This is a genomic window from Salinispora mooreana, from assembly GCF_000379065.1.
In the GTDB taxonomy this organism is placed as follows: Bacteria; Actinomycetota; Actinomycetes; order Mycobacteriales; family Micromonosporaceae; genus Micromonospora; species Micromonospora mooreana.
Map to the genome: position 1 here is coordinate 1780456 of NZ_KB900614.1, position 85383 is coordinate 1865838.

The following is an 85383-nucleotide window of genomic DNA, read 5'->3' on the forward strand; positions in this document are numbered from 1 at the left end:
GCCGGGTGGGGGTAGCGCGGTGCGGGATGCTTGCCGACACCGGCGTAGGGGACCTGCACCGGTTGGGCGTCGCCGGGTTGCGCGGTGGTCGACGACGTGGTGGCCACGATGTAGCCGATACCGCGTTCGGTCAGGCCCTGGCGAAACTCGGCGACCTGGCCGTAGCCGGCGTCGGCGGTCAGCAGCGGCGGACGTAGTCCCCACTGGGCCAGCTCGTCGAGCATCTCCAGGGCCATCAGCCACTTCGGCCGGTACCGCTCGGTGTCGGGGACCTTGGATGCCGCCCGCCGGCGGCGGATCTGCGCGATCTGCTCAGCGGGCGGCAGCCGCACCCGGGTGTGTGGCTTCTTCGCCCCGGCCGCATCGAGGGTGACCGGCTGCTGGCGCAGTCTGCGGGCGTGCACGTTGGCGGGCTTGCCGTCCGGGCCGGGCACGCAGCCCTCATCCCAGGACTCCGGGAGGAACAACCGCCAGTTCAGTACCGCCGACGCCGTGTCAGTCGCCGCGTGAACCGTGACGGCGATCTGGCAGTTGGCGACCTTTCCCAGGGTGCCGGAGTACTGCCGGGCCACACACGCCGAGGCCTTGCCGTCCTTCGGGAATCCAGTGTCGTCGACCACCCACACCTCAGGCGCCACCACCTCGACCGCGGCCGTGGCCAGCCGCCGCCGCACACCGCCGACATCCCAGGTGGACGAGGTCAGGAACTGCTGCAACTGCTGATGATCCACCCCGAGCCGCTGCGCCATCGGCTGCATCGACTTCCGCCGGCCATCCAGCATCAACCCCCGCAGATACCGCAGACCCGTCGCCCGCTGATCCGACCGCCGCAACCCCGCGAAGATCCCCGCCGCGAAGTCCTCCAACCGCCCCCGCACCCGGGCGAGTTCCCGCTCATCCACGCACCGCAGCCAAACACCGCCACCATGCTCACACAAGCGACACGCCACAACGACCTAACAAAGCACTACTAGCCGAGATCGTGGAACCGAACCTCGCCCCGCTGACCTACGCCACCTACGAAACGTTGTCCCGCCTCTACATCGTTCCCGGCCTCGGCACCAAGCGCCTCGATGCCCGGTTATCCGTCCGGGACGTGCAAACCTGGCTGAACAAGGTCGCGAAGACCTGCCAGTGCTGCACCCAGGGAAAAGATGAACGGCGGCCACCAAAGAAACAGAAGTGCTGCGCGGTGAGTCGGTGTTGTCAAGACCTTCCCTCAGCCCGGACAGTCAAGGGAATCCGTGCTGTTCTCCGTTCGGCGCTCGCTCAGGCTGTCGTCGAGGAGTTGCTCGCCAAGAACGTGGCAGCCCTGGTGAAGCTGCCACCGATCCGCAACCGCAAGGGAAAGTCGTGGAACAGTGAGCAGGCCCGCGCGTTCCTCGAATCGTCCCGCGACGGGAACGACTACCTTTACGCCGCCTACGTCCTGGTCCTCGTGCTCGGACTCCGCAAGGGCGAAGTCCTCGGGCTCGCCTGGGAGCACATCGAGTGGGACGGCTGGAACAAGCCTTGCCCTCCACATGGCGAGGCGTACTGCGAGCACTGCCGCGACAACCACGACATCGGCCTCACCGTCGACAAGCAGCTCCAGCGGGTACGCGGGAAATTGCTGCACCGCGCTACCAAGACTGAGGAGTCCGACGCTCCCCTACCGTTGCCGGCGATCTGCGTTACCGCGCTACGACACCGCCACCAGCAACAGGAGGCCGCCCAGGAGAAAGCCGGTGAGGCATGGCATGACACGGGCATGATCTTCACGACCCGCTTCGGGCTGCCCGTCGAGCCACGCAACTTCAACCGCTCCTACGACAGCCGCATCGCGCGCGCCGACCTTCCGAAGATCACCGTCCACGACGCACGGCGTACGTGCGGCTCGCTCCTGGTCGACTTGGACGTGCACCCCCGGGTCGCGATGGCGATCCTCAGGCACGCCGACTTCTCCATCACGATGGAGATCTACAGCCAGGTCTCATCCAAGACCACCCGGGAAGCCCTGCGGAAGCTCGGTCAGAGCCTCGATCAATGACCCGTTGCTGTACTTCACTGCTGTACAAGATCGAAAGAGGCCATCCGGAAGATCCCGGATGGCCTCTGACCTGTGTCGGGACGGCCGGATTCGAACCGACGACCCCTTGTTACCAACCGTAGTCACACCGGGCATGTCATCGCTTGTCGCGAGTAAGCCCTGAGCTGCACCAGCACGGTCAGATACTTGTTCCTCCTGGTCACTGTTCGTCAGCTCCTGGCCGGGGTTTTCGGGGGGTAAACGGGGGCCGGCAGACCCACCATCAGGGTTCCACCGCGCCCATCCCCGCCACCGAGATGTCCGTCGCCACGAGCAGAGCTCGCAAGCCGTGGCGTGGTCATCGAGCATGGACGACCGGGGAGAGGCCAGAGCAAAGTCTCCCGCTGGCTTATGGCAGAGTCCTCCCGGACGATGACTGATGCGCATCGGCCATCAGACGACCTACCATCGCCGTACGGCGACGACCGGTTAAACCCGCCCTCCCCAAGTACGCGGATCTATCGCAGCACACCCGGCCGATCTCCACGCCGTCGAGCAACGCCTCAACAACCGGCCCCGCAAGACCCTCAACTGGCGCACCCCGGCCGACGTCTTGCATACCGCTCTGGCACCCTGACAATCGTCACCGTTGCGACGACTGCTTGAATCCGCCCGGAACCACGGGGGCATCTTTCAGGCGGAGCCGACCACGAGACCGCACTCGGGATGAGTATCGCCCTGGACATGGGAATACCCCCGCGCGTGCGGGGACGAGCGGAGCGTCGAGATCCTGCGTCATTTCCCGAGCGGAAGACCCCCGCTCGTGCGGGGACGAGACCATCCTGTCGGTGGGCGTGCTTGCGTTGATGGGAAGACCCCCGCGCGTTGTCAACGCCGGCTGAAATTTGGCTCTGGCACATATTTTGTGATTGATCTTGGTGGTTGGCCTTGACGGTCAGGATCCAGTGCGCACCGCGCTCGGCGAGGTAGGCGACGTGATCGCGTTGGCAGTGCAGGGCGTCGGCGGTGATCACGGTGTCGCGCAGGTCGCCGATCTGGTCGAGCAGCGGTGCGAACCGGGTGATCTCATTGGTCTTGCCGTCCACATCGGTGCTGGCCAGGACCACACCGGTGACCTGGTCGCAGGCCGCGAGAACATGCCGGGCTGCGGTATCGGTGGTGCGGGAGCCGCGCAGGGTCTTACCATCCACGGTGATCGCCCGCCACGCCGTTGACGGCGCAGTCGCCGACCGTGCGGCGAGCCAGACACCGATCGCCCTGGTGAGCTGGTCCGGGTCCAGGGCCTGAACAGGGCCCCGGCAAAGTCGGGGGTGCCGGGCTTGAGGTGGTTGGTGTAGACGCGCCCTTGCTGGTGGTAGCAGGGCGGGCATGACCGGTTCAGATGATCATTGAGGTTCCTACGCCTTATCGATCGTCCGAAGTGAGCCATGCCCGCTTTGCCATCATCCTGGGCGGCGATGTCACAGGTGCGGGAGCCGCGCAGGGTCTTGCCGTCCACGGCGATCGCCCGCCGCTGGGCTGACGATGTCGCCATGGCCCGGGTGGCCAGCCAGCCGCTGACGGCCGCGGTGAGCAGGTCCGGGTCCAAGGCTTGCAACAACCGGCGGATCATCGCCTCCGACGGGCGCCGGTCCGGGGCGATACCTAACGCAACGATGGTCGCAGCGGGGACATCAGCGATCCACTCGGCGATCGCGGTGTAGGAGCGGTAGCCGGCCACCACAGCACAGACCGCTGCGGTCACCACCACGGTCAACCGGTGCCGGACGCCGCGACGGGCGCGAGGATCCGGCAGACCTGTCAACGCAGCGGGCAGCCCAGCAGCGGCTTCGTGCACGGTGACAGCCGGTGCGTCGGACACGGACGAGATCAGCGATGATGGCAAAGCGGGCATGGCTCACTTCGGACGATCGATAAGGCGTAGGAACCTCAATGATCATCTGAACCGGTCATGCCCGCCCTGCTACCACCAGCAAGGGCGCGTCTACACCAACCACCTCAAGCCCGGCACCCCCGACTTTGCCGGGGCCCTGGGGCTGGGCTGAGAACGAAGAAGTGCCTTCTGATCTGGGAAGATAGGGCTTGTCGAGAGTCCCATGTTCCTGTCACGGAAGGCACTTGCTGGGTGAAGTTTACCGCAACATGTCCGAAGATCATGGTGACCGGTGGTGGGCGGGCGTGGTGGGTCACGTCGGTACCCGGCTGCTCGCTGGCTTGGCCGACGCTACTGGGCTGACCAGCGTGTTTAGTGAGGCCTTGGCGGGGCTGCGGCAGAGGCAGGGCGGGCACGACCCGGGTCGGATCGCCGTGGATCTGGCGGTGCTGCGCGACCAGCCGGGCTTGTTCGGGCCGGTCGCCTCTGACCCGACCGCGTGGCGGCTGTTGTCGCGGCTGGACGAGAGCCTATTGGCCGGGGTTACGGGCCGCCCGTGCCCGAGCCCGCGAAATCGCCGGGCCCGGCATGCCGAGGTCCGCGGTGACCTGCCGCACCCGATGGTGGCCGGCCGGCAAGTCGAGGGTCTGATCCTGGACATCGACGCGACGATCGTGATCTGCCACTCCGAGAAGGAATCGGCGACCCGCACCTGGAAGAAGACCTTCGGCTACCACCCGCTGCTGTGCTTCCTGGACAACACCGGCGAAGCCCTCGCCGGCCTGCTATGCGAAGGCCGAGCCGGGGTCAAACACCACCGCCGACCACATCACCGTCCTCGATGAGGCCCAGATCCCCGACGCCCACCGGCACGGCACCCTAATCCTGCTGCGCAGTGATTCGGCCGGCCCCAGCCACGGCTTCCTCGCCCACATCCGATCCCTGCGCGAGCAGCACCACCTGGACATCCGGTTCTCCGTCGGCGCCGCGAACACCGAACCCATTCGGGCCGCCATCACCACTGCGACCGGCTGGGTCCCCGCCGTCGACACCGACGGTGACCTGCGCCAACACGCGGAGGTCTGCGAGATCACCGGCCTCATCGACGCCGCCGGATGGCCTACCGGCACCCGACTCCTGGTCCGCCGCGAACGCCCGCACCCCGGCGCCCAACTGACCTTGTTCGACACCGTCGAAGGCTGGCGGCACCAGGTCGTCGCCACCGACAACCGACACCCCCCATCGGCGCGGGATCGATCCAGTACCTGGAGGCCCGCCACCGCGCTCACGCCCACGTCGAGGACCGCATCCGCTGCGGCAAGAACACCGGCTTCGGCCGATTCCCGGCCCGCATCTTCGCGACCAACCAAGCCTGGCTCCCCACCTCGCGCTGACCGGCATCGACCTGATCCCAAACCCTGCTCCTGCACGGTAACCTCGCCCGCACGGAACCGAAGAAACTGCGCTACCGGCTCCTGCACGTCGCGGCACGCCTCACCCGCACCGCCCGCCGGACCCGACTCGCCATCACCGCCGACTGACCGTGGACCGACGCCCGGACCAGGGCATTCAACCGCCTCGCCGCACTACCCCGACCCGCCGGCTGACCCCGAAATCTCACGCCTCGACCCACAGCACGGAGGAACCCGGCCCAGCACCGGGCCATCAGCATGCCAGCGAACCCGGCCAACCAGCCCCAAACCAAATCATCGACCAACATCTATGACAGGCCCCCAGATGTAGGGTCGGGAGCTGGCGCGGTGGCGCGTTCTGGATGCAGGTCCGGCAGCCTTTGAGTGCCGGTGGTTTCCCGCCCGGTTGTCCCACTGCCGTGACCGTGTCCAGGGTGCTCCGTTTCCAGCTCCCGCCGCTTCGAACCGTGCGTGCGGTTTCCCGCACACGGCTCACCGACGTCGTTCACCGCCGGCATTCGGTCTGTCCCGCAGCCAAGGCTTGAAGGGCCTCGGTGCGACGACGGTTCCCACAAGCCCGATCAGGCCCAGCTCGTTGCCGGAGTAGGCCACGACCGACCACCCGAACTCGCGGCTACGTTTGTGCCGCTTCCGCAGCACGATCGCCAGCCGCATCTTCGCGTAGTCCCTGATCTTGCCGAAGTGTCGGGCCGAGTTGCCGTACTTGAAGTACCCGGCCCAGCCGCGCAGGAACAGATTGATGTCCTGGACGACCCACTCCACGGGCAGCAACAGCCGGGACCGGTCGGTCACCTGCCGGATCCGATCTCGGGCGTGCTGCATGGCCTTGTTCGCGGGCCAACGGGCCAAGAAGGTGACCTGCTTTGCACCGGTCCGCGCCCACGCGCGCACCAGCCGGTGGTGGAAGCCGAGAAAGTCCACGCCTTCCCCACGGACCTGCAGATGCACGATGCGGGTCTTTGCCGCCTTAGGGTCAAGCAAGCCCAAGGTCGGCCAGCAGCTCGGTCAACCGCCCGAGGGCGGCTTCGCTGCTACCCGCCGAGTCGGACCGGATGAGGCTCGGGCTGCCGTAGCAGTGCGCCTCGGGAATCTGCCGCAGGGCATGGTCCCGGACGGTGACGTGGTCGGCGGCAGTGTTGCTGCCGGCGTTACCCGGGCGCAGCATCCCGGCCAGGGCCTCACCGGTGGCGTCGAGGAAGCACAGCAGCGGGTGGTAGCCGAACGAGTGTTTCCAGGTCGGCGCAGCTGCTTCCTTCTCCGAGTGCGCCAGCACGATCGTCGCGTCGATGTCCAGCACAAACTCCGGCAGCGCCTGGCCGAGCACCGTGGTCACCGGCAACAAAGGGGCTGTCTCGCTAGCGGTGTTTCCGGCGATCTTGGTTAGTAGGTTTCAGCGGCTGGGAAGCGGTCGCTGAAGGTGATGGCGAAGGCGTTCAACGCGGGTTTCCAGCGCATCGTCCATCGGGTTCTGCCTGCTCCGGTGGGGTCCAGGGAGCGAGTCACCAGGTACAGACACTTCAACGCGGCCTGCTCGGACTCCGCTGGCGAATTGGTCGCGTGTCGCTGCCGGGCTGACTGGCTTTGGGTCCGGAGGCTGTTGCCACGGACGGCAGGATTCGATGGGCTGGAGTGGTGGGATGTCGTTGCGGCCGCGCGCGGATCGTGGGGTACCTGTGGAGACCGCGCGGGTGGCGCGGGCGGCGTTCCCGAACGCGACGTTTTGCTTGCGGATGCGCGACGTGCTCGGTCCGCTGTTTACCGACGAGGCGTTCGCCGGCCTGTTCTCCGGACGTGGGCGACCAGCTGAATCGCCGGGAATGCTGGCGATCGTCAGTGTTCTGCAGTTCGTCGAGGGGCTGACCGATGCGCAGGCCGCTGATGCGGTTCGTGGTCGGGTCGACTGGAAGTACCTTCTGGGACTGGAACTGACTGATCAGGGATTCGACTCGTCGGTGCTGTCGGAGTTTCGGGGTCGTCTGGTCGATTCCGGCTGTGTAGAGGCGCTGCTGTTCGACTCGGTGCTCGACCGGCTCAAGGCAGTGGACCTGCTCACTGCGGGTGGACGAGCACGTACCGACTCGACCCATGTGCTTGGCGCGATCCGCAGCCTGGAACGCCTCGAGCTAGTCGGTGAGACGCTACGCGGGGCGCTGGAGGCCATCGCCGCAACCGCCCCGGACTGGCTGCGCTCCGTAGCACCCGGCGACTGGTTCACCCGTTACGGTCCGCGGGTTGACGCCTACCGGCTGCCCAAGGCCGAATCCGAACGTCTCGAACTCGCCCTGCGCGTCGGCGCCGATGGTGTCATGGTGCTGGAACGGGCAGGGCGTGCCGACGCGCCGGTGTTCGTCAAGTCGCTACCGGCGGTGGACAGGCTGTGGGCGATCTGGGTCCAGCAGTACTACCGCGACTCTGACGGCGTGCACTGGCGCACGCGCGAAAACCATGGCCGTCCACCCGGCGCGATCGCGATCACCTCACCGTATGACCTCGACGCACGCTACAGCGTCAAACGGGGCACCAGCTGGAACGGTTACAAGGTCCAGATCTGTGAGACCTGCGACGATGACCTCCCGCACTTGATCACCTACGTGGACACCGTGCCGGCCACCGAGGCCGACATCGACACCACCGCACGCGTGCATGAGTCCCTGACCAAGCGCGGCCTGGCCCCGGCCGAGCACTTGGCCGACTCCGCCTACGTCACCGCCGACGCGATCCTCGACGCGCGGGATCGATACGACATCGAGTTGACCGGTCCGGTCGGCCACGGAAACCAGTGGCAGAGCAAGAACCCCGACGCCTTCGACACCGACGCGTTCGCCGTCGACTGGGACACTCTGACCGCCGCCTGCCCACAGGGACACCGCAACATCTGGTCAGGCGCTGCGCTCGACCGGCACGGCAAACCCCGCGTGATGTTCACCTTCAGCATGACCGACTGCACACCCTGCCCGGTGCGCTCCCGCTGCACACGCGCCAAGACCGCCGCCCGCACCATCACCCTGCGACCCCGCGAGCAGCATGAACTACTCCGTTCGCTGCGTGCAGACCAGCAAACCGAGCACTGGCACAGACGCTACGCGACCAGATCAGGTATCGAGGGCACGATCTCCCAAGCCGTACGCGCCTTCGGTCTACGAAGATGCCGCTACAACGGACACGCCAAAACCCGCGTGCAGAACATCCTCATCGCCACCGCGGTCAACCTCACCCGCATGGACGCCTCGCTGGCCGGCAAACCGCTGGGCCGCACCCGCGGGTCCCACCTGGCCACACTCGCCACCGCATAATCAACACAATTCGCCAGCGGCGTCTGCTCGATCGGGTACAGCTTCTGGTCGGGCCAGCGGGTGCGTAGGGTCTTCAGGAAGGTCAGGAACTCGCGCCAGCGTTTGCGGTCGCGGATGCGGTGGTGCAGCCTTCCGGTGGCCAGGTCGAGGGCGGCGATCATGTGTCGTACGCCGTGGTCGCGGGTGTAGGTGGCGCGTAGTCGCACGGGGTGTGCCCGGGGTCGCCAGGCCCGGCCGGGGCGGGGTTGCAGGTTCAGCGGCCCGAACTCGTCTACGCACAGCGCACGTCCGCCTGGCGGCGGGTGGTCGTAGAGGTGAAGGATCCGGCGCATCTTGGTGGTGAAGTCGGGGTCGGTGCTGGCTTTCCAGGTCTTGGTGGCCTGCCATGACACGCCACGTTCGTGCAGGACACGGCGCACGGTCTCGACACTGATCGTGGTGGCGAAGCCGGTGGCGATGAGATCCTCGCGCAGTTTGGCCAGGGACCAGCCCGAGAATGGCTGGCCGAGGAAACGGGGGTCACACCGGGCGATGACGCAGATCCAGTCGCGGGTCTGCTCATCGATCCGTCTCGGTGCGCCCCCGCTCCATTTTGGGTTCAGCGCGTCGAACCCCCGCTCGTTGAACGCGTGGATCACATCGCGGACGTAGTCCTCGCTGGCCCTGAACAGGTGGGCAATGTCCGGCGCCGGCTGGCCCTGAGCCGACATCAGCACCACGATCGCCCGCCGCAGCTTCACCGGATCCTTCGCCGTCCGGCTGATCTGCTGCAACCGCTGGCCCTCGGCCATCGACACCTGCCGGACGAACACTTCCGGCCTTCTACCCACCGGCCACCACCTCCCACACGAGCACTGGGAGACAGCTTGCCTGACCCACCCCCAGAACCGAAGCACTACCCGATCAACGTTCAAAGACGAAGCACTAGATCATCCCAGATCAGAAGGCAATTTCGCGGTCGCCCCCGCCCTTCATCAGATGCCCCTACTGAAGGCGCGAGGTAGGCACAAAAGGTATAAATAAAATTCCCCTCTGAGGCGACGACCGCACCAAAGGCTCAGTTATGATGCCGTTCATCATGGCGAACCCCAAGGCTACGTGCAATCGTCACGAAGGCTGCAAGGGCGATTAGTATTGACGAATACAGCAGTACGGTTGGGACCACATCGATCCATTGGATCATTGCGCCGGCGAACGCGGGTGCCACCGGTAGCAAACTTCCGCCAACGAAATGGACGGCGGAACTCACCCGTCCCTGAATCGCGGGATCCGCAGAGGTAAGTATATAACCGACAATCGAGGCGTTGGCGGCGGGTCCGAGGAAGAAGGCGACCGCACCGATGAGACCGATAAGATAAGCGGAGTTGGCCACTGCCAACAGCGGGGTCACCGTCGCTGCGACCCAACCGAACGCCGAAATCAGCGTTCGCGGCCGGAATCGCGCCACTAGTCGGGGCGCGGCCAACGCACCCATCAGCCCGCCCGCGCTGGTGATCGAAAACAACAGTCCCGTGGCCGCAGGGCTGGCACCGTGCCGCTCGGCCAGCATGACGCAGACCAGCCCGATCGACTGGAAGACGAAGGTCACGCCAGCAAACCAGAGCACCGCGCCACGCACAAATCGCTCTCGCCAGAGCCAACGCAGACCTGCGCTTACGAATCCACGGTCTCGCTGCGAAGTGCGCTCTCGCCCGTTCTGTAGGGGTCGCTTGATCAAAGTCAACCCGACGGCGGACATTAGGTAGGACACGGCATCCACCAGGAACGGCACCATTCTACCAACGCCGAAGAGCATGCCGCCAAGTGCCGGTCCAACCAGCGTAGCGAAATGCATGCGAGATTCGTTTCGCGCAGCGGCCTGAGTCAGCTGTTCCCTTGCTACCACATGGCGCAAGGCTGCTATTTCTGCAGGCTGGAAACAACTGCTCAATGCTGCTTCCAATGCGGCGGCGAGGAGGATGTGGGAGAAGGTAACCTGACCAACAATACCGGCGATGACTAAACTACCCAATGCAGACGCGCGCCCCAGGTCCGCCGCTATCATGATACGCCGACGGTCGAAATGATCTGCCAATAGCCCTGCCGGCAGCCTACACGCCAGTGCGGTAATGGCACCAACCGACGCGACAAGCCCCGCGCGTGCAGCAGACCCGGTGATAGCCAATGTAAGCAAGACAAAGCTTACGGACGAGATGGCGCTACCCAGACTGGAGATCGCTTGCCCTACCCACAGAACTATGAAATCCTGATTCCGGGAGAGTGGACGTACCGGTGGCTCTACGGTGGTCGGGTTGCTCTTCTCTGTCGATATTCCGGTCACATCATTTGATGTTAGTGACGAGCAGAACCTCGTCGCATGCGTGAGTTAGATCACAGACTGACCCCAGCCAGCACGTGCAGGTCCCCTACGCCGGAGTCGGCAAGCGCCCACCCCGTAGTACCTACAGCCGGCCCGCACCCTCAAGAACCTTGCCCTCGCCCACGACTCCGACACCCGGCTGGTGCATGGCGCACGAGGCTCCCTGCGGCCGACCACGCCCCCGCCCAGCCCGCAGGCGCACTGTCCGGACACTTCCTCGCCCTACACATACGCCCCGTTACCTAATGAGTCCCGAACGGCCCGCCGTGGTCCATGGGATGCCTGCCCGTTACCTGGTCCCTTGAGAGGACGTTTGATAGGCATTCATGTTTCCGCTTTAAGGTGATTTGCCGATGTTTCGTCGGCCCTATCCTGGCGGCTCGGTGCCTAGGTCAAGGCGGAATGCCCGATTGTGGCCGGTCACGCCCTACGCGGAGGCGTCCGAGCCTGACTTTTCTAGACCGGACGGAAAGGAAGGTCAGTTTCCACTCCAAATGGACGCCGTTCAGCCTGCTTCGCTGACTCAAAACGGTCACTATCGGCGCCAAAGCAGCATAAGCCGCTAGGGACAAATTCCTCATAAACTGTCAAGAGCTATTGAAACGTCCTCTGACTGGACGTTTGCTTCATCTTCGGGCCGGTAATGGCCGATTCGCGCCTCGACCTCGGTAGCGCGAGATGCCCGACCCGACCTAGAAAGAAAACATATCGGTGGACATAGGCCTACCCGGTTTCAGCGGATATCGCCCCGGGATCGTGTCTGGTTCACTTTCATCCCGCACCGACGGACATGACGTCCGCCAGGTCGAGGCCCCGACACCGTACGCCTGCTTCATGACCGAACGGCGCCCCTACCCGTCCGACCTGTCCGACGCCCGCTGGGCCCTCATCGCACCCCGCCTAACCGCCTGGCGGCAAGCCCGCACCGACGCCGGCGTCAGCGGACGTACCCCCACCCACGACCTGCGCGACATCTTCAACGCCATCCTCTACATCAACCGCACCGGCATCGCCTGGCGCTACCTACCCCACGACTTCCCGCCATACCGCACCGTCTACGGCTACTTCGCCGCCTGGAGCAAAGAAGGCATCTTCACCGAACTCAACTACCAGCTCACCGGCCTCGTCCGCGACCACCACGGCCGCACCATCACACCAACAGCCTCCATCATGGACAGCCAGAGCGTGAAGACCTCCACCAACGTCCCACTATCCACACAGGGCCCAGACGCCGGAAAGAAAATCGTCGGCCGCAAACGCGGCATCATCACCGACACCCTCGGCCTCCTCCTCGCCGTCACCGTCACCGCCGCAAGCGCCAGCGACAACACCATCGGCATCAACCTGCTCAACCAGGCCACCACCACCCACCCCACCCTCACCAAAACCTGGGTCGACGCCGGCTTCACAAACCGCGTCGTCGAACACGGCGCCGCCCTCGGCGTCGACGTCGAGACCGTCACCAAAAACCCCCAAGCCAAAGGCTTCAGCGTGGTCAAACGGCGATGGGTCGTCGAACGCACCATCGGCTGGCTCATGCACCACCGCCGACTCGTCCGCGACTACGAAGCACGACCCGACAACTCCGCCAGCATGATCACCCTCGCCATGATCGACAACCTCGCCAAACGCCTCACCGCCGAAACCACCCCAACCTGGCGAGAACCACTACAACCACAACACACACAAAATACGTGAATCAGACGTCCTCTCAGACGCCGGGGTAGCGCCCATCGCCTCCGCTATCGCCACAGTCGACGCGCCTGCCCGGGCCGCATCCGCACGGCCCAACACCGGGTGCAGCGCAGCCTCCCCGCGAACCCCCTCTGCCAACACCGCCAACACCGCCGCGAACACCGGCCGCAGCCGATAGATCCGATCAAGCCGTTCATCATCCGACCGCGCACGGCCCAACGAGTCGACCGCGCGTTCGGCCAACCTCGCCGCCGACGGCGTCAACCCCGCCACCAACACCTTCGACAACTCGGCAGCGCCCTCGTGCTCCCAAAACCCCGGATTGACGTCAAAGTCCGCCAACACCCCACCATGGACCTCGCCTACCTCGGCGAATGCCCGACCCAGCGCCCGCTCCAACGCCTTGCGCTCCGGGTCACCCCACACCAACGCCCGAACACCCTGAACCGCGGCACTACCAATCCTGTCGCTAACCTGCGACACGATCGCTTTCGCCAACGGAGCGACAGCCACCGACACCATATCCACGCGCGGGAGTATAGAAACCCAGCGCTACCATGCCCGAGGCCCACGGAGGCATCCCACGCACGACGAACCCGCCTACAGCGTCGCAGCCGTCCGTTACCGACCTACTGTTCGTTTGTCCACTGCACGCAGGTCGGTCGCTGGCCGGTACGGACGAACTCGCGAGCGGCCTGCCGAGCAGTGTCCGGTGTGACCCGCGCTCGGTCGGGGCCGGCGAAAACGGCGTCGCCGCCGTAGTCGAACGCGATGTCCGGGGTACCGTCCGGCCACGGCGGGGCACCCGCCTCAACGCCGATCCCGCCTTCGGGGCCGAGCCAGAGCACAAACGACCGGTCCGGATGTCCCACGCCGATCTGCAGCGCCGGCGGCAGCGGTGCATCCCAAGGAGAAGCGTCACCAGCCAGGTGCTGCGGCGGGTAGATCCCGACGACCTGCGGAACACCGGACGCGGCGGCGTCGTTGAGAGCGGTGTCCACCTCCGCGATGGTGGAGCCGGGCCGGCGGTTACCCCGACCCCACGTGACGACGTAACTCACTACACGATCCCCTTTCCGGTTCCCTCGTACTGGCCGACCGTCCGCACCCCAGCCGGAGCGTTCGGATCTTGCACGTAGATCGTGAGACGCGAACCCGCCGGGATGATGTGTCGCAGTATCCGATCGCAACCGTACGGGTCATCCGTGCAGGGCTCCTTGTTGACCACGAGACTGACCTCGCACGGTGCGCCGGGACGGCGCATCTGCTGAGCGGCGCGTGACTCCACATGATCAGTGAGCGTCCACGGAAACCCCTTCAGCCCGGGAATCGGACGCAGGTCGCTGGTAGATGCGATGTTGCGTCCGCTTCTCCAAGGCTCGGCCGACAATGGGCGTCCGGTCGAGTCGAATGCCTGGCCGTGGGTCGGGCCGTGATCATCGGGGCGAGTGGGCAGATCCTGTCCGGCCTGCCGAATCCAGGACGGCACCGGGGCAGCGCCGCGCGTCGGAGCCGACGCTGGGGGTGGTGCCGAGAGGCTGATGCCGAGTGTACGGCCATACGCTACAAGGGCAGCCGCTGCCAGAGCCGCGTCCCGATCTGCCACCTGTAGACGCTCGATCGCGGCCGTGACGTGCTGCAAGGCCTGGTCGACCAGCGGATGCCGACTGGACGCGGTCACTGCGGCGAGCCGATCGCGGGCCCGGACCGCCGCCTCGATACCAGCCGCCGCCCCTGCCCGTGTCCGGGCGATGCCATCCAAGACCGTGCGCAGCCCGGCGGCGACCGAGGCCATGCTCACCGGCCGGCTCCCCAGCACATGAAACGAAAGCGTACCGGCCGGTCGATGCCGCTACACGCCCTCAACGGCCCGGCGGAGAAAACCGGTACCTTTCGAAAACGCGACCGGTGCTGCCGGTAGAGGTCACAAGCCAGCCCAGTAGTCCCGCCAGGGCCGTACGGCCCCAGCACTCTGCGAGCGCGTGCTGCTGACTCAGCCTGCCCTCGGGCGGCGCGGGCACGCCGCCACGCTGGAACCTCTGCGTTACGACCGGCAACTCGAAGAAACCCTGGCTCACGGCGGCGACCCGCTGCACCTAGCCGCGGTCTTCGGCATCGACGCCAAGACAACGATCCGCTACGCCACCACCGCTCGCCAGCTGCCGGAGTCCGCCGCCGAGCACCACGACGCCAGTGGTTCACCGCGAACCCGAGGGCGGATACGAATCTGCTGGATCAAGCTGCGCGGCGACCACGCGGCCGACATGCTGGCGGCCTTCCTCAAGGCGCTGCATGTGGAGGCACCCGCCGACGCACCGGACGCCTCGGACTTCGGCGCTCACCCCAAGGAATGCGCGGGCGGGTTCGAGTACTTTCTGCAGGCCGTGGACCTCGGTGGCTTCGCCGAGAACGACATCCGGGCTGTGTGGGACGACGCGATGGCGACTCCCGAGTGGCCGGGACCACGGGTATGGGTGCACGGTGACCTGCATCCCGCGAACGTCGTCGTAGCGGACGGCACGCTGGCGGACATCGTCGACTTCGACGCACTCATCGCCGGCGATCCGGCGGGGGACCTCGGGGCTACCTGGCTGCTGCTCCCCGCGGGAGGCGCCTCGAAGTTCTTCGACAGCTACGCCCAGGCGGACGAGGCGAAGATCCGACGGGCGCGTGGGCTGGCCGCGATGAAGTGCCTGTTCTTGATGCTGAGGGCCAAACGGGGACCCTGGTCTGCCATGCGGCAAGCCGAACTGGGGCCCGCAGGCCGGTCGGCACTTGATCGTGTCCCGAAGGGCCTTCGACAGACGAGGCGGCTTCGTGACCACGGCGCCAACCACTCGGGGACCGCCGCTCGCTAGATCGCCCGGTACACCGATGATCGGCCGGCGCCAAACAACTCGGCCAGCCCGGCGCTGGTGTGCTCGCACCATTCGCCAGGTGCGGCCCGACCAAACACGACCCCTTCCAGTCGAGGCTGCGCCACCAGAGGTCCTACCACAGCTACCTGACGCGCGACACTAAACAATGGGGCCATGGACACCGTCTCGCAGCTGACCATTGTCCGTCACGGACAGAGCACCGCGAACGCGGCCTTCGCCGACGCCCAGGCCCGTGGCCTGGACGACCACGGCCTCACCGGCCAAGACGCCGACATCGAACTGTCACCGCTGGGCTGGCAGCAGGCCACCCACCTCGGCCGCTGGCTCGCCACCCAACCCGCCGACCAGCATCCCGACGTGGTCGTCTGCTCCCCCTACCTGCGTGCCCGCCAAACCTGGACCCAGGCCACCGACACCGCCGCCGCGCACGGCACCCGCTACCCACAAGCCCACATCGACGACCGACTGTGTGACCGGCTCATGGGCGACCTGGAACTGCTGACCCCACCCATGATCGCCACCCGCTTCCCCGCCGAAGCAGCCAGACTCGCCGCCGATGGCCCCTACGCCTACCGGCCGCCCGGCGGCGAGACATTCAACGACGTCACCGCACGGGTCCGCGCTGTGCTGGCCGACCTGAACACCCGCCACCCCGGCCAGCGAGTCCTGATCGTGGCCCACGACGCCGTGGTCGTCGCCGTCCGGCACATCCTCGAGGAGTTGCCGTTCGCCGACCTCGACGCGATCCTCGCCATCACCCCGATCACCAACACCTCACTAACCCGCTACGCCCACACCAACGGCCACCTCGACCTCGTCGAGTTCGCCGCCATGCCCCACCTCACCCAGGAGGACCAGCATGCCCGCCTCAGCTGATTAGATACCCCTGCTGGGCCGGCTCAACACCCCTGCCGCCACCCGAACAGATTCACACGTACCAGGTCGTCCGTGACCTGATCACCCAGGCCCTGGCCGCGCAGTCCGCCCGCCGCCACCACCTCGAACAGGCCGGAGGGGGTCGTCGATCCAGGACAGTCCGCCGGGGTCGAGGGTGTGTTTGGCGCGGATGACCGCGACGTAGGCGAGCATGACGTCGGCACGGGAGACGGGCCGGGGGTGGCCGTCGCCGTGGGCGGCAAATCCGCTGCTCACGGCTGCACTGGCTATGACTCAGGGTTGTCGCGGTCGCGCATGAACGCCCGGGCCGCGCCGAACGCGGCGACCGTCATGGTGCCGATCGCTGTCGCGCCGGCGGTGGCCGCCGCGCACTGCCCGAAGACCTGCACCGCCACGGTCGCGGGGATATCGGCCACCGAGCGTACGGTCGGTCATGGCGACGGCGATACTCCAGCCGGCCAACCGCCGCCGGGCCCGCCCTGCCGCGTCCGCCGCAGCGGACGGCGGCCCCGGGTGCCGGGACACGCCGGCGTCCGCGGTCACGGCCGCACCCGCCGAGCAGTTGCCTGGCGTAGCTCCGCGCGTAGCACCCAGGCCCGGTCCAGCAACCGCGCCCCGTGCATCAGCTGCGCCCACCACGACGCCTTGGCCACAGCGAGTTCATACAACTCCGACGCGAACTCGTCGCCGTACCGCGACCGCGAGTCGGGCGGCAAGACCCGCACTACGCCACGGGCAAGCCCAGACGCCACCGCAGCCACCCTCGGCCGCGCCGGTGCCGCCGCGTCCGCGCCACGCGTCCGTTGCCTAGCGTCAAGGAGGAGACCTTCCAGCCGCCTCGCTGAGGCATACGACCGTTTGATTGCCATGAGGAGGTCGCGGTCGAGGTCGATGGCGCTGTCGAGGGGCGATGGCGGTCCCGGATAGTGTCGCTGACCTGCCCATACGTTTCAGCCGTATACCAGCGCGTCCCGGGCTCGGGCGGCCGATGCCCTACGGTTCCCCAACCTATATACAGTCAGGTATCGCAGTCTAGTTAAGACAGACATGTACGACAGCGCGCGTCAGAGGGTCTAGACAAAGAGGACGGTAGCGACTTGATGCTACATGCAGGAGGCATCTGAATGCGTTCGTTGGATCTTGCGTCGTTGCTTGCCGCCGGGTCGGCCGGCGGGCCGAGTTGTCTCACGTCGACCACGGCGCTGGAGCCGGCGGGCGGTCGGCACACGTCGGTGGCGCCGGCCAAGTTCGCCGCGCGGGGCAAGAGGGGCGGCGTGTACGCGTACGAGCAGCGTTACCTCGGTGACGAGAGTCGGTACGCGGTGGTGATCGACTCGAAGCAGTCGCAGCTTAACCGGGCTGAGGTGGCGTTGGCTCAGGCCGTTGAGGACCGGCATCCTCTGCTGTCGCGGGTGCCGCATGTGCGGGTCAGTTACGAGCGGGACGGGGCGGTCGAGCACTATTTCGATCTCACGCTGCCGCACCGGGTGTTCGACGGGCACATCCGGGCCGGCGCGATCGACGGGCAGCCGACCACGCAGACGGAGGCGTACCGGGCGGTCCGGGACGCGACCCCCGCCAATGCTCGGGCCCTTTTGGAGACGAGTCCGGTGACGCTGGTTTTCGGTGGCTGGGATTCGAGTCGGCGCAGCCGTCAGGGGCGGTGGCGCAGTGCGCTGGTCGGGGAGATTGTGGGCTTCGTCGCGGCGAGCCGCGACCAGGCCGGTGTGCTGGTGGAGCCCACGCCGGCCCTGCGGGGCGGCGCACGGGTCGATCCGGTCGGTATGCAGATCAACCTCAACAAGAAGGCGATGACCGAGACGGCCACCCGGCAACAGGCGGAGCTGAGCCCGGCGACCTACGGCGACATCGTCAAGGCCGCCAACGGGATCAAGCCCGGCGATGCGAAGTCGGCGTCCGCGCTCGGCCTGGGCGGTATCCCGCCGACGCTCGACCAGTTGGCCGGCGTCGCCTGCGACACCATCATCCGTACCCATGTGCTGTCCTTCGCCACGCTGCGCCAGATGCGGTTCGGGGCTGGTGTCGAGGGGGATGCCGCGTGTCGGGCGCTGTTGGCCGCGTTGGCGCTCAACGCGCTGGCCCGCTCCGATGCCGAGCTGTACCTGCGGGCGAACTGCGACCTGGTCGAGGCGGAGATGCCGAAGGTCCGGCTCGATCAGCGGGGCGGCGCGTTTCTGGACGTCGAGCCGCTCAGCATCGACGCTGCTGACCTGCTGCTGAGTGAGGCGCTCGCGCACGCCGAGAAGGCCGCCGACGTCAAGTGGTCGGGCCTGGCAATGCGGGTCACCGGCAACCCGGACATCGTCTCCGGTGTGGTCGAGACGGACGACAACTCGTGAGCTTCGCGATCGTCGCCGAACCTCTCCTCGGCGTCTACAAGGGGCAGGTGGGCAGCGGTCAGCTCGACCCACTGCCGTCGCCGGCCCGGCTGCACGCCGCGCTGGTCTGTGCGGCGGCGCAGGGTGTGCGGGCGGTCGCCGACGGGGACGGGCTGCGGCCGTGCGACGCCGATCGTGACGCGTTGCGCTGGCTGGAGGCGCACCCGCCGGACGGCATCGCCGTACCGGAGACGCTGCCCAACGGCGGCGCCGCGACGGCGTACCGGAAAGAAGGGCTGGTGGTCAAGGAGGGCCGTAGCCCTTTGTCGGAGAAGTTGGTCGGTAAGCCGGCGGTGACCGGTGTCGCGGTGGCCGGGCGGTTCGCGTGGACGTGGGAGCAGGATCCGCCCGAGCCGGTGGCCGCCGCGCTGGGGGCGCTCTGCCCTGAGGTGCCGTACCTGGGGACCAGCGAGTCGCCGGTGCGGCTCGCGGTGGCCGCCGCCGACCCGACCCACCGTCTTGATCGGGACGCCGACCTGTTCACCGGGGAGGGCTTGGACCTCACGGTGGCCACCTGCGGTCGGGTGGACGCGCTGGAGGCGGCGCACCGCGAGACGTCGGTCGCGCCGTTGTTGCGGGCCGACGCACATCGGTCGAGTGAGAAGACCACCGCGCCGCCGGTGGTGACGGCAGGTCTGGAACTCGGCCGGTACGCCCGGCCGGAACCGCCGCCACCGCCGCCGACGCCGTGGACGTCGGTGCTGCTATTCCAGGTCGACCGGCCGATCCCGCCGCAGCTGCGGGTGCAGTACGCGGTCGGCGTGCATCGCGCGCTCGTCAAGCTGGTCGGCTACGGCGCACCCGCGGTCCTGACCGGCGACTACGAGAAGGGTGTGCCTCGGCCCAGCAACCGCTGTGCGATCCAGTTCCTCGGCCCCGACGCGCCACACGTCGGCGGTACCGCGCTGGCGTTGCTGCTGCCCCGGGAGGCCAGCGACATCGACCTCACCCTGATCCGGATGGCGGTGCAGCGGCTGCGGCACGTCAAGGTCGCGGCTGGTCCGTTCGGAGTCAAGCCGCCGGTGGAAGTCCCGGCCGATTCGTTCTGGCCGGAGCCGGCCGCCGGCACCGAGCGGTGGTGGCAGACCGAGCCGGTCGCCGTGCCCGACAGCCGGCCGCCGCGCGGCGGCCGCTGGTCCCTCGCCGACGCCGCCGCGCTGTCGGTCGCGCTCGTTTGGCGGCACGAATTCTCCGTGCCAGGTCGGGGCGACGCACGCTACCGCGCGCTGGCGGCGGCCGCCGCCGGGCGCGGGGTCCGGGTCGAGTCGGCGGTACGGCTGATGGACGGGGACGTCGGCCGCTACGTGCACAAGGTGAACCGGAACACGGTGATCCAGCCGTACCGGGCGGTGCTGAGCCTCGGTAACTTGGCCGGCCCTCGGACGATCGCCGCCATCGGGCAGAGCCGGCACCTAGGCGGCGGTCTGCTCGTGCCGAGAGACCTGCCGTCCGACATGGTGCGGAGGTGGGCCCGGTGAGCGTCGACCGCGCTGACTTCGGCGCCTTCTTCGCTTCAGCCCGTGGTGGACACCGGCCGTTCCAGTGGCAGGAGCGGTTGCTCGACCACATTCTGCGTACCGGCCGGTGGCCGGACCAGCTCGTCGCCCCAACTGGGGCGGGCAAGACCAGCGTCGTCGACGTACACGTGTTCGCGGTGGCGCTGATGGCCTCCGGCCACCCGGTCCGGGTGCCGCGCCGGCTGGCCCTCGTGGTGGACCGCCGGGCCCTCGTCGACGACCAGCACGAGCACGCGACATCGATCGCGAAGAAGCTGGCGGAGGCCCGGGGCGGCAGGACTGTCCTCGCCCGGACGGCCGACGCGCTGGACTCGCTGCGCGCCGGGCGCAGGGAACCGGGTTCCCGTCCGCTGTCGACCGCGCTGCTGCGGGGTGGTGCGCCGCCGTCCCGGCACTGGTTGGACGACCCGCTCGGCTGCGCCGTGCTCTGCGCCACGCCCGACATGTGGGGCTCGCGGCTGCTGCTGTCCGGCTACGGGTCGCGGGCGCAGGCATGGCCCCGTGAGGCCGGTTTGCTCGCATACGACACGGTCGCGGTCGTTGACGAGGCGCACCTGTCCCAGCAGCTGGTGACCACGGCCCGCCGGGTCAGCGAGCTGGCCACGGTGGCCGAGGAGCCGCTCGGTGTGCCGGTCCTCCAGGTCGTCGAGACCACCGCCACGCCCCGCGCCGACGCCGGAGTGGCGGTCGGCGTCGAACCCGGCGACCTGGACGTGGACGAGGCGCTACGGCAGCGGCTGACCGCACCGAAGCCCGTAACCCTGCTGCCCCTCGCGTCCTGGCCGATCCCGCACAGCGGCCCGGCGCGGAAGGCGGGCGCCATGGTGTTGGCGGACGAGGCGGTGCGGCTCCGCGAAGCGTACGGCCCGACGGTCGGCTGCTTCGTCAACACTGTCCCGGTCGCCGCCGCCGTCGCCGAGGAACTGCGGGCGCGGGGTATGAAGACGGAGCTGGTCTGCGGCCGGCTGCGGCCCCACGACGTGTCCCGTTTACGGCCGCCGATGTCAACGCTGCTCAGCATCACCGGCGACCGCGAGGTCGATGTCCTGGTGAGCACGCAGAGCCTGGAGGTCGGGGTGGACCTCGACCTGGCCGCCGCGGTGACGGAGCTGGCGCCCGGCGGGGCCATCGCCCAGCGGGCCGGCCGGGTCAACCGGCTCGGGTCGCGCACGACCGAGGTCACCGTGGTGGTGCCGGCGACGGACCTGCCCGCCGGGGCCCAGTCCGGGCCGTACCAGTGCGACGATCTGGCGGCGGCCCTCACCTGGCTGAAGCGGCAGTCCACCGATCCGGCCGGTTTGGCTCCGTGGGCACTGCGTGAGCCCCGGCCGCCGGCGCCCGCACTGAGGCGGGACCTACTCCAACGACTGGAACTGGCCCAGGCGTGGCACCTCGCCCGCACCAGCGACGACCTCGCCGCCGACCAGGACGACCTCGACCTCTGGCTTTCCGACAACCTCGACGCGCCCGACCACGAGATCGGCCTCGTTGTCCGGCGCGCGCTGCCGGCAGACGAAAACGACGCTGTCTGGTTGATCGAGAAGCTTCCGCCCCGGCAGCACGAGGTGTTTCCGGTCTCGATTCGGCTAGCGGCGAAGATCCTGGAGCGCCTGAAGCCGGGTTCGGTACTGGTCCGCCCCGGCGACGACGCGCCGCGCCCACTGATCGACGACGACCGGCTTCGGCCCGGCGACCAAATCGTCATTGACGACGCCACCGAGCTGTTCACCGCCGAAGTCGTCGACCCAGACGGCAACGACCGGGTCGACGATGTGCTCGACGCACCCGGTGAACCGGGGCCGGGAGAGGTCGTGCTCCGCATCGAGCGGGACACTGCCGCGCACCGCCGATTCCTCGACGCCGTCGCTGCCGCCTCCGAACAGGCTGAACCTGACCCGGTGGAAGTCGCCCGGCTGCTCCGTGTGCATCGCGAGGAGCTGGCGCCGCGCCCGATGGTGGTCGCGGCGGCCGGCCTGCTCGACCGGCCAGCCGACGGGCCAGTCGAGGCCGAGGTGACCCTGGACTGGCACGATTCGCACGACGATCAGCCGGAACTCGTCCGGCTGATCGTCGTCGACCTTCGCACGGCGACCATCGACGCGGAGTTGCGGCAGACGTGGACCCCGCGCCGCAAGCCCGTCGCGCTCCGCCGGCACGCAGAAGCCGTAGCGGAACGAACCGAGACCGTCGCCACCCGCCTCGGCCTCGACACCGCGCTAGTGGAGGCGCTGCGCCTCGCCGGCCTGCACCACGACGACGGGAAGGCAGACGACCGGTTCCAACGTTCGCTGCGCGCCGGCCCAGCCCCCGAGGAGCCGCTGGCCAAGAGCGGAGTACGGGACCCTCGGACGATCAAACGGCTCCGCGCGGCCTCGGGCCTGCCGACCGGCTGGCGACACGAGCAGCTCTCGGTGGCATACGCCTGGCCCACACTGGCCATGCTCGGAGACCGACGCCGGGAACTGGCGGCCCGGCTAATAGGCACCAGCCACGGGCACGGCCGCCACGGCTTCCCACACACCGGCCAGCAACTGGTGAACAACGCCGACGAGACCATCACCACGCTGTACGACGAGGGCCGGTGGGACGAGCTGATCGAACGTACACACATCCGTTGGGGGGTGTGGGGCTGCGCCTACCTGGAGGCGCTGCTCCGCGCGGCCGACGGCCAGGTCTCCGCGGAGGGATCATGACCGACTTCGTACTCACGACCGCCGAGCCGAAAACCATGCTGTCACACCTGGCGTTGTACGGCCTCGCCGCGATCGTCGAGGACGGCGGGCTGGAAGATGTCCGGCTGTCGTGGACCTCGGGCATGTCATCCCGACCGGTACTCAGCGCGCCGCAAGCCGATCCGGAAACGATCGGCGAGATCGTCCGCCGGCATGCGGCCCAGCACGACACCCCGCAAAGCTGGCCGAGCCGGCGGATCAGCGCAGGCGAGCAGCGAGCGCTGATGAGCCCCCGCATCAGCGTCATCTCCAGCAGCGACGGCTGGCACTCGCTCCAAGAGCGGCGACACGACGTACTCGACCAACTCATGGATGCCCGGGCACTGCTCGACCTCCGACTGGTCGCCGCGCTCGGAGAACCTAGCTACTGGCGAAAGAACCCGCAGGGCCAGCGGCTACAGGACGACGGCGCCAGCCGACTGGAGATGCAGCCCCGTAACCAGGGGTCCGAGTTCGTCGGTAACCGAATCCGGCCACTCGCCGCAGCGGTCGCCGCCAGGACCGCCGCCGCAGTCAGCGACGGACTGCTCGGGCACACCGTCCACGACGAAATCGGCAAAGACCGACCAGACAGCCGTACGCCGACCGGGTTCGCCGCACCGGGCCCGACCGACAACGCGCTGGCCTGGTGCGCGCTCTGGGGCATCTCGCAGTTCCCCATCGCACAACGCAGCACCGGATTCGCCACGACGAGCGGCCACATCGGCCGGGGCACCGCCGGCTATTTCTACGTACCCGTCTGGAACGGCCGCTGGGTAACCGCCCGTACTCGCACAATCCTCGCGAGCGGACAGCTATCCCAGTACGCCGCGGCCGGATTGTCTCCGAGCGACCTCGGGCGCACCTCCGACGACACAGCGTCCCACGGCGAGGTAGCCCGTGAATGGCTGGCGCACCGGGGCGTCACCGCGGTCGTCCGCTTCCCGGTACACCGGTTCGGCAGCGCCAGCGCACCCGAACGCCGCGCCATGCTCGGAGAATTACTCAAGACCGGTCGCCGCTGATGCCCGAGCTGATCCCCATCAGCCTGGTGGCGCACCAGGCGTTCTGCCCACGTCGGGCCTGGCTCGAAGCCATGGGGGGAAAAGACCGACACCCACTAGGTGGAGATCGGCACGCAAGCTCACACGCCAGCCGACGACCCGACCGGGTCACGCGCTCGCCGCTACCGGGCAGTCGACGTGATCAGCCACGACCTCGGCGTGACCGGACGCTGCGACACCGTCGAACTCGACGAGAACGCCGCGATGACGATCGTGGAACACAAGGCCACCCCGGTCCGTCACCGCCCCGAGGTCACCGAACCGATGCGGATCCAGGTCGCCCTCCTGGCCGGAGCCCTGGCCGACATGGGCTACCCGGTTTCCGGGCAGGCGATCTACTTCACCAACCACCACACCCGGGTAGACGTACCCCTCACCCCGGCGGACAGGGCACTCGCACGGGACATGGTGGCGGCCACCGCCCGTACCCTCGCCGCCGAGCAGGCGCCGCCGCCACTCGAAGACGACCGGCGCTGCTCCCGCTGCTCACACATCTCCGTGTGCCTCCCGGACGAACGTCCCCTCACACTGGTGACCCGCCGGATCGTCGTGGCCGATCCGGACACGCAGGTCCTGCACCTGGCCACACCAGGCTCGCGGGCGTACGTCACACGGGGCCGGATCGAGGTCAGCAAGAGCGGCGAGAAACTCGGCACATTCCCCATCGAACGCGTGCAGGGCGTGGTGGTGCACGGCAACGTCGACCTCTCCGGCGGCCTCATCCGCGAGCTGTTGTGGCGCAGCCTGTCCGTGGTGTGGTGCACCAGCTCGGGGCGAGTCACCGGATGGGCCAGGGCAGCCCAAGGACCCAACGGCGGTCCGCGACTGCTCCAACACGTCGCATCCCAGCACGGGCGCATCGACCTGGCCCGACAGTTCGTGGCCACGAAGGTCGCCAACCAGGCAACACTGCTGCGCCGACACGGCGATGCCCCAACAGCCGTGACACGGCTACGGGAGCTACAGCGGGAAGCCCTCGACTCGCCGTCCTTGACCAACCTCTTCGGCATCGAAGGCGATGCCGCAGCACGCTACTTCGCGCACTTCCTCACCATGCTCCGGCCCAAAGTCGTGGCAACCGAAGGGTTGACCTTCTCGACGCAGACCCGACGCCCCGCCCGCGACCCAATCAACGCCGCGTTGAACTTTCTGCTACGGTCTGCTGACCGCTGACGTCCTGCGGGCCGTCGTCGCCTGCGGACTCGACCCACACGCCGGATTCCTACACAGCAGCGGACGCAACAAGCCAGCACTGGCACTCGACCTGGTCGAGGAGTTCCGGGCCCCAATAGCCGACTCAGTCGTCCTGAACGCATTCAACAACGGCGAGATCCGCACGCGGGACTTCTCGACCGCACTCGGAACGACCCGAATCGGCGAACGCGGCCGCAAGGCCCTCATCACCGGCTACGAACGCCGCGTCACCGGCACCTTTCGGCACCCGATCTTCGGATACGACGTGACCTGGCGACGGGCAATGGAGATCCAAGCTCGCCTCGTTCTGGGAGTGATCGACGGAACGCAGCCCCGGTACCAAGGCATCAAAACCCGATGAACCTTGACGACGTGCGACGCTACCTCATCGCGTACGACATATCCGACGACATCCGCCGAACGAAGGTCGCCAAGAAACTCGAATCATACGGCGACCGCATACAGCACAGCGTGTTCATCGTGAACACCCGGCCAGCAAAGTTCCTACGGCTCCGCACCCAACTCACCGAAATGATCGACGAGGAAAGAGACTCCGTCATCTTCTGCAACCTGGGTACCCTTCGCGAGAACAACCGTCGACCACTCGACGTGATCGGCTGCAGCCGCACCATCACCAACCACGGACCAGCGATCCTCTGAACCACCGGCGAAGCCTGCGTCGTCTCGCCGCCAAGCGCGGACCCGTCGCCAAGGTGTCAGCCCAGCTCACATGCCGGGTAGGTCTGCGTACGCGGCCTTGAGCGCTACTCCGCCTCGCAGGAAGCGCACCCTTCGCAGCAGACCGGTTCAGGTGCAGGTCAGAGCGGCTAAGATTCTGACCCAGTCGCAGCTCCCAGCGGAGCTGCCCTTCATTGAGGCTCGGGCGCGCCGTGCGGCAGCCGGGCCAGCCGGGCCAGCCGGGCCAGGGTCGCAGCTCCCAGCGGAGCTGCCCTTCATTGAGGCGCCCACCACCATGGTCATGGACGTCCTCGCCGGCCGTCGCAGCTCCCAGCGGAGCTGCCCTTCATTGAGGCTTCAAACGTCGTCCACGCCTTACTCTTGGTGCCATACGAGTGTGGTCCCTTCTACGGCCGCCCCTGCGTCCGCGCTGCTGGTGACACGAGGGCTAGCAGATCCGGCCATGATCAGGGAATCATCCACAAGCACCGGAGCTATCCACAGCGCAGGACCGGCGCTGGCGAGCGGTAGGGCCCGCGGCGAACCTGAACAGGTCGACGAGGTCACCGCTCGGCTGCTGGCCACGGCCACCCGCAGGTGGAGCAGCCTTGGCCGCAGGCCACCGACAAGCTGGTCCCCGCAGCAACGCCCAGTTGCGGGGACCAGCCCGCGTACAGGCGCCAGCCATCTGGGGGCATCAGGACCTCGTCCGTCGCGTCCCGCGCTCGTCACGCACGTACCGTCAGAGGGTAGACGTGCTGCTGCACGGCGGGCCAGGCAACGGGCAAGTAGTGCCCGGCGGCGGTAGAACCGTCGTGTGGCGAGATCACGCCGGAGTACGGCCACCGACACGGCCGCAACCTGCGGGTCTACCGACACCGTCCCGACTGCTGCGAGCCGTACGGCCGAGGCGCCGAAGACCGCTGCGAGTAACCCGCCCTGGCGCCGCACGGGCAGGCTTGTACGCCATCCCACCTCACCACGAAACGAACATGCGTACGATCACCTGCGTGGAGGCGAGCGTCCGGCGGTGGTGCAACGGCATCTGGGGACGACGGCCCCTGAACCACCGGCGAAGCCCGCGTCGTCTCGCCGCTAAGCGCGCACCCGTCGCCAGGGTGTCAGTCCAGCTCACACGCCGGGTAGGTCTGCGGGTACGCGGCCTTGAGCGCTACTCCGCCTCGCAGGGAGCGCACCCTTCGCAGCAGACCGGTTCAGGTGCAGATCAGAGCGGCTAAGATTCTGACCCAGCCGCAGCTCCCAGCGGAGCTGCCCTTCATTGAGGGAGTCTGTGGGCAAACGCTGTGCCTGAAAGCGTGCCCGTAGAAGCCGCAGCTCCCAGCGGAGCTGCCCTTCATTGAGGCGGGGTGTGGCAGCGATCGCAGTGCCAGCTCAGCATGTTGGCCGCAGCTCCCAGCGGAGCTGCCCTTCATTGAGGCATCGCGCGGGCAAGCCACGCGCTATCGGTCATGTGCCGCAGCTCCCAGGGGAGCTGCCCTTCATTGAGGCGCGGAGCGTGTCACAGCGTGGCGTGAACGCCACGTCAGCGTCGATCTCCGCCACCACACCATGGTGTCGGCTCGGCGTGCTGGCGATCTCAGTCGGCCGGCGGTGTCGAGTGCTGACCCGATGGCGCAGGTGCGGTGCCGAAGATGGCTTCAGTGGCGGCTTGCGCGAGAGTGGCCTGGGCGGCGGCGGGCAGCCCGAGCCGGTTCCAGTGGAAGATCACGTGTAGGGCGACCACGGCACGGAGACCCCGGGTGAGCTGGCCGGTTTCGCGTTGGCGTCGGAGTTCCATACCGGCTTCGGTGAACGCGGCGTGCCAGCCGTCGGTGGTTCGGGCGGTGCCAGTGAGCAGGTGGCTGACGTTGTTGGTGAAGCCTTCCCAGGTGCGGGTGTCGGGGGTGGGCGGCAGGTGTTCGGCGCGGTGCTGGACGACTCGTGCCCAGATGTCGCCTTGTTCGTTGAGGTCGAGCGCCGCTGCGCGCATGAGTGCGGTGCACCGGATGAGCGAGCGTTCCCGGCTGTCGGTGGGGTGCTGGTGGAGGTAGTGGAGGAGGTGGCGGCTGTCGTGGTGGAACAGGGTGTGCGAGGCGGTCATGGCGTCGATGCCGCCGAAGGCGTACGTCTCGGGTTCGTAGATGTCGCCAGTCCAGCTCACTCCATCGGTGATTAGCTCGTGTGCCCGCTCTCGGCTGCGCTGCTGGTCGGTGGGTAGGTAGCGGACGCGCCAGGCACCTTTGCGGATGAACCACCATGAGGTGATCAGCCCGGCGGCCTGCGCGGCGGGAAGCACCTGGCCGAGGTGGTCGACCGCGCGTTGCTCGCGTTCCTGCGGGTTCTGTCCGGGGTAGCTGATGTTGATCTGTTGCCAGGGCTTGTCGTCCACGGCGGACCCTTTCGTCAGGCGAGCAGGAGGCAGGCGTCCCACGCGGTTGTGGTGGTGGCGACGGCGGCGAGGTCTGAGCCGGTGGTGCCGAGGAGCAGCCCCTCGGGTTCGTCGGTGTCCGGGGTGGCGTGCCGATGGAGGTCCTCGATGGGGGTGAGGGGGGTCGGGGTGAGCGCGTCGGCGGCGATGCGCCGGGCGGTGGCCAGAAGCCCGGCGGTGCCGTGGCACAGGCTTCGGTCTGTGAGTCGCTGGATCTGTGTGGGGTCGGTGATGCAGTCGGCGAAGGCGGCCTCGGCGAGGCGTTGCCGGTTGGTGTCGCGCAGGGCTTGTGCGGCGAGTTGCTGGGCGCGGGCGATGCCGGGGGTGCCGTAGCACCAGGACGGCCGTAGCGGGGTCTGCTGGTCCGGGGCACCCCGGCGTAGGTCGCTGAGGGTAATGGTCTGCGGCCACCACGTCATACCGTCGGTGTCCTGCTGCCAGGTGTCCAGCCATCGGCAGATTCGCCCAATTGCCTCGGCGTGTCCATTGACGGTGACGCCGTCGCTCAGGGTGAGGGCGAGCAATGCCAGCGGGCCGGTGATGCCGTGGGCCATCCCGAGGTTCGCGTGGCCGCCAGTCGGCGGCGGCTGGTTGCGTTCGGGTCCGTTGCAGCACCACCAGCCGGGGAGGGAGCCTCGCGGTTTGGTGAGCCGGACGAGGTAGTCCAGGACGTGACGGAGCAGGTCGTGATCGCCGAGCCGGCGCAGTGTGACGCCGAGGCCGGTCAGTCCGCGGATCAGGTCGTACTCGGTGAAGTGTGGCTGCTCGTCGCGGTCGATGCGGCGGTGGGCGGTGTCGAGCCGATGGCGGGTCACCGTGGCGGTGCCCTCGGCGGTGATCGCTCTGGCTTGCGCGAGCCCCGGCTGGTCGGTGGCGGCGAGGACGAACGCGAGCGCGGGGCCACCGTAGAAGAGGCTTGCGCCGCTCGCGATGCTGACGCCACCGGCGGTGGCTTGGCGCAGCGCCTTGAACGCTGCTGGCCAGTTGCCGGTCTCCAGGTGCAGCAGGGCTACACCGGCTGCGCCGTCGGCGAGGGACTGTCCGGCGTTCATGTCGTTTGCCGGGCGCGCTTGGAGTGGGCGATGGTGCGGGCCAGCCGCAGACAGTGCTGTTCAGAGGCGGTGTCGACGCCGATAGTCCGGGTGTGGTGTAGGTGTAGCAGGTCGCCGAGAACCTGGTCGGGGTCGAGCCCGTCCTCCTCGACCAAGGTCCGGTAGGCGGCCAACGTTGCGGCCAGGTGCTCGTCGCGGAACGGCCTCTGGGCGAGGTCGAGCTGTGTCGGGTCCAACCGGGGGCCAGTGAGCCGGGGGACGTGGGCGGCCAGCCAACGCAGGCCGTCGCCGGTGAACCCGTCGGCTATAGCGATCATGCCGGCGGCGGTGGTGGCCTGCCGGTCGCCGGCCAGCTGGCGCAGCGCGGCGCGGGAGTCGGCGGCGAACACCGCTTCGGCAGCGGCGAGGGTCGCCCCGGCGCCGTGGCGGGTTTCGGGCCGGTAGGGGTGCAGGTTGTAGTCGTGCAGGACCGCGCGATCGTGGAGGTTGCCTACCCAGGCGGCGAGGTCGCGGGCGGTGTCGGCGAACCGGTCAACGTCCGCGAGCGGGATTCGCAGCCGCAGGTGGGGTTCGGGGTCGGGGTAGCGCACGAACCACCAGCCGGCCGGTAGGTAGTCGGCGGGTTGGCCGGCGAGGTCGGTCAGGATGGCGTCGAGCCGGCCGTACAGGCGTGCCTCCAGCCACCGCGAACAGCCTGGCCAGTGCTGGAGCGCGTTGACGGGTCGGGCGAGTCGAGCTGGCCGCGTGGCCGGCATCGAATGAGTGAGGGTGAGCAGAAGTTCGGCGGGTCGGTTGTCGATCCAGCCCGCCGGGCCGGGCGCCTCGACGATCACGGTGTGGGCGTGCCGATCGAGGTGCTCGCGCAGGAGTGCCAGGTGCGCGTGGTTGTCCAGGTCCAGACGCAGCCGTACGTCATCGCCGCCGAGGAGGACATGCTGCGGGAGATGCCGCTGGTGGTGGTGCCGCTGCCAGGCGCCGCGCCACTGCGACCAGCCGGTGCTCCGGCCGGGCAGGGCAGTGCGCTCGATGACCCAGCGGGCCGGGTGCACGATGGTGCGTCCGCGCCGCAGGCGGGGCAGGAACGGCAGACCGGCCGCGTGGCCCCACTCGAACCGGCTGCACGGCGCACTCCACGCGGTCCAGATCTCGGCAAGGAACCGCATCAGCGGTTGCTGCAGGGACGGCAGCAGCACGCTGTTGCACAACAGCGGCTCGACGGGCTGGCCGGTGCTCTCCGACACCAGCCACAACCGCTCGCCGTCGCCGGTCACCGCCAGTTCCTCCACCGTCCACGGCGGGGCCGGGTGAAAGTCGCCGAGTGGAAGCATGGGCAGCAGCTCGGGCGTGCGGGCCACCGCTGTGAGGCGGGCATCCAGCGGAGGGCCGGACAGTTGCACGGTGGCCGCCCCTGGGTTGGGCGGTTGGCAACTCTTGGTAGACCCGCTGGAACGAGGAGAACTCGGCCGGGGGCAGAAGGTGCAGGAACCGGGCGGCGGAGACCCCGGCGTGCCGTGACCCGCTGAGCACCGTCAGGGTGAACGCGCCCCGGTCCAGATCCCCCAGCGTGTCGGCGGCGAGGGTGAACCGTAGTTCGGTGTGCGGGACCGGTGGCCGGTCGTCATCGGCGCGCAGCCGTTCGATCAGCGCGTCGTCGAGGACCACTTCGGCGCACCCGTCCAGCGCGGACTGCTGCGCTAGCTGCCCGAGCAGCTGATCCCGGCCGGTGAATGCCGTCGGGGCGCGGCGGGTTGATCCCCGGTAGCCGGCCGGGAACCCCAGCACGTTCAGCACGTCGCGGACCGGCACGGCCGTTCCTGGTCCCCACCGCTCGATGAACGCGCGGTGGTATTCGCCCCATCCAGGCTGTGGCGGCGCCACTGCCACCAGGGTCGCCGCTGCTCGGCCCGCTTCGCGTAGCACCGCCGGGGGAAGCGTCACCGCGACGTCGGCGCGCAGGTCGACCGCGATCCGATGACCGGGTTGCGGTAGGGCGTAGTGGTCCGCCGCGTGCGTGGCTGGATCGGTGACCGTCATTGCGGGCCGCAGCGCCGACAGCAGCACCCCGACCTGTACCAGGTCGGCCAGCAGCCGCTCGGCGGTGGCCACGTCGGCGGGACCGGCGATCTTCGCGGCGAGGTCGGCGAACCCGACCGGCGACCGTGCCGTCTTGATCGCGGCCTCGACGGGGCCGGTCAGGCGGATCTCCACGTCCCACCGCCGGTCGCCCTCGGCGCGGGCACACGGCAGCACCCACCTGCCGTCGCGCTGGAATCCGAGTGAGTTCGTCACCACCTCGACGGTGCGCAGGGTGGCGAGGTCTTGTTCGGCCCGCGCGGTGTGCTCGGCGATGAACTTACCGTCCGGGCGGGCGACCGCGCGGTGGGCCTCGCCTAGGCGGACCGCTGCATGGGCACCGAACTGGATCGGGGCGACCCCGGCGAAGGTGCCGAACGGGGTCGCGCGGGTGGTCCATCGCAGCAGGTACTTGGCCGCTGCCCCTACGAGACGGCATAGTCGCTTCTCCGCGACCGGCTCGCCGGCTACCGCCCGAGCGATCTGCCCGGCCAGCTCGGGCGCTGCTGAGGTGACCGCCGTCGCGAACCGTGGCAGCTTCCATACCGCGTGCAGCCAGGTGCGCCACTGTTCTGGTTCGTCGGATGCCAGGTCGGGCCAGCCGGGCAGGTGGAGATCGTTCGGGTACGCGGCGACTCTAATCAGCGCCGCACCAGGGGTGGGAATCATGCGCACCACCGAGGGGGTCGGCAGGCCCGGCGCCGTGCGACACCGGGCCTGGCGGGGAACGGTCGGTCAGTCGCTGGCGTCGCAGCGGGTCGTGCAGGCGTTGGAGCCCGTGTTGCCCGAGCCGCAGTTGTCGTCGGTACCGGTGGCGTAGCCGTTCGCGGCGGGGCCGGCGTCGACCAGGGTGACGTCCAGGGTGAACTCGGGGACCGTTTCGTTCATGTGCTTGCCTTTCTACGAGGGGTTGAAGGTGAGGACAACGCGGCTGTGTCGTTTGTCCAGCACCGTCCCGGCCGGCAGGTTGCCGTCGGGAGTTCCAGCGGGCAGGACGTGCAGCATCGGCGAGGGGCTGCCGGCGTCCAGCCAGTCGCGCATCTGCGTAACCATCCGTTCGGCCGCCGCGCCTGCGTCGCGGCCGTGCGCGCGGGCGCCCACGTCGAACAGGTCGCCCGTCCACTTCAGCGCCGAGCGGTAGCAGAAACTGCCGTCGTGCAGGGCGGCGGGCGTGCCGTAGCGCCACGCCGGGGTGACGAGACCGGCGTCGATGGCCTCCTGCTGGGCGGTGAGAACCACGAACTGCTGCCCCGCCTCCGTGATGCGGGCCGCGAGCCAGAGATCGAGGTCGGCCAGGATGGTGCGCGGCGGCAGGCTCGCCCCGGCCCATTCCTGCGCCTGTGGTTGCGACAGCAGCGCGCCGACGGCCTCCGGATCGGCCTGCTGCCCGAGTTCGTCCAGCCGTAGGTGCACGCCGGCCGCGATGTCGACGTAGCGCATCTCGTGGGCGCCGGAGCCCCGCATGGACACGAAGCCGCACAGGCGTTGGCTGTGGCTGGTCAGCCGGTCACCGGCGCGGCGCAGCGCCCACGAGCGGGTCATCCCGAACGTGCGCAGCGGTACGACCAGGGTGCCGGTCTCGGCGAGTTGCCCGGTCCACGCCGGGGGGATGTCCCAGGCCCCGACCGTCACGATGATCAGGTCGTAGGAACGGCGGTGGCCGATCAGTTGGTCGGCGTCGGCACAGACGACGGTCACGTCGTCGTAGCCGGCCGCCGCCAGGCACGCCGTGGCCCGGTCGGTCACGTCGCTGTCGATGTCCACTGTCGTGACCGACCCCGCCGGCCCGACCAGCTCGTGCAGTAGCGCCGCGTTGTAGCCGCCGGAGCCGATCTCCAGCACGTGCCGGCCGAGTAGTCCGCCGTCGATGACGTCGGCTGCTTGGCCAAGCATCTCCGCGATCAGCCACGGCGCCGACACCGAGCTGACGGCCTCATCGCCGTGCCGCTTGGTAACCACGGCCTGGTCTGCGCGGTACGCCTCCTCCAGCGGCGCATCCGGGGTGAACAGGTGACGGCGGACGGTGCGCAGTGCCGTCTCCACCTCGGGCCGCATCGCCAGCCCCTTGTCGGCGTGATCTGCGACGAGCTGATCGACCATGGCGGCATGTAGGCCCTCGGCGTTCACCGTGTCGACACTCACTGGTTGCACTCTCCTTTTCGTCTGGACCGCCCGGTTGGATGGCCCGGCCTTCTCGCTGTTCGGATCAGCACCGCGGCTAGCGAGTCGACTCGCCACGTCACGGTTGGTTCGTTTCGGCTGATCCACGTATTGAGCTGAGGTCAGAACAAGGTGTCCGGTGCCGGCGTCGGTGCGAAGTCCGGTAGGGCGGCCACTGCGCACAGGCCGGCTAGAGCGACACCGGCGGGCCACCGGCGGGTGACGAGGCCGCCGAGGAGGATGGCTGCCCCGGTGGCATCCCACAGGGCTCGGTGTGGCTGGCCGTCGGGCACCGCCCGGGTCACTGTGGCGGTGAGGTCGAGGTGTTCGAGCAGCCTGGTGAGGCTGTTCCCGCCAGCGTCGATGCGGTAGGCGCGGGCGAGGCGCAGTGTGTCGATGAGCCCGGCCGGTGCGATCGAGGGGCACCGTCGGTGCAGCAGGCGCCAGTCGACGCCGATGTTGTGCCCGACGAGCCACCGGCCGCTAATGCGATCGGCCAGCTCAGGCTCGATCGCGGTGAGCGGCCGGGCGTGGCTGAGTACATCGTTGCTCAGTCCAGGCGGGATCCAGGGGCGTACGGGGATGGGGCGGCCTGGATTGACCAGGGTGGCGTACGCCTCGGCGGCGACCGGCTGGCCGGCGGCAAGCGGGACGAGCGCGATCTCCAGGATGGCCTCGTGGTCGCGGTCCTGGGCGCCGCTGCCTTCCAGGTCTAGGGCGACGAGGTCGGCTTGGTGCCAGGGGGCGTCGGTTCCGGTCACGGGTCCGTCCTGCCGGGTGTGGGGGTCAGTCGTCTTCATACCGCGCCTCCTGCTCGAACTGCTGGCGCACCGCCGTGAACGCTTCCACCTGGGCGGCGTCGGTGCCGTGCCCGGTGAGGGACCGACCGTGGGCGTGTAGGTGGTGGGGCTGGTCGAGTTCCCAGATCTGGTAGCGCAGGCCGTGTTGGATGGCGTAGCGGCGCTGCTCGCCGAGGCCGTGGGTCCATACGTGGCCGTCTTCGATGGCGTACTGCGTCTGGTAGCCAAGCTGGCCGAGGATGCGGTCCATGCTGGCCGGCGTCGGTTGGATGTGGTCGTCGGCGCAGCGCTGCTGCTGGGCGGCGGGGCAGATGTCGCACAGCTCCCGCACGCCCCAGTGGCCGTTGTAGTCGGGCGCCTCGTGGGCGTAGGCGACGCCGCAGCTCGTCTTGCGGAACAGCGGTGTGGCGATGCCGGAGGCACGCCAGGCAGCGACCACGGCGGCGTCGAGGTCGGCGGGCATGGTCTTACGACGGTGGTAGTCCTCCCCGAACGGCACGGGCACGCCGAGGCCGCGCAGGTAGTTGGCGTTCTCGGGCTTGTGGTAGTAGCCGGTGAACACGATCGCGTCGGCGTCGCGGCCGACGTCGAGGACGTGAGCCATGGTGTCGGGGGCATCGTTCCAGCCGGGCACGATCGGCCGCCAGTACAACACCACCCCGGTACGGCGCTTGTGCGCGGCGGCGGTGCGGATCGACGTCACGGTGATCTCGCTCTTGGAGATCGGCTCGACCCGCGTGTCGGTGATCCCGGAGTAGGTGAACAGCAGCGTGACCCGCAGGTGCTGCAACCGCTCCAGCGCGGCCATGTCCGCCTCGGTGACCTTGAACCGGGTGATCAGCAGGACGTGGTTGGTGAAGCCGCTCGCGTCGAGGGCACGAAGCACCTGGAACAGGTGCGGTTTGACGCCGGGCAGGAACGGGTCGGTGGCCTTGTTGAACAGTTGGATTGGGGTGATGTCGGGGCGAAACGCCTCGTGCCCGACGAGCCGGTCGATCGCCTCGTCGGTGGGCATGAGCAGGTGCGGGACTTTGACCTCGAAGTTGCCCCAGAAGTGCCGTACGCAGTAGCCGCACTCCAGTGGGCAGCCGATGATGTGGTTGAGGCTGAGTCCGGACTTGCGGTAACCCACGACCTGCGCCATGTACGGGTCGAGGTCGGCTTGCTGGTCGGCGGGCATGATCGGCAGCAGCCGAGGTCCGGACGTGAAGGTGGGTGCGGCGGTGCTGGTCATCGGGCGCCTCCGTAAGGGGTCGCAGGGGCGAGCAGGTGTGCGGCGCTGGGGCCATACCAGATGTCGAAGTCGCGGGGTACGACCTCGACGGTGTCGGAACTGTGGATCAGGTTGTCGACCAGGCGGCCCTCAGCCATCGCGGTACGCAGGCTGTCGATGCCGAACCGGCCTCGGATGGTGTCGGCTGGTGCGGTGGTCGGGTCGGTGGGGCCGAGTCGCTCACGCAGCCGGGGTGCGGCGTTGGGGCCGCGGGCGAGGGCGAGGCCAGTGGGTTGGCCGACGAAGATGCGCCGCAGCTCGGCGGGGACGTCGCGGCCGAGCTGTGTGGACAGCGGCAACATGTCGGAGTAGTGCGTGAAGATCTGCGCCTCGGTGGGCCACACCGTGCGGATGTCGACCACCTGGACTTCGCGTTGGACCCAGACAAGGACTGATTCGCGCAGGCCACGGGCCAGGCAGTCGGGTTTGAGGAGGATGACGGTCCAGTCCGACCAGCCCACGCCCGGAGGGGTCATGACGGCCACCCGGCGCGGATGGTGGCGGGCATCCGGTCCGGCCAGCGGCGGGCCACCAGCCATCGGTGCCCGGGGTGCAGGGCGGCCACAGCATCGGGGGCGACGGTGCCGTCCGGATTGTGGACGATTTGCCGGTAGACCTCGAACAGCGCGAGAACCTGCTGCCAGTACAGCGGCAGCGGGACGTGGTCCAGGCGCACCGGGTCGAGGCGTCGGGTGTTGGTGCGCAGGCTCTCCTCCCAGGCCATGATCAGGGCGAGGTCGTCGTGGCTGGTAGCCGGCATCGACGGGACCGGGAACCTAGGGCTGGTGGCCGTGCCGGCGGCCTCGGTGAGGATGGCGTCGACGCGGTCCAGGTCGAGCAGGTTGATGTGCATGGAACCGACGTGGTGGGCGTAGGTGCCCACCGGCACGCCGAGGCGGCGGGCCGTGTACTCCTGGAGGAAGGTGAACGAGAACGTGTCACACAGCAGCCCGATCACGGCGTCGTTGCCGCGCATGTAGGCGGTGGCGTGCAGGGCGCCGTCGCGGAGCAGGAACTGCAGGCCGAGGGTGCAGGCCACGTCGGGGTGGGTCGGGTCGGTCAGCTCGTCGGGCCGCATGATGACCATGGCGGCGCGTTTGGTGTTCGGGTCCTCGCGCAGCAGCGACACCACGCGGTCGAACTGGCTGCGCCCGTCCGGGCTGGTCGCGGTGAACAGTCTGGGGCCGTAGGCGGTGCCGGTGAGCCGGCCCTCGATGGCGAGGTCGCGCAGCCGCGGCGCGTAGTAGCCGATCATGCCGACGTCGTCGCGGCCGGTCAGGTACCACAGCGCCTCGGCGTGGTTGAACACGATGTTGGTCCGGCGGGCGGCCAGGTACGGGGTGCGGTCGACCGGGTCGGTGATCGTGAAGCTGCTGTTGATGATCTCCCGGGCCTTCTTGCCACGCCCGTCCGTTTCGTACTGATGGCGGCGGGCGACGGTGCGCAGCATCGCGAGGTACACCTGCTGGAAGGTGTCGTAGGTGGGGCCGTAGACCATGGCTACCTCCGAGGGTTCAGGCTGGTCAGGGTGGTGAAGGCGTTGTCGAGGACGGCGAGTTGCCGGGACAACCGCATCGGCTCGAGGAAGCTCAAACAGGCCGCGATCAGATCGACGTGCTCGGTGCTGCCGGCTATGTGTTGCAGGTGCTCGACCCGCTGCACCACGTCCGCCCCGTCGGCGACGCGCAGCACCGGCGGTACGAATGCCTCCCCGCCGACGAACTCGGCTGGTAGCAGGGGTAAGCAGCCGGCGAGCAGGGCCTCGAACAGTCGGGACGTCATGTGCCCGACCGCGTTGTAGCGCTCGGGCAGTAGCAGCACCGTCGCGAGGGCCTGCCGATGGATGGCCTCGACCTCGTCGAACGGGCATCTGCCGGTGAAGGTGACGTGCGGCCACCGCTCGGTGCGCGGCCACTTACCGGCCACCCGGTGCCCGACCTGCCGCGCGGCCGGGGCAAAGTAGCGGTCGAAGGCGTCGTCACGGTCGTACTGGTTGCCGACGTATACCAGCGACACCGGCCGAGGCCGACCCACCAGCGCGGCAGGGTTGGCGACGTCCAGCGCAGCGTCCGGCACCGGGCACAGCAGCGTCGTAGCGTCCGGGGTCGGGTTCAGGGCGAACTCGCACACCGCCACGTTCGGAAGCCCCCTGACGGGGTCGTCGGCGGAGAGCTGCCGGTCGAGGTCCCAGATCACCGTCGGGGTGCCGCACGCGCGGGTGTAGTACTCCAGCAGCTCGGCCTGCCGGTGCAGATCGCAGGTGTGTCCGGGGGTGCCGCACGGGGTGGTGTTGCGGCCCGGCAGCGGCCAGCGCCACTCCACCATCAACACGTCGAGGTCGGGCAGCCCGCCGAACGTGTACTGGCCGCACAGGTCCAGACCTGCCTCGGCCAGGTCCCGGTTGCGCTGGACGAGCACCACCTCGTGACCGGCGGCGGCTAGCCCATCGATCAGCGGCCGGCGGTACGCCCGCGACCCGTCCGGCGTGTCCACCACCCCAGGGCCGAGGAACCCCCAACAGCTGTACCCGATCCTCATTCCGCCTCCTCGGTCGAGCGCGGGTGCCGCCACATCGGGTACAGCTCCGGCCCCTTCGGCAGCCGGTATCCCAGGCGGGGCAGATAGCCATGCCGGCGGTACAGGGCGCCGTGACGGCTGCTGGTGGCCTCCAGGTATCCGGGGATGCCATCGGCGTCGAGGCGGTTGTGGTGGTGCTCCAGCAGGGCGCTGCCGAGCCCCTGACGTTGCCGGTCCGGGTGCACACCGAGGTGGGCGAGGTAGTGATGCGGCGCGTCGGTGGGGTGGTGTTGGTGCATGATCCGGTCGAGGGCGAGGAACCGGTGCAGGTGCTGGCCGCACGCCAGCGCGAGGCGCGTGGTGTAGTTCGGGATCTCGACGTCGAATCGGTCACCAATCGAATACCAGAGGGCGACGGCGGCGAGGTCGTCGGTGACATCGATCCAACCGGCGGCTTGCGCACTCTCGGCGAGGAGCAGGAAGTACGGCCAGTACACCTTCTCGCGGGTGTCGACTCTGGGGACCAGCCAGGGGCCGAGTTCGCCGTGCAGGAACGCCTCGGTGAGCACGGCGGCCACGGTGTCGGTCTCGGCCGGGGTGGCGCGGCGAATCGTCGGAGCGAACGCGTCCACGGTCGTCACCACCCGCTCGCGGCCGACGCTGGATCCGGCTGGCCGGACGGGGCAGCGGGCTCGGTGGTGACGCTGTTCGCACCGCGCCCGATGCCCGTATACACGTCCGGCTTGGCGGTACGCAGCAGCAGCGCCCACAGCATGCCGAGCACAGCGGCGGCGACGTAGGCGCTGGGGAAGATCCACCGCAGTGGGTCGCCAGGCTCGACGCCGAGCAGGGTGTGGAATTGGCCGATGGTGGCTACGAGGATCCACAGCAGCGCTGTCGCCGCGAGTGCGGGGGCGATCACCCGCCGCCACCCGCTGATGCTGTCGTGGTTCGCCGGTCGGGCGAAGTACGCGATGACCGCGATCGACGTCGCGGTCATCAGGATCAACACACCGAGGCCCCCTACGACGGTGAGCCAGAAGAACAGATGCACGATCGGATCCCAGCCCGCCACCGCGTACACGACGAGCACTGATGCGGCCAGCGTGGACTGCACGAGTGAACCGACCTTCGGGGCGCGGGTGCGGATACTGGTCCGACCCAACACCGCAGGCAGGACTCGCTCCCGGCCGAGAGCGAACAGGTACCGGGCCACCGTGTGGTGAAACGCCAGCAGCGCGGCGAACAGACTCGTCACGAACAACGCCTGTCCGAGCCCGACTACGAAGGAGCCGACATACGGGGCGGCCAGGGTGAAGATCAGATCGGTGCCGTCGGCCCTCGCCGCCTCGACAATGTGTTCCGGCCCGGTGGCCACGGACATCGCCCACGCGCAGAAGGCGTAGAGCAGGCCGATGATGGCAACAGCCCGGTAGGTGGCCTTGGCGACGGTGCGCTGCGGGTCCTTGGACTCCTCACTGAACACGGCGGTGCCTTCGAACCCGACGAACCCGGCCACGGCCGTCACCAGGGCCGCACCGATCCCGGCGCCGATGAGGTGGGACGGCACGAGGGTGTCGATAGTGACCCTGCCGTCGGCGGGGTGGGTAAGGTGCACCACGGCGAACAGGGCCGCGGCGGCGATCTCGACCAGCAGGACCACCGCCAAGACGCGGCCATTGAAGTCGATGCGCCGCACCCCGAGGACCGCGATCACGGCCCACGCGGCAAACGCGCACACCACCCACGGCACCGGCCAGCCCAGCCAGTCCTGAAGCCGTCCGGCGAGAACGGCACCGAACCCGCCATACAGGCCGATCTGCATCGTGGCGTAGGCCACCACCGCGACGAACGACGCCCCGACACCAGGCACCCTGCCCAAACCACGGGACACGTAGCTGTAGAACGCCCCGGAATTGACCACCCGACGAGACATGGCCACGTAACCCACCGAGAACAACCCCAGAGCCACCGCCACCGCCAGGTAGGCGACCGGGATACCAGTTACCCCGGTGACGGCGTAGCCGGTGGTCGCACCACCGGCTACCACGGTCAACGGAGCAGCGGCAGCCATCACGATGAACACCACCGGCCACACACCGAGACGGGCACGGGCCAACGTGGCCGAGACATCACTCGCCGGGATCCGGGGACCAGGAACAGACATGGTACGAACAGCTCCTCACATGTGTTGGGAAGGGGTTTTGTGGCCGGTGAGCACGGCATCGCCGACAGCAGCCTCGGTGTGAGACAGCAGCAGACGCAGCGACGGCGGCGCGACGGCGACCATCTGGCGAAGCCCGGCAAAGACATGCCCCGGGGCACCATCGAGCACACGCCGATGCAGGTCAGTAGCGACCATCAAACCGGCGAGGACGGTGTCGAAACGATCCAGCGACTTGCCCTGACGTAGCCGAGTGGACAGTCGAGCCCACGGCCACGCCGCAACATGCGACTCGGTGGGGACATAGGTTGTGGATCTGGTCAGCAGGCGCCGGGCCGTCTCGACTCGGACATGCCCCAACCGCAACAGCCGTAATGCCACCTGCTCGTGGGAGGTCTGCGACAAGAACGCCAGCCACGTCCGCACCGTGTGCCCGGCCACCTCACCAGCAAGCTGGCCCAGCACCGTGTGCGCCAGCACGTCAGGCGGCGCCGTACGGCTGACGACACGAACCTGACCGTTCTCGATCACGATGGCGTCGGTGAAGGCCAGCTCGGCCAGCAGCGCCGCTGCCAACCCGAGTCCCGCCACCGAAGCATGCAGTAGCGGACGGCCTGTCGTGTCGTGGTGCGCCAACCGAAAGAGGTCATCAGCCAGGAGCGGCCATCGAGTGCGAGGCGGCGCCGTTGACTGCACAAGTGAGTCTGGGTGCGCGGGTGGCGGGGGCGACGCAGTTACCGGGCGTCCGCGCGGTTCGGGGGTGGCGTGCCGGGCCACAGCCGGGACGGTGGCCCGGGACTGTAGCGGCGCTGGCGCCCGGCCCGCCGCCGGTCGGGGGACAGCAGCGGCGGACCGGGGATCCGGGTACGGCACACCCATTGCACCGCGCGGGGCGCGGGGCGGCTGCGCAGGTCCGGGCGTCGCCTGCGCCGCCAACGGGTGCGGTGCCTGCATCGCTCGCCTCCCCCTGCCTGACCTCTCGTGCCGTTCGCTGATCTGGATGCCTTCATCGATGAAAATCAGCCGGCGCGGACTGCCGCATGCCATCGATGCATCGCGTGCCGTGAGTCCACGATCACGGACCGTCCGCCGGGCCGGAACCCTGTTCTATGGGGAGACTTAGGGGGAGACTTACTGGGCGACCGGGCCTTGACCTGGGGTTCTACGGGTTCACACTGATCGGCTAATGATCAACATCGGCGGATGCGGGGTTACGCTCTTGGCACGCTGACAGTCCACGGAGACGGTCGGTTAGCTGCGTGGCCGTTACCGCTGGAGGACGTGATGATGGTCAGCCCCTTTGTGCGGCGGCGTCGGCTCGCCATGGAGATCCTGCGGCTGCGCGACGAGTACGGGTTTTCCGCTGATCGGCTTGCCAGTGCGGTCGGGGTGAAGCGGCAAACCATCAGCCGGATCGAGAACGGCCACGTCCGACCCGACCCCGACCTGATCATGCGGATCCTCACGGTGTTCAACGTTGGGGAGAAGCGGTGGGCGCAGATCATGACGATCGCGCGCGAAGCCCAGGAACGCGGCTGGTGGGAACGCCACGCCGATCAGATGGGTCCTCGACAGGCGCTCGCGGCCAGCCTTGAGTCGGGCGCACAGCGAATCTTCGAGTACCAGATGACCTTGCTGCCGGGGCTGCTACAAACCCCCACGTTCAGCCAGGCTCGCATCCACGCCGACCCGTCCGCCCACACCGAAGGAGTCGAGCCCACCCGCGCCCTGGAGGCGCGCATCACGCGGCAACGACTCCTGGAGCGCTCTGGTGGCCCCGTCTACGAGGTGGTCGTTGACGAATTGGCCATCCGGAGGTTCGCCGCGCCTGTGGCCGTCGTCGGGCAGCAACTCCGGCATCTGGCCGACCTCGGACGGACGCAGGAGCGGGTCACCATTCGGGTTCTGCCGATCGCCGCGTCGATCGCCGGTCATATCGTCCCACGCTCGGCGTTCTCCATTTACCGCTACCCGGATTCCGCCGACCCGATCGTCGTTTCCGTCGATACCATCACCTCGGACCTTGTCCTGACCGACGCCGTCGATGTGGGCCACTACTTGACCCTGTACGACCGCCTCCGAGCGGCGGCATTGACGCCGGAGCAGACGATCGACTTCCTCGCCGCCGTGGCCGAGGAGCTACCCGAACACCAAGGAGCCATCTGATGTCCTACCGCTTCACCAACTGGCGCAAATCCACCCGCAGCGGTAGCGCGGACAACTGCGTCGAGGTCGCCGTCGCCGATAACGGTGTGGTTGGCGTGCGCGACTCGAAGAACCCGATCGGGCCGATCCTCGAGTTCACCCCGACGGAGTGGGCGGGGTTCACCGGAGGCGTCCGTGTTGGCAAGTTCGATCTCTGACAACGTCCAGCAGGTACGTTCTCGGTCGCCGTTTGCCGTGGCCGCAACGCCTTGAACGGCATTGGTCACGGTGGGATGCTGACGCTGGCCGGCATGTCGGGGCTGACCGAACATGTCGGCTTGGCGATCGATGGGGCAGCGAGCCGAGGCGAGGACGGTTGGGGATGACACGGCGACGCCACACAGGTCCGCCCAACGAGCTACTCAGCGACGCACGCCGCCGCCTCGGGTCGCCGTCCGGATCAGGAAGGCGGATGTCCCGCCAGGAAATCGCCGACGCGGTCAACCGCTACCTCGCCGGCAAGGGGTACAACGAGGCCGACATTGACGCCAACTACATCGGCAAGCTCGAACGGGGCGAACACCGCTGGCCCCGCGACTCCCGACGCGAAGCCTTCCGCGCCGTGCTCGGAGCGGTCAGCGACGCCGCCCTCGGCTTCTACGTCGTCCGCGGTGAACCGCACGAGGCCGTCAATGACGCGCAGATCGAGGTCGACCGGCTGCAGACGGCTGACGGGGGTAGGCGTGCGCTGCTCGGCGGAGTTGCCGGCCTGGTCGCTGCCCTCGGCCTGTTCGGTCGCGGGCCGCGTGGCGACAGAAACGCTCGTATCGGCGGCTCGGACGTGGCCCGCCTCAACGCCGTCGTGGCGCTGTACCGATCGATGGACTACGAGTCTGGCGGCGGCGTGCTGCGCGTGGAGGCGGGTCGGTTCGCCGAGGCGGCGTCGTCGCTGGCCAACCGGCCCTGCAACGACGCGGTCAAGCCCGCCCTACTGGCCGCCATCGCCAACGCCCGCCAGCTCGCTGGTTGGGCCGCGTTCGACACCGGACACCACTCCGACGCCCAACGCCACTGGCTCTCGGCCGAACGCACCGCCGTTGCCGCAAGCGACCTGCGACTGGCCGCCCGGGTGCGCTACTGCCAGGCCCGACAGTTTCAGCACCTACACCACAACGGCGACGCCCTGGACACGCTGCGACTGGCCCACGACCACCTCGCCGGCCGCGCCACCCCGGCGATCAACGCCATGCTGCACGGCGCCGAGGCAGCCTCCCTCGCGGCCAGAGGTGACCGGCAAGAGGCCCTGACCGCGCTCGGCGCCGCCACCGACGCCTTCGACCGCATCGACCCGGACCGCGAACCGGAGTGGATGCGCTTCTACGACCGCGGCGAGCTGCTCGCCCAGTACGGGCGCGTCCACCGCGACCTCGCCCGAGCAAACGAACGACACGGCAATGCCGCTGTACGGTGGGTCTCCGAGGCCATCGCCGCATTCGGCCCCCAAAATGTACGCAGCACGGTACTCAACGAAGTCGGACTGTGTAGCAGCCTCTTCCTCGCCGGAGAACCACAGGAAGCCGTCACCATCGGCACCCGGGCTACCCAGCACGCCAACCAGTTGACCTCCCAACGGGTACACGACCGCATCCGCAACCTCCGCCGCGACATGCACCGGTACGCAACCGACCCGCAGGTAGCCGAGTTCAGCCGTACCCTGTCCACGATCGGCCCGGCCGCATGACCGCCACCGACAGCGGCGGCCGGTACACCGAAGCGGCCATGACCGAGGCCATGCGCCGGATTGCCGACCAGCTCGACGTCCCCAGCCACGACGCCCAGCTACTCCGCCTGACCAACAACGCGGTCTTCGCGCTACCCACCGCCGCAATCGTCGTACGCATCACCCGCTCCACCACCCTGTACCACCGTGTCCACAAAGTCGCCCGGCTCGCCACCTGGTTCGCCGAACGCAACGCACCCACCACCCGGCTCGCCACGCAGGTTGACCAGCCCGTCCCCGTCGATGGCCTCCTCGCCACCATCTGGGAATACGTCCCGCCCACCGAACCAGCACCAACCGTCGAAGACCTCGGCCACCTCCTGCACCATTTCCACCGTCTCGGCACACCGCCATTCTCCCTACCAACCTGGAACCCAGTAGCAGATGCACAACGCCGAATAGCCGACGCGGAGGCACTACGTGACGACGAGGCCGACTACCTCATGGCCTGGTGCGATCGCCTCACCCCGCGAATCGCGACACTCAACAACCAGTCAAAGAACCACCTCGTCCACGGCGACGCCCACGTGGGCAACCTCCTCCGCACCCCGGATGGCGATGTCCTCATCGGCGACTTCGACCCCACCTGCGCAGGCCCCTGGCAGGTCGATCTCGTCGCCGTGCCCGTCGGCGAGACCCGCTTCGGCCGACACGGCGCCCATCGCCGCCTGGCCCACGCCTACGGCTACGACGTGACCCAAGACCCCGACTGGCCCACCCTGCGGGAAGCACGTGAACTCAAAATGGTCTGCGCCGCCGTACCACTTCTCGCTAGCGCACCAGGCATGGCCCGCGAGTTCCGCACCCGGCTACACAGCATCCGCAACCAAGATCAGCAGGCTCGGTGGACCCCGTTCGGCGACCTCAATCGCGAGATCCGACCGTGACATGGCAGAACAATGAACGAGGAGCAGCGAAGACGAAGCTGACTGCGCACTCCGTCACCAGCCTCCAGAACTGCCAAGATCGAGGGCAAGAACCCGGCCCGGCCAAGTCGATCAAGCGAACGAAGCACGACGAACAGCACCCCTCACTTGGCGTCGAATGGCTTCGCTGGCCAGGACGCGGTCGGCCTGCCGGAGCCACTGACCGCCGGGGCGGTGGCGAAGGTGCTGCGCGGCGGCGACTCGGTGCTCGCTGGCCTCAACGAGCGGGCCCTGACCACGATGTTCGCGGTGTCGGTCAACAACGACCGGCTGATGCGCCGCTTCGACCCCGGCCTCTTCGACGGCAACCTCGCCCTCTTCGTAGTCACCACCGATCGCGGTGAGAACCCGGCCGGGCCGGCCGAATGGTTCAGCCATGTCACCGGAGCACTGCACATCCACCGGATCGCCTGTCGGCACGACGAACTGACCTCCCCCGAGGCGCTGCGAGAGATCTGTCCCCAACAAGTCGAAGACATCATCGAAGGGCAGATCACGGTGCCGCGGAGCCGGCGGAAACCGGAGCGGGACTGCCCGGAGGTCTGCGAACACGACGGGGGGTTCCCGGGGGACGGTTCACAATCTAATCGAAGAAAGTCGAAGCCCTGACCAGCATATCCACTGGTCAGGGCTTCATTTCTGTCGGGACGGCCGGATTCGAACCGACGACCCCTTGACCCCCAGGCAACCGACGCCGCCTCGTGAGCTGGGATGAGACGAACGCTGAGCTGCAAAGACAGTCCTACACTGTCCCCCGCAGTCTGTAGGTGTCCGTCGCGGTCGTCACTCGGTTAGTCACCCACCCCTTATGCGGAGTTCGTGGTCGGTCCAGGACCATGACCTCATGGATGAGGCTCAACAGCGGCGGTGGCACCCGCAGCACGTAGCGTCCTGGCTCCAGCTCGCCGCCACTCTGCGGACCGAGGGCTGGGAGGCGCAGGTGACCTGTTCGGCGGCTCCAGTGCAGGTAGCGGGGTCGCTGCCTAACGGCGAGCGGTTCTACTTCCGCGCCCGGCATAGTGACGTGTCGTTGGGCATCGGCGGCGACGACCCGGCAGACATCCCCAAGTGGGAAGACAGCGAGTCACATCAAGAAGCCAGCTACCTGCCCGCCGCCGACGGCGGAGCCATCATCAGACGGCTTGCTCGCCGCTACCTAGAGGAGCGCCAACCGACCGGGCGGGCACCCTCAGTTTGAAAGGTGTCTTGCGTCGACCTGGCGGGCGGGTTGGTCTATGCGCTGGGCAGCCGTTTCGCTGGTCGGGCAAGATCGATCGCTGAGGTTGAAGCCGTGCCACGTGCCGCTGTTGGCCGGTGTTAACCGCTGCATCGGGCACGCCTCGGGCACGGCGACCATTACGACGTGCGCCGTTAGCCGATGGCCCGATCTCCCAGCCAGCTACCAACGGTCAGGTACGTGGCTAGCTCGGACGGTATCGTTCCCTGCCTCAGCACCCATGTCCCGTAGGGAGTCCGTGTTGGCCCTGAAGAAGCGTTCGAACTCGCGGGAGAGCGCGGAGGGTCAAGCTGCGACCCTCCACGTCATCCGAACGAGCTAGTTACTCAGCGTGCTTGAGACCCACGAGGCAAAGGCAGCCACAGCTGACAGACAAGCCGCGAGTGCGCTAAGCAGGGTGGCCCACTCAGCAACAGACCAGCCCTTTCGACCGCGCTTCCGTCGATTGGCCCGATCCCTCTTACGTCTCACTTTCGTTACATTCATTAGACCTGCGTTCCTAATAGGTGTTGATGCAGGTTGGGGGCGGCGCCGGTGGCTTTGTGGGTCCCAGGTGCCGCCCTTCCCCATGCGTGCGGTTGCCCGCCCATTCACAAACGACTCAGACGCATGAGGGTCACTCACCTATTTTTCCGAAATGACCATCTAACCGCGCGGCAAGCTGTGACCGTTTTCGAGTGGTTCGTAGCGGAATTGGACGGACCTAGTGTGCGTTTTCAATGCGCAATGCAAGTTGCATTTAGCAATCAGATTGAGGCGTTTGCCCAAATTTGACCAACAACCAACGGCCAATCCCATCAGGACGCGCGTGGAAGTTCCATGGGCCACGCAACATGGCTAGGGCGGTGGTGATTTGGATCACACCCCGTGTCTTTCCGGATGAGAATGACCCCGCCGAACGCCGAACAATAACGAAGGTTCAGTTACAAACTGTAAGTGGCCACCACACCCGCCGATGTGGTTGTTGCCATCCCGTCTGCCGTCGACCCGCCCCCTGGGGAGCGGGCCGCCGCCCGGCCCGCCATGTCAAGACGGCCGTGACGCACGGTCGGACGCTGGCGGGTCGGGTGGTGGTCTGCTCGGCTCGCCCGGGTCGTCGGCTGGCGGGATGGCCCGCGCAACCACCCACGGACCGCGACCCGCCCACGGAGCCCCGGCCATCCCGGAGCCGGAGCGCCCCCGCCGGAGGCGCAGTAGCCGCGACCGGACCGTCGCCGCGACCCGCCCGCGCGGACCCGGCGTGCCCTGCCCTGCGCCGCGTCGCTCCGGCGCGGCGCGGCCGGCTGCCGGCGACGAACCCCCCACCACTTCCCGAGCCCTTCCCGTCTGCGGCGGCCCCGGGCTCCCCGCTCTCCGCGCCAGCCGTCGGGCATCAGGCGGGACGGCCGCAGAGCGACAGCGGCAGCGGCTGGCACGCGCCCAGGCGGCGGCGCGTGCGGCCCGTCAAGGGCCGCCTTGAAGACGTACAGAAACTTTGAACCACATCGCCGGCAGCCGGGCGGCACGAGCCGTTCGTCCCTGGTCGGACATCTAGGGACGGCTTAAGCTCGAATCGTGGGTGAGATGGTAGAGCAGGCGGCCTCAGCCGCTCAGGAGCAGCTTGCGGCGACGCTCCCTCGGCGTTGGAAGCACGTTCAGGCGGTAGCGCGAAAGGCGGAGAAAGTCGCGCCGTCCGTCGCTTCGAGGGATCGTGACCTCCTTGCTGCTGCGGCCTGGTTGCATGACGTCGGCTACGCCCCTGGTGTCGTTGACACCGGGCTTCATGCACTCGACGGTGCGAGGTGGCTCGTACGTCAGGGCTTCGACGCCCGCCTCGCCGGCTTGGTCGCTCATCACTCCTGTGCCTGCTACGAGGCCGAGGAACGCGGTCTTGCTGACCTTCTGTTGGGCGAATTCGAGCAGGAGCACTCGCCGGTAGCTGATGCGTTGTGGTTCGTGGACATGACAACCGGACCCGATGGCCAGGACCTGACCGCCGCTGAACGTCTTGCCGAGATCCGGAGCCGGTATGGCCCGGACGATGTGGTCACCAGGTTTTGGTGCCGCGCGGAGTCGGACCTGCTTGCTGCGGTTCGTCGTGCGGAAGACCGAGTGGCGGTTCAACCGATGTAGGGCTCCGAACGCTGCTGGTACCCGTGGTCGATTCTCAATCGCATGGATGAGTGGATCTGGATGTCGTCCAGCTCGGCCTGGGGTACCCACCGAACCGACGAGGACTCGTCGCTGGTCCTCGGCTTACCCGCTACGTACTCACCCCGGAAGCAGATCGAAAACTGCTGCCGAACTTCGCCGTCACTGTACTCGACCACGTGGTTCGGGTTGGTGTAGATGCCAACGACGCCGGTAACCTTAATGGCTATTCCGGACTCTTCACGCGTCTCGCGCACGGCTGCCTCCGCAATATACTCGCCGAAGTCCTGTGCTCCGCCGGGAAGCGCCCAGAGCCCGTTGTCAGTGCGCTGGATAAGCAACACACTATTCTGGTCGTCCAGTACGAATGCGGTTACGGCAACAACAATGCTGTTGGCTTTGGGTGCGTCTGGATTGTTGAGATGTTCGATTCGTGCCATGGGGCTAGCCTCTCGTCAGTCCTCTGGCCAAATGGCGTCGGATTTGGCGAGTACCTGGTTGAAACTCGCCACATAGTTGTCGAAGATGTCGCCTCCGGACAGCCGGCGGAGGTGAAGCACCGGCGCATAGGCGGCCGGCGTGCCGAACAGGTGAGTATTCACAAGCATTTCGTCATCGAACCTGTATATGGAGTTGTAGAGCGTCGTATCGTGGTAGTTAATATCGACGTTTTCGTGCCCGCGAAGTTCTTCGTAGAAGGCAAGCACATTGTAAACCTTACTGGCCATTGCAGACCCGATTCGTTCGTCGGCACCACGTTCGGCGACGTGCCGCCCCTCCGGGTTGCCGAGCAGAATTTGAACCTGCGCTCCTTCTGATGCCTTGCTGATTAGTGTGGAAACCCACTGAGGGTTCTGCTCCGGCAGGAACAACCCGGCATACACGAGCACGCCGATTTGATGGTTGGCCTTATCTAGCAGCCGTTGCCAAAGGTCGGCTGGTACCGCCCCACGCCGGGGGTAGATGTGTACCACCTCTGACTGAGCTACCTGGTTCTTTTGATGGAGTGACGCTGCCTCAGGCCAGAGATAGGTCTCACTCTCCCCCAATAAGGCAGCGATGGCGTTCCGGTAGCGAGGATACGGATTCCTGCCTTGAGTGATCCAGCGCTCTACCGTCTTCGGATCAACCTCCAACTTCTCCGCGATGGCGTAAGCAGTCATACCTTGTTTGAAGATGGCATCACGGAGCCGGTGGTTGTGCATCGCTCCTCCTGGTAGTCCAAGAACGACGAAGGGACGACTTACCTTAACAAGGACGTCCCTAGTCGTCCATACCTCGTGGTGAAGTCGTCACCACCGAGAGATGCATGCTGATGACACGGGAAAGCAGTCGTCCACAGGGGACGCGCTAAGTGACCTTCGGAGGCATCACATGAAGTTGTACGTGGACACCGCGAGCAAGCAGGTTCAGGTGACGAGGGACCCGGAGCCGAAGAACGACCAGAACGGCAATCAGCGGTCGGAGAAGGGAACTGGCCGGCTCATGTGGTCGACCCAGGTCTTTGTTCTCGACGAGACTGGCGGCGAGATCATCACTGTCACCACGGCGGGTGAGAAGCCGAGTGTGTCGGTGGGGGTGCTTGTTGCTGTCGAGCAGTTGGAGGCTATTCCGTGGGCGACCAACGGGCGTAACGGTGTTGCGTTCCGTGCCGTGTCGTTGAAGCCGAAGGCTGGTAGTTCGGCGGGTAAGTAGGTTCTGCTCATCTGTGCTGCGTGAGCTTCTGGTGTCTGACGCGCGCTGCGCGTAAAGCGGCCTACGGTCCGCTGTTCTGATCCCATCCTGGTCCGGGAGCGCTTCTGGCTCCTACGCTCCCGGCCCTGGCAACCCCATGGTTGTCGACTTCTGTTGCACGGGGCCGGTGTGGCCCTTCGTGTCATGCCGGCCTTGGTGCCGGTTCTTCCCTTATTTCATCTGCGGCCTGTTGGTCGCTGTCATGAGGAGGAACACCATGTTCCGTTACATGATCTCGTTTAGCTACGAAATCCCCACGGGAGCGCTTTTCGCTAACACTGAGCTGACCATTAAGTGGCAGATCTGCTCGATGGCGGACGTCACTCGCATCACGAACGAATTGCGCAGCAAGGGCTACGTCAATGCTTTCGTTCTCGGCTTCTCCCTGTTCGCCGACCCGCCTGCCTCTAGCGGCGGCAAAAACTGATCTACCTGGATAAAAGCGTGGGGTCGGTACTGGCTCCTACACCTGCCGGCCCCACGCTCCCAACCCATCCGCCCCAATTACTTGGGAGGACGTGTCATGTCCAAGTCTAGCCCCCGTCGCCGCTTCGGCGGGAAGTCCACCGGAACGGTGACAGTCATCGAGGCCCGGGTTCACCGGTCCTCAGCCCGTAACGCCAAGGTGGCGTTCGTCCTCACCGCGATCATTGTTGGTGGCCTCGCCGCTGTGGTGGCCACCTCCTACCTGCACCCGATCGTCGCGTTGCTCCTCGGTGGACTCATCGGGGTTACCACCGGCGCGTTTGTGTGGTTGCTGGTTCGGGTTTGGCCGGTCATCCGGCTGTTGTGGTGGTGGAGCACCGAGATCCTGCTGGCGGTCGTGCTGCTGACCGGCTGGGTGCAACTGGCTAACCACACCTCGACCCTGGTCACCCTCGTGGTGGTCGCTGTGCTCGTCGGCGTTCCCGCCGGCATCCCCAAGCTTCGCCGCCTGGTGATCGCCTGGTCCTGGTGCCTGATCGTGCGGCACCGACTGCGGGTGTGCTTCGCGCAGTTCATCATCGCCAGCCAGTCCGGCAGTCTGCCGCTGATCCTGTGGGCCACACCGACCCCGGTCGGTGAACGAGTGTGGGTCTACCTACGCCCTGGTCTGTCGGCCAAGGACCTGGAAGGTCGCCTGGACAAGATCGCCGTGACCTGCCATGCCTCCACCGTGCTCATCGAGCGCGCTTCGGAGGGCAACGCCGCCTACGTGCGCTTCGACATCAAGCGCCGCGAGGTGCTCAACGCACGGGTGAACTCTCCACTGGTCGACGTGATCGACCCGAGTGCCCCGGCATCGGCGTCGCCGCTGACAGTCCCGACTGCCCTGGACCTGCCGGACGTCGAGGTGCCGACGGTCACCCTCCCGACCCAGGCCAAACCCGCCGGCAAGAAGTCGGCCCCCACCACTACCGCCAACGGCAGCAAGCCCGCGGCTTCGTCGGCAGACGCCGACGACGACGTCTCTGACTGGATCTAACCCTTTCCCTTTGGGACGCGGGGAGCCATCACGGCTCGTTCGTGTGGCTTCTCGCGCCCACCACTGGCCTCTTGGAGGGCACTCATGACCACCACGATTCCCGCCACCACGACCGCTGCTGCGGTGCCGGTGGGTGCTGGCCTGTCGATGTTCGACCCGGTGTTCATCGGGATCGACGAGTTCGGTCAGCCCGTCTACCTCGACGTCGTTTACCACAACCTGCTCGCCGCCGGTGAGCCCGGCGGAGGTAAGTCCGGCCTGGTCAACAACATCTGCGGCCACGGCGTGCTGTGTGATAACACCCGCCTGGTGCTCTTCGACGCCAAGCTCGTCGAACTCGGCCCCTGGCGTGACCTGGCTGACGCGTTCGTCGGCCCCGACATCGACTACGGCATCGACACCCTGCGCCGGCTTCTGGTCGTGGCCACCAACCGCTACACCTGGCTGCTGGCCAACCGACGCCGCAAGCTCGGCCCCGACGACGGTATGACCGTCATCCTCACCGTCATCGACGAACTCGCCATGTACTCCACCGTGCTCGGCAGCAAGGCTCAGCAGGAAGAGTTTTCCACTCTCCTACGCGGGCTGGTTTCCCTCGGCCGGGCCTGCGGCATGCCGGTGGTCGCCGCTACCCAGCGACCGTCGTGGGACATCATCCCCGCCAGCCTGCGGGACCTGTTCGGCTACCGGGCCGCGTTCCGCTGCACCTCCCTGAACAGCTCGAACATCATCCTCGGTCAAGGGTGGGCCGAGCAGGGCTACACCGCATCCGACATCGCCCCCACCAACCAGGGCGCGGCCTACCTCCTGGCCGAAGGCGGCATGCCCCGGCGGATCAAGGCCGCCTACCTCACCGACACCGACATCTACAACATCGCCGACTACGCCGCCTGGACCCGAACCCCAACCCGCACCACCGGGCTACCCGACATGGGGCTGGCGGCATGAGCACCCGGGAAGCCGCCCGCGCCCGCGCGAACAACCAGCGCGCCGCCCAGTACACCGAAATCTGGATCACCGGCAGGTCCGACGACCTCGCCATGATGATCGACATCGCTAGCCGCACGGGACGACTCGTCTACGTCTCCGCCCCACACCCGATGGGTGGTGGCGACCCCCGCCACCGCCGCTACCTGCGGCTCCGCACCTCGTAAACGGCCGACAGGACCAGCACATCCGCCTGCCAGCAGAGCTGGTCCTGCCGACCACCCACCACAGCCCTACCGAAAGGACGTGGCTGCCATGAAGGCTACCCACCAACCACCCACCCACGCACCGGTCACCACCGCTGACCTGCTGCGAATGGCCGCCCTCTACCTACGCCGACACGGCTGGACCCAGGGCACCTACTACGCCACCACCACACCCGCGAACTACCCGACCCCGCCGGCCTGCGCCGCCGGGGCCATCGGCATCGCCTGCGCCGGACACACCGTCGAGCACTTCACCCAGCTCGACCCCGACACGCTCGCCGACTACCTCGCCGCCCTCGCCGCGTTCGTCGACTACCTCGACGCCTATCACCCGATGTTCCTCATCGACGACGACGGCTTCGTCCTCGACGAGCACACCTCGCCCTACTCGTGGAACGACGACCCGGCGCGTACCGCCGAGCAGGTCATCACCGCCCTCGAAGCGGCTGCCGACGAATGGGACCGGCTTCACCTCACCGGAGGTCAGAACTGATGTTCACCGCCAAGGCGTCCTTGACGCCCGCGCCACGGCAGAAGCGGCATGAGGTCATCGAAAATGACGAATTCGCCGGCTTCGCCCGCCGCATCATCCGCGCCCACGGCCGCCGAGTCGCCACCGGAGACGTCGAAGCCCTGCGTGACCTCGTCGCCCTCTCCGCAACCCTCGACAACGCCACCACCGACGCCGTCGTCGGCCTGCGTTCCTTCGGCTACTCCTGGGCCGAAATCGGCTCCCGCCTCGGCATCTCCCGTCAGGCCGCCCAGCAGCGCTGGGGCGGTGACCGGCCGTGACCAACGACAGCATCCCTACCACGGCCTCTAACCCCTGCCCGTGCGGTGACTACTACTGCGCCGACTACGCACCCACCGATGGCATCGACCGCAGCGACTGCTGCCAGTACTGCGGCCCCGGCGGCAACAACCCCGTCGCTCAGATCCTCTGGCGACGCGGCGACCGAGTCGCCTACCTCTACCGCCTCGACCAGGCCAAAACCAAACGCACCGCCACCGCCGCGCAACGGCAGGCCATCGCCAAGGCCCTGCGCGCTTGGCGGACCTGCCGGTACTGCCGCCAGGTCAAGGACTACTACATCCCCTGCCGTTTCGGCTGCTGCCTCGACTGCCATGAAGGGAGCTACTGATGCCCACGGACTCGGCCACCTTCACCGAACAGTTCGCCGCTGAGTACGCCCGCAATGCGGTACCGACCATGCTCAAAGCAATCGGCGTGATCAAGCGCTATAACCGGTTCGTTCTACTCGGGGCGTTACTGACCAGCTACCTGCACCAGGCCCACTACCTGTGGACCCAGAAAGCCGGCTACTTCGCCTACCTGGTGCCACTGATCTTCGACGCCGCCATGGTGTCCATGCTCACCGTCGTTCGCACCGCCGGTATCGCCCGCGACGCCAAACGCGGAGCCATGGTCGTCTTCGCCGGTGCCGCCCTACTGTCGGCCACCATCAACTTCGCCTCACCCGGCAGCCTCGCCCTCCGCGCGGTCTTCGCCCTGGTGGTCGTCCTCGTCATCGGCGTCGAACTCGTCGCCGGACGTATCCGACCTGACTTCGCCGCCATCGAAGCCGAAGCCTCCGCCCTACTCACCGCCGCCCGCGACCTCGCGGCCAAAAACCACCACACCGACTCCCCACCCGCCGAACAGGTGGACAACCCCGGCCAGCTCGTCAACGAAACGCCGGCCCCGGCCACCACACCGACACCCCACCCGAACCCGGCCGCCACACCAACGATCGACCCGCAACCAGCCACCCCACCGACACCGGAACCGGTACCGGCACCGGAGGCGGTCAGCGTCCCCGATCACATGCTGCCCATGGCCCGGTTCGCCGCCGTGCAGCACGAACAGGCCACCGGCAACCCGATCACCCCGACCGAGCTGGCCGACCGGCTCGATGTCACCCCGGCCACCGCCGGCGGCCTTCTTGCCGCCCTCAACCCCACCCCCATCAACGGACACCACGTCCTCGCCGGTGATGCCCGATGACCATCGTCCTGGTCGACATCACGCACACCACTCACACCTGCCCCGCCCACCACCAGCCACACCCCTACGACACCCGCCGCACCGTCATCGACATCACCCCCGGCGGCCCCTGCCGCGCACCGGTCACCATCCGCTGCGGCAACACCACCGTCCAAGTCCCGTGTCACCGACACGAGCCGGCAACACGCCAATGCGGCGCCTGCCGGACCATCATCACCGAACACACCATCACCACCCGCCACCACGAGGTGGGCGCTTGATGGCATCGACGCTGGACCTCACACCCCGTGCTACCGCCCGGGGTGTGGGCTCGAACGCCGACACACCACCGGTCTACGGCTACACCGCCGCCGGCTCCGCCTTCCACCGCGCCACCCAACCCGACTACTACGGCTGGCTCGATCACGTCCGCGCCGCCGGAGCCTGCACCCGCCCCATCCGCCTCTCCGGCAACCTCTACACCGTCGAGCAGTCGACCGGCCGTGTGCTCGACCAGCGGCACACCGACACCATGCCCGACGCCGCCATCTACACCGCTTGCGGCAACCGCCGCGCCACCATCTGCCCGTCCTGCGCGCAGACCTACCAACGCGACGCCTTCCAACTCCTGCGCGCCGGCCTCGTCGGCGGCAAAGGCGTCCCCGAAACGGTGTCCCGTCACCCGGCCGTCTTCCCCACCTTCACCGCCCCGTCCTTCGGCACGGTCCACGCCCGGGTGGTCAAGCAACACACCTGCGCCGACCGCCGCCGCTGCGACTGCCGGCCCGAACCCTGCCACGCCCGCCGCGACACAGCCTCCTGCACCCACGGCCGGCCCGCCGTCTGCTGGGCACGCCACGAACCCACCGACACCGTGCTCGGCCAGCCGCTGTGCCTGGACTGCTACGACCACGACCACCAGGTCGTCTGGAACCTCCACTCGGGCGAGTTGTGGCACCGCACCAAGCAAGCCGCGGAACGCCACCTGGCGAAACTCGCCCGCCGCCGCGGCATTCCTCGCGTCGAGGTCGTCACCGAATCCGGCAATATCCGCAAGGTCCCGCCGGTCCGGCTCTCCTACGGCAAAGCCGCCGAGTTCCAGGCCCGAGGAGCCGTCCACTTCCACGCCCTCGTGCGCCTCGACGGCGTCCACCCCACCGACCCCACCGCCGTCATCCCGCCGCCGGCCGGCTTCACCGCCGCCGACCTGGAAGACGCGATCCGGGTCGCCGTCGAGCACGTCCGCTTCGACACCCCGAGCCATCCCGACCGCCCGGAAGGCTGGCCCATCGCCTGGGGCGACCCGTCCAAGGGCCTCGACATCCGCCACATCTCGCTGACCGGACGCGGTGAAGTTACCGACAGCATGGTCGCCGGCTACCTTGCCAAGTACGCCACCAAGAGCACCGAGGTAACCGGGCACCGCTCCGTCAGGCTCGATGCCGACACCATCGGCGACTACGCCGACCCCGACGGCGACCACACCGCCCGCCTCATCGACGCCTGCTGGCGCATCGGCCGACCCACCCACACACCCACGCCCCTGTCCACGCGGCCCCGCGACCCCCGCCCCACACCCCACTTCATCGACCGCTGGCAGTGCCCCGACTGCGGCACCCACACCCGCTACCCCGCCTGCCCGACCTGCGTCGCCCACCGTCAAGCCACCCTTGACACCGAACCCGTCAACAGGCCACCGGCCACCAACCCCTACACCCGGCTACGACGATGGGCGCACATGCTCGGCTACGGCGGCCACTTCCTCACCAAAGGCCGCCGCTACTCGGTCACGTTCCGACTCCTACGCGACACCCGAGTGAACTTCCGCCGGCACGAGGACCAGGACCACGGGCACCCGGCCCTCTGCGGACCGCCCGTCGACCCCCTCGACAACGACGCCATGGTCATCATCGGCGCCCTCACCTTCATCGGTGTCGGCTGGCACACCACCGGAGACGCCCTACTCGCCAACACCGCCGCAGCCCTCGCCCGCGAACGACGAAACATCGGCCGCGAAGAACTCACCCACGAACACGCAAGTTCCTCGGTTGATGTCGTATCGGCCACCGCATGAAACCGAACTGAGAAAGGATTGCCGATTGACCACCGCCACCCTCAACAGCCCGATCAAGGCTCTGTATCGCATTCCCGAAGCCATGTCCCTACTCAGCCTGTCCCGCTCCGTGATCTACGAACAGATCCGCGCCGGGCGCCTGCGCACCGTCCAGCAAGGCCGCACCCGCCTCGTCCCCGCCACCGCTATCACCGCCTACGTCGACCTACTCGAACAGGAAGCCACGGAAGGAGACACCCGATGACCGCCCGCCGCGCCCGAGGAGAAGGCGGCCTGCACTGGGACGAAGCCAGGCAACGCTGGATCGCCACCATCACTGTCGGCTACACCCCAGCCGGCAAACGCATCGTGCGTAAAGGCAGCGGCAAAACCAAAACCGAAGCCCGCACCAAACTGCGAGAGAAGATCCGCGACTACGAAGACGGACTCGCCTTTGTCCAAGACGGGCACACCGTGGCCGATGCACTCAACGACTGGCTCACCTACGGACTCACCCAACAGTCTGAAAACACCAAGTCGAACTACACCACCCTCGTGCGCTCCCACATCATCAGCGACCTCGGAGCGAGGAAGCTGCGGGACCTCAGCGCCACCGACGTGGACCGCTGGCTCCTGGTCAAGTCCCACCACCTGAGCACCCGCACCCTGCGGCTGCTCCATTCCTTGCTGAATCGCGCGGTCAACCGTGCAATGGCACGAGACAAGGTCAAACGTAACGTCGTAGCTCTCTGCGCCGTTCCGACTGGCCGCAGCGGACGACCATCAAAGTCACTCACCTTCGACCAGGCCCTGGCGCTCCTGGTTGCCGCCGAAGGCAGCTCCCTGCACGCCTACATCGTGCTTTCACTTCTGACGGGCGCACGCACCGAAGAACTACGCGCCCTCACCTGGGCACGCGTTGACCTGGCGGGCGACCCGAACCGCAACCCACCAACGCCACCAGCCATCCAGGTCTGGCGCTCGGTCCGCGTCGACGGAGACACCAAGACCAAGAAGTCCCGCCGCACACTAGCTTTGCCAGCCCGGTGCGTTAGCGCCCTCACCGCCCACCACGAACGCCAGGGCCGGCCTGATGCTGACTGCCTCGTCTTCGCCTCCACCGCCGGCACAGCCCTCGACCGGCACAATGTTCTTCGGGCCTTTCGCCCGGTCGTCGCCAAAGCGGACCTTGATCCGCGCGACTGGACCCCACGCGAGCTACGACACAGCTTCGTGTCCCTGCTGTCCGACAGCGGCATGAGCATCGAACAGATCGCCGACCTCTGTGGGCACTCTGGCACAACCGTCACCGAGGGCGTATACCGGCACCAGCTCAGACCGGTGCTCTTGAGCGGCGCGATCACCATGGACCGGCTCTTCGGCGCTGAGGCATAGTCACTCAGCTAGTCACCCAGCCATAAGCAAAGGGCACATCCATCAATCGGATGTGCCCTTTGAACTGCGTCGGGACGGCCGGATTCGAACCGACGACCCCTTGACCCCCAGTCAAGTGCGCTACCAAGCTGCGCCACGTCCCGATGCTCCCGCCGGCTTCCCCGCGACAGCCGGTACAGCCTACCGCACGATCTTTCCGTTGCCCGTATCCACCCCTCGGTGTCAGCGCCCACCCTCCCGGGCCAGGCCAGGAGGGTGGGGTGCGCTGAGGTTAGCCGTGGGCCTTGCCGCGACCGCCGGGCCCGACCTTCTTGCGGGGGCGGACCGAGATCTCGATCGGGCTGCCCTCGAACCCGAACTCCTCCCGGAGTTTGCGCTCCACGAATCGCTGGTAGCCCGCGTCCAGCGGGCCCGTGGTGAACAGGATGAACCGTGGCGGCGCCGCTCCCGCCTGGGTGGCGAAGAGAATCTTCGGTGCCCGTCCCCCACGCACCGGGTGCGGGGTCGCCTGCACCAGCGCCGTGAGCCACGCGTTGAGCTGCGCCGTCGGTACCCGGGTCTCCCAGCTGGCCAGTGCCCGGCGGAGCGCCGGGGCGAGCTTCTCCACCGCGCGGCCGGTCCGGGCGGAGAGGTTCAAGCGGATGGCCCAGGGAATGCGACGCAGTTCCCGCTCGATCTCCCGATCAAGGTAGTACCGACGGTCGGCGTCCACCAGGTCCCACTTGTTGAAGGCGATCACCAGGGCCCGGCCGGCATCGGTGACCATTGACAGGATCCGCTGGTCCTGTTCACTGATGACCTCGCTGGCGTCGAGCAGGACCACCGCAACCTCGGCGGCCTCGATCGCCGAGGCGGTACGCAGACTCGCGTAGTACTCGGTGCCGCTGGCCTGGCCGACCCGTTTACGCAGGCCGGCGGTGTCGACAAGCTGCCAGGCCTCGCCGCCGATCTCGACCAGGCTGTCCACCGGGTCGACGGTGGTGCCGGCGACCGCGTCAACGACTGCCCGGATCTCCCCGGAGAAGCGGTTGAGGAGGCTGGACTTGCCGACGTTGGGCCGGCCGACGAGGGCGACTCGACGCGGGCCACGCGGACGATCCTCGACGATCTTGGGTGCTTCCGGTAGCCGGTCCAGGATGAGGTCGAGCAGTTCGCCGGCGCCACGGCCGTGCAGCGCCGAGACCGGATACGGCTCCCCCAGGCCGAGCGACCAGAGCGTGGATGCCTCCATTTCGATGGAGCTGTTGTCGGCCTTGTTCGCCACCAGGATCACTGGCTTGGCGCTTCGTCGCAGCATCTTCACCGCTGCCTCGTCCACATCGGTGGCACCCACCACCGCGTCGACCACAAACAGCACCACGTCGGCGGTGGTGATGGCCGACTCCGCTTGGGCGGCGATGGCGGCGGCACGGTCCTTCGCATCCGGTTCCCAGCCGCCGGTGTCGACGACAGCGAACTGTCGGCCGTTCCACTGTGCGTCGTAGGGAACCCGGTCCCGGGTCACCCCGGGTACGTCCTCGACGACCGCCTGCCGACGGCCGATCAGTCGGTTTACCAACGTCGACTTTCCCACGTTGGGCCGGCCAACCACGGCCACCACCGGTTGTGGGGCTGTGGCCTCCTCGGCATCGGGTTCTGGGGCGTCCCATCCCACCCAACCGGTTGACTCGCTCATCGAGCCACACCCCGCTCGGCCAGCAAATCCTGCAGGCGCGCGACGACCTCGTCAATGCCGAGTTCGGTGGTGTCCAGCACCACGGCGTCCGGGGCTTGCGTCATCGGGTCGGCCTTGCGAGCCGAGTCCAACCGGTCCCGGCGGGCCAGGTCGGCGGCGGTCTGACCCACGTCGGTGGCATCCTCGGCGCTGCGTCGGGCGGCCCGGGCCGCCGCGGACGCGGTCAGGTAGACCTTCAGATCGGCGTCGGGGGCTACTACCGCGCCGATATCGCGCCCCTCGATCACGATCCGACCCACGGCGGTGGCGAGGTCCCGCTGCCGGTTGACGAGCAACGAGCGGACCGCCGGTACGGCGGCCACGGCTGAGACCGCCCCGGTCACCTCGGGTCCACGGATCTCCACCTCGATGGGTACGCCGTCCACGGTAACGCCGTATCCCTCGGGATCGGTGCCGATGCCGAGCTCGGTTTCCCCGGCGACCTTGGCCACGGCCGACGGGTCGGCCAGGTCAACTCCGGAGCGCAGTACCGCCCAGGTGACCGCCCGGTACATCGCGCCGGTGTCGAGGTAGCGGGCGCCCAGGGCGATCGCGAGTCGCCGGGAAACGGTGGACTTACCCGAACCGGACGGCCCGTCCACAGCGACCACGCAGCGCCCGGTCCGTACGTTTTCCTCCACCGCATTCCTCCTCAGTCCGTACCTCGCGGGTCCAACCCGCGAGCGGGTTTCCGCCCGCCGACAATCATGCCTGGCACGGTGCGGTCTCCTCGGGCCGCACCTTCGGGAGCGACCGCCTTCGCGCAGCGGGCCGCACGGAGCTTACCGGCTGCGGTACCCGCCACCGCCGGCGTCAGTCGCCGACCGCCTTGAACAGCGCGGCGACCTCCGCGTTGGTGAGCCGACGGGTGCGCCCGGCGCGGAGGTCCCCGAGCCGGATCGGCCCGATCGAGGTACGCACCAGCCGGGACACCGGGTGGCCGACCGCATCGAACAGGCGCCGCACGATGTGCTTGCGTCCTTCGTGCAGGGTGACCTCCACCTGGGCGGTTTTGCCCAGCGTGTCCACCACGCGGAACGCATCCACCGTCGCGGGACCGTCGGTCAGCTCGACGCCGGCGGCGAGGCGCCGGCCCAGCGACCGCGGAATCGGGCCGGACACCTCACACAGGTACGTCTTGGGCACCCCGTAGGAGGGGTGCATGAGCCGGTGCGCGAGCGTGCCGTCGTTGGTGAGTAGCAGCAGGCCCTCGCTGTCCGCGTCGAGCCGTCCGACGTGGTAGACCCGCTCTTCCACCCGGTTGCCGAGGAAGTCGGCGATGGCGGTCCGGCCCTTCTCGTCCGCCATGGTGGAGACGACGCCCCGGGGCTTGTTCAGGGCAAGGTAGACCAGGCGGGTGTCGGCCTGGAGGCGCTCACCGTTGACGTAGATGGTGTCGGAGGTCGGATCGGCCCGGTCACCGAGCTGGGCAACCCGGCCGTTCACTGTCACCCGCCGGCGGAAAATCAGGTCTTCGCAGGCGCGTCGAGATCCGACACCGGCGGCGGCGAGCACCTTCTGGAGGCGTTCTGGGCCGGTGTAGACGGGCGCGTCGGGCTTCGGGGCGCGGTTATCGCGAGGCATCGGCGAGGTCTTCCACATCGTCGGGGAGGAACGGAGCGAGCGGCGGCAGGTCGGTGATGCTGTCCACGCCGAGCTTCTCCAGGAACAGGGAGGTGGTCCGGTAGAGGTGGGCACCGGTTTCCGGTTCGGTGCCGCACTCCTCCACCAGCCCGCGGGAGACCAGGGTACGGATCACCCCGTCGCAGTTCACACCGCGGATGGCGGAAATCCGGGATCGGGTCACCGGCTGTTTGTAGGAGACCACGGCCAGGGTCTCCAGCGCGGCCTGGGTCAGCCGTACGGTCTGGCCGTCGAGGACGAACCGCTCCACGTACCCGGCGTACTCCGGCCGGGTGTACAGGCGCCATCCGCCGGCCGCTCGACGCAGCTCGAAGCCGTGCCCGCGGGTGGTGTAGCCGGTGGAGATGGTGTGCAGCGTCGCCCGGACCCGTTCGAGCGGCTGCTCCAGTACGTCGGCGAGGGTCGTCTCGGCGACCGGCTCGTCCACGACCAGGAGGATCGCTTCCAGGGCGCCCTGTAGCTCGGCGTCGTCGAGCACCAACGCGGGGGGTGGGGCCGGCCCCCGTTGGCGGGACCGCCCCCGATCGGGTACCGACTTCCGGCCAGCACCAGCACCAGCACCAGACGGTTCGGGGTTGGGTTCTCCCCCGCCCGACGCGGCAGCGGCTTGCGCCTCGACCGGTGTGGCCGATGTCTCGCGGTGGCGTTCCCATGGCGGGATCCACGCGGCGGCCTGGTCGGCCAGGGTGTCCCCGTGTTCCTTGTCACCCATCTCGCTCGTCCTCTGTCGTAGCCGGCCTTCCGCCGGGTGGCGCCGACCCTGCCGGGTAGGACCTGGTCGCCAGCTGCGGCGTTTCCTTCCCGGGCCCGGAATCGGCCGGCCCGGGATCGACCGGCCCGGAGTCGGACAGCCCGGAGTCGGACAGCCCGGAGTCGGACGGCCCAGTCCCGTCGGATCCGGCGGTGGAGAGGGTCCCCGCGTACTCGTCGATATCCAGGTCACCGCCGCCATCGGCGGGGCCGGTCCAGCGTACGGTCAGCTCTTCCAGGGCCTCTTCCTGGGCGAAGGCGACCAGCCCCTCCCGGTAGAGTTCCAGCAGGGCGAGGAAGCGGGCCACCACCTCGAGGAGGGCCTCGCAGTCCGTACAGAGCCCGGTGAAGGTGGCTGTGCCGGCCCGGCGTAGCCGCTCGGCGATGATCTCGGCGTGCTCTCGGACGCTGACCCGGATCTGGTGCACGTGCGCGATGGACACCTCGGGCGGCGGTTTCGGGGTGAAGACCCGGACAGCGAGGTCCCGTAGCCGCTGCGGGCCGATGCCGAACACCAGGTCGGGCAGGGCCTGGGCGTACCGTGGCTCCAGCGTCACCGCCCGGGGGTACCGCCGCCCACCGGTTTCCTCGAGTGCCGCGATGTGCGCCGCCGCCTCCTTGTACGCCTTGTACTGCAGCAGCCGCGCGAAGAGCAGATCCCGGGCTTCCAGCAGGGCCAGGTCCGCCTCGTCCTCAACCTCGGCGGCGGGTAGTAGCCGGGCCGCTTTGAGGTCGAGCAGAGTGGCGGCGACGAGCAGGAACTCGCTGGTCTCGTCCAGATCCCAGTGCTCACCCATTGCCCGCAGGTAGGCGATGAACTCATCGGTGACCTGGTGCAACGCCACCTCGGTGACGTCCAGCTTGTGCTTGCTGATCAGCTGTAGCAGCAGGTCGAACGGGCCGGTGAAGTTGGCCAACCGTACGGTGAAGCCGCTGGTCTCCTCCCCGCCACTGGCGGGGGTGCTGGCCCCGGAGGGCGTGGGCTGGCCGAGGGGCGGTGCGGTCACCGGCAAACCGTAGTCCACCACCTGGGCGCCCTACTCCCGGTCTACCGCTCCCCGTGGCTTCCGGTCTACCGCTCCGCCTGGGCGGCGATCACCTCGCGGGCGAGCTGCCGGTAGTTACGCGCGCCGGAGGAGGCCGGGTCGAGGGTGGTGATCGGCGCGCCGGCGACGGTGGACTCGGGGAACTTCACGGTCTTGGTGATCACCGTCTGGTAGACCTTGTCGCCGAAGGCCTCCACCACCCGCTGCAGCACCTGGCGGCAGTGGGTGGTGCGGCTGTCGTACATGGTGGCGAGGATGCCTTCGAGCTCCAGGTCGAAGTTGAGCCGCTCACGAACCTTGTCGATTGTGTCCAGCAGCAGGGCCACGCCGCGGAGGCTGAAGAACTCGCACTCCAACGGGATGAGCACGCCGTGGGAAACGGTCAGCGCGTTGATCGCCAGTAGACCCAGGGAGGGCTGGCAGTCGATCAGGATGAAGTCGTATTCCTTGCGGATGCTTTTCAGCACCCGCGCCAGCGCCATCTCCCGGGCGACCTCGTTGACCAGTTGGATCTCGGCAGCGGAGAGGTCGATATTGGCCGGAAGCAGGTGCAGTCCCGCCACATCGGTCTTGATCAGCACATCGTCGCAGGTGACGTCGTCCTGCATGAGGAGGTTGTAGACCGACAGGTCGAGGTTGTGCGGGTTGACTCCCAGACCGACCGAGAGGGCGCCCTGCGGGTCGAAGTCGACCAGCAGCACCCGGCGGCCATACTCGGCCAGCGCGGCGCCCAGGTTGATGGTCGTGGTGGTCTTGCCGACACCGCCCTTCTGGTTCGCCATCGCAATGATGCGGGCGGGGCCGTGTCGATCGGTCGGCATCGGTTCGGGGATCGGCTTCCGCGTCGTGTACGCGGCCGGATCTGCCGGACCAGGGTCAGTGCCGAGTGTGGACTGCTGCTCACGGAGCTCCGACGTCCAGGTCTCGGCACGGCCACCGTCGCCAACCATGTCTTCGTTGCCCCCTCCCGACGACCACACCGGCGTCGGAGCCGACCGACGTCCTTCGCGACGCCGTCGCGAATCCTGGCCGCGTCACTTCCGCCAGGTCCGCGCCGAACCCGACTGTACGCCACCGGCGAGCAGGCCGCTCAGCACCGGTCCGGCGTGTCACACCCATCAACCGAGTGCCCGCGGGTGGGCTGTCGCGTACACCTCACGTAGCCGTTCGACGGTGACCAGCGTGTACACCTGGGTGGTGGTGACCGAGGCGTGGCCAAGAAGTTCCTGCACCACGCGCACGTCGGCGCCACCGTCGAGCAGGTGGGTGGCGTAGGAGTGACGCAGCGTGTGCGGGGACACCGCCTGCGGCCCGACATCCGGCAGGCCGGCACGCCGGGCGGCACCGCGCAGGATGCCCCAGGCGCCCTGCCGGGACAACGGGCCGCCGCGGGAGTTGAGGAAGACCGCCGGGGTGCCTCGGCCGGCGGCGGCGAGGCCGGGGCGGGCGCGCACCAGGTAGGCGTGCAGCGCCGCCACGGCGTACCCACCGATCGGGACCAGCCGGTTCCGCCCCCCCTTGCCCCGCAGCAGTACCGCACCGGTGTCGGTGTCGAGGTCGTCCACGGCGGCGCCGACCGCCTCGGAGATCCGCGCGCCGGTGCCGTACAGGAATTCCAGCAGGGCCCGGTCACGCAGCCCGAGCGGCGCCTCCGCCCCGGTGGCGGAGTCCGGACCGACGGCGTCCAGCAGCTGGATCACGTCGTCCACGGGCAGCGCCCGGGGCAGCCGGCGGGGCGGGGCGGGTGGGCGGATCTCCCGGCTCGGGTCGGCACCGGTCAGGCCCTCGCGCAGCGCGAAGCGGTGCAGACCGCGTACGGCGCTGACGGCCCGCGCCGCGGAGGAGGCCGAGAGTGGCGGACGGTCCTCGTCACCGACGCGCAGCCGGGCCAGGTGGGCTTCCACCTGGCCCGGGGTGACCGATGCCAGGTCGGTCACCCCGTACGACGCGAGGGTGTCGAGGTAGCGGGCCAGGTCCCGCCGGTACGAGGCGAGGGTGTTCGCCGCGAGTCCCCGTTCAACGGCGAGGTGGTCCAGGTAGCCGCGGACGGCGCGGAGTAGGGCCGGCGCGGGAGCTGGCCCGGCCTCGGCCGCCATGGTTGACTCGCCGCTGGTCAGGCCAGCACCTTGGCCAGCGGCAGGGTGGCCATGCCGTGCGCGTCGGCGACCGGCCCGTAGACGACCTGACCATCGTGGGTGTTCAGACCCAGTGCGAGCGCGGGGTCCTGACGCAGCGCCTCCCGCCAACCGAAGTTGGCCAGTTCCAGGGCGTACGGCAGGGTCACGTTGGTCAGCGCGTAGGTGCTGGTGTGTGACACGGCCCCCGGCATGTTCGCCACGCAGTAGAAGACGGACTGGTGCACCGGGTACGTCGGGTTGGCGTGGGTGGTGGGACGCGCGTCCTCGAAGCAGCCCCCCTGATCGATGGAGATGTCGACCAGCACGCTGCCCGGTTTCATCCGGGAGACCAGCTCGTTCGAGATCAGGGTCGGTGCCTTGGCACCGGGCACCAGCACCGCGCCGATGACCAGGTCCGCGTCCACCACCGCCCGTTCGATCTCGTACGCGTTGGAGGCGACCGTCTGCAGGTGACCTCGGTAGATCGCGTCGGCCTGACGCAGCCGGGCCACGTTCTTGTCCAGCAGCAGCACCTCGGCTTGGAGGCCGAGCGCGATGGCGGCGGCGTTCATCCCGGAGACGCCGGCACCGATCACCACGGTCTTCGCCGCGTACACGCCGGAGACGCCGCCCATCAGTACGCCGCGTCCACCGCCTTGGGCCTGCAGGTGGTAGGCGCCGACCTGCGGGGCGAGCCGCCCGGCCACCTCGGACATCGGGGCGAGCAGGGGCAGCGACTGGTCGTGCAGTTCGACCGTCTCGTACGCGATGGCGGTGACCGCGCGGTCCAGCAGCGCGTCGGTGCACTCCTTGGAGGCGGCCAGGTGTAGGTAGGTGAAGAGGACCTGACCCGGCCGCATCCGGTGGTACTCCTCCGCGACCGGCTCCTTGACCTTCAGGACCAGCTCGGCGGTCTCCCACACCTCGTCCGCGGTGGGGAGGATCGTGGCGCCGGTGGCGGCGAAGTCCTCGTCACTGATGCTGGAGCCGAGGCCGGCGCCGGACTCGATGAAGACCTGATGGCCGGCGCGGACGAACTCGTTCACGCCCGGGGGCGTGATCGCCACGCGGTACTCGTGATTCTTGACCTCACGTGGGATGCCGACCTTCACGATGCAGACCCCCTTCTCCAGGGCCGCTGCCCCGGCTACTCGGCGCCACGGCGGCTCCGTTGCCGCAGTGCTCAGGTCCCGCCGGCGGAAGTCTAGGCCGGAGTTGACCGGCAGGGAGCCAGCACTGTGACATGTGGTCAGCGCTCCCGCTGACGATGTGTCAGGCCGGCGTGGCCGGCGGTCGGCGGTCGGCGGTCGCCCGTTTCACTTCCACCGAGCCGGGCCGGAGGGGCCGCCGGCGGATCATCCTGGCCCCCGGTTTCACCGTACGTGACGGAGGCCGTGCGCGGCCCCCGTCACGTACCGGCTCAACGTGGCAGCGGTGTCCCGGCCGGACGCAGCGCCGGCCAGCCGCCGTCCCGGGCGCGGGCGGCGGCGAGCAGCCCGGCCACCGTCGCGGCGTTGGTGATCTCCCCGGCCAGCACCATCTCCACCGCCTCGTCCAGGGCAACCCGGACGAGCTGCAGGTCGGCTTCCTCCTCGGCCCGGCCGTGCCGCCGGTCGACCGGCACCTCGGTGAGGTCGCGGGCCAAGAAGACCCGGACCAGTTCATTGGTGAAGCCCGGTGAGCTGTGCAGATCGACCAGGACATCGAGCCGACCCGCGTGCAGGTCAGCCTCCTCGGCCAGTTCCCGACCGGCGGCAGCGGCCGGGTCCTCGCCCGCGATGTCCAGCAGGCCGGCCGGCAGCTCCCACAGGTGCCGGCCGACCGGATGCCGATACTGCCGGATCAGCACCACCCGACCGGCCTCGTCCAGGGCCACCACCGATACCGCACCCGGGTGTCGGGCACAGTCCCGCACGGCGATGCCGCCACCGGGCATGGTCACCTCGTCGGTGACCACGTCGAAGATCCGACCCCGGTACCGCTCAACGCGTGAACGCACCTGGTAGTGGTGACCGGCCGTGCTCACGAGGTCGAAGCCGCCCGTGCCGTGGAGGTTCCGCCGTTGCTGGCTGCCTTCGTCGCCGCCGCGCCGTTCAGGTCGACCGGGAGCTGATCAGCCTGCGAGTACGTGAGAGCCGCCGCCACGAATGACGCGAACAGCGGGTGCGGGCGGGTCGGGCGGCTCTTCAGCTCCGGGTGCGCCTGGGTGGCCACGAAGAACGGGTGCAGGTCGCGGTCCAGTTCGACGAACTCGACCAGCCGGCCGTCCGGCGAGGTCCCCGAGATGTGCAGGCCCGCCTTGGTGAGCACGTCACGGTAGGCGTTGTTCACCTCGAACCGGTGCCGATGCCGCTCGCTGACCTCGGTGCTGCCGTACGCCTCGGCGACGATCGACCCCTCGGTGAGCGCCGCCGGCCACGCCCCGAGCCGCATGGTGCCACCGAGGTCGCCCCGGCCCGCGACGATGTCCTCCTGGTCGGCCATGGTGGCGATGACCGGATGGGTGGCTTCCCCGTCGAACTCCAGCGAGTTCGCACCGTCCAGCCCGGCGAGGTGACGGGCCACCTCGATGGTCATGCACTGGAGGCCGAGGCAGAGGCCGAGCAGCGGAACGCCGTTCTCCCGGGCGTGCCGGGCGGCACCGACCTTGCCCTCGATGCCGCGGACGCCGAACCCACCCGGGATGACGATCCCGTCGACCCCGGCCAGGGCGGCCGCGGCACCGGCCGAGGTGACACATTCGTCGCTGGGCACCCACTTCAGCCGTACCCGGGCACGGTGCCCGAAGCCGGCGGCACGGATCGCCTCACTCACCGACAGGTACGCGTCGGGTAGGTCAACATACTTGCCCACGAGGGCGACGGTGATCGTGTGCCGGGGCTGGTGCACCCGCTCCAGCAGGTCGTCCCAGCGAGCCCAGGCCACGTCCCGGAAGGAGAGGCCGAGCCGACGCACCACGTACGCGTCGAGGCCCTCCCGGTGCAGCACCTTCGGGATGTCGTAGATGCTGGGTGCGTCCGCGGCGGCGGTGACCGCCTCCAGGTCAACGTCGCAGTAGAGGGCGAGCTTCTGCTTGACCTTGTCCGGGATTTCCCGGTCGCAGCGCAGTACCAGTGCGTCCGGCTGGATACCGATGCTGCGCAGCTGCGCGACCGAGTGCTGGGTGGGCTTCGTCTTCAGCTCGCCCGACGGCGCCAGGTACGGCACCAGCGAGACGTGCAGATAGAAACAGTTGTCCCGGCCCAGGTCGTGGCGGATCTGCCGGATCGCCTCCAGGAACGGCAGCGACTCGATGTCGCCGACGGTCCCGCCGACCTCGGTGATCACGACGTCCGGCACCTGGCCCTCGCCGTCCGGTTCGGCCATCCCGAGCACCCGCGACTTGATCTCGTTGGTGATGTGCGGGATGACCTGGACGGTGTCCCCCAGGTACTCGCCGCGCCGCTCCTTGGCGATCACGTCCGAGTAGATCTGCCCCGTGGTGACGTTGGCCTTCCCGGACAGGTCCCGGTCGAGGAACCGCTCGTAGTGACCGACATCGAGATCGGTCTCGGCGCCGTCCTCGGTGATGAAGACCTCACCGTGCTGGAACGGATTCATCGTCCCCGGGTCCACGTTGAGGTAGGGGTCGAGCTTCTGCATCACCACACGCATGCCACGCGCGGTGAGCAGGCTACCGAGGCTGGAGGCAGTCAGGCCTTTACCCAACGAGGAGGCGACGCCCCCGGTGACGAAAATGTGCCTGGTCGTCCGTACTGAAGGGGCCAAGGCCTGCTCCCGTGTCGTCTGTCGCGGTCGTGCAGACCGCCGTGCCGATCAGCAGAGTGATCACGCGATCCACGGGATTCCACGCTAACACCCCACCTGCTTCCGCCGCCCGGCGCACCCACCAGCGGCTTCGCCGACGCTGCCGGGTCAGAACGTCGTGACCTCGTCCGATGCGCGAGCCGTCGGGATCTTGCCGGCGGCCGGGCCGGCATCCCATCGGTCCACCGGCGCCGCACCGGCGGCACCGCCCCCGGACGGCCCCGGTCGGTCGGCCGAACCGACGCCCCCGGGTGGCGAGCCAACCGGGCCGCCTTCGCCGCCGGGGCCATCCGAGCGCCGATCTCGGTCCGGCCCACCACCGGAGCCGGTCGAACCCGCCGGGCCGCCGTCCCCGCCGGGTGTCGGACTGGTCCGGTCGGTGGAGTGGTCCAGTACCCGCAGCGCGGCGAGGGCCGCCATCGGCACCACCACGGCGGTCGCTGCCCCGGCGACGTCCAGCGCCACCCCACCCAGCAGTCCGCCGAGCGCCGCCGCGACCGCGGTGCCGGTCATCGCTCCCCGAACCGCCGGGTAGATGCCGAAGAGCCGCCGCAGACCGCCCCACTGCTGCAGCAGGGCGAACCACACCAGAAGCACACCGGCCAGGGCCAGCACCGTCAACGAACTATCAACGAGCGTCTCCAGGTTGGCGGTGCTGGCCCGGTGGACAATCAGCCCCCCGGTCCCCTCGCCGACCGCGGCCAGGAACCGACCCAGATCGCCTCGCTCGCCGGTCGGGCGGTCGAGGTCGACCAGGGCGAAACCCACCGTCACCGCCAGCCCAGCCATCGTCGCCCAGGCCAGGCGGGTGAGCGTCAACCAACCGCTGGCGCTGATCGCCGCGGCGAGGCTCACCCCGGCGGTCAACGCGACCGCGCCGGTGGAGTCGGCACCGAGGTAGGGGCTGCCGACCAGCACCACGGCGGCCCCGCCGACGGCCACGATCGCCACGGGTCGCCGGGAGCGGCGAACCCGCTGGGCGAGCCAGCCGGCCAGGAGTAGCGCCCCGGCCAGTAGCACCCCAAGCCCCACCGTGCCTAGGCCGACGAACCGGCCCCCGTCCACCGCGGAGTAGCCCACGACACCGTTGAGCTGAAGGTGGGCGCCGGTCAACACGTCGGCACCAACCGTCAGCGTGGCCAGGAACGCCACCGCGCCCAGCGGCCCAAGGGTGCTCCCGTAACCGGGCAGGAACCGGACGAGCGCCGTCGCGGTGCCGATCAGCGCGAGAGTGACCCCGGCGAAGAACCACCCGGGGTGCGCACCACGCCACCACGGGACCAGATCTGCCACGAGCGCGGCCGGCAGGGCGAGCGCCGCCGCGACGAGCAGCAGTTCCACCACCGCGACGATCCGCCGGGATACCGGCTGGGGACCGTACGGGCCGGCGTGCCGTCGCGCCCGGCGCAGCAGCGGTAGCACGGCCACCCCGAGGAGCACCTGCGCGGCGACGAGCAGCCCGAAGAACCAGCCGGCGACGCGGCGCTGCGCTGCGGCCTCCCGGTCGGCGTCCACCGGGCCGGCGATCGCGGTGGCGAGGTCGGCCGGCCGGCCACCGACAGACTCGGCGGCCCGCCCCAGAAACGGATGCTCGGGCAGTGGCCGGCCCAGGGCGGTCAGCGCGGTCGGTGCCAGGTCAACCAGTTGTAGATAGCCCGGACGGTCGGTGGTCGGCGAGGTCAGCCAGCCCCGCTCCCAGCCGGCGCCGTCGGCGACCGCGACGTGCAGCCGGGACGGCTCCTCGGTGTCCGCCACCCCGGCGACGATGACCAGGGAGCGGGGCGGGCGGGCGGCCAGCACCCGGGCCAGTCGCGCGTCGGCCACGCGGGCCGCAGCCGCCCGGGCCGCCGGATCCGCACCGTCGACGGCGCCGAGATCAACGATACTGAGCACGCACGAGCGCAGAAGGTCGGTTGGGTCCGCCGGCAGTTCCGGCGCGTACCGGTCCACCCGGCCGAACGGCCGGGCAGCGGCCACCGCCGCGCCCGGGCCCACCGCCACCGAGCAACGCACCGACTCCGAAAGCGACCCCGGCACGGTCCCCCAGGAGAGCCGTTCCTGGTTCGACAGGACGGCATCCTCCTGGTCCGGCAGGTTCGCACCGATGCCGTCCGGCCGTTCCACGACGACATCCGTGGGTGGGCAGGTGCCCTCCGGGCGCTGACCCGGCCAGGCGGCGAAGCTGCCCGCCCCGAGAGTCAGCCAGCCGTCCACCGGACAGGTGGGCCGGTGGGCGGAGCGCACCGCCAACGACCCGATCGAGCCCTCCTGCGCCAACCGCCACAGCGTCGGTGTCGTCTGCGCGTCCACGTCTTCCCACCGCAGCCCGGCAACCCCGGCCAGGACCACGAAATCGGCGGTCCGCTCCGGGGAACGGGCCGCCGGCCGGGCGGCCAGCGCGGCCACACCGAGCGCCACGACGAGCAGGGTCAGCAGGGCGGGGGTGAGTCGGCGCAGCATTACCGCTCTCCCGTTGACGGTGCATCAGCGTCCGGGATGGTAGGGCCGGCCAGATCCGGGGCAAGCTCGGCGTAGAGGGCGACGAGTTGGGCGCAGGTCTCCGCCTCGGTCGGCCAGGTCGCCGCTTGCCCGCGAGCCCGTTGACCCAGTTCGGCTCGCCGAGCCGGGTCATCCAACAAACTAGCGACGGCGGCGTCAACCGCGTCGACATCACCCGGCGCTACCAGGATGGCCGCGTCGTCGACCAACTCCGGCAGGCCGCCAACCGCCGTCGCCACCAGCGGCACACCGACCCGCATCGCCTCCTGCGCGAACAGCTGCCGGGCCTCCCAGTCACTGGTGACCACAGCGATGTCGGCACCGGCCAGCAGGTCGGCCACGTCGGTGCGGTGCCCGAGCAGGGTCACCGGCGCCCGGGCAGCGGAGATCCGGGCCGCCAGTTGCAGGTACGCGGGTCCGCTGCCGGCGATCACCACGGCCGGCAGCGGGTCGCGGGTCCGCCACCGGGCAGCGGCGTCAACCAGGAGGTCGTACCGCTTCTGGGGATGCAGTCGGCCAACCGACAGGATCAGCGGCTGGTCGCTACCGACGCCGAACTCGGCGCGGACCGCGTCGCGACGGCGGTGCGGCTCAGGCAGCGGCGGCGCGGCGACCGGGGCGAACCGGGCGTCCGGCGCACCCACCGCGGTGGCTCGCGCGACCAGGTCGGCCGAGGCACCGAGGGTCACTCGAGCACCACGGGCAACAACCCGCTCGACCAGGCGGGATGCGCTGCCGCGCAGGCCACCGCTGAGGACGGCGTTGTGCCAGGTGACCACCAGCGGGGCGGCCGGCCGGGCGACGACGGCGACCAGACCGGCGCGCAGCCCGTGCGCGTGCACCACGGCGACCGGCTCGGCGGCGAGGGCCCGGCGAAACGCGGTCACCGCCCGCAGGTCGGCGGGGGTCGGGCTGGCCGGGATCTCCACCGGCCGGAAGCGGGCACCGGCACCGGTGAAGTGGAACTGCTCTTCGGTCGCGGCCGGGCCACAGACCAGCACCGCGATGCCGGCGCTGGTCAACCCGGCGGCCAACGACCGGACGTGCTGCCCCACACCGCCGGTGCTCGAGGCGAGCAGCAGGGCGATCGTGCCGGCCCGGCCGGCCCGTGGGCTCGGTACCGTCACCGGGACACCGTCTCCTTCCCGTCGCCCCGTTCCGGGGGGACACCGTCCTTACGCTGCCCGCCGGTCGGGGTGGGCGACCGCCTCCCGCGGGTCAGCCCGAGCCGTCGCCGCGCTCCGACGAGCAGTGGTCGTACGTCCGGCCGATCCAGTACCCAGACCACCGCGAGGAACACGACACCGACCACGACACCGGACAGCATGCCCTGTACGAGGGCCACCGGTGCGCCCGGGGTGCCGTCGGTGGCCGCCAGCAGCGACCGCGCCACCGCCCAACCCGCCAACGCCGCCAGCCCCCCGCCGATCAGGCCGGACGCCCCGGCACGGCCGACTCCGGCGAGAGCGGTGGCGCCGGCGGTCCGTCGGACGGCGAGCACCAGCAGGGCACCGAGCACCGCCATCCCCACCGAGTTCGCCAGGGTGACCGCCGGCACCCGGTCCCGCAGCGGCAGCGCAGCGCTGAGCAGCAACGCCGCGGCGGGCACCACGAGGAAACCGACGGCGATCGCGCCGGTGGCCGCCCGGGCCTGCCCCCGCGCGTAGAGGGCGCGGCTCAGCACGGCAAAGAGCCCGTAGCCGATCAGGCCGGGCGCGAAGCCGGCGATCCCGGCAGCGGCGGTCGCCGCCGCGCCGCGGACGAGGAAGAAGTGCCCCACCGGCACGGCCGTGCCCACCAGGACGGCCGCACCGAGGCAGCTCAGCAGCAGCACTCCCCGGGTGGCCGGGGCCAGCGTCGCCCGGTAGGCCGCCTCGTCCCCGACGGACCCGGCGGCGGCCAGGCTCGGATAGGCGGCTACCGCCAATGGCACCGCCAGCACCGCCCACGGCAGCAGGTAGACCGTCTGGGCGAGCTGGAACGCGCCGAGGTTGCTGACCGCGCCGTAGGAGACCTGGTTGAGGCTCACCACGAGCGCTACCTGCTGCGCGGTCACCGTCACCGCGCCGGCCACCGCGAGTCCACCGACCCGGGTACGGGCGTCGGCGGGGAAGCGGAAGCCGAGCACCGGTGCGTATCCCAGCCGGCGGAACGGGATCAGCAGCGACAGGGAGAGCACCGCCACTCCGGTGGTCGTTCCCACCGACAGCAGCAGCTCCCCGCCGCGGCTGACGCCCGCCACACTGGCCAACCGCCCCTCTGCGACGGTGAAGCCCAGATAGACCGCGATGACAGTAAGGCTGGACAGCAGTGGGGCGATCACCGGCCAGGCGAACCGGCGGTGCGCCTGGAGAACCCCGGTGAGCACAATGCCGACCCCGTACAGCGGCAGTTGTGGGGCGAACACCCGCAGCATCCGCTCGCCGCTGGCCTGCTGGGCGGGGTCGAGTCCGCCGCCCAGCAGCTCCACGATCGGGCCGGCCAGCAGCGCCACCGCCAACGCGAGTGGCACCAGCAGGGTCAGCACCCAGGTGAGCAACGCCCCGGTGGTCCGGGCAACCGTTCCCCGGTCCGCCGCCGCCACCGGAGCGGCCAGCAGTGGCACCACCAGGCTGGCGAGGGCACCGCCGGCGACCATCTCGAAGATCACGTTCGGAGCGGCGTTCGCCACCACATACGTGGCACCAAGATCGGTGGGCGCGAGCGTCCAGGTGAACACGGCGGTACGACCGAAGCCGGCCAGCCGACTGACCACGGTGAGTACGGCGATCAGCGCGGCGGCCCCGGCTACTCGGCCGGCGGCGGCGTACGGGGCCGGTGTCGTCACGTCAGTCGGCGCGGCGGCCCAGCGCGTCCAGCTCGCGCAGCACCGGGGTCTGCTGGATGACCTGGGTGAAGCTGATCCGCTCGCTGGCGGCGGTGAGCCCGGCGAGGACGGCGAGCAGGGCGGCCCGGCCGGCCGGTCCGGTGCGAGCCGCGAGCGTGACGCCGAGCAGCGCACCGAGCGCGTTGGCGCCGCTGTCGCCGAGCATCACCTCCTCGTCGAGGTCCGCGGGGAGTAGCCCGGCGGCGGCGCCAGCAGCACCGGCGACGATCCCGCCGGGCGGGCTGGTTACCAATGGCGCGCCGAGCAGAAGCCCGGACTTCACCGCCCGTCCCGGCCGCAGGTCGAGCAGGTTGATCAGGTTGGCGGTGCCGGCGATCACGCCCGCACCGAGGAGGACGTCCACGCCCCGGCCGACCGCGCCCTGCCGCTGCCGACGCGGATGTCGGGCGACGGCCGGGTCACCGCCGAGCAGCGCGGCGGCGGCCAGCCCCGCCGCGCCCACACCGACGACCTTGACCAGGCCGGCGGTGATCCGGCCCTCGCGCAGCGCGGCGAGGTGCCCGGCGAATCCCTTGGCGGCCTTCTGCTCCGGCCGCGCGCCGACCACGTCGTCGTAGAGCCCCACCGCCCCGGCGCCGAGGCCGGCGACCAGGGCAGCCCCACCGGCAGCGGCCCCCGGTGCGCCGGCGGCACCGGCGACGGTGGCACCGGCGGCGAGCGCCGGCCCGGCCGCGAGGGTCACCGACCGGCCCCGAAAGTTCGTCCGCTCCAACGCTGGGCCCGCCGGTGAGGTCCGCACCCCATGCAACGCGTAACGGGCGACGGCGGCGCCGGCACCCGCGACGACGAGTCGACCAAACCACCTCACGCCGACTCCCTCCGGTTGGCGGGCCAGGACCTGATGTTGATCGTCACGATCATTGGGGCAGTCTAGGAACCAGCGACGCGGCGTTGTCGCCGACACCATAGTGACCCGCGTTGTCCTCGCTGACCTGCTGCACCAGGGCGAGCGCGGTGACCAGCTGTCCCTGGACGGTGTTGGCGTTGTCGACCGTGGAGATCTCCCCGGCCAGCACCGCGTCGCCCCGGACGAAGGCCACCAGGTTCCCGCCTTGTGAGCCGTTGCCGCCGACCACGGTCGCGCCGGTCCGATCGAACTGCTCAGTGACCTTCACCACCGACTCGTCCTTCTTCGAGGAGTCCTTGTCCGAGTACGGCGGGCCGCTGACGATCACGACCGCCTCCGCCGACTGGGTGAGCCGCTCGGACGTGGTGAGGTAGTTGGCGTTGGTGTAGGCGGCCAGCACGGCCCGCCGGTCGGCCTCGCTGATCGGCGTCGCCTCCGGCGTCCCGTCCAGCAGCACCGTGGCCAGCAGAGCGCTGGAGGTCTCCACGCCGTGCCCGTTGCCGGGCAGGTTGGTGGTCGGCGCGTTGGTGGGACGGGCCGCGGTGACCGCCAGTTCCAACAGGTCGTTGTTGTTCTCCGGGTTGATGAACTTGTCCTGCAGGTCGACCCGGCCGACCACGTCGGCGTTGCCGAGCTGGAGCATCTTGACCACGCCATCGGTGTGTTTGCGCCCCGTCGGCAGGCTGAGCACCAGCACCCGCTTGCCGGTGAGCCGGCCCGGCAGTGTCACTGCGGCCAGCTCGGCGGCGAAGTCATCCTCGCGGGTCAACTCCTCCTCGAGGTTGTTGACCGCCTGACGCCACACCTGGTTGTCCTTCCGCAGCTCGTTGACGTTGTCATTGAGGGCGTCCGCCACCGGCCCGTTGAGCGCGGTGGTGCCAACCACCAGGCCGATCGCCAGCGCCAGGAAGACCGCGGTCAGGGACACCACGTGGTACCGGAAGTTGATCACACCTGCAGCCTCTTTGTCGGGTGGACCGGCGTCAGAAGAGCCGTTCCAGCTGGAACACAAAATTGTTCCACCACTCGGAGACCACACCCAGGTACGCCTTGCCGACGGTGGAGACCGCCACGGCCGAGGCCATCGCGGCAATCGCGGACAGCACCAGCAGCAGCAGTGAGGATCCGGAGATGCTCTGCCGGTAGAGCCGACTCACGCCCTTGGCGTCAACCAGCTTGCCGCCGACCTTCAGCCGGGTGAGGAAGGTCGACGCCATCCCACCCCGCCCCTTGTCCAGGAACTCGACGAGCGTGGCGTGCGTGCCGACCGCCACCAGGAGCGAGGCGCCCTTCTCGTCGGCGAGCAGCATCGCCAGATCCTCGCTGGTGGCTGCGGCGGGAAAGGTGACCGCCGGGACCCCGAGGCCATTGACCCGAGCCAACCCGGGTGCCCGCCCGTCCGGGTAGGCGTGCACCACGACCTCCGCGCCGCACCGCAGCACGTCGTCGGTCACCGAATCCATGTCACCGATGATCATGTCGGGCGGATAGCCGGCCTCGACCAGGGCGTCCGCCCCGCCGTCAACGCCGATGAGCACCGGCTTGAACTCCCGGATGTATGGGCGCAGCACATCCAGGTCGGCCTTGTAGTCGTAGCCGCGCACCACGATCAGACAGTGCCGGCCCTGAATCTCGGTGCGGATGTCCGGAACACCCACCCCGTACAGCAGCAGGTCGCGCTCCTGCTTCAGGTAGACCATGGTGTTCGCGGCGAACGCCTCCAGCTGGACCGAAAGCCCCTCCCGGGCATCGGCCATCGCCTTCTCGATGGTCTCCGCATCCTGTAGATCACCGTGGGCCACCGGCTCGTCGCCCAGATAGACCGTGTTGCCCTCGATCCGGACGGTGTCGCCCTCCTGGATCCGTTCGAAGACTCCCTCGCCCAGGTCGTCCAGGAGCGGGATGCCGGCCTCGATCAGCACTTCCGGGCCCAGGTTGGGATAGCGGCCCGAGACCGACGGCTTGGCGTTGAGGACGGCCCCAACACCGACCGCGACCAGCGAGTCGGCGGCGACCCGGTCCAGGTCGACGTGGTCGATCACCGCGACGTCACCGGGACGAAGCCGGCCAACAAGACGTTTGGTCCGACGATCCAGGCGGGCGGTGCCGCCGGCCCGGCCCGGCTCGGCGGTTCGGGTCCAACGCAACGTGGGTAAACGCATCGTAATCATCCTGGCATGTGAAGCGGGCGACCTTCACGCGACATGCCTTGCGCGAGCCGCCAGTCCAGAGAAGCACACTACGGCTCGGAGCCGCGTGCCGGTGACGCTACCCGAGAGGTGTTACACCCGTCGCTCCCGCGTCGCCACGGCCAGTAACTCCTCGGCGTGCGCGATTCCCAGGTCCGAATCCGGCAATCCCGCAAGCATACGGGCGAGTTCCCGCGCCCGTTCGGTGTCCTCGACCACCCGCACCCCACTGGTCGTCACCGCGCCACCAGTGTCCTTCGCCACCACCAGGTGCCGGTTGGCGAACGCAGCGACCTGGGGCAGATGGGTGACGACAAGCACCTGGTGGCTGCGAGCCAGCCGGGCCAGCCGCCGGCCGATCTCCACCGCGGCCTGGCCACCAACGCCGGCGTCAACCTCGTCGAAGACGAGCGTCGGTGGTCCGCCCGAGCCGGCGAAGACCACCTCGATGGCGAGCATCACCCGGGACAGCTCACCGCCGGAGGCACCCCGCTGCAGCGGCAGTGCCGGCGCACCCGGATGCGCCAGCAGGCGCAGCTCCACCTCGTCGCCGCCGTCCGGCCCGATTCCGACCTCGACGCCGTTGACCGAAAGGCCGGGTTCGGACTTCCCCACCGGGCGGGGCAGCACCCCCACCTCGACTCGAGAGTGCGGCATGGCCAATCCCGCCAGCTCGGTGGTGACCTGGGCCGCAAACCGGGTCGCTGCCTCCTGCCGCGCCACCGACACCCGACCCGCCAGCTCGGCCACCTCGCCGGCCAGCCGGGACACCTCCCGGTCCAGCTCGTCGAGCAGCTCGTCCGAGGAATCCAGGTCGGACAGTTGAGCCCGGGCCCGCTCAGCCCAGGCGATCACCCCGTCGGTGTCGTCGGCATACTTGCGGGTCAGCGCACGTAACGCGACCCGCCGCTCGTAGACAGCCTGCAACCGCGCCGGATCAGCGTCGAGCCCGGCCAGATACGTCGACAACTCCGCGGAGACATCTGCGACCAGGGTCGCCGCCTCCTCCAAGCGCGTTGCCAGCTCCCCAAGGGCAGGGTCGGTGCCGGACTGCCCATCCAACGTACGGCGGGCGGTGCCGAGTAGCGTCATGGCATCCGCGGTGTCCTCGGCGGCCTCCATCCCCCCGGCCACGCACTGCTGGGCCAGCCGCGCCGCGGTCCGCAGCCCCTCGGCGTGCTCCAGCCGCTGCGCCTCCGCCTTGAGCTCGTCGTCCTCGCCCGGCTGCGGGTCAACCTGGGTGATCTCGTCGAGTCCGAGGCGCAGCAAGTCGGCCTCCCGATTCCGCTCCCGTGCGGTTCGGCGCCGGCTGGCCAGGTCATCCACCACCGAACGCCACCGCGAGTGCACCTCGCGCAACGCGTCGAGCAGCTTCTCGTGCTCCGGACCGGCGAACCGGTCGAGCGCGGCGCGCTGCTCGGCCGGGCGCAGCAACCGCAGCTGGTCGGACTGGCCGTGCACCGCGAGCACCTGCTCACCCACCTCGGCGAGCATCGACACCGGCATGCTCCGGCCGCCGAGATGGGCACGAGAGCGGCCTTCTGTGGTGACGGCGCGGCTGAGCAACACCGAACCGTCCTCGTCCGGCTCACCGCCCGCGTCGATGACGCGAGCGCACACGGTCTCGGCCGCCCTTCCGGCCAGCCGCAGCCGACCCTCGACCACGGCGCGGCCGGGCTCGGCCCGCACCCGCCCGGCGTCGGCGCGCCCGCCAAAGAGTAGGCCGAGACCGGTCACCACCATGGTCTTACCCGCACCGGTCTCACCAGTGATCACGTTCATACCGCCGGTCAGCGGCAACGTCGTGTCCTCGATGACACCCAGTCCGGTGATGCGTAGCTCTTCCAGCACAGCACCTGACAGTAGACGCGGTGCCCGACGCTTGACCAGCCGACAGCCGCACGCACAGGCCATCAACAGCTCAGTGTCGGCTGCCCCGCCAGCCCTGCACCGGCAGATCGAACTTGGCCACCAGCCGGTCGGTGAACGGCCGGGCTGTCAGCTGCACGATCCGCACCGGCAGGGCCCCGCGCCGCACCGTCACCCGCGCGCCCGGCGGAAGGTCGTACACCCGCCGGCCATCGCAGCAGAGCACCGCGAGACTGGTAAAGGGGTCTACGGTGATGACGAAGGTGGACGTGGGCGCGGTGACCAGCGGCCGGCTGAAGAGCGCGTGCGCGCTGATCGGCACCAGCAACAGGGCCTCCACCTCGGGCCACACGACCGGGCCACCGCCGGAGAACGCGTAGGCCGTGGAGCCGGTGGGAGTGGCGCAGACGACTCCGTCACAGCCGTAGCGGGACAGCGGCCGCCCATCAACGTCAACGAGGAGCTCGAGCATCTGGGCCCGCTCCCCCTTCTCGACGCTGATCTCGTTCAACGCCCAGGACTCGATCGTCGGTCCACCCTCGAACTCGGCCGTCACATCGAGCGTGAGTCGTTCATCCACCGTGTAGTTACGACCCACCACGTCCCGGACCACCGAGTCCAGATCGTCGATCTCAGCCTCGGCGAGAAAGCCGACCCTGCCGAGGTTGATCCCGAGTAGTGGCACCTTCGCCGGCCGGGCCAGCTCGGCGGCCCGCAGAAACGTGCCGTCCCCACCCAACGCGAAGACGATCTCGGCGCCCTCCGCGGCTTCCGGACCAGTTACCGGAACCGCCCCGGGAAGGTCGAGATCCTCGGCCTCCTCGGCGAGAACGCGAATAACGAAGCCGGCCGCGATCAGATCCCCGGCCACTGCCCGTGCGTGTTCGGTGCTGCGCCGCCGCCCGGTGTGCGTCACCAGCAGCGCGGTCCGGTTCACCACGCCCGCCGTACCGTCTGGGGCCTGTCGTCGGCCCCGCACGCCACCGGGCTCACCCGCCCGCTCACCCCGCTACCTCCTCCGTCGCCATGCCGGACCGACCGCCGGTGGCCCCGGCGGTCACCACCGTCCGCACCCGCTCCGGGTCAGCCGCAGGCGCGTCCCGGCGTAACCATACGAAGAACTCGACGTTTCCGCTGGGCCCCGGCAACGGGCTGGCACAGACGTCAGCGAGACCCAACCCGAGTTGGGCCGCCGCACCGGCCACATCCAGCACCGCCTCGGCCCGCAACGCTGAATCACGCACCACGCCCCCGGCACCGACCCGATCGCGCCCCACCTCAAACTGCGGCTTCACCATCAGCGCCAGATCGCCGTCCGGTCGGGTACAGGCTGCCAGGGCCGGCAACACCAGCCGCAGGGAGATGAACGACAGGTCGGCGACGGTAAGGTCAACCGGCCCATCGATGGCCGCTGGGGTAAGGGTGCGCACGTTGGTCCGCTCGAATACGCGTACCCGATCGTCGTTGCGCAGTGGCCAGGCGAGCTGCCCATACCCGACATCAACCGCCACCACCTCGGCCGCGTCGGCGCGCAGCAACACGTCGGTGAACCCACCCGTGGAAGCACCGGCGTCGAGGCAGCGCCGCCCGGCGACGGTCAGCCCACCCGGGCCGAAGGAGGCCAGGGCACCAGCCAGCTTGTGCCCGCCCCGCGAGACGTACTCCGAGGCCGGATCCGCCCCGGTGACCAGCAGCGGATCGGCGGGGTTAACCAGCGCGGCAACCTTTCGGGCCGGGACCCCGCGTAGCTGAACGCGGCCAGCCTCCACCAGGGCGGCCGCCTGCTCGCGCGAGCGGGCCAGGCCACGGCGGACGAGTTCCGCGTCCAACCGGGTGCGACGTGCCATACCTGTATCTCCGGCTCTTAGGACTGGTCAATGCTGGCGAGGGTTTCCCGCAGCGTGTCGTATGCCGCCTCATACTGCGCGATCTGGTCCGCCAGGGGCAGTCCCGCGGCGTTGACCATCGCCTGCACGGCGGCGTCAACCGCCGGGTTCGGCGCCGCCGTATCGCCCCCGGCTTTCCCGGCGGCGAGCCCAGCCGGGGTCGCTGGTCGCGGCGCCCCCGAACCACCAGCTAGAGAAACGCCCTGCGCCGGACCGGGGCGGGGCAGGCCGGTCACGGCCGCCCGCCAACGGAGCCCGACCGGCGGTGGTCGGCACTCACTCCGGGCCGCCCGGCTGCTGCTTACGCGGCGCCCTCTTCACCGACCGCGGTGCCGCCGACATCTCCGTTGCCGGCCGGGCGGCCACGGGCTTTCCTGGCGCCACCTCTTTCGCGACCCTCTTCTTCACGACCGCCTGCTTCACGACCGCCTGCTTCGCGACCGTCTTCTTCACGACCGCCGGCTCCGCAGCGCTACCCGGCGCGATCGGTTGCTCGGCATCCACGGCCGCCACGGTGCCACCGGCGGCGAGCGCCACCGGCGATCCGTGTGGTGCCTCCCGAAGCTGCCGCTCCAGCTCGCGTACCCGCCGGGTCAGCTCGGTCACCTCGTCGGCGGTGGCGAGGCCGACAGCGCCGAGCGCCCGTTCGACCTCGAACCGGACAAGTTTGGTCAGCGCTGCCCGGTTGGCCGCACTGGTGGAGACCAATTCCTCGGCAAACGCCTGAAGCTGGACCGCGGTAGCGCCGCCAGTGCCGACCAGCCGCCGCGCCGTCTCCTGGGCCTTCCTCCGGGGCGCCTCCGTCAGGCCCATGGCCAACGCAAGGTAGGAGCGCCACGCGTCCTGCATGCCTGAGTCCTTCCGCGAGAGGGGATGTGCGGTCCTCACGCTACCGGCGTGGCCAGGCCGCCCGTGCGGTACGGTGCCGGAGAGTGGTGTGGCGAGTTGTGGAGGCGATGTGGCTAGCGTTGACGAGTGCCGGCAGGCGTTGCGGGACCTCACCACTCGGCTGAACGGCAACGCCGAGGCGGTGCGCGAGCACGTCGGCCTGGACCGGACGCTGGCCTGCCGCATCACCGACCTGGACGCCGCGTTCCACGGCCGGCTCACCGACGGCCAGCTGACCGACCTCGCCGACGGTGACGACCCGAAGGCCAAGATCACCCTGAGCACCACCAGCGAGGACCTCCTCGCCCTGGTCCGCGGGGAACTGGACATCACCCGCGCGGTGGCGTCCCGACGGGTCTCCATCAAAGCCAACCCGTTCGACTTGATCAAGCTGCGCAAGCTGCTCGGGTCGACCTGATCACGGCCCTGTTCACCAAGCCCTCGTGCCGGAGCTGCTCAGCCGGACAACAGACCGAATGTCGCGAGTGCCCGCTCAGCCGCCGAGGAGACCGCCCGCACCGGGGATGACCGCGCGGTGGACCACGCCACCGCACAGAGCGCCGGCAGCGCGTCCAACGGGCGGCCCGCACCAGACAGCTCCAGCCGGCCGTCGCGAACCGCCGCGGACCACCCGTCGCCCTCCGCCGGACCCGGCACCCGCACCACCGCGGCCGGCTCAAAGAGCCCCGCCAGGTCCACCGACACAAACGTCGGCCGATGCTCCGGCGCGGCAGCCAGCAACTCGGCCACGTCGCTGACACCAGTCAACACCAACAAGCTGTCCAGCCCCGCCCGGACCGCGCCCTCGATGTCGGTGTCCAAGCGGTCACCGACGACCAGGGCACGCCCCCCGCTGGCCCGCCGGGAGGCAGCGACGAAGAGCTCCGGAGCGGGCTTACCCACGACCAGGTCCGGGTCCCGACCGAGCGCGATCCGCACAGCGGCGACCAGGGCGCCGTTGCCGGGTAGTGGACCCCGCTTGCTGGGCAGCGTGCGGTCGGTATTGGTTGCGATCCAGGTCGCCCCGCCGCGAATCGCCGCCGTTGCCTCAGCCAGGTCAGCCCAGCCGACCTGCGGACCATAACCCTGGACCACCGCGACCGGCCCATCCTCGGCCCGCTCGACCGGGGTAAGCCCAGCGGCGCGGATCTCGGCACGCAGCGCCTCCGCCCCCACGACCAGGATCTGCGTCCCCGCCGGATGCCGCTCGCGGAGCAACTGCGCGGTGGCTGCCGCGGAGGTCAACACCTCCTCCGGGCGGGCAGCGATGCCCATACCGGTGAGCAGGTCGGCAACCTCACTGGACCGACGAGACGCGTTGTTCGTGGCGTAGGCGACCGCCCGCTCTTCGGCATGCAGCTGGCGCACCGCCTCGATCGCCCCGGGGATCGGCTGGTCCACCAGGTAGACCACCCCGTCCAGGTCAAAGATGACCAGGGCGTACCCGTCAACCAGCCGACCTGCCCCGGTCAGCGTCACTTCCCGGTACCCGCCTCATCGCCGACAACCGGGACTTCCGAGTCGCCACCGGACCGCTGCGTACTGAGGCCGCTCGGGTCACCAGCACCGTCATCCGGGGTGTCGTCGGCACCGTCGTCGGAGGTGTCGTCGGCACCGTCTCGGGCCCCGGTCGACTCAGCATCGGGCGCGTCCCCGGCAGCGGGTTCAGCATCCGGCTCTTCCGACCCAGCGCCGAGGGCATCTGGGCCGGCGGCGACGTCCTCGACCTCGTCCTCGTCGTCGCCCTCGATCATCACCCCGTCGAGCTCCAACAGGCGCTCGGCCGCATCGGTTGCTCCGTCAGTGTCGACCTCCGCCGCACGGGAGAACCACTCTCGGGCCTCCTCACGCCGGCCCACCGCGAGCAGCGCATCCGCGTACGCGTACCGCAGCCGTACCGTCCATGGCTCCGTCGCCTCCCCGGTCAGCTCCGGCACCTGGAGCATCGCCACTGCGGCATCCTTCTGGCCCAGGTCGCCCCGTGCGCCAGCAGCAACGATCAGCAGCTCCCCAGCGACCGCGCGGTCCAGTTCCTTCCGGTCCGCGCCCCGGTACAGATCAATCGCGCGCTCCGGACGGCCGAGCGCCCGCTCGCAGTCAGCGAGCACCGCAAGGTGACTCTGCAGGCCGGTCATCCGGTGGTACGTCCGCAGTTCGGCGACCGCCGTCTGCCACTCACCAGCGTGGTACGCGGCGAGGCCGACTGCCTCACGGACGGCAGCGATACGGGCGGCGAGCCGCCGGGCGGCGAGGGCATGCGCCAGCGCCTCAGCCGGGTCCTCGTCGATCAGCTGACCGACTGCAACCAGGTGCCGGGCCACCTTCTCGGCGGTCGGCTTGGCCAGGGCGAGCAGTTCGGCACGAACGTCCTTGTCCAAATCAGTGGCGACGATCTCCTCAGGAAGCTCCGGTCCTACCGGGGCGTCAGGCTCAGACCGGCGCTCCGCACGACGGTCACGGCCCCGGTAGTCACCCTCACGGCGCTCACCATCACGGTCACCGCCACGGTAGCCGCCCTCGCGGCGGTCACCGCCACGGAAACCGCCCTCGCGGCGGTCGCCGCCACGGAAGCCATCGCGGTCACCGCCACGGAAGCCACCCTCGCGACGGTCACCACCACGGCGCTCACCATCACGGTCACCGCCCTCACGACGGTCACCGCCACGGAAGCCGCCCTCACGGCGCTCACCACCACGGAAGCCATCGCGGT

The 85383-nt window shown here is 69.0% G+C and carries 81 protein-coding genes, 1 tRNA gene and 9 pseudogenes; 38 read left to right on the plus strand and 53 right to left on the minus strand.

The genetic code is table 11. The features are described from left to right. Positions 1–902 (minus strand): IS701 family transposase (locus SALPAC6_RS0108505; RefSeq protein WP_018252999.1); only part of this gene is annotated, 902 nt, incomplete at its 3' end. A 68-nt stretch (positions 903–970) separates the two neighbouring features. Here SALPAC6_RS0108505 and SALPAC6_RS25615 point away from each other — a divergent pair. Both SALPAC6_RS25615 and SALPAC6_RS31185 read left to right on the plus strand, forming a co-directional pair. Beyond that, positions 971–2029 (plus strand): annotated as a pseudogene (locus SALPAC6_RS25615) (tyrosine-type recombinase/integrase); the annotation flags it as partial. Between the two features lie 482 nt (positions 2030–2511). Then, a pseudogene (locus SALPAC6_RS31185) lies at positions 2512–2645 on the plus strand (IS30 family transposase); the annotation flags it as partial. Here SALPAC6_RS31185 and SALPAC6_RS30045 read toward each other — a convergent pair. Then, the gene (locus tag SALPAC6_RS30045; protein WP_223874353.1) at positions 2596–3399 is read right to left on the minus strand and encodes an ISAs1 family transposase; all 804 of its coding nucleotides are present in this window, start codon (positions 3397–3399) and stop codon (positions 2596–2598) included. The pseudogene SALPAC6_RS31185 and the gene SALPAC6_RS30045 overlap by 50 nt on opposite strands. 11 nt (positions 3400–3410) lie before the next feature. Here SALPAC6_RS30045 and SALPAC6_RS29360 point away from each other — a divergent pair, with 11 nt between their 5' ends. Then, entirely contained in the window at positions 3411–3551 is a 141-nt protein-coding gene (locus SALPAC6_RS29360; protein ID WP_162561545.1) for a hypothetical protein, read from the plus strand. Between the two features lie 84 nt (positions 3552–3635). Here SALPAC6_RS29360 and SALPAC6_RS28930 read toward each other — a convergent pair. After that, positions 3636–3923: pseudogene (locus tag SALPAC6_RS28930) on the minus strand (transposase family protein); the annotation flags it as partial. 224 nt (positions 3924–4147) lie between these two features. Between SALPAC6_RS28930 and SALPAC6_RS31190 the strand changes: the two are divergent. Further along, entirely contained in the window at positions 4148–4747 is a 600-nt protein-coding gene (locus SALPAC6_RS31190; protein WP_397540895.1) for a transposase, read from the plus strand. Between the two features lie 34 nt (positions 4748–4781). On the opposite strand, the gene SALPAC6_RS31195 is transcribed toward SALPAC6_RS31190, so the two are convergent. The 4 genes and pseudogenes from SALPAC6_RS31195 to SALPAC6_RS28935 all read right to left on the minus strand — a co-directional run. After that, the gene (locus SALPAC6_RS31195; protein ID WP_018253003.1) at positions 4782–5138 is read right to left on the minus strand and encodes a hypothetical protein; all 357 of its coding nucleotides are present in this window, start codon (positions 5136–5138) and stop codon (positions 4782–4784) included. A gap of 668 nt (positions 5139–5806) precedes the next feature. Next, the gene (locus tag SALPAC6_RS0108530) at positions 5807–6283 is read right to left on the minus strand and encodes a group II intron maturase-specific domain-containing protein (RefSeq protein WP_223874352.1); all 477 of its coding nucleotides are present in this window, start codon (positions 6281–6283) and stop codon (positions 5807–5809) included. A gap of 73 nt (positions 6284–6356) precedes the next feature. Further along, a pseudogene (locus tag SALPAC6_RS0108535) lies at positions 6357–6629 on the minus strand (transposase); the annotation flags it as partial. 86 nt (positions 6630–6715) lie between these two features. Then, positions 6716–6919 (minus strand): annotated as a pseudogene (locus SALPAC6_RS28935) (IS256 family transposase); the annotation flags it as partial. 146 nt (positions 6920–7065) lie between these two features. Between SALPAC6_RS28935 and SALPAC6_RS0108540 the strand changes: the two are divergent. Continuing rightward, positions 7066–8496 (plus strand): annotated as a pseudogene (locus tag SALPAC6_RS0108540) (IS1182 family transposase); the annotation flags it as partial. Here the strand turns inward: SALPAC6_RS0108540 and SALPAC6_RS27485 are convergent. Both SALPAC6_RS27485 and SALPAC6_RS0108550 read right to left on the minus strand, forming a co-directional pair. Then, positions 8487–9458 (minus strand): IS630 family transposase, encoded by a 972-nt coding sequence (locus SALPAC6_RS27485; protein ID WP_223874432.1) that lies wholly within the window; start codon positions 9456–9458, stop codon positions 8487–8489. The pseudogene SALPAC6_RS0108540 and the gene SALPAC6_RS27485 sit on opposite strands and share 10 nt — an antisense overlap. A 227-nt stretch (positions 9459–9685) precedes the next feature. Further along, positions 9686–10948, minus strand: a complete 1263-nt coding sequence (locus SALPAC6_RS0108550) for an MFS transporter (RefSeq protein ID WP_026189453.1) — start codon at positions 10946–10948, stop codon at positions 9686–9688. A 68-nt stretch (positions 10949–11016) separates the two neighbouring features. Here SALPAC6_RS0108550 and SALPAC6_RS30050 point away from each other — a divergent pair. Both SALPAC6_RS30050 and SALPAC6_RS0108555 read left to right on the plus strand, forming a co-directional pair. Then, positions 11017–11224 (plus strand): annotated as a pseudogene (locus tag SALPAC6_RS30050) (IS701 family transposase); the annotation flags it as partial. A gap of 597 nt (positions 11225–11821) precedes the next feature. Next, positions 11822–12685, plus strand: a complete 864-nt coding sequence (locus tag SALPAC6_RS0108555; RefSeq protein WP_018253008.1) for an IS5 family transposase — start codon at positions 11822–11824, stop codon at positions 12683–12685. Here SALPAC6_RS0108555 and SALPAC6_RS0108560 read toward each other — a convergent pair. The 3 genes from SALPAC6_RS0108560 to SALPAC6_RS27490 form a co-directional block, all read right to left on the minus strand. After that, entirely contained in the window at positions 12656–13204 is a 549-nt protein-coding gene (locus tag SALPAC6_RS0108560; RefSeq protein WP_018253009.1) for a hypothetical protein, read from the minus strand. The two genes, SALPAC6_RS0108555 and SALPAC6_RS0108560, sit on opposite strands and share 30 nt — an antisense overlap. Positions 13205–13311: 107 nt before the next feature. Continuing rightward, positions 13312–13743 carry an Imm1 family immunity protein gene (locus SALPAC6_RS0108565; protein ID WP_018253010.1) on the minus strand — a complete coding sequence of 144 codons (432 nt, stop codon included), beginning with the start codon at positions 13741–13743 and terminating at the stop codon, positions 13312–13314. Continuing rightward, a complete protein-coding gene (locus SALPAC6_RS27490) occupies positions 13743–14477 on the minus strand; it encodes a DddA-like double-stranded DNA deaminase toxin (protein ID WP_018253011.1) in 735 nt (244 codons plus the stop codon). Before SALPAC6_RS27490 ends, SALPAC6_RS0108565 begins: the two co-directional genes overlap by 1 nt. A gap of 187 nt (positions 14478–14664) precedes the next feature. Here SALPAC6_RS27490 and SALPAC6_RS25630 point away from each other — a divergent pair, with 187 nt between their 5' ends. Then, the gene (locus SALPAC6_RS25630) at positions 14665–15540 is read left to right on the plus strand and encodes a phosphotransferase (protein WP_223874289.1); all 876 of its coding nucleotides are present in this window, start codon (positions 14665–14667) and stop codon (positions 15538–15540) included. A gap of 174 nt (positions 15541–15714) precedes the next feature. Then, positions 15715–16437, plus strand: coding sequence for a histidine phosphatase family protein (locus SALPAC6_RS0108580; RefSeq protein WP_018253013.1), 723 nt, complete (start codon positions 15715–15717; stop codon positions 16435–16437). A gap of 287 nt (positions 16438–16724) precedes the next feature. Here SALPAC6_RS0108580 and SALPAC6_RS29665 read toward each other — a convergent pair whose 3' ends face one another. Together SALPAC6_RS29665 and SALPAC6_RS0108595 are read right to left on the minus strand one after the other, a co-directional pair. After that, positions 16725–16874: a hypothetical protein gene (locus SALPAC6_RS29665; RefSeq protein ID WP_018253014.1), complete on the minus strand. Its 150-nt coding sequence runs from the start codon at positions 16872–16874 to the stop codon at positions 16725–16727. A gap of 123 nt (positions 16875–16997) precedes the next feature. Beyond that, on the minus strand, positions 16998–17210 hold the full coding sequence (locus SALPAC6_RS0108595) for a hypothetical protein (RefSeq protein ID WP_223874290.1): 213 nt from the start codon (positions 17208–17210) through the stop codon (positions 16998–17000). Positions 17211–17582: 372 nt separating this feature from the next. Between SALPAC6_RS0108595 and cas7g the strand changes: the two genes are divergently transcribed. The 7 genes from cas7g (at position 17583) to cas2 (ending at position 26003) form a co-directional block, all read left to right on the plus strand. Next, positions 17583–18818, plus strand: coding sequence for a type I-G CRISPR-associated RAMP protein Csb1/Cas7g (cas7g, locus tag SALPAC6_RS0108600; protein ID WP_018253016.1), 1236 nt, complete (start codon positions 17583–17585; stop codon positions 18816–18818). Continuing rightward, positions 18815–20335, plus strand: a complete 1521-nt coding sequence (gene csb2, locus SALPAC6_RS0108605; protein ID WP_018253017.1) for a type I-G CRISPR-associated protein Csb2 — start codon at positions 18815–18817, stop codon at positions 20333–20335. The genes cas7g and csb2 overlap by 4 nt, the downstream gene beginning before the upstream one ends. Beyond that, positions 20323–23067 carry a type I-G CRISPR-associated helicase/endonuclease Cas3g gene (cas3g, locus tag SALPAC6_RS0108610; RefSeq protein WP_018253018.1) on the plus strand — a complete coding sequence of 915 codons (2745 nt, stop codon included), beginning with the start codon at positions 20323–20325 and terminating at the stop codon, positions 23065–23067. Before csb2 ends, cas3g begins: the two co-directional genes overlap by 13 nt. Further along, entirely contained in the window at positions 23064–24110 is a 1047-nt protein-coding gene (locus SALPAC6_RS0108615; protein WP_018253019.1) for a hypothetical protein, read from the plus strand. The genes cas3g and SALPAC6_RS0108615 overlap by 4 nt, the downstream gene beginning before the upstream one ends. 99 nt (positions 24111–24209) lie before the next feature. After that, positions 24210–25322: a CRISPR-associated endonuclease Cas1 gene (cas1, locus tag SALPAC6_RS25635; protein WP_263404711.1), complete on the plus strand. Its 1113-nt coding sequence runs from the start codon at positions 24210–24212 to the stop codon at positions 25320–25322. 4 nt (positions 25323–25326) lie between these two features. Further along, complete coding sequence (gene cas1 / locus SALPAC6_RS30740) at positions 25327–25704, plus strand: CRISPR-associated endonuclease Cas1 (protein WP_263404742.1); 378 nt, start codon at positions 25327–25329, stop codon at positions 25702–25704. Next, positions 25701–26003, plus strand: coding sequence for a CRISPR-associated endonuclease Cas2 (gene cas2 / locus SALPAC6_RS0108625; protein WP_018253020.1), 303 nt, complete (start codon positions 25701–25703; stop codon positions 26001–26003). Before cas1 (SALPAC6_RS30740) ends, cas2 begins: the two co-directional genes overlap by 4 nt. 1615 nt (positions 26004–27618) lie before the next feature. Here cas2 and SALPAC6_RS0108630 read toward each other — a convergent pair. The 13 genes and pseudogenes from SALPAC6_RS0108630 to SALPAC6_RS0108690 form a co-directional block, all read right to left on the minus strand. Then, on the minus strand, positions 27619–28410 hold the full coding sequence (locus tag SALPAC6_RS0108630; protein WP_018253021.1) for a thiopeptide-type bacteriocin biosynthesis protein: 792 nt from the start codon (positions 28408–28410) through the stop codon (positions 27619–27621). 14 nt (positions 28411–28424) lie between these two features. Further along, the gene (locus SALPAC6_RS0108635; RefSeq protein WP_018253022.1) at positions 28425–29501 is read right to left on the minus strand and encodes a lanthionine synthetase C family protein; all 1077 of its coding nucleotides are present in this window, start codon (positions 29499–29501) and stop codon (positions 28425–28427) included. After that, positions 29498–32243 (minus strand): annotated as a pseudogene (locus SALPAC6_RS25640) (lantibiotic dehydratase). The gene SALPAC6_RS0108635 and the pseudogene SALPAC6_RS25640 overlap by 4 nt, the downstream one beginning before the upstream one ends. A 66-nt stretch (positions 32244–32309) precedes the next feature. Then, positions 32310–32462, minus strand: coding sequence for an FxLD family lanthipeptide (locus SALPAC6_RS27500; protein ID WP_018253023.1), 153 nt, complete (start codon positions 32460–32462; stop codon positions 32310–32312). A 12-nt stretch (positions 32463–32474) separates the two neighbouring features. Beyond that, positions 32475–33716 (minus strand): methyltransferase, FxLD system, encoded by a 1242-nt coding sequence (gene fxlM, locus SALPAC6_RS0108650; RefSeq protein WP_018253024.1) that lies wholly within the window; start codon positions 33714–33716, stop codon positions 32475–32477. Between the two features lie 140 nt (positions 33717–33856). Further along, positions 33857–34534, minus strand: a complete 678-nt coding sequence (locus SALPAC6_RS0108655; RefSeq protein WP_018253025.1) for a 3'-5' exonuclease — start codon at positions 34532–34534, stop codon at positions 33857–33859. Next, the gene (locus SALPAC6_RS0108660; protein ID WP_018253026.1) at positions 34521–35768 is read right to left on the minus strand and encodes a hypothetical protein; all 1248 of its coding nucleotides are present in this window, start codon (positions 35766–35768) and stop codon (positions 34521–34523) included. Before SALPAC6_RS0108660 ends, SALPAC6_RS0108655 begins: the two co-directional genes overlap by 14 nt. Then, on the minus strand, positions 35765–36346 hold the full coding sequence (locus tag SALPAC6_RS0108665) for a nucleoside-diphosphate kinase (RefSeq protein WP_018253027.1): 582 nt from the start codon (positions 36344–36346) through the stop codon (positions 35765–35767). Before SALPAC6_RS0108665 ends, SALPAC6_RS0108660 begins: the two co-directional genes overlap by 4 nt. Beyond that, positions 36280–37305: a thymidylate synthase gene (locus SALPAC6_RS0108670; RefSeq protein ID WP_018253028.1), complete on the minus strand. Its 1026-nt coding sequence runs from the start codon at positions 37303–37305 to the stop codon at positions 36280–36282. The genes SALPAC6_RS0108665 and SALPAC6_RS0108670 overlap by 67 nt, the downstream gene beginning before the upstream one ends. Before the next feature lie 2 nt (positions 37306–37307). Next, positions 37308–38345 carry a CgeB family protein gene (locus SALPAC6_RS0108675; RefSeq protein WP_018253029.1) on the minus strand — a complete coding sequence of 346 codons (1038 nt, stop codon included), beginning with the start codon at positions 38343–38345 and terminating at the stop codon, positions 37308–37310. After that, positions 38342–38968 carry a GNAT family N-acetyltransferase gene (locus SALPAC6_RS0108680; protein ID WP_018253030.1) on the minus strand — a complete coding sequence of 209 codons (627 nt, stop codon included), beginning with the start codon at positions 38966–38968 and terminating at the stop codon, positions 38342–38344. The genes SALPAC6_RS0108675 and SALPAC6_RS0108680 overlap by 4 nt, the downstream gene beginning before the upstream one ends. Beyond that, on the minus strand, positions 38962–40491 hold the full coding sequence (locus SALPAC6_RS0108685) for an APC family permease (RefSeq protein WP_018253031.1): 1530 nt from the start codon (positions 40489–40491) through the stop codon (positions 38962–38964). Before SALPAC6_RS0108685 ends, SALPAC6_RS0108680 begins: the two co-directional genes overlap by 7 nt. A gap of 15 nt (positions 40492–40506) precedes the next feature. Further along, positions 40507–41145: a GOLPH3/VPS74 family protein gene (locus tag SALPAC6_RS0108690; RefSeq protein ID WP_080636149.1), complete on the minus strand. Its 639-nt coding sequence runs from the start codon at positions 41143–41145 to the stop codon at positions 40507–40509. 627 nt (positions 41146–41772) lie between these two features. Between SALPAC6_RS0108690 and SALPAC6_RS0108695 the strand changes: the two genes are divergently transcribed. From SALPAC6_RS0108695 to SALPAC6_RS27505, 7 genes are all read left to right on the plus strand, one after another. Then, positions 41773–42654 (plus strand): helix-turn-helix domain-containing protein, encoded by an 882-nt coding sequence (locus SALPAC6_RS0108695; RefSeq protein ID WP_018253033.1) that lies wholly within the window; start codon positions 41773–41775, stop codon positions 42652–42654. Further along, the gene (locus SALPAC6_RS0108700; RefSeq protein ID WP_018253034.1) at positions 42654–42851 is read left to right on the plus strand and encodes a DUF397 domain-containing protein; all 198 of its coding nucleotides are present in this window, start codon (positions 42654–42656) and stop codon (positions 42849–42851) included. The genes SALPAC6_RS0108695 and SALPAC6_RS0108700 overlap by 1 nt, the downstream gene beginning before the upstream one ends. A 254-nt stretch (positions 42852–43105) precedes the next feature. After that, the gene (locus SALPAC6_RS0108705; protein WP_018253035.1) at positions 43106–44374 is read left to right on the plus strand and encodes a hypothetical protein; all 1269 of its coding nucleotides are present in this window, start codon (positions 43106–43108) and stop codon (positions 44372–44374) included. Further along, on the plus strand, positions 44371–45300 hold the full coding sequence (locus tag SALPAC6_RS0108710; protein ID WP_018253036.1) for an aminoglycoside phosphotransferase family protein: 930 nt from the start codon (positions 44371–44373) through the stop codon (positions 45298–45300). The genes SALPAC6_RS0108705 and SALPAC6_RS0108710 overlap by 4 nt, the downstream gene beginning before the upstream one ends. Before the next feature lie 147 nt (positions 45301–45447). Beyond that, positions 45448–45948, plus strand: coding sequence for a hypothetical protein (locus SALPAC6_RS0108715; protein ID WP_018253037.1), 501 nt, complete (start codon positions 45448–45450; stop codon positions 45946–45948). Positions 45949–46183: 235 nt separating this feature from the next. Beyond that, positions 46184–46537, plus strand: coding sequence for a hypothetical protein (locus SALPAC6_RS0108720; RefSeq protein ID WP_223874292.1), 354 nt, complete (start codon positions 46184–46186; stop codon positions 46535–46537). Between the two features lie 1602 nt (positions 46538–48139). Next, on the plus strand, positions 48140–48688 hold the full coding sequence (locus SALPAC6_RS27505) for an HD domain-containing protein (RefSeq protein ID WP_080636025.1): 549 nt from the start codon (positions 48140–48142) through the stop codon (positions 48686–48688). Here the strand turns inward: SALPAC6_RS27505 and SALPAC6_RS0108730 are convergent. Both SALPAC6_RS0108730 and SALPAC6_RS0108735 read right to left on the minus strand, forming a co-directional pair. Next, positions 48676–49146: an NUDIX hydrolase gene (locus SALPAC6_RS0108730; protein WP_026189455.1), complete on the minus strand. Its 471-nt coding sequence runs from the start codon at positions 49144–49146 to the stop codon at positions 48676–48678. The genes SALPAC6_RS27505 and SALPAC6_RS0108730 overlap by 13 nt on opposite strands. Before the next feature lie 15 nt (positions 49147–49161). Next, positions 49162–49911, minus strand: a complete 750-nt coding sequence (locus SALPAC6_RS0108735; RefSeq protein ID WP_018253041.1) for a helix-turn-helix domain-containing protein — start codon at positions 49909–49911, stop codon at positions 49162–49164. A gap of 169 nt (positions 49912–50080) precedes the next feature. On the opposite strand from SALPAC6_RS0108735, the gene SALPAC6_RS0108740 reads away from it, so the two are divergent. The 13 genes from SALPAC6_RS0108740 to SALPAC6_RS0108805 all read left to right on the plus strand — a co-directional run bounded on the left by SALPAC6_RS0108740 (position 50081) and on the right by SALPAC6_RS0108805 (position 58530). Continuing rightward, on the plus strand, positions 50081–50401 hold the full coding sequence (locus tag SALPAC6_RS0108740; RefSeq protein WP_018253042.1) for a hypothetical protein: 321 nt from the start codon (positions 50081–50083) through the stop codon (positions 50399–50401). Between the two features lie 256 nt (positions 50402–50657). Further along, positions 50658–50867 (plus strand): hypothetical protein, encoded by a 210-nt coding sequence (locus SALPAC6_RS0108745; RefSeq protein ID WP_026189456.1) that lies wholly within the window; start codon positions 50658–50660, stop codon positions 50865–50867. A gap of 96 nt (positions 50868–50963) precedes the next feature. Further along, positions 50964–51905, plus strand: coding sequence for a hypothetical protein (locus SALPAC6_RS0108750; protein WP_018253044.1), 942 nt, complete (start codon positions 50964–50966; stop codon positions 51903–51905). Positions 51906–51989: 84 nt separating this feature from the next. After that, positions 51990–52853, plus strand: coding sequence for an FtsK/SpoIIIE domain-containing protein (locus tag SALPAC6_RS0108755; protein WP_018253045.1), 864 nt, complete (start codon positions 51990–51992; stop codon positions 52851–52853). Beyond that, complete coding sequence (locus SALPAC6_RS0108760) at positions 52850–53059, plus strand: hypothetical protein (RefSeq protein WP_018253046.1); 210 nt, start codon at positions 52850–52852, stop codon at positions 53057–53059. The genes SALPAC6_RS0108755 and SALPAC6_RS0108760 overlap by 4 nt, the downstream gene beginning before the upstream one ends. Before the next feature lie 88 nt (positions 53060–53147). Then, positions 53148–53591, plus strand: a complete 444-nt coding sequence (locus SALPAC6_RS0108765; RefSeq protein ID WP_018253047.1) for a DUF6197 family protein — start codon at positions 53148–53150, stop codon at positions 53589–53591. Beyond that, the gene (locus SALPAC6_RS0108770) at positions 53591–53890 is read left to right on the plus strand and encodes a hypothetical protein (RefSeq protein ID WP_018253048.1); all 300 of its coding nucleotides are present in this window, start codon (positions 53591–53593) and stop codon (positions 53888–53890) included. Before SALPAC6_RS0108765 ends, SALPAC6_RS0108770 begins: the two co-directional genes overlap by 1 nt. Next, positions 53887–54240, plus strand: coding sequence for an RRQRL motif-containing zinc-binding protein (locus SALPAC6_RS25645; RefSeq protein WP_018253049.1), 354 nt, complete (start codon positions 53887–53889; stop codon positions 54238–54240). The genes SALPAC6_RS0108770 and SALPAC6_RS25645 overlap by 4 nt, the downstream gene beginning before the upstream one ends. Continuing rightward, positions 54240–55103, plus strand: coding sequence for a DUF2637 domain-containing protein (locus tag SALPAC6_RS0108785; protein WP_018253050.1), 864 nt, complete (start codon positions 54240–54242; stop codon positions 55101–55103). The genes SALPAC6_RS25645 and SALPAC6_RS0108785 overlap by 1 nt, the downstream gene beginning before the upstream one ends. Next, complete coding sequence (locus tag SALPAC6_RS0108790) at positions 55100–55363, plus strand: hypothetical protein (protein WP_018253051.1); 264 nt, start codon at positions 55100–55102, stop codon at positions 55361–55363. The genes SALPAC6_RS0108785 and SALPAC6_RS0108790 overlap by 4 nt, the downstream gene beginning before the upstream one ends. Further along, positions 55363–57156: a replication initiator gene (locus SALPAC6_RS0108795; protein WP_018253052.1), complete on the plus strand. Its 1794-nt coding sequence runs from the start codon at positions 55363–55365 to the stop codon at positions 57154–57156. The genes SALPAC6_RS0108790 and SALPAC6_RS0108795 overlap by 1 nt, the downstream gene beginning before the upstream one ends. A 25-nt stretch (positions 57157–57181) precedes the next feature. After that, positions 57182–57400 (plus strand): helix-turn-helix domain-containing protein, encoded by a 219-nt coding sequence (locus SALPAC6_RS0108800; RefSeq protein ID WP_018253053.1) that lies wholly within the window; start codon positions 57182–57184, stop codon positions 57398–57400. After that, positions 57397–58530 (plus strand): site-specific integrase, encoded by a 1134-nt coding sequence (locus tag SALPAC6_RS0108805; protein WP_018253054.1) that lies wholly within the window; start codon positions 57397–57399, stop codon positions 58528–58530. Before SALPAC6_RS0108800 ends, SALPAC6_RS0108805 begins: the two co-directional genes overlap by 4 nt. A 69-nt stretch (positions 58531–58599) precedes the next feature. Here the strand turns inward: SALPAC6_RS0108805 and SALPAC6_RS0108810 are convergent. The 22 genes from SALPAC6_RS0108810 to SALPAC6_RS0108915 all read right to left on the minus strand — a co-directional run bounded on the left by SALPAC6_RS0108810 (position 58600) and on the right by SALPAC6_RS0108915 (position 82634). Beyond that, a tRNA-Pro gene (locus SALPAC6_RS0108810) sits at positions 58600–58673 on the minus strand. A gap of 128 nt (positions 58674–58801) precedes the next feature. Further along, positions 58802–60205 carry a ribosome biogenesis GTPase Der gene (gene der, locus SALPAC6_RS0108815; protein ID WP_018253055.1) on the minus strand — a complete coding sequence of 468 codons (1404 nt, stop codon included), beginning with the start codon at positions 60203–60205 and terminating at the stop codon, positions 58802–58804. After that, complete coding sequence (gene cmk / locus SALPAC6_RS0108820) at positions 60202–60885, minus strand: (d)CMP kinase (protein WP_018253056.1); 684 nt, start codon at positions 60883–60885, stop codon at positions 60202–60204. The genes der and cmk overlap by 4 nt, the downstream gene beginning before the upstream one ends. 172 nt (positions 60886–61057) lie before the next feature. Continuing rightward, the gene (locus SALPAC6_RS0108825; RefSeq protein ID WP_018253057.1) at positions 61058–61828 is read right to left on the minus strand and encodes a pseudouridine synthase; all 771 of its coding nucleotides are present in this window, start codon (positions 61826–61828) and stop codon (positions 61058–61060) included. After that, entirely contained in the window at positions 61815–62600 is a 786-nt protein-coding gene (gene scpB / locus SALPAC6_RS0108830; RefSeq protein WP_018253058.1) for an SMC-Scp complex subunit ScpB, read from the minus strand. Before scpB ends, SALPAC6_RS0108825 begins: the two co-directional genes overlap by 14 nt. After that, a complete protein-coding gene (locus SALPAC6_RS0108835; RefSeq protein ID WP_018253059.1) occupies positions 62593–63666 on the minus strand; it encodes a segregation and condensation protein A in 1074 nt (357 codons plus the stop codon). The genes scpB and SALPAC6_RS0108835 overlap by 8 nt, the downstream gene beginning before the upstream one ends. Positions 63667–63710: 44 nt before the next feature. Then, on the minus strand, positions 63711–64634 hold the full coding sequence (locus tag SALPAC6_RS0108840; RefSeq protein WP_018253060.1) for a ParA family protein: 924 nt from the start codon (positions 64632–64634) through the stop codon (positions 63711–63713). Between the two features lie 168 nt (positions 64635–64802). Then, positions 64803–65780 carry a site-specific tyrosine recombinase XerD gene (locus SALPAC6_RS0108845; protein WP_018253061.1) on the minus strand — a complete coding sequence of 326 codons (978 nt, stop codon included), beginning with the start codon at positions 65778–65780 and terminating at the stop codon, positions 64803–64805. Positions 65781–65797: 17 nt separating this feature from the next. After that, positions 65798–66913: an alanine dehydrogenase gene (gene ald / locus SALPAC6_RS0108850; RefSeq protein ID WP_018253062.1), complete on the minus strand. Its 1116-nt coding sequence runs from the start codon at positions 66911–66913 to the stop codon at positions 65798–65800. 308 nt (positions 66914–67221) lie between these two features. Then, positions 67222–67827, minus strand: coding sequence for an NUDIX domain-containing protein (locus SALPAC6_RS0108855; protein WP_018253063.1), 606 nt, complete (start codon positions 67825–67827; stop codon positions 67222–67224). Continuing rightward, positions 67824–69569, minus strand: coding sequence for a CTP synthase (locus SALPAC6_RS0108860; RefSeq protein WP_026189457.1), 1746 nt, complete (start codon positions 69567–69569; stop codon positions 67824–67826). Before SALPAC6_RS0108860 ends, SALPAC6_RS0108855 begins: the two co-directional genes overlap by 4 nt. 147 nt (positions 69570–69716) lie before the next feature. Then, positions 69717–72068 (minus strand): hypothetical protein, encoded by a 2352-nt coding sequence (locus tag SALPAC6_RS0108865; RefSeq protein WP_018253065.1) that lies wholly within the window; start codon positions 72066–72068, stop codon positions 69717–69719. Then, a complete protein-coding gene (locus SALPAC6_RS0108870) occupies positions 72068–73234 on the minus strand; it encodes a glycosyltransferase family 4 protein (RefSeq protein ID WP_018253066.1) in 1167 nt (388 codons plus the stop codon). Before SALPAC6_RS0108870 ends, SALPAC6_RS0108865 begins: the two co-directional genes overlap by 1 nt. Continuing rightward, entirely contained in the window at positions 73231–74934 is a 1704-nt protein-coding gene (gene murJ, locus SALPAC6_RS0108875) for a murein biosynthesis integral membrane protein MurJ (protein WP_018253067.1), read from the minus strand. Before murJ ends, SALPAC6_RS0108870 begins: the two co-directional genes overlap by 4 nt. 1 nt (position 74935) lies before the next feature. Further along, the gene (locus SALPAC6_RS0108880) at positions 74936–75802 is read right to left on the minus strand and encodes a hypothetical protein (RefSeq protein WP_018253068.1); all 867 of its coding nucleotides are present in this window, start codon (positions 75800–75802) and stop codon (positions 74936–74938) included. A gap of 49 nt (positions 75803–75851) precedes the next feature. Beyond that, complete coding sequence (locus SALPAC6_RS0108885) at positions 75852–76793, minus strand: copper transporter (RefSeq protein ID WP_018253069.1); 942 nt, start codon at positions 76791–76793, stop codon at positions 75852–75854. Between the two features lie 31 nt (positions 76794–76824). Continuing rightward, positions 76825–78003, minus strand: a complete 1179-nt coding sequence (steA, locus tag SALPAC6_RS0108890) for a putative cytokinetic ring protein SteA (protein ID WP_018253070.1) — start codon at positions 78001–78003, stop codon at positions 76825–76827. Positions 78004–78123: 120 nt separating this feature from the next. Beyond that, on the minus strand, positions 78124–79881 hold the full coding sequence (gene recN / locus SALPAC6_RS0108895; protein WP_018253071.1) for a DNA repair protein RecN: 1758 nt from the start codon (positions 79879–79881) through the stop codon (positions 78124–78126). A 70-nt stretch (positions 79882–79951) separates the two neighbouring features. Further along, on the minus strand, positions 79952–80878 hold the full coding sequence (locus tag SALPAC6_RS0108900; RefSeq protein WP_018253072.1) for an NAD kinase: 927 nt from the start codon (positions 80876–80878) through the stop codon (positions 79952–79954). 22 nt (positions 80879–80900) lie between these two features. Next, complete coding sequence (locus SALPAC6_RS0108905; RefSeq protein WP_018253073.1) at positions 80901–81746, minus strand: TlyA family RNA methyltransferase; 846 nt, start codon at positions 81744–81746, stop codon at positions 80901–80903. A gap of 17 nt (positions 81747–81763) precedes the next feature. Then, positions 81764–82021 carry a hypothetical protein gene (locus tag SALPAC6_RS0108910; RefSeq protein WP_026189459.1) on the minus strand — a complete coding sequence of 86 codons (258 nt, stop codon included), beginning with the start codon at positions 82019–82021 and terminating at the stop codon, positions 81764–81766. A 40-nt stretch (positions 82022–82061) separates the two neighbouring features. Beyond that, positions 82062–82634, minus strand: coding sequence for a phasin family protein (locus tag SALPAC6_RS0108915; RefSeq protein ID WP_018253075.1), 573 nt, complete (start codon positions 82632–82634; stop codon positions 82062–82064). 109 nt (positions 82635–82743) lie between these two features. Between SALPAC6_RS0108915 and SALPAC6_RS0108920 the strand changes: the two genes are divergently transcribed. Beyond that, on the plus strand, positions 82744–83091 hold the full coding sequence (locus tag SALPAC6_RS0108920) for an SCP2 sterol-binding domain-containing protein (RefSeq protein WP_018253076.1): 348 nt from the start codon (positions 82744–82746) through the stop codon (positions 83089–83091). A gap of 38 nt (positions 83092–83129) precedes the next feature. Here the strand turns inward: SALPAC6_RS0108920 and SALPAC6_RS0108925 are convergent, their stop codons facing one another. Both SALPAC6_RS0108925 and SALPAC6_RS0108930 read right to left on the minus strand, forming a co-directional pair. After that, positions 83130–84152: an HAD-IIA family hydrolase gene (locus SALPAC6_RS0108925; protein ID WP_018253077.1), complete on the minus strand. Its 1023-nt coding sequence runs from the start codon at positions 84150–84152 to the stop codon at positions 83130–83132. Further along, the gene (locus SALPAC6_RS0108930; protein WP_018253078.1) at positions 84149–84994 is read right to left on the minus strand and encodes a hypothetical protein; all 846 of its coding nucleotides are present in this window, start codon (positions 84992–84994) and stop codon (positions 84149–84151) included. Before SALPAC6_RS0108930 ends, SALPAC6_RS0108925 begins: the two co-directional genes overlap by 4 nt. Between SALPAC6_RS0108930 and SALPAC6_RS29365 the strand changes: the two are divergent. Further along, a pseudogene (locus SALPAC6_RS29365) lies at positions 84983–85383 on the plus strand (hypothetical protein); the annotation flags it as partial. The gene SALPAC6_RS0108930 and the pseudogene SALPAC6_RS29365 overlap by 12 nt on opposite strands.

Excerpts from the sequence above, each read along its gene's own strand:
- SALPAC6_RS0108785 (WP_018253050.1), top strand. The coding sequence starts at position 54,240 with ATGCCCACGGACTCGGCCACCTTCACCGAACAGTTCGCCGCTGAGTAC.
- cas7g (WP_018253016.1), top strand. The coding sequence starts at position 17,583 with ATGCGTTCGTTGGATCTTGCGTCGTTGCTTGCCGCCGGGTCGGCCGGC.
- SALPAC6_RS0108695 (WP_018253033.1), top strand. The coding sequence starts at position 41,773 with ATGATGGTCAGCCCCTTTGTGCGGCGGCGTCGGCTCGCCATGGAGATC.
- SALPAC6_RS0108760 (WP_018253046.1), top strand. The coding sequence starts at position 52,850 with ATGAGCACCCGGGAAGCCGCCCGCGCCCGCGCGAACAACCAGCGCGCC.
- SALPAC6_RS0108555 (WP_018253008.1), top strand. The coding sequence starts at position 11,822 with ATGACCGAACGGCGCCCCTACCCGTCCGACCTGTCCGACGCCCGCTGG.
- SALPAC6_RS0108580 (WP_018253013.1), top strand. The coding sequence starts at position 15,715 with ATGGACACCGTCTCGCAGCTGACCATTGTCCGTCACGGACAGAGCACC.
- SALPAC6_RS0108905 (WP_018253073.1), bottom strand. The coding sequence starts at position 81,746 with ATGGCACGTCGCACCCGGTTGGACGCGGAACTCGTCCGCCGTGGCCTG.
- SALPAC6_RS0108635 (WP_018253022.1), bottom strand. The coding sequence starts at position 29,501 with ATGAACGCCGGACAGTCCCTCGCCGACGGCGCAGCCGGTGTAGCCCTG.
- SALPAC6_RS0108685 (WP_018253031.1), bottom strand. The coding sequence starts at position 40,491 with ATGTCTGTTCCTGGTCCCCGGATCCCGGCGAGTGATGTCTCGGCCACG.
- SALPAC6_RS0108740 (WP_018253042.1), top strand. The coding sequence starts at position 50,081 with ATGAAGTTGTACGTGGACACCGCGAGCAAGCAGGTTCAGGTGACGAGG.
- SALPAC6_RS30045 (WP_223874353.1), bottom strand. The coding sequence starts at position 3,399 with ATGCCCGCCCTGCTACCACCAGCAAGGGCGCGTCTACACCAACCACCT.
- SALPAC6_RS0108615 (WP_018253019.1), top strand. The coding sequence starts at position 23,064 with ATGACCGACTTCGTACTCACGACCGCCGAGCCGAAAACCATGCTGTCA.
- SALPAC6_RS0108720 (WP_223874292.1), top strand. The coding sequence starts at position 46,184 with ATGGATGAGGCTCAACAGCGGCGGTGGCACCCGCAGCACGTAGCGTCC.
- scpB (WP_018253058.1), bottom strand. The coding sequence starts at position 62,600 with ATGGGTGACAAGGAACACGGGGACACCCTGGCCGACCAGGCCGCCGCG.
- SALPAC6_RS0108700 (WP_018253034.1), top strand. The coding sequence starts at position 42,654 with ATGTCCTACCGCTTCACCAACTGGCGCAAATCCACCCGCAGCGGTAGC.
- SALPAC6_RS0108790 (WP_018253051.1), top strand. The coding sequence starts at position 55,100 with ATGACCATCGTCCTGGTCGACATCACGCACACCACTCACACCTGCCCC.
- SALPAC6_RS0108560 (WP_018253009.1), bottom strand. The coding sequence starts at position 13,204 with ATGGTGTCGGTGGCTGTCGCTCCGTTGGCGAAAGCGATCGTGTCGCAG.
- SALPAC6_RS29360 (WP_162561545.1), top strand. The coding sequence starts at position 3,411 with ATGATCATTGAGGTTCCTACGCCTTATCGATCGTCCGAAGTGAGCCAT.
- SALPAC6_RS0108675 (WP_018253029.1), bottom strand. The coding sequence starts at position 38,345 with ATGAGGATCGGGTACAGCTGTTGGGGGTTCCTCGGCCCTGGGGTGGTG.
- SALPAC6_RS0108750 (WP_018253044.1), top strand. The coding sequence starts at position 50,964 with ATGTCCAAGTCTAGCCCCCGTCGCCGCTTCGGCGGGAAGTCCACCGGA.
- SALPAC6_RS0108670 (WP_018253028.1), bottom strand. The coding sequence starts at position 37,305 with ATGGTCTACGGCCCCACCTACGACACCTTCCAGCAGGTGTACCTCGCG.
- cas2 (WP_018253020.1), top strand. The coding sequence starts at position 25,701 with ATGAACCTTGACGACGTGCGACGCTACCTCATCGCGTACGACATATCC.
- SALPAC6_RS27500 (WP_018253023.1), bottom strand. The coding sequence starts at position 32,462 with ATGAACGAAACGGTCCCCGAGTTCACCCTGGACGTCACCCTGGTCGAC.
- SALPAC6_RS0108755 (WP_018253045.1), top strand. The coding sequence starts at position 51,990 with ATGACCACCACGATTCCCGCCACCACGACCGCTGCTGCGGTGCCGGTG.
- SALPAC6_RS0108730 (WP_026189455.1), bottom strand. The coding sequence starts at position 49,146 with ATGGCACGAATCGAACATCTCAACAATCCAGACGCACCCAAAGCCAAC.
- SALPAC6_RS27505 (WP_080636025.1), top strand. The coding sequence starts at position 48,140 with ATGGTAGAGCAGGCGGCCTCAGCCGCTCAGGAGCAGCTTGCGGCGACG.
- SALPAC6_RS0108745 (WP_026189456.1), top strand. The coding sequence starts at position 50,658 with ATGTTCCGTTACATGATCTCGTTTAGCTACGAAATCCCCACGGGAGCG.
- SALPAC6_RS0108865 (WP_018253065.1), bottom strand. The coding sequence starts at position 72,068 with ATGCTGCGCCGACTCACCCCCGCCCTGCTGACCCTGCTCGTCGTGGCG.
- der (WP_018253055.1), bottom strand. The coding sequence starts at position 60,205 with ATGAGCGAGTCAACCGGTTGGGTGGGATGGGACGCCCCAGAACCCGAT.
- SALPAC6_RS0108765 (WP_018253047.1), top strand. The coding sequence starts at position 53,148 with ATGAAGGCTACCCACCAACCACCCACCCACGCACCGGTCACCACCGCT.
- SALPAC6_RS0108770 (WP_018253048.1), top strand. The coding sequence starts at position 53,591 with ATGTTCACCGCCAAGGCGTCCTTGACGCCCGCGCCACGGCAGAAGCGG.
- SALPAC6_RS0108705 (WP_018253035.1), top strand. The coding sequence starts at position 43,106 with ATGTCCCGCCAGGAAATCGCCGACGCGGTCAACCGCTACCTCGCCGGC.
- SALPAC6_RS0108655 (WP_018253025.1), bottom strand. The coding sequence starts at position 34,534 with ATGAAGACGACTGACCCCCACACCCGGCAGGACGGACCCGTGACCGGA.
- SALPAC6_RS0108845 (WP_018253061.1), bottom strand. The coding sequence starts at position 65,780 with ATGGCGGCCGAGGCCGGGCCAGCTCCCGCGCCGGCCCTACTCCGCGCC.
- SALPAC6_RS0108665 (WP_018253027.1), bottom strand. The coding sequence starts at position 36,346 with ATGGCTGGTGGCCCGCCGCTGGCCGGACCGGATGCCCGCCACCATCCG.
- SALPAC6_RS0108735 (WP_018253041.1), bottom strand. The coding sequence starts at position 49,911 with ATGCACAACCACCGGCTCCGTGATGCCATCTTCAAACAAGGTATGACT.
- SALPAC6_RS27490 (WP_018253011.1), bottom strand. The coding sequence starts at position 14,477 with ATGGCCTCGGTCGCCGCCGGGCTGCGCACGGTCTTGGATGGCATCGCC.
- SALPAC6_RS0108840 (WP_018253060.1), bottom strand. The coding sequence starts at position 64,634 with ATGGTTGGCGACGGTGGCCGTGCCGAGACCTGGACGTCGGAGCTCCGT.
- steA (WP_018253070.1), bottom strand. The coding sequence starts at position 78,003 with ATGCGTTTACCCACGTTGCGTTGGACCCGAACCGCCGAGCCGGGCCGG.
- SALPAC6_RS0108660 (WP_018253026.1), bottom strand. The coding sequence starts at position 35,768 with ATGACCAGCACCGCCGCACCCACCTTCACGTCCGGACCTCGGCTGCTG.
- SALPAC6_RS0108710 (WP_018253036.1), top strand. The coding sequence starts at position 44,371 with ATGACCGCCACCGACAGCGGCGGCCGGTACACCGAAGCGGCCATGACC.
- SALPAC6_RS0108915 (WP_018253075.1), bottom strand. The coding sequence starts at position 82,634 with ATGCAGGACGCGTGGCGCTCCTACCTTGCGTTGGCCATGGGCCTGACG.
- SALPAC6_RS0108825 (WP_018253057.1), bottom strand. The coding sequence starts at position 61,828 with ATGCCTCGCGATAACCGCGCCCCGAAGCCCGACGCGCCCGTCTACACC.
- SALPAC6_RS0108795 (WP_018253052.1), top strand. The coding sequence starts at position 55,363 with ATGGCATCGACGCTGGACCTCACACCCCGTGCTACCGCCCGGGGTGTG.
- SALPAC6_RS0108805 (WP_018253054.1), top strand. The coding sequence starts at position 57,397 with ATGACCGCCCGCCGCGCCCGAGGAGAAGGCGGCCTGCACTGGGACGAA.